At 71.1% G+C, this 113,472-nt stretch carries 104 protein-coding genes and 6 pseudogenes (2 of these 110 running past the window's edge); 56 read left to right on the forward strand and 54 right to left on the reverse strand.

The window, feature by feature from the left end; translation table 11 throughout:
* The 4 genes in view from JOF36_RS12640 to JOF36_RS12655 are tightly spaced (each overlapping or abutting the next) and all read right to left on the reverse strand, a layout consistent with a single transcriptional unit that may run on beyond the window.
* Positions 1-307, reverse strand: the 5' portion of a protein-coding gene (locus JOF36_RS12640; RefSeq protein WP_210026953.1) for an alkaline phosphatase family protein. 1,040 nt of this gene lie to the left of the window's left edge; only the first 307 of its 1,347 coding nucleotides appear in the window; its start codon is at positions 305-307; its stop codon lies beyond the left edge, outside the window.
* Entirely contained in the window at positions 304-858 is a 555-nt protein-coding gene (locus tag JOF36_RS12645) for an adenylyltransferase/cytidyltransferase family protein (protein WP_210026954.1), read from the reverse strand. The genes JOF36_RS12640 and JOF36_RS12645 overlap by 4 nt, the downstream gene beginning before the upstream one ends.
* Positions 855-1,946 (reverse strand): selenide, water dikinase SelD, encoded by a 1,092-nt coding sequence (gene selD, locus JOF36_RS12650; protein ID WP_210026955.1) that lies wholly within the window; start codon positions 1,944-1,946, stop codon positions 855-857. Before selD ends, JOF36_RS12645 begins: the two co-directional genes overlap by 4 nt.
* Positions 1,946-3,187 (reverse strand): acyl-CoA dehydrogenase family protein, encoded by a 1,242-nt coding sequence (locus JOF36_RS12655; RefSeq protein ID WP_307862346.1) that lies wholly within the window; start codon positions 3,185-3,187, stop codon positions 1,946-1,948. The genes selD and JOF36_RS12655 overlap by 1 nt, the downstream gene beginning before the upstream one ends.
* A 92-nt stretch (positions 3,188-3,279) precedes the next feature.
* Between JOF36_RS12655 and JOF36_RS12660 the strand changes: the two genes are divergently transcribed.
* Positions 3,280-3,891, forward strand: a complete 612-nt coding sequence (locus JOF36_RS12660; protein WP_210026958.1) for a TetR/AcrR family transcriptional regulator — start codon at positions 3,280-3,282, stop codon at positions 3,889-3,891.
* A 638-nt stretch (positions 3,892-4,529) separates the two neighbouring features.
* On the opposite strand, the gene JOF36_RS12665 is transcribed toward JOF36_RS12660, so the two are convergent.
* Positions 4,530-4,721, reverse strand: a complete 192-nt coding sequence (locus tag JOF36_RS12665; RefSeq protein WP_210026960.1) for a helix-turn-helix domain-containing protein — start codon at positions 4,719-4,721, stop codon at positions 4,530-4,532.
* 96 nt (positions 4,722-4,817) lie between these two features.
* Positions 4,818-5,456: pseudogene (locus JOF36_RS12670) on the reverse strand (L-arabinose isomerase family protein); the annotation flags it as partial.
* Between the two features lie 146 nt (positions 5,457-5,602).
* Here JOF36_RS12670 and JOF36_RS12675 point away from each other — a divergent pair.
* Complete coding sequence (locus tag JOF36_RS12675; protein ID WP_245350808.1) at positions 5,603-7,336, forward strand: IS1634 family transposase; 1,734 nt, start codon at positions 5,603-5,605, stop codon at positions 7,334-7,336.
* 521 nt (positions 7,337-7,857) lie between these two features.
* Here the strand turns inward: JOF36_RS12675 and JOF36_RS41370 are convergent.
* Both JOF36_RS41370 and JOF36_RS41600 read right to left on the reverse strand, forming a co-directional pair.
* Positions 7,858-8,905 (reverse strand): annotated as a pseudogene (locus JOF36_RS41370) (IS3 family transposase).
* 71 nt (positions 8,906-8,976) lie between these two features.
* Entirely contained in the window at positions 8,977-9,381 is a 405-nt protein-coding gene (locus JOF36_RS41600; protein ID WP_210026963.1) for a hypothetical protein, read from the reverse strand.
* 83 nt (positions 9,382-9,464) lie between these two features.
* On the opposite strand from JOF36_RS41600, the pseudogene JOF36_RS38885 reads away from it, so the two are divergent.
* Positions 9,465-9,746 (forward strand): annotated as a pseudogene (locus JOF36_RS38885) (IS701 family transposase); the annotation flags it as partial.
* A 172-nt stretch (positions 9,747-9,918) separates the two neighbouring features.
* On the opposite strand, the gene JOF36_RS12690 reads toward JOF36_RS38885, so the two are convergent.
* The gene (locus tag JOF36_RS12690; protein ID WP_210026964.1) at positions 9,919-10,770 is read right to left on the reverse strand and encodes a transposase; all 852 of its coding nucleotides are present in this window, start codon (positions 10,768-10,770) and stop codon (positions 9,919-9,921) included.
* A gap of 417 nt (positions 10,771-11,187) precedes the next feature.
* Here JOF36_RS12690 and JOF36_RS12695 point away from each other — a divergent pair, with 417 nt between their 5' ends.
* Complete coding sequence (locus JOF36_RS12695) at positions 11,188-11,727, forward strand: hypothetical protein (RefSeq protein WP_210026965.1); 540 nt, start codon at positions 11,188-11,190, stop codon at positions 11,725-11,727.
* Between the two features lie 74 nt (positions 11,728-11,801).
* Positions 11,802-12,080, forward strand: coding sequence for a hypothetical protein (locus tag JOF36_RS12700; protein ID WP_210026966.1), 279 nt, complete (start codon positions 11,802-11,804; stop codon positions 12,078-12,080).
* 780 nt (positions 12,081-12,860) lie between these two features.
* Here the strand turns inward: JOF36_RS12700 and JOF36_RS12705 are convergent.
* Together JOF36_RS12705 and JOF36_RS40070 are read right to left on the reverse strand one after the other, a co-directional pair.
* A complete protein-coding gene (locus JOF36_RS12705) occupies positions 12,861-13,799 on the reverse strand; it encodes an NADP-dependent oxidoreductase (protein ID WP_210035487.1) in 939 nt (312 codons plus the stop codon).
* A 161-nt stretch (positions 13,800-13,960) separates the two neighbouring features.
* Positions 13,961-14,083 carry a VOC family protein gene (locus JOF36_RS40070; protein ID WP_281071314.1) on the reverse strand — a complete coding sequence of 41 codons (123 nt, stop codon included), beginning with the start codon at positions 14,081-14,083 and terminating at the stop codon, positions 13,961-13,963.
* 100 nt (positions 14,084-14,183) lie between these two features.
* On the opposite strand from JOF36_RS40070, the gene istA reads away from it, so the two are divergent.
* Both istA and istB read left to right on the forward strand, forming a co-directional pair.
* Positions 14,184-15,455, forward strand: a complete 1,272-nt coding sequence (gene istA / locus JOF36_RS12710; protein ID WP_210026967.1) for an IS21 family transposase — start codon at positions 14,184-14,186, stop codon at positions 15,453-15,455.
* Positions 15,456-16,292 (forward strand): IS21-like element helper ATPase IstB, encoded by an 837-nt coding sequence (istB, locus tag JOF36_RS12715; RefSeq protein ID WP_245350810.1) that lies wholly within the window; start codon positions 15,456-15,458, stop codon positions 16,290-16,292.
* A gap of 21 nt (positions 16,293-16,313) precedes the next feature.
* On the opposite strand, the gene JOF36_RS41375 is transcribed toward istB, so the two are convergent.
* A complete protein-coding gene (locus tag JOF36_RS41375) occupies positions 16,314-16,643 on the reverse strand; it encodes a VOC family protein (RefSeq protein ID WP_210026968.1) in 330 nt (109 codons plus the stop codon).
* Positions 16,644-16,862: 219 nt separating this feature from the next.
* On the reverse strand, positions 16,863-17,756 hold the full coding sequence (locus JOF36_RS12725; RefSeq protein WP_245350811.1) for a sulfurtransferase: 894 nt from the start codon (positions 17,754-17,756) through the stop codon (positions 16,863-16,865).
* Between the two features lie 170 nt (positions 17,757-17,926).
* On the opposite strand from JOF36_RS12725, the gene JOF36_RS12730 reads away from it, so the two are divergent.
* The 10 genes from JOF36_RS12730 to JOF36_RS12775 all read left to right on the forward strand — a co-directional run bounded on the left by JOF36_RS12730 (position 17,927) and on the right by JOF36_RS12775 (position 27,457).
* Positions 17,927-19,363 carry an ABC transporter substrate-binding protein gene (locus JOF36_RS12730; protein WP_210026969.1) on the forward strand — a complete coding sequence of 479 codons (1,437 nt, stop codon included), beginning with the start codon at positions 17,927-17,929 and terminating at the stop codon, positions 19,361-19,363.
* Between the two features lie 176 nt (positions 19,364-19,539).
* Positions 19,540-19,887 (forward strand): ArsR/SmtB family transcription factor, encoded by a 348-nt coding sequence (locus tag JOF36_RS12735; RefSeq protein WP_210026970.1) that lies wholly within the window; start codon positions 19,540-19,542, stop codon positions 19,885-19,887.
* Positions 19,888-20,277: 390 nt separating this feature from the next.
* Positions 20,278-20,469: an Asp-tRNA(Asn)/Glu-tRNA(Gln) amidotransferase subunit GatC gene (locus JOF36_RS12740; protein ID WP_210026971.1), complete on the forward strand. Its 192-nt coding sequence runs from the start codon at positions 20,278-20,280 to the stop codon at positions 20,467-20,469.
* Positions 20,470-20,472: 3 nt separating this feature from the next.
* A complete protein-coding gene (locus JOF36_RS12745) occupies positions 20,473-21,864 on the forward strand; it encodes an amidase (RefSeq protein WP_210026972.1) in 1,392 nt (463 codons plus the stop codon).
* A 112-nt stretch (positions 21,865-21,976) separates the two neighbouring features.
* Entirely contained in the window at positions 21,977-22,657 is a 681-nt protein-coding gene (gene nthB, locus JOF36_RS12750; RefSeq protein WP_210026973.1) for a nitrile hydratase subunit beta, read from the forward strand.
* A gap of 54 nt (positions 22,658-22,711) precedes the next feature.
* Positions 22,712-23,329, forward strand: coding sequence for a nitrile hydratase subunit alpha (gene nthA / locus JOF36_RS12755; protein ID WP_210026974.1), 618 nt, complete (start codon positions 22,712-22,714; stop codon positions 23,327-23,329).
* Between the two features lie 2 nt (positions 23,330-23,331).
* The gene (locus JOF36_RS12760; RefSeq protein ID WP_210026975.1) at positions 23,332-23,760 is read left to right on the forward strand and encodes a nitrile hydratase accessory protein; all 429 of its coding nucleotides are present in this window, start codon (positions 23,332-23,334) and stop codon (positions 23,758-23,760) included.
* On the forward strand, positions 23,757-23,978 hold the full coding sequence (locus JOF36_RS12765) for a hypothetical protein (RefSeq protein ID WP_210026976.1): 222 nt from the start codon (positions 23,757-23,759) through the stop codon (positions 23,976-23,978). Before JOF36_RS12760 ends, JOF36_RS12765 begins: the two co-directional genes overlap by 4 nt.
* Positions 23,978-25,393 carry an amidase gene (locus tag JOF36_RS12770; protein ID WP_210026977.1) on the forward strand — a complete coding sequence of 472 codons (1,416 nt, stop codon included), beginning with the start codon at positions 23,978-23,980 and terminating at the stop codon, positions 25,391-25,393. Before JOF36_RS12765 ends, JOF36_RS12770 begins: the two co-directional genes overlap by 1 nt.
* Before the next feature lie 330 nt (positions 25,394-25,723).
* Positions 25,724-27,457 (forward strand): IS1634 family transposase, encoded by a 1,734-nt coding sequence (locus JOF36_RS12775; protein ID WP_245350808.1) that lies wholly within the window; start codon positions 25,724-25,726, stop codon positions 27,455-27,457.
* A 149-nt stretch (positions 27,458-27,606) separates the two neighbouring features.
* On the opposite strand, the gene JOF36_RS12780 is transcribed toward JOF36_RS12775, so the two are convergent.
* Positions 27,607-28,476 (reverse strand): LLM class flavin-dependent oxidoreductase, encoded by an 870-nt coding sequence (locus tag JOF36_RS12780; protein WP_210026978.1) that lies wholly within the window; start codon positions 28,474-28,476, stop codon positions 27,607-27,609.
* 92 nt (positions 28,477-28,568) lie between these two features.
* A pseudogene (locus JOF36_RS12785) lies at positions 28,569-28,718 on the reverse strand (aldo/keto reductase); the annotation flags it as partial.
* Between the two features lie 142 nt (positions 28,719-28,860).
* Between JOF36_RS12785 and JOF36_RS12790 the strand changes: the two are divergent.
* Positions 28,861-29,463, forward strand: coding sequence for a TetR/AcrR family transcriptional regulator (locus JOF36_RS12790; protein WP_210026979.1), 603 nt, complete (start codon positions 28,861-28,863; stop codon positions 29,461-29,463).
* A 547-nt stretch (positions 29,464-30,010) separates the two neighbouring features.
* Here the strand turns inward: JOF36_RS12790 and JOF36_RS12795 are convergent.
* Complete coding sequence (locus tag JOF36_RS12795) at positions 30,011-30,310, reverse strand: hypothetical protein (RefSeq protein WP_210026981.1); 300 nt, start codon at positions 30,308-30,310, stop codon at positions 30,011-30,013.
* A gap of 81 nt (positions 30,311-30,391) precedes the next feature.
* Here JOF36_RS12795 and JOF36_RS12800 point away from each other — a divergent pair, with 81 nt between their 5' ends.
* Entirely contained in the window at positions 30,392-31,009 is a 618-nt protein-coding gene (locus JOF36_RS12800; protein ID WP_210026982.1) for an MmpS family transport accessory protein, read from the forward strand.
* Positions 31,010-31,271: 262 nt separating this feature from the next.
* Positions 31,272-31,883: a hypothetical protein gene (locus JOF36_RS12805; RefSeq protein WP_210026983.1), complete on the forward strand. Its 612-nt coding sequence runs from the start codon at positions 31,272-31,274 to the stop codon at positions 31,881-31,883.
* 872 nt (positions 31,884-32,755) lie between these two features.
* On the opposite strand, the gene JOF36_RS12810 is transcribed toward JOF36_RS12805, so the two are convergent.
* Entirely contained in the window at positions 32,756-33,715 is a 960-nt protein-coding gene (locus JOF36_RS12810) for an AraC-like ligand-binding domain-containing protein (protein ID WP_210026984.1), read from the reverse strand.
* A gap of 180 nt (positions 33,716-33,895) precedes the next feature.
* Here JOF36_RS12810 and JOF36_RS12815 point away from each other — a divergent pair, with 180 nt between their 5' ends.
* From JOF36_RS12815 to JOF36_RS12830, 4 genes are all read left to right on the forward strand, one after another.
* The gene (locus JOF36_RS12815) at positions 33,896-34,849 is read left to right on the forward strand and encodes a VOC family protein (RefSeq protein WP_210026985.1); all 954 of its coding nucleotides are present in this window, start codon (positions 33,896-33,898) and stop codon (positions 34,847-34,849) included.
* Between the two features lie 30 nt (positions 34,850-34,879).
* Positions 34,880-36,061: an acyl-CoA dehydrogenase family protein gene (locus tag JOF36_RS12820; protein ID WP_210026986.1), complete on the forward strand. Its 1,182-nt coding sequence runs from the start codon at positions 34,880-34,882 to the stop codon at positions 36,059-36,061.
* Positions 36,061-36,672, forward strand: a complete 612-nt coding sequence (locus JOF36_RS12825) for an alpha/beta hydrolase (protein WP_210035503.1) — start codon at positions 36,061-36,063, stop codon at positions 36,670-36,672. Before JOF36_RS12820 ends, JOF36_RS12825 begins: the two co-directional genes overlap by 1 nt.
* A 223-nt stretch (positions 36,673-36,895) precedes the next feature.
* On the forward strand, positions 36,896-37,606 hold the full coding sequence (locus tag JOF36_RS12830; protein ID WP_307862347.1) for a polyamine aminopropyltransferase: 711 nt from the start codon (positions 36,896-36,898) through the stop codon (positions 37,604-37,606).
* A 47-nt stretch (positions 37,607-37,653) separates the two neighbouring features.
* Here JOF36_RS12830 and JOF36_RS12835 read toward each other — a convergent pair whose 3' ends face one another.
* The 3 genes from JOF36_RS12835 to JOF36_RS12845 form a co-directional block, all read right to left on the reverse strand.
* Complete coding sequence (locus tag JOF36_RS12835; protein WP_210026987.1) at positions 37,654-38,430, reverse strand: SDR family NAD(P)-dependent oxidoreductase; 777 nt, start codon at positions 38,428-38,430, stop codon at positions 37,654-37,656.
* On the reverse strand, positions 38,427-39,947 hold the full coding sequence (locus JOF36_RS12840) for a flavin-containing monooxygenase (RefSeq protein WP_210026989.1): 1,521 nt from the start codon (positions 39,945-39,947) through the stop codon (positions 38,427-38,429). The genes JOF36_RS12835 and JOF36_RS12840 overlap by 4 nt, the downstream gene beginning before the upstream one ends.
* Positions 39,948-40,019: 72 nt before the next feature.
* Positions 40,020-41,081: a phosphotransferase family protein gene (locus tag JOF36_RS12845; RefSeq protein WP_210026990.1), complete on the reverse strand. Its 1,062-nt coding sequence runs from the start codon at positions 41,079-41,081 to the stop codon at positions 40,020-40,022.
* 103 nt (positions 41,082-41,184) lie between these two features.
* On the opposite strand from JOF36_RS12845, the gene JOF36_RS12850 reads away from it, so the two are divergent.
* The 7 genes and pseudogenes from JOF36_RS12850 to abc-f all read left to right on the forward strand — a co-directional run bounded on the left by JOF36_RS12850 (position 41,185) and on the right by abc-f (position 47,914).
* A complete protein-coding gene (locus tag JOF36_RS12850) occupies positions 41,185-42,309 on the forward strand; it encodes a phosphotransferase family protein (RefSeq protein WP_210026991.1) in 1,125 nt (374 codons plus the stop codon).
* Positions 42,310-42,313: 4 nt separating this feature from the next.
* Positions 42,314-43,261, forward strand: coding sequence for a PDR/VanB family oxidoreductase (locus JOF36_RS12855; protein ID WP_210026992.1), 948 nt, complete (start codon positions 42,314-42,316; stop codon positions 43,259-43,261).
* Between the two features lie 46 nt (positions 43,262-43,307).
* Positions 43,308-44,735: an NAD(P)/FAD-dependent oxidoreductase gene (locus JOF36_RS12860; RefSeq protein ID WP_210026993.1), complete on the forward strand. Its 1,428-nt coding sequence runs from the start codon at positions 43,308-43,310 to the stop codon at positions 44,733-44,735.
* 4 nt (positions 44,736-44,739) lie between these two features.
* Positions 44,740-45,411 (forward strand): TetR/AcrR family transcriptional regulator, encoded by a 672-nt coding sequence (locus tag JOF36_RS12865; RefSeq protein WP_210026994.1) that lies wholly within the window; start codon positions 44,740-44,742, stop codon positions 45,409-45,411.
* 103 nt (positions 45,412-45,514) lie between these two features.
* Positions 45,515-45,692 (forward strand): annotated as a pseudogene (locus JOF36_RS38890) (short-chain dehydrogenase); the annotation flags it as partial.
* 15 nt (positions 45,693-45,707) lie between these two features.
* Positions 45,708-46,172 (forward strand): SDR family NAD(P)-dependent oxidoreductase, encoded by a 465-nt coding sequence (locus JOF36_RS38895; RefSeq protein WP_307862348.1) that lies wholly within the window; start codon positions 45,708-45,710, stop codon positions 46,170-46,172.
* Between the two features lie 54 nt (positions 46,173-46,226).
* A pseudogene (abc-f, locus tag JOF36_RS12875) lies at positions 46,227-47,914 on the forward strand (ribosomal protection-like ABC-F family protein).
* On the opposite strand, the gene JOF36_RS12880 reads toward abc-f, so the two are convergent.
* Complete coding sequence (locus JOF36_RS12880; RefSeq protein WP_210026995.1) at positions 47,884-49,164, reverse strand: HNH endonuclease signature motif containing protein; 1,281 nt, start codon at positions 49,162-49,164, stop codon at positions 47,884-47,886. The pseudogene abc-f and the gene JOF36_RS12880 overlap by 31 nt on opposite strands.
* Before the next feature lie 659 nt (positions 49,165-49,823).
* Between JOF36_RS12880 and JOF36_RS12885 the strand changes: the two genes are divergently transcribed.
* The gene (locus JOF36_RS12885; protein WP_210026996.1) at positions 49,824-50,633 is read left to right on the forward strand and encodes a CPBP family intramembrane glutamic endopeptidase; all 810 of its coding nucleotides are present in this window, start codon (positions 49,824-49,826) and stop codon (positions 50,631-50,633) included.
* Positions 50,634-50,637: 4 nt separating this feature from the next.
* Complete coding sequence (locus tag JOF36_RS12890) at positions 50,638-51,639, forward strand: YdcF family protein (protein WP_210026998.1); 1,002 nt, start codon at positions 50,638-50,640, stop codon at positions 51,637-51,639.
* Between the two features lie 45 nt (positions 51,640-51,684).
* Here the strand turns inward: JOF36_RS12890 and JOF36_RS12895 are convergent, their stop codons facing one another.
* The 3 genes from JOF36_RS12895 to JOF36_RS12905 all read right to left on the reverse strand — a co-directional run bounded on the left by JOF36_RS12895 (position 51,685) and on the right by JOF36_RS12905 (position 54,403).
* Entirely contained in the window at positions 51,685-52,659 is a 975-nt protein-coding gene (locus JOF36_RS12895) for an LLM class flavin-dependent oxidoreductase (protein ID WP_210027000.1), read from the reverse strand.
* A gap of 113 nt (positions 52,660-52,772) precedes the next feature.
* On the reverse strand, positions 52,773-53,717 hold the full coding sequence (locus JOF36_RS12900; protein WP_210027001.1) for a PDR/VanB family oxidoreductase: 945 nt from the start codon (positions 53,715-53,717) through the stop codon (positions 52,773-52,775).
* Positions 53,714-54,403 (reverse strand): hypothetical protein, encoded by a 690-nt coding sequence (locus JOF36_RS12905; protein WP_210027002.1) that lies wholly within the window; start codon positions 54,401-54,403, stop codon positions 53,714-53,716. Before JOF36_RS12905 ends, JOF36_RS12900 begins: the two co-directional genes overlap by 4 nt.
* A 223-nt stretch (positions 54,404-54,626) precedes the next feature.
* On the opposite strand from JOF36_RS12905, the gene JOF36_RS12910 reads away from it, so the two are divergent.
* From JOF36_RS12910 to JOF36_RS12950, 9 genes are all read left to right on the forward strand, one after another.
* Positions 54,627-55,355 carry a GntR family transcriptional regulator gene (locus tag JOF36_RS12910; protein ID WP_210027003.1) on the forward strand — a complete coding sequence of 243 codons (729 nt, stop codon included), beginning with the start codon at positions 54,627-54,629 and terminating at the stop codon, positions 55,353-55,355.
* 23 nt (positions 55,356-55,378) lie between these two features.
* Entirely contained in the window at positions 55,379-56,329 is a 951-nt protein-coding gene (locus tag JOF36_RS12915) for a LysR family transcriptional regulator (protein ID WP_210027004.1), read from the forward strand.
* Between the two features lie 344 nt (positions 56,330-56,673).
* Positions 56,674-58,074: an MFS transporter gene (locus JOF36_RS12920; RefSeq protein WP_307862349.1), complete on the forward strand. Its 1,401-nt coding sequence runs from the start codon at positions 56,674-56,676 to the stop codon at positions 58,072-58,074.
* A gap of 62 nt (positions 58,075-58,136) precedes the next feature.
* Positions 58,137-59,414 carry a flavin-containing monooxygenase gene (locus JOF36_RS12925; protein WP_210027005.1) on the forward strand — a complete coding sequence of 426 codons (1,278 nt, stop codon included), beginning with the start codon at positions 58,137-58,139 and terminating at the stop codon, positions 59,412-59,414.
* Positions 59,414-59,836 carry a RidA family protein gene (locus tag JOF36_RS12930; protein ID WP_210027006.1) on the forward strand — a complete coding sequence of 141 codons (423 nt, stop codon included), beginning with the start codon at positions 59,414-59,416 and terminating at the stop codon, positions 59,834-59,836. The genes JOF36_RS12925 and JOF36_RS12930 overlap by 1 nt, the downstream gene beginning before the upstream one ends.
* Complete coding sequence (locus JOF36_RS12935; RefSeq protein ID WP_210027007.1) at positions 59,833-60,498, forward strand: DUF1028 domain-containing protein; 666 nt, start codon at positions 59,833-59,835, stop codon at positions 60,496-60,498. The genes JOF36_RS12930 and JOF36_RS12935 overlap by 4 nt, the downstream gene beginning before the upstream one ends.
* Positions 60,495-61,634, forward strand: a complete 1,140-nt coding sequence (locus JOF36_RS12940) for a M20 family metallopeptidase (protein ID WP_210027009.1) — start codon at positions 60,495-60,497, stop codon at positions 61,632-61,634. Before JOF36_RS12935 ends, JOF36_RS12940 begins: the two co-directional genes overlap by 4 nt.
* Before the next feature lie 168 nt (positions 61,635-61,802).
* Complete coding sequence (locus JOF36_RS12945) at positions 61,803-62,264, forward strand: CBS domain-containing protein (protein WP_210027011.1); 462 nt, start codon at positions 61,803-61,805, stop codon at positions 62,262-62,264.
* Between the two features lie 31 nt (positions 62,265-62,295).
* Entirely contained in the window at positions 62,296-63,582 is a 1,287-nt protein-coding gene (locus tag JOF36_RS12950) for an ArsB/NhaD family transporter (protein ID WP_210027012.1), read from the forward strand.
* A 10-nt stretch (positions 63,583-63,592) separates the two neighbouring features.
* Here JOF36_RS12950 and JOF36_RS12955 read toward each other — a convergent pair whose 3' ends face one another.
* From JOF36_RS12955 to JOF36_RS12985, 7 genes are all read right to left on the reverse strand, one after another.
* Positions 63,593-64,231, reverse strand: coding sequence for a hypothetical protein (locus JOF36_RS12955; protein ID WP_210027013.1), 639 nt, complete (start codon positions 64,229-64,231; stop codon positions 63,593-63,595).
* Positions 64,228-64,890, reverse strand: coding sequence for a hypothetical protein (locus JOF36_RS12960; RefSeq protein ID WP_210027014.1), 663 nt, complete (start codon positions 64,888-64,890; stop codon positions 64,228-64,230). The genes JOF36_RS12955 and JOF36_RS12960 overlap by 4 nt, the downstream gene beginning before the upstream one ends.
* The gene (locus JOF36_RS12965; RefSeq protein ID WP_210027015.1) at positions 64,887-65,651 is read right to left on the reverse strand and encodes an ABC transporter ATP-binding protein; all 765 of its coding nucleotides are present in this window, start codon (positions 65,649-65,651) and stop codon (positions 64,887-64,889) included. Before JOF36_RS12965 ends, JOF36_RS12960 begins: the two co-directional genes overlap by 4 nt.
* Entirely contained in the window at positions 65,644-66,726 is a 1,083-nt protein-coding gene (locus JOF36_RS12970) for a FecCD family ABC transporter permease (protein WP_210027016.1), read from the reverse strand. The genes JOF36_RS12965 and JOF36_RS12970 overlap by 8 nt, the downstream gene beginning before the upstream one ends.
* Positions 66,710-67,876 (reverse strand): ABC transporter substrate-binding protein, encoded by a 1,167-nt coding sequence (locus JOF36_RS12975; protein WP_210027017.1) that lies wholly within the window; start codon positions 67,874-67,876, stop codon positions 66,710-66,712. Before JOF36_RS12975 ends, JOF36_RS12970 begins: the two co-directional genes overlap by 17 nt.
* A 155-nt stretch (positions 67,877-68,031) precedes the next feature.
* Positions 68,032-68,715 (reverse strand): TetR/AcrR family transcriptional regulator, encoded by a 684-nt coding sequence (locus JOF36_RS12980; protein ID WP_307862350.1) that lies wholly within the window; start codon positions 68,713-68,715, stop codon positions 68,032-68,034.
* Complete coding sequence (locus JOF36_RS12985; protein ID WP_210027018.1) at positions 68,712-70,451, reverse strand: class I adenylate-forming enzyme family protein; 1,740 nt, start codon at positions 70,449-70,451, stop codon at positions 68,712-68,714. The genes JOF36_RS12980 and JOF36_RS12985 overlap by 4 nt, the downstream gene beginning before the upstream one ends.
* 178 nt (positions 70,452-70,629) lie before the next feature.
* Between JOF36_RS12985 and JOF36_RS12990 the strand changes: the two genes are divergently transcribed.
* On the forward strand, positions 70,630-71,934 hold the full coding sequence (locus JOF36_RS12990; protein ID WP_210027020.1) for an MFS transporter: 1,305 nt from the start codon (positions 70,630-70,632) through the stop codon (positions 71,932-71,934).
* A gap of 111 nt (positions 71,935-72,045) precedes the next feature.
* Here JOF36_RS12990 and JOF36_RS40075 read toward each other — a convergent pair whose 3' ends face one another.
* Genes JOF36_RS40075 through JOF36_RS13000 form a run of 3 tightly spaced genes read right to left on the reverse strand, consistent with a single transcriptional unit; the run spans position 72,046 to position 73,462 of the window.
* The gene (locus JOF36_RS40075; RefSeq protein ID WP_307862351.1) at positions 72,046-72,417 is read right to left on the reverse strand and encodes a response regulator transcription factor; all 372 of its coding nucleotides are present in this window, start codon (positions 72,415-72,417) and stop codon (positions 72,046-72,048) included.
* On the reverse strand, positions 72,414-72,767 hold the full coding sequence (locus JOF36_RS38910) for a response regulator transcription factor (RefSeq protein ID WP_245350813.1): 354 nt from the start codon (positions 72,765-72,767) through the stop codon (positions 72,414-72,416). Before JOF36_RS38910 ends, JOF36_RS40075 begins: the two co-directional genes overlap by 4 nt.
* Positions 72,768-72,823: 56 nt before the next feature.
* Positions 72,824-73,462: a TetR/AcrR family transcriptional regulator gene (locus tag JOF36_RS13000; RefSeq protein ID WP_210027023.1), complete on the reverse strand. Its 639-nt coding sequence runs from the start codon at positions 73,460-73,462 to the stop codon at positions 72,824-72,826.
* A gap of 130 nt (positions 73,463-73,592) precedes the next feature.
* On the opposite strand from JOF36_RS13000, the gene JOF36_RS13005 reads away from it, so the two are divergent.
* Together JOF36_RS13005 and JOF36_RS13010 are read left to right on the forward strand one after the other, a co-directional pair.
* Positions 73,593-74,792 carry a serine hydrolase domain-containing protein gene (locus tag JOF36_RS13005; RefSeq protein WP_210027025.1) on the forward strand — a complete coding sequence of 400 codons (1,200 nt, stop codon included), beginning with the start codon at positions 73,593-73,595 and terminating at the stop codon, positions 74,790-74,792.
* A gap of 54 nt (positions 74,793-74,846) precedes the next feature.
* Positions 74,847-76,013: an LLM class flavin-dependent oxidoreductase gene (locus tag JOF36_RS13010; RefSeq protein ID WP_210027027.1), complete on the forward strand. Its 1,167-nt coding sequence runs from the start codon at positions 74,847-74,849 to the stop codon at positions 76,011-76,013.
* Positions 76,014-76,061: 48 nt separating this feature from the next.
* On the opposite strand, the gene JOF36_RS13015 is transcribed toward JOF36_RS13010, so the two are convergent.
* From JOF36_RS13015 to JOF36_RS13055, 9 genes are all read right to left on the reverse strand, one after another.
* A complete protein-coding gene (locus JOF36_RS13015) occupies positions 76,062-76,958 on the reverse strand; it encodes an enoyl-CoA hydratase (protein ID WP_210027028.1) in 897 nt (298 codons plus the stop codon).
* On the reverse strand, positions 76,955-77,716 hold the full coding sequence (locus JOF36_RS13020; protein ID WP_210027029.1) for an SDR family NAD(P)-dependent oxidoreductase: 762 nt from the start codon (positions 77,714-77,716) through the stop codon (positions 76,955-76,957). Before JOF36_RS13020 ends, JOF36_RS13015 begins: the two co-directional genes overlap by 4 nt.
* Positions 77,713-79,284, reverse strand: a complete 1,572-nt coding sequence (locus JOF36_RS13025) for a class I adenylate-forming enzyme family protein (protein ID WP_210027030.1) — start codon at positions 79,282-79,284, stop codon at positions 77,713-77,715. Before JOF36_RS13025 ends, JOF36_RS13020 begins: the two co-directional genes overlap by 4 nt.
* A gap of 10 nt (positions 79,285-79,294) precedes the next feature.
* Entirely contained in the window at positions 79,295-80,203 is a 909-nt protein-coding gene (locus JOF36_RS13030) for an SMP-30/gluconolactonase/LRE family protein (RefSeq protein ID WP_210027031.1), read from the reverse strand.
* Positions 80,204-80,259: 56 nt separating this feature from the next.
* Positions 80,260-81,423: an acyl-CoA dehydrogenase family protein gene (locus tag JOF36_RS13035; RefSeq protein ID WP_210027032.1), complete on the reverse strand. Its 1,164-nt coding sequence runs from the start codon at positions 81,421-81,423 to the stop codon at positions 80,260-80,262.
* 67 nt (positions 81,424-81,490) lie between these two features.
* Complete coding sequence (locus tag JOF36_RS13040) at positions 81,491-82,150, reverse strand: TetR/AcrR family transcriptional regulator (RefSeq protein ID WP_210027033.1); 660 nt, start codon at positions 82,148-82,150, stop codon at positions 81,491-81,493.
* Between the two features lie 69 nt (positions 82,151-82,219).
* Positions 82,220-83,119, reverse strand: a complete 900-nt coding sequence (locus JOF36_RS13045; protein WP_210027034.1) for an NADP-dependent oxidoreductase — start codon at positions 83,117-83,119, stop codon at positions 82,220-82,222.
* 264 nt (positions 83,120-83,383) lie between these two features.
* A complete protein-coding gene (locus JOF36_RS13050) occupies positions 83,384-84,532 on the reverse strand; it encodes a thermonuclease family protein (RefSeq protein WP_210027035.1) in 1,149 nt (382 codons plus the stop codon).
* Between the two features lie 142 nt (positions 84,533-84,674).
* Positions 84,675-85,904: a cytochrome P450 family protein gene (locus JOF36_RS13055; RefSeq protein WP_210027036.1), complete on the reverse strand. Its 1,230-nt coding sequence runs from the start codon at positions 85,902-85,904 to the stop codon at positions 84,675-84,677.
* Positions 85,905-86,185: 281 nt separating this feature from the next.
* Between JOF36_RS13055 and JOF36_RS13060 the strand changes: the two genes are divergently transcribed.
* Positions 86,186-87,670, forward strand: coding sequence for a glycosyltransferase family 39 protein (locus JOF36_RS13060; RefSeq protein ID WP_307862352.1), 1,485 nt, complete (start codon positions 86,186-86,188; stop codon positions 87,668-87,670).
* Between the two features lie 12 nt (positions 87,671-87,682).
* Here JOF36_RS13060 and JOF36_RS13065 read toward each other — a convergent pair whose 3' ends face one another.
* Entirely contained in the window at positions 87,683-88,423 is a 741-nt protein-coding gene (locus JOF36_RS13065; RefSeq protein WP_210027038.1) for a helix-turn-helix domain-containing protein, read from the reverse strand.
* A 177-nt stretch (positions 88,424-88,600) separates the two neighbouring features.
* Between JOF36_RS13065 and JOF36_RS13070 the strand changes: the two genes are divergently transcribed.
* The gene (locus JOF36_RS13070) at positions 88,601-90,469 is read left to right on the forward strand and encodes a S9 family peptidase (RefSeq protein WP_210027039.1); all 1,869 of its coding nucleotides are present in this window, start codon (positions 88,601-88,603) and stop codon (positions 90,467-90,469) included.
* 61 nt (positions 90,470-90,530) lie between these two features.
* Positions 90,531-91,535, forward strand: a complete 1,005-nt coding sequence (locus tag JOF36_RS13075; RefSeq protein ID WP_307862353.1) for an NADPH:quinone reductase — start codon at positions 90,531-90,533, stop codon at positions 91,533-91,535.
* 17 nt (positions 91,536-91,552) lie between these two features.
* On the opposite strand, the gene JOF36_RS13080 is transcribed toward JOF36_RS13075, so the two are convergent.
* Complete coding sequence (locus tag JOF36_RS13080; protein ID WP_210027040.1) at positions 91,553-92,662, reverse strand: tellurite resistance/C4-dicarboxylate transporter family protein; 1,110 nt, start codon at positions 92,660-92,662, stop codon at positions 91,553-91,555.
* Positions 92,663-92,819: 157 nt separating this feature from the next.
* On the opposite strand from JOF36_RS13080, the gene JOF36_RS13085 reads away from it, so the two are divergent.
* Positions 92,820-94,238 carry an MFS transporter gene (locus JOF36_RS13085; protein ID WP_210027041.1) on the forward strand — a complete coding sequence of 473 codons (1,419 nt, stop codon included), beginning with the start codon at positions 92,820-92,822 and terminating at the stop codon, positions 94,236-94,238.
* Between the two features lie 64 nt (positions 94,239-94,302).
* Complete coding sequence (locus tag JOF36_RS13090) at positions 94,303-94,941, forward strand: HD domain-containing protein (protein ID WP_210027042.1); 639 nt, start codon at positions 94,303-94,305, stop codon at positions 94,939-94,941.
* 13 nt (positions 94,942-94,954) lie between these two features.
* Here JOF36_RS13090 and JOF36_RS13095 read toward each other — a convergent pair whose 3' ends face one another.
* Genes JOF36_RS13095 through JOF36_RS13115 form a run of 5 tightly spaced genes read right to left on the reverse strand, consistent with a single transcriptional unit; the run spans position 94,955 to position 102,173 of the window.
* The gene (locus JOF36_RS13095) at positions 94,955-96,211 is read right to left on the reverse strand and encodes an NAD(P)/FAD-dependent oxidoreductase (protein ID WP_210027043.1); all 1,257 of its coding nucleotides are present in this window, start codon (positions 96,209-96,211) and stop codon (positions 94,955-94,957) included.
* Positions 96,208-97,596, reverse strand: coding sequence for an NAD(P)/FAD-dependent oxidoreductase (locus JOF36_RS13100; protein WP_210027044.1), 1,389 nt, complete (start codon positions 97,594-97,596; stop codon positions 96,208-96,210). The genes JOF36_RS13095 and JOF36_RS13100 overlap by 4 nt, the downstream gene beginning before the upstream one ends.
* On the reverse strand, positions 97,593-99,110 hold the full coding sequence (locus JOF36_RS13105) for a M81 family metallopeptidase (protein WP_210027045.1): 1,518 nt from the start codon (positions 99,108-99,110) through the stop codon (positions 97,593-97,595). The genes JOF36_RS13100 and JOF36_RS13105 overlap by 4 nt, the downstream gene beginning before the upstream one ends.
* A gap of 36 nt (positions 99,111-99,146) precedes the next feature.
* A complete protein-coding gene (locus JOF36_RS13110; RefSeq protein WP_210027046.1) occupies positions 99,147-100,643 on the reverse strand; it encodes a xylulokinase in 1,497 nt (498 codons plus the stop codon).
* A 30-nt stretch (positions 100,644-100,673) separates the two neighbouring features.
* Positions 100,674-102,173 carry a sodium:solute symporter family protein gene (locus JOF36_RS13115; RefSeq protein WP_210027047.1) on the reverse strand — a complete coding sequence of 500 codons (1,500 nt, stop codon included), beginning with the start codon at positions 102,171-102,173 and terminating at the stop codon, positions 100,674-100,676.
* A gap of 221 nt (positions 102,174-102,394) precedes the next feature.
* On the opposite strand from JOF36_RS13115, the gene JOF36_RS13120 reads away from it, so the two are divergent.
* A complete protein-coding gene (locus tag JOF36_RS13120) occupies positions 102,395-103,174 on the forward strand; it encodes a DeoR/GlpR family DNA-binding transcription regulator (RefSeq protein WP_210027048.1) in 780 nt (259 codons plus the stop codon).
* A gap of 73 nt (positions 103,175-103,247) precedes the next feature.
* Here the strand turns inward: JOF36_RS13120 and JOF36_RS13125 are convergent, their stop codons facing one another.
* Positions 103,248-103,448 carry a cold-shock protein gene (locus JOF36_RS13125; protein WP_210027049.1) on the reverse strand — a complete coding sequence of 67 codons (201 nt, stop codon included), beginning with the start codon at positions 103,446-103,448 and terminating at the stop codon, positions 103,248-103,250.
* A gap of 361 nt (positions 103,449-103,809) precedes the next feature.
* Here JOF36_RS13125 and JOF36_RS13130 point away from each other — a divergent pair, with 361 nt between their 5' ends.
* From JOF36_RS13130 to JOF36_RS13140, 3 genes are read left to right on the forward strand one after another with little or no spacing between them, the layout of a single operon-like run.
* Positions 103,810-104,805: a tripartite tricarboxylate transporter substrate binding protein gene (locus JOF36_RS13130; protein ID WP_210027050.1), complete on the forward strand. Its 996-nt coding sequence runs from the start codon at positions 103,810-103,812 to the stop codon at positions 104,803-104,805.
* Complete coding sequence (locus JOF36_RS40085; RefSeq protein ID WP_210027051.1) at positions 104,798-105,295, forward strand: tripartite tricarboxylate transporter TctB family protein; 498 nt, start codon at positions 104,798-104,800, stop codon at positions 105,293-105,295. Before JOF36_RS13130 ends, JOF36_RS40085 begins: the two co-directional genes overlap by 8 nt.
* A 13-nt stretch (positions 105,296-105,308) precedes the next feature.
* On the forward strand, positions 105,309-106,832 hold the full coding sequence (locus tag JOF36_RS13140) for a tripartite tricarboxylate transporter permease (protein WP_245350815.1): 1,524 nt from the start codon (positions 105,309-105,311) through the stop codon (positions 106,830-106,832).
* 14 nt (positions 106,833-106,846) lie between these two features.
* Here JOF36_RS13140 and JOF36_RS13145 read toward each other — a convergent pair whose 3' ends face one another.
* From JOF36_RS13145 to JOF36_RS13155, 3 genes are all read right to left on the reverse strand, one after another.
* Positions 106,847-108,256 (reverse strand): amidase, encoded by a 1,410-nt coding sequence (locus JOF36_RS13145; RefSeq protein ID WP_210027052.1) that lies wholly within the window; start codon positions 108,254-108,256, stop codon positions 106,847-106,849.
* Complete coding sequence (locus tag JOF36_RS13150; RefSeq protein ID WP_210027053.1) at positions 108,253-109,794, reverse strand: hypothetical protein; 1,542 nt, start codon at positions 109,792-109,794, stop codon at positions 108,253-108,255. The genes JOF36_RS13145 and JOF36_RS13150 overlap by 4 nt, the downstream gene beginning before the upstream one ends.
* A gap of 143 nt (positions 109,795-109,937) precedes the next feature.
* Complete coding sequence (locus JOF36_RS13155; RefSeq protein WP_210027054.1) at positions 109,938-111,692, reverse strand: helix-turn-helix domain-containing protein; 1,755 nt, start codon at positions 111,690-111,692, stop codon at positions 109,938-109,940.
* Positions 111,693-111,803: 111 nt separating this feature from the next.
* On the opposite strand from JOF36_RS13155, the gene JOF36_RS13160 reads away from it, so the two are divergent.
* Positions 111,804-113,231, forward strand: a complete 1,428-nt coding sequence (locus JOF36_RS13160; protein WP_307862354.1) for an aldehyde dehydrogenase family protein — start codon at positions 111,804-111,806, stop codon at positions 113,229-113,231.
* A 49-nt stretch (positions 113,232-113,280) separates the two neighbouring features.
* On the forward strand, positions 113,281-113,472 hold the beginning of the coding sequence (locus tag JOF36_RS13165; protein ID WP_210027055.1) for a GlcG/HbpS family heme-binding protein. 261 nt of this gene lie beyond the right edge of the window; the window shows 192 of its 453 coding nt (coding positions 1-192); its start codon is at positions 113,281-113,283; its stop codon lies off the right edge, out of view.

The raw sequence follows: 113,472 nt of genomic DNA on the forward strand, positions 1-113,472 counted from the left end.
CGTCGAGGCCGCCGCCGAGGGCTTCGAGGACGGCGCGGCCGGGGAAGGGCACCTCGGCGTAGCCGAACATGGCCCAGTGGGCGAGTTCGGAGGCAGGAGCCCGCCCCCATCCGAACGGGAGGTGCCAGCCGCTCGCGCCGCGACGGGCCAGGGCGTCGAGGTGAGGGGTGTGGGCGGCTTCGGCCGGTGTGCGGCCGTCGAGCTGGGGAATCGGCCGGTCGCCCAGGCCGTCGAGGACGACCAGCACGATCGGTAGCCGGTCGTCGTCGAGTCGGGGTTGGGTCTCGCCGTAGCCCGCAGGCTTCATATCGCCTCCTCGGTCTCGGTCTGGTCCCGGCCGGCGAGGAGTTCTGCAAGCACCGGGACGACGGCGCGCGGAACCAGGTCTGCCCATACCGACTGGTCGGCGTCGAGGCGCGCGCGGATATCGGAGGCCGACAGCCGGGTGGCCGGGTCGCCGTCGAGCACCGTCACCTCGTATCCGGCGTCGGAGAGCCGGCTCGCCTTCTCCCGTTCCCAGGCGCTGTAAGCGCGCACGAGCTGTCGTGCACGGCCAGGGACGTACTCGTACCAGGTCTCGGGTCGGGTCAGGTCGAAGGGCACGATCGAGGCGTGGCGGGACAGGCCTCGTTCCTGCAGCGCGGCCTGCAGCAGACGCAGACGCTCGAAGTAGGTGAACGGGTTGGCCTCGGCGAGGTGGCGGTGCGCGGAGGTCGCCTCCTCGTGCCGGGCTCTGGTGTCGGGGTTGGTGACCGCGACGATGAGGTGCTCGGCCTCGCGCAAGGCGAGTTCGAACAGTTCCAGGTGCTGTCCGTGCACGGGCTGGAAGCGGCCGGTCACGCACGCCAGACGTCTCACTCGTGCCTCCTCCCGATCGGGCCCGGCGCGGCAGTAACACGCCCGGGGGCGCCCTCGACCAGCTCGCCCACCACCGTCGCCGCGGTGTCGCCGCCACGGTGCAGCGTCGCCAGCAGCTCGCCCACCCTGGCCGGCGGGGCGGCGAGCAGCAGCCCACCGGAGGTCTGTGCGTCGGCGAGCAGCAGCTGGCAGATCGAGTCCGCCTCGCCCGGCACGAACCAGCCCGCGTCGAGGGCACCCTGCAGGGTTCGTCGGCTGCCGTCCGGTGCGCATCCGTTCGCGACGAGCCGGGCGACACCGGGTAACAACGGCACCTCGCCCGGCCAGATCCTGGCCTCGAGGCGGCCGGCCGATGTCATCTCGTGCAGGTGCCCGATCAGGCCGTACCCGGTGATGTCGGTGCCCCCGGCCAATCCGCAGGCCACGGCGGCGCGCGAGGCGGCGGCGTTGAGTCGGGTCATCGACTCGACTGCGCCCACCACCTCGGTGTCGGCGGCGCGTCCCAGCTTGACGGCGGTGCCGATGACGCCGACGCCGAGGGGCTTGGTCAGCACCAGTCGGTCACCCGGGTGTCCGCCGCCCTTGTGCAGGATGGCGTCGTGGGCGGCCTCGCCGATGACGGCGAGTCCGTACTTCGGGGCGGGGTCGACGATGCTGTGACCGCCCGCGAGCAGCGCGCCCGCGTCGGCGACCGCTTCTGCGCCGCCACGGAGGACCTCGGCGACCAGCTCGGGGTCGAGGTCCAACGGCCAGCCGAGCAGGTTCAGCGCCAGCAGCGGGCGCCCACCCATCGCGTAGACGTCGGACAGGGCGTTGGTCGCCGCGATCCGTCCCCACTGGTACGGGTCGTCCACGACCGGGGTCAGGAAGTCGCAGGTCACCACCAGCGACCGGCCGTGCCACCCGGGCAGGTCGAAGACCGCGGCGTCGTCGGCGGGGTCGAGACCGACCCGTAGGCGAGCGTCGGTCCCGCCGGTCGCAGCGCCGGTACGCAGCGAGCCCAGTACGTCGTCGAGCAGTTGCTGGGGCAGCTTGCACGCGCAGCCACCACCCGGCGAGAACTGCGTGAGCGGAACTGACACGGCCATCACGCCGCCTTGGTCTTGAGCAGACCGCGGGCGATGGCGTTGCGCTGGATCTCCGAGGTGCCGGCCGGGATCCGCAGGTTGCGCGCCACCCGGAACAGCTTCTCCTCGGGCGAGTCCTGGACGAGCCCCACCGCGCCACGGACCTGGATGGCGTTGTCGGCGACCCGGAAGAACGCCTCGTCGTTGATGACCTTGACCAGGCTGATCAGCCGGGGAGCCCCGGGGTGCAGCGGCATTCCGTACGGGTCGAGGTCGTCGAGCTGGGCCTGGGCGACCAGCGAGGTCGAGCGGGCCTGATAGATGTCGGCGTCGATGTCGGCGAGCATGTGCTGCACGGCCTGCTGGGCGGCGATCGGCTTCCCGCCGACCTCGCGTTGCTGGGCGTAGTCGACGGCACGCTGAAGCAGCCACGCGCCCCAGCCGGCGCACATCCCACCGCGACAGAGCCGACGCCAGTTGATCCACGACATCGCCAGGCCGAAGCCGTCGCCGATCTCGCCGACGACGTTCTCGGCCGGCACCCGCACATCACGGAACTCCAGTGTGCCGGTCAGTCCGTCGGCCATCGTGGTCGGCAGATCGGCCCCGCGACTCACCCCGGGCGCGTTGGCGTCGATCAGGAACATCGACAACGACCGGGTGCCGGCGCCCGGGTCGGTGACCGCCACGACCTGCAAGACGTCGGCGAAGTGCGAGTTGGTGATCCAGCCCTTCGACCCGTTGATGATCCAGTCGGCGCCGTCGCGGCTCGCGCGGGTGGCCATCCGCAGCACGTCCGAGCCGGCGCCGAGCTCGGTGTTGCAGAACGCCGCAGTGATCTCCCCGGTCATCAGCGGCGCCAGGTACTGCTCGCGCATCGCCGGAGAGCAGTGCTCGATCGCGGGGTTCGGCCCCTCGGTCCAGGCCAGTGCCGCAAGACCCAGTCCCAGGCCGGAGTGGCGGTAGACGAACTCCTCGACGTGGTGCATCTCGACCCGGCTGAACCCGCCGCCCCCGGCCGCGGTGCCGGAGTGCGGGGCGTAGAGCCCCAGGGCGCCCGAGCGCCGCTGGACCTCGCGGCGCGCCTCCCACACCGCCGGATGCATGCGGCGGTGATCATCGAACTTCGGGCCGCTCGCGGTGCCGGCGCCCTGCCGGGCCAGCTCCTTCTCCAGCTCGGCGACGTCGGTATCGAGGAACGTGCGGAAGCGCTCGGTGTAGGCGATGACCCGCTCGCCCGGAGCGATGTCTGCGACGGCCACAGTGACCCACCCCCGGTGGTTGAACATTGTTCGTTTGGATGAACGTTGTGCGGACTGTAGCGTCGCGGCCATCTACAGGAAAGGCGGAACGGATGCCGGAGGGCGCACGCGCAGCACGCGCCGATGCTGTGGCCGAGGCCAAGCGGGCACTGATCCTTGAGGCCGCGCTACGTGTGTTCGCCCGTGATGGGCTGCGCGACGCGAGCATCCGGGCGATCGCCAAGGAGGCCGGATACGCCACCGGGGCGATCTACGGCTACTTCCCGAGCAAGGAACACCTCTACGCCGCAGCTCTGCACGAGTCCCTGCAACGGTTGCGGGCCGAGACCGAGACCGCAGCGGCCGGCATCGACGGGGCGGCTCAGCGCTACGTCGCCGCCGGCTTGGCGTTCTTCGACTTCTACGACGCCAACCCTCGTGATCTCGACATGGGATTCTACCTGTTCGCTGGGGGAATGGCCCCCCGAGGACTGGGCGACGAGGAGGTCGACCATGAGCTCAACGCCGCCTTGTTGGCCACGCTGGAGCCGGTCCGCGGTGCTGCCGAAGAGCTCGTCGGCGCCGAGGAGGCGAATCGGCTCACCGCAGAGGCGTTCGCCCACGCCTCTGGCCTTCTCCTGCTGCGGCACACACACCGGCTGAACCTCTTCGGTCTCGAAGCACGGCAACTGATGGAACGCTTCCTCACCGGGCAGATCACCTGACCGGACTGCTACACGGCCACGGAATCCCGGTACGGCCCTCGGCCGCGGGCTCCGGCACGACGGCCCGCAGGGAACGGACACCGGAGGTCAGCGGTGCCCGACCGCTGCAAGGCCGGTCAGGTGTAGGTGTGGAACCTCCGACCCTCCTTCATGCCCAGCAGGAGCCTGACCCGCTTACTCGGACACCCGTTCTGTGCGATCATCGCCCGAGAAGGGAGTTCCTCAGAAAGCCTGCACCTCGCCCTCCGGAGTTCCGCCGCCGCGCAGTCGGCTCGCCCGTACCGTGAGCAGCCGGTCGCCCAGATCGCGACGGATCCGGGGATCGGCGAGTCGTGCCTGCGACGCTGATCCTGGAGCGGCCTCGGCGTACTTCGCGCGGGAGAACGTCCGCCCACAATGCTCGTCCCGCTGGTCGGTGAACCGGCCGCTGACGGCTTCGCCGTCGCGGTGACCTGCAGGATTCCGGGTGTGTCCCGTTCCGGGTTCTACGACAGTCCAGGAGTCCTGTCGGTGGGGTCGTAGGCCGAACGCCCGCCAGCTCCTCGACCCGCTGGTCCGGGACATGCCCAGCTCGGCGGCCGTCGACCGGGTCGACCAGCGCGTGGCGTCTTTCGGTGTGGTCTCCAGCGTTCGGGTGATCACCGCCTCGACCTGCCCATCGGCGACGGTCCGCGGGCGGCCGGGCGTGGCTCGTCGAGCAGGCCTTCCAGGTCCTGGTCGAGGAACCGGGCCCGCCACCGGCGCGCGGTCGCGACCTGGATGTCGAGCTTGCGAGCCACTGCGCTGTTGCCGTGCCGGTCGGCGGCGGCCGGCACGATCCTCGATCGCACGGCCGACGTGTTGGCCGAGGTGGCCCGTTTCGATCACGCGGTCAGCCGGGTGCGCTGCTCATCGGTCAGAGCCACTGCGCCCGCAGCCGGTGATGCTCACAACGCCCCGGCCAGCCGGTGGTAGGCCTGGTTCCAGCGCAGCTCGCGCCTGAACCGGCGCGGCGTCGTGCCCTCGTCGATCACCAGTAGCTCGGTGCGCGCGAGCTCGGCCAGGTCGGCGACCTCCTCGGTGCTCAGGGCCGTGGACAGCACGGTGTGGTGCGGAGCGCCGGCCATGATCCACGCTTCGGAGGAGGTAAGGAGGTCGGGGCAGGGCTCCCACAGGGCGCGGGCGACGGGCAGGTTCGGCAGTGGTTCGTCGGCCTCGACGACGTCGATCTCGTTGAGCACCAGCCGGAAGCGGTCGCCCATGTCCGACATCCCGACGACGATGCCGGGGCCGGGAGCGGCGTCGAACACCATGCGGACGGGGTCCTCCCGGCCGCCGATGCCGAGCGGGTGGATCTCGATCCTCGGGGTTCCGGCAGCGATCGACGGACAGATCTCCAGCATGTGCGCACCCAGTACGCGGGGGGTGCCGGGGCCGAGGTGGTAGGTGTAGTCGTCCATGAACGAGGTGCCGCCGGACAGGCCCTGCGACGCCACCTTGAGCGTGCGCAGCAGCATGGCCGTCTTCCAATCGCCCTCGCCCGCGAAGCCGTAACCGTCGGCCATCAGCCGCTGCACCTGCGTTCCGCAGCTGATGGTGGATCCTGGGACACGTCTGGGCGGTGTGGGCAGGTCAGCGGCCCGCGCCTAGTGTTCGACCGCGTGAACGCCTAGTACACGAATCGTCCCGTGTAGGTTGATTGACGTGGCTGGATGTCGATAGGCTCTGGGACATGTTCTTGCGGGAGGTGAAGCGGCAGAACCGCAACGGGACCCGGGTGTCCTACCTGCAACTGGTCCACAACGACTGGGACCCCGCCGCCCGCGCCGCTCGCACCAAGATCCTCTACAGCTTCGGGCGGACCGATCAGGTCGACACCGCGGCGATCGAGCGGCTGATCGTGTCGCTGTCACGGCTGCTCGACCCGGCAGCGGCGCTCAAGGCCACCGCCGGTTCGGATCTGAGCTTGCTCGGCTCGCGCCCGCTGGGCGGCACGGATGTCCTCGACGGGCTGTGGCGCCGGCTGGGCATCGACACGGTGCTCAACAGGTTGCTGGCCAAGCGGCGGGGCAGCGCGCCGTTCGAGCGGGTGCTGTTCGGGCTGGTCGCCAATCGGGCCCTGGCGCCGTCGTCGAAGCTGGCCGCCGCGGACTGGATCTCGAACGATGTGCACATCGACGGCCTGCCCGAGACCTCCGACGATGTCTGCTACCGGGCGATGGACTGGCTCCACGACGTGCGCGAACACCTGGAGCGCGAGGTGTTTGCCCAGGTCGCGAACCTGCTCAACCTCGAGGTCGACCTGCTGTTCTTCGATACCACCTCCACCTACTTCGAGCTGGAGGATCCCGACACACCGGTGGACCGCGACGAACACGGGCAGGTCGTGGCCGGCCGGGACGGCAAGGACGGTCAGGACGGTCAGGACGGCACCGACGACGAGCAGAGCGCGGCCGGGTTCCGGACTTACGGCAAGTCGAAGGACTCCCGCGACGACCTGCCCCAGATCGTGATCGGGATGGCGGTGACCCGCGAGGGGATCCCGGTGCGGGTGTGGTGCTGGCCGGGCAACACCGCCGACTCGAAACTGATCCGCCAGGTCCGCGACGACATGCGGGACTGGACCCTGTCCAAGATCGTGTGGGTCGCCGACCGCGGCTTCTCCTCACAAGCCAACCGCCGCTACCTACGTCGCGGCGAGCACACCTACATCATCGGCGAGAAGCTCCGCTCGGACAGCCCGGAGATCAAGACCGCCCTGTCGCGGCAGGGCCGCTACACCACCATCGGCGAGAACATGCGGGTCAAGGAGGTGAAGGTCTCCGACAGCGAGCGGTTCGTGATCTGCCACAACCCCGAGGCCGCCGAGCGCGACGCCCACATCCGCGATCAGCTCGTCGCCCAACTCGACGAGCTCATCGCCGGATCCGACAAGCTCCCGACGATGAAACGCGGCGAGCTGCGCGGGAAGATCTCGACCAAGCCCGGCCTGAACCGCTACCTGCGCCTCACCCCCGGCGGGCTGCTGCGCATCGACAAGGCGAAGATCAAGACCGAGGCCAACCTGGACGGCAAGTACCTGCTGCGCTGCTCGGACCCACACCTGAGCGCCACCGACATCGCGCTGGGCTACAAGCAACTCCTCGAAGTCGAACGCGGCTGGCGTGACATGAAACAGATCCTCGACCTGCGCCCGGTCTATCACCGCCTCGAAGAACGCATCCGCGCCCACGTCATGCTCTGCTGGCTCGCGCTACTGCTCATCCGCATCGCCGAGACCACCACCGGCCAGACCTGGCACCACATCCGCCGCGACCTCGACCGACTCCACGCCGTCACCTTCACCGGCCCCACCGGGACATTCCGCCAGCGCACCGACCCCACCAAGCCCCAGACCGACCTCTACGCCCGACTCGACCTCTCCCTCCCCAAGAAGATCATCGAGATCACCCCCGCAGGTCGCTGACCAGGCACAACGCCGCCGCCTAGTAACACACGCGCTGCGCGTCCTCGCTCTCATTTCCGCAGGTCAAGACCGCAATCCGCGTACTAGACGCTCACCTCGGCTGCGGAACGCAGGCTGCACGGCCAGACCGGGGAGCTGGTGCAGCGCCCTGCGCGACCCCTTACCCGCAGCTTCCTGACCACCGCCCCGCACGGGCCGACCGGAGACCACAGTGGAAGAGTCGGACGGACCGGCGGCTCAACCACGCCCTACCCTCGCCCCTCGCCCAGCACGATCGACTATCGCCCATCAGACCTGGAGACGGTGGATCCAGGCTCAGCGCAGCGACACGACCGCCGCCGCCGGGCCGGTTACACCCTCGGCTGCACTCCATTTCCGGAAGGGCCGAGATACCGGGCAGATCCGGTCGGGCCTGCCGGTGGCCGACGCGGACGCCGAGGCGATCCTACGCAATCTCGACTATTCGGAGGATGAGGTGGCACGATACCTGTCAAGATCGTTTGGGCAAGTTCTTCGCTGGATTAGTTGGTCGGGCCGGGCGTCGCCTCCTTCTCGGTGGGTGGGTTGATCCAGACCGTGCCGGGCAGCTTCGGGGGCTGCGGGGTGCCGTGGACGAACCGCTCCGGGTGCGCGGCGTGGGCGTCGGCGAGGACCGTGCCGCGGTGGCGGCGGATCTGCGGCGCGGTTCCGAAGTGGACCGATGCCGGGGTGTGCAGCCCGACGCCGGAGTGGCGATGATCATGGTTGTACCAGGTGAAGAACTCGCCGCAGAATTCGCGCGCGTGCTCGATCGAGTCGAACCGCTCGGGGAAGGCCGGCCGGTACTTCAGCGTCTTGAACTGGGACTCGCTGTAGGGGTTGTCGTTGGAGGTCTTCGGCCGCGAGTGCGACCGGCTGACCTGCAGGTCCGACAGCAGTTCGGCGACGCTCTTGCTCTTCATCGGGCCGCCGCGATCGGCGTGCACGGTCAACGTGTCCGGGTCGATGTCGTGGTTACCGATCGTGGCGTCCAAGAACCGGTGCGCCAGGTCGGCGTCCTCGGTGGCCGCGACCATCCAACCGGGGGTGTAGCGGCTGTAGATGTCGATGAGCACGTACAGGCAGAACCAGACACCCCGGGCCGGACCAGCCAGTTTCGTGATGTCCCACGTCCAGACCCGGTTCGGGCCGGTGGCCACGAGCTCGGGTTTCACCCGGGGCGGGTGGGTGGCCTGGCGGCGACGCTCGCGGACCTCGCCGTGCTCACGAAGGATGCGATACATCGTCGAGATCGAGCAGTAGTACTCGCCGTCGTCGAGCAGCTTCGCATACACCGTGGCCGGCGCCTCGTCGACGTAGGCCTCGCTGTTGAGCAGCTCGCGCACCCGTACTCGTTCCTCCGGCGAGAGCGCCCGCGGCTGAATCCGCTCGCGGTGCGGCTTGGGCGCCGGCCGCGGCGGGGCCGGCCGGGCTGATCCGGTGCTGGTGGTAGTAGCTCGACCGCGGCACCCCCGTCGCCCGGCAGGCCCCCGCGCGCCCGATCAGCTCGCTCAGCTGCTCACACGCCGCCCGCTGCGCCCGGGCGAACACGTGCACACCGGCGTCTTCGCCCGTGGCACCGGGCTCGGTGTCGGTCGAGGGCTCAGCGTCGGGAAGGGTGGTCACCGCGGCTCGCCGCCGTCCCGCTCGGGGCTGCTGGTGGCGAGCTGATCCAGCAGCGCGGAGAGCTTTCCCTGCACCTCGATCACCGACCGAGCCGTGGCTAGGTCCGTCTCGAGCTTGTCCTTCTCAGCCCGCAGCCGCGCGAGCTCCCGATCGCGCGGGTCGGCCTTCGGCCGCCCGACCGGACGCTGCAACGCCTCCGCCGCGCCCGTGTCACGCTGCTTGCGCCACACCGAGATCAACTGGGTGTACAGACCCTCCCGGCGCAGCAGAGCACCCTTGCCCTCCTTGTCGAGCTGCTCGTACTCGGCCAAGACCCGCTGCTTGTACGCCGCGCTATAGCGCTGCGGCGGCCGGTACGCCCGCACCTCCGGGTCCGGCTCTCCCTCAGGTCGTTCAGTCACGAGGGACACGATCTCCTTCACACGCCCTCAAACCAACAGTTTCGAGTAGATCATCTGCCCATGATCAGCTTGACAGAGAGGGACTCGCCCGGCGGAGCCTGACCGACCCCACCGACATCGCCTACTACCTGTGCTCGGCACCGGCCCGGACCCCACTGCGCGAGCTGGCGCGTATCGCCGGGACCCGGTGGGCGATCGAGGAAACCTTCCAGACCGCCAAAGGCGAGGTCGGCCTGGATCACTACCAGGTCCGCCGCTACGACGGCTGGTACCGCCACATCACCCTGGCCATGCTCGCCCACGCCTTCCTCACCGTCACCCGCGCCGCCGCCCAAAAAAACGATCACGACCGGCCGCAGAGCTGATACCACTCACCCTGCCCGAGATCCGCCGCCTACTCGCCGGGCTGATCTGGACCCCCACACCCTGCTTGACCCGTGTCCTGAGCTGGTCACGATGGCGACGACGCCATCAAGCCCGAGCACGACGCTGCCACTACAACGCCCGCTCCCAAGCGCCATAACTGTGACTGTAGTACTAGGCGGTGGCGACCGCACGGGGTGTAGCGGCGGGTGTCGGTCGTGGTGGTGTGGGCCAAGCCCACCGCGTATCGGGCTGGGCCAGGGCGAAGTTTGGGCCGTGTCGCGGCGGGCGCCCGGTCACCCGGACCGGGCGCAGTGTGCGCGGCCCGCGCAGGACTCGATCGGAGCGGATCCGGCCCAGTAGCTCGACCGGTAGATCGGCGAGCACGTGAGCGAGGCGGGTGATGTCGTAGCCGGCGTCGGTGACGATCAGGATCGGGAGGTCCCCGGGCTGCCACTGCCCGGCGGTGGTGAGGCGTTCGACGAGTGCGCGTAGCTGGGCGGCAGTGGCCGCGGTGGCGTCGTCGTCGGGCCCGAGCCGGACCACGTCCAACAGCGCTGTCCAGGAGCTGCGGCCCGGTTCGAGGGCGGCGGCGAACGAGTACGGCCAGCCCGGGATCATCTGGGCGTTGCCCTTCCCGCGGCCGTAGACGTGACAGAACAGCCGATCAGCGCTGGTCGGGGCGTCGGAACGCAGCCACGGTGACACATCCACGGCCAGCACGAGCCGCCCGTCGGCGGCTCGGGGCAGCGGGAGCGCGGTCAGTGCCCGGCGCAGCCGCGCCGGTTCGAGTGCGCCGCAGGCCAGTGCGTCATACATCGCGCCGTGTCCCCGCCGGTGCTCGGCGACCAGGGTCAGCTCGACCAGTGAGTGGACCGGGCCGTCGGCGCACAGCACGGCGTCGGTGAGCTCGAACAGTGCATCCGCCCGCACCGTGCACGCTCGGTAGAGCTCCCACCGGAGCCGGCCGAGTTCACCGTGGCCGAGCCGGGTGTCACCCGCGCCGGTGTCGGGCCGATCGGTCACACTGTTCACCGCGGCCATCGCTTTCGTCTTCGAGCTCTGTGGAAGGAACCCGAGGATCAAGCGGTGGCCGCACCCATGTCCGGTCGACACGCCGTACGACCTGCATCAACTCGACGACAGCAGTATGCCGAGGTTAAAGAGCAAGCTGAGGTGTCGAGGTCGCTCAAGGCCGCTCGGGCCAAGAATCGGGTTGGAACGCCTGAGGCGTGGCCTGGCGGCCCGGTGGCGTAGCACGGCCACACTCGCCGTCCAGGGCGCTCCGCTGGCGCTACGCGTCGCTGCGCGACCGGCCTGCGGCCGGCCCTGGACGGCGAGCCTCGGTGGCCGTGCTGGGTCGCCTTGCGGCGGCGGGGTACAGCGCCCCGCCACCCCAAGGGGGGCCCGGGCCGTCAGGCCCGCTTCGATCGGGAGGCCAGCATGAACGCCAGCGAGCACACCACCAGCACGGCCGCTGCTGCGACCACGAGCCAGGACGGGACCGGAGACGGTCCGGGAGCGTTCGCGCAGGTTGCGGGCTTCTCGGTACGGGTGGCGGGCCGGGTGGCGACGCGGGTGGATCTGCAGTTCGCCGGGACCGAGCAGCGTCAGCTCGGGTTGTCGCTGGGCACGGTGCTGTTCTATCTGCGGAGCCACTACACCGCCGAGATGGTCGCCCGCGGCTGGGCCGCAGCGACCCCACTGGCCGCGTCGCTGCCGGGGGTGTTGGTGGGCCGCCGCGCCGGAGTGCTGACGACGGGCCCGTGGACGGTGGCGGCGATGGTGCAACTCGGAGGTGCCCCGCGGGTGACGGGTGGGTTGGTCGAGGCGCGGGCAGGATCAGAGGTGCCGCGGGTGCTGCGGCTCCGCGTCGGGCCGGTCGCGTTCGACCTGTGTGATGCCGCCTCCTTCACCGCCACGCTCGCCGGGTGGCGGCAGGCCGCGAACCTGCTCGCGACCGACGGCTCGGACCTCGACTGAGGGCGCCCGGCCCTGTGGATGAGTGGGGTCCGGCCGCTGGCGCGGCCGGGCCCTGCTGGGTCATGGTGGCCGGTATGGGAATGGTGGGGTGGCGGGTCGGGGTGCTGCGGCCTGACGCGGAGAACGTCGACTGGACCGGCCGCGGAGTCGCGCCTAGTTGGTCGGTCGCACGAAGGGGCGCGCTGGACGAGTTGCATCTGCTGATCGCGGGGGAGGGGCAGCGTCTGGAGTTCCGGGTCGAGGTCGACGGGCTTCCGGCGGTCGTGTTCCCGGCCTTGCGCGACGATGGCAGTGTGGACCTGTCCGGGCTCGACGATGTCGTCCCGGTCGAGCGGTACGAGTCCCTGCAGTAGTCGATAGACAGATGCGCCAGCCTCGGCGGTGCCGGTGATCATGCGTGCTCAAGGCCGCATGACCGAGCCCAGAGATCGACGCCGCTGGCGACTCCTCGATACGATGACGCTCCGTCACGGCGACGGGGCGACGGCCGTAGCTGACGAACGAGATGGCGCGGCCGTGGAGTCATTCGTGGTGCGAACTGGCGGTGAACCAAGTGACAAGAGGCGGGTATGTCAGCCAGCGGCAGAACCAGAGTCGCAGGTGGAGGCGTCGTGCGGTGTCGCCCACGCGCTTTACACCCGAGCGGTCGCAGGTTCGAACCCTGCCGCGCCCACCAGTCTGACCAGCATTGATCGTGATCGTATGATCGTTTGCGGTCGTGCATGACACGAGTTGTGACGCGGGCCCGTCGTATCCCCGCGTCATGACACGGGTGAAGGCCGTCCGCCGGAGGTAGCACGGCGCGATCGACGAGCTACCCAGCGAGGGCGCTGCGCGTCCGCGTGTACGGCAGTCAGGAGGAGCCCGGGCCGCGTCAGGAAGCCCGCGCAGACACGCCCACCCGGCTCCCGCAACCGACACGCCGCGGCCGGCTACGACGGCGGCAAGGCCGTCAACGCGAGCGCAACCATCACCGCACGGCGACAACGCACAGGTTGAAGATCAAACTTTACTGGTGGTCGTCCGGCGTGGCGCTCCTGGTAGACGGGGCAGGTCGCCATGAGGCTGCGCAGCCGAGGACCGGCGCGGTCTGGGGCGCCCGGCCCACCCGAGCCTGGCTCACCAGGAGCGCACTAGGAGACGGTCAGGACGAGTTTGCCGACGGTGCGGCCCTTCTCTCCGTATCGGTGCGCGTCCGCCGCGTCCTTGAGCGGGAACGTGCGATCGACATGTACGCGCAAGGATCCGGCCTCCACGAGCTCGACCAGGGAACGCAGTCCCACCGGATCCGGCTCGACGAGCATCCACGTGACCTGCACGCCGTCGCGTCGGGGGAGCAGCGTCGAGTCGAAGCCGGGCGGCGGGATGACGGACACGAGCATGCCGCCCGGCCGCAGGCACGCGAGGGAGCGTTCACGGGTGTCCCCGCCGAGGGTGTCCAGGACGACATCGATGTTGGTCACGAGCTCGTCGATCGGCCCTGCGGTGTAGTCCACGGGTTCGTCGACCCCGAGTTCGCGCAGGTAGTCGTGCTTGCCCGCGCTCGCGGTTCCGACCACGACGGCGCCGTGTGCCTTGGCGATCTGGACGGCGAGGTGCCCGACGCCACCGACCGCGGCGTGCACGAGGACGCGCTGGCCGGGCCGCACCTGCGCGGTGTCGACGAGCGCCTGCCATGCGGTGAGGCCCGAGAGGGGCAGCGCGGCGGCATGGAGGAGGTCCATTCCCTGCGGAACGCGGACGAGGTGTCGTGCCGGAGCTGTGAGGTACTCGGCGTAGGCGCCGGCCGGATGCGGGAAACGCGGGAGCCCGAAGACCTGGTCGCCGGGTGAGTGCACCGTGACTCCTGGACCCGTTGCCTCGACCGTGCCGGCGACGTCGAAGCCGACGGTGAAGGGCGGCTTCTCGTCACCGTAGAAGTAGCCTCGGGTCCGGGTCTTCCAGTCGGTGGGATTGACCCCCGCGGCGTGGACCCGGACGAGCACCTCCGCCGGCCCGGGCTCGGGTACCTGCTGTTCGACGAGCCGGAGCACCTCGGGGCCTCCGCGCTCGTCCTGGCTGATGGCCTTCATGGTCGCGCTCATGCGTCCTCGATTCTACGGAGACTCGGCTCCCGGTTGTCATTCTGCTGGGGGCCGGAGCTTCCGGCGTGCTGTTCTGTCGGGCGCTCCGCGGTCTTGAACGGTCGCGTGGGCTATCGGCCGGTGGGCGCGGGCAGGATCGTCGTCGCCCTTCAGCCCGGCCAGGCGAACAGCTCGAGCGCGATATTGTCCGGGTCTCGAAACGACAGCGCCGAGCCCTCTGGTGCATCGACGATCCCTCCATGCGTGATCCCGAGCTCTTCCAATCGCTCCATCCACCGCACGAGCTCGTTTCGGTCCGCGCATGTCGACGACGCGCTGAGACTGACCCTCTAGCGACGGGTTGGGACTGACCCCTCCATCGAGGCTGGAGGGGTGATCACGTTGGAAGAGTGGGCTGAGGTCCGTCGTCTGCACCGCGCCGAGGGCGTGCCGATCAAGGAGATCGTCCGCCGGCTGGGACTGGCGCGAAATACGGTGCGGGCGGCGTTGCGGGCCGACGCGCCGCCCTCGCGGGAGCGTGGACCGCGCGGGTCGTTGGTGGACAAGGTGGAGCCGCAGGTCCGGGCCCTGCTGGCCGAGTATCCGAGGATGCCGGCGACGGTGATCGCCGAGCGGATCGGCTGGACACACTCGTTGACCATCCTCAAGGACCGGGTGCGTGAGCTGCGGCCGTTGTTCGCCCCTCCCGACCCGGCGGACCGGATCGAGTACGCCCCCGGTGAGCTCGCGCAGTGCGACCTGTGGTTCCCGCCGGTCCCGATCCCGGTCGGTGCCAGCGGGGCGCGGGTCCTGCCGGTGTTGGCGATGACCTGCGGCTTCTCCCGGGTGACGGACGCTGTGATGATCCCGTCCCGCAAGGCCGGCGACATCCTGGCCGGGATGTGGGAGATCATCGCAGGGTGGGGCCGCTGTCCCCGCACGCTGGTCTGGGACCGCGAGGCCGCGATCGGCGGCACCGGGCGACCCGGCGTCGAGGCAGCTGCGTTCGCCGGGACGCTCGGGGTGCGGATCAAGCTCACCCCGGCACGGGACCCGGAGTCGAAGGGACTGGTGGAGCGGCGCAACGGCTACTTCGAGACCTCCTTTCTGCCCGGACGCAGCTTCGTCTCGCCGTTCGACTTCAACGCCCAGATCGAGACTTGGTTGACCGAGGTGGCGGGCGCCCGGCACCTGCGCTCGATTGGGACCACCCCCGCCACGCGGTGGCCGATCGACCGGGCCGCGATGGTCGCCCTGCCGCCGGTGGCGCCGCAGGTCGGGCTGACCGGGCGGGTTCGGCTGGCGCGTGACTACTACGTGCGCGTCGACGGCAACGACTACTCGGTCAACCCGGCCGCGATCGGCCGGTTCGTCGACTGGATCGCCACTCCCGCCCTGGTCGCGGTCACCTGCGCCGGGCAGATCGCGGCCACCCACGAGCGGGTCTGGGCCAGCGGCGCCACGGTGACCGATCCCGAGCACCGGGCCACCGCCCGCGCCCTGCGCACTGCGTTCACCGCCGCCCGTGACCGCGCCCGCCATGACACGCGCTCCCACACCGATGGGCACGTCGTGGCCCTGCGCGCGCTGCCGGATTACGACGCGCTCTACGGCGTGAACTTCGACCCCGCACCCGACCCGACCGCCACCGCTGAAGGGCAGTAGATGACCACCCCGAAGACGACCGCGACGACCAGCACGACAGCAGCCACGGAAGCCACGAAGACCGGTGGCGTGAGCACCGAGCTCGGCTCGAAGCTGGCCTACCTGACTCGCGTGTTGAAGACGCCCACGATCGCCCGCGTCTGGGACGACCTCGCCGCCCAGGCCCGCGACCTGAACTGGTCGCACGAGGAGTACCTGACCGCGGTCCTGGAGCGCCAGGTCGCCGACCGTGAGTCCGCCGGCACCACCATGCGCATCCGCACCGCCCACTTCCCGGCCGTGAAAACGCTGGAGGAGTTCAACCTCGACCATCTGCCCTCTCTGCGCCGAGACCTGCTCGCCCATCTGGCGACCGGCACGTTCGTGGCCAAGGCCGAGAACGTGATCCTGCTCGGACCGCCCGGGATCGGGAAGACCCACCTCGCGATCGGGATCGGGGTCAAAGCCACCCAGTCCGGGCACTCGGTGCTCTTCAACACCGCCGGCAACTGGATCACCCGCCTCGCTGCCGCGCACCAGGCCGGGCAGCTGGAGGCCGAGCTACGCAAGATCCGCCGCTACAAGCTGATCATCATCGACGAGGTCGGCTACATCCCCTTCGACCACGACGCGGCGAACCTGTTCTTCCAGCTCATCGCCTCTCGCTACGAACAGGGCTCGGTCATGGTCACCAGCAACCTGCCCTTCGGACGCTGGGGCGAGGTCTTCGGCGACGAGATCGTCGCCGCCGCGATGATCGACCGCCTCGTCCACCACGCCGAGGTCCTCACCCTCTCCGGCGACTCCTACCGCACACGCGCCCGCCGCGAACTCCTCGCCAAAGACCGCGACAACTAGCACGAACCGGGCACACAGGGGTCAATCCCAAACCGTCGCCAGGGGGTCACTTCTAACCCGCCGTTGACACGCGCATCCGAATCCGATGTGATCCAGCCCCGGACGTAGCTCGTCGAACGGTTCCTCGGAGTGCAGCGCGGCAAACCCGTGGAGACTGAGGAGCGTGGCACCGAGCTGGTAGACGACGTGCTGGAATCGGCCGGTGTCTTCATCCATGAGGGGATCGCGCCCGAGGAGCTCGGTGTACCAGGCTCTACTCGCGTCAATGTCCGTCACCGTTATCGCGACGTGCGAGATGTCACCGATCTGACTGGGAGTCATTAACCTCTCCGATGTGGCAAGTAGGGACATTTTGGCGTCGGTCCGAAAGTGGGTGGCCTGGACCGATTTCTCCGCGGTTCAGACTCCATCGTCCAGGCTCCCGGTCTCCACGACGCGTGTACCGCGCAATCCGGTTACCAGGTTCTCGACGTTGTGATGGATGCCTGACTCGGCGGTCGCCACGGTCAGTGGCAACCTGTGCCGTTCCCCAGCGCCCCAAGGGTGTGGAGTGCATATCCGACCAGCAGGTCAGCCCACCTCGAGCGGCATCTCGGGGTCAGCGGTCCACTCGGAGAGGGAACCGTCATAGACGGCGACCTCGGCCCCCGTCAGGAGGTATGCGGCGAAGGCGGGCAGGGTCGCCGCGATCCCGCCACCGCAATACGTGACGGCCCGATCGGCGTCCAGTAGCCCGGAACCTTGAAGCTTCTCCGCGAGTCTGTCGCGATCCAGCAGCTTTCCGCTCGCCCGGTCGATCAGCCGGAAATGGGGCACATTCGAGCTGCCGGGGATGCGGCCGCGCCGCGAGTAGGGCGTGACCTCGGATTCGCCACGGAAGGTCGCGGCGTCGAGCGCGCAGACCAGCGTCCCGGCTGAGGAGGACAGCGCAGCTACGTCGATCTTGTCCGCGACCAGCTCGCGACGGAACCGGGCGGTGAAGGTGGTCGCGGGCGGGGCTGCGGCTTCGTCGGTCTCGATGGGATGACCGGCCTCGCGCCAGGCCCGCAGACCGCCGTCGAGCACAGACACCCGGTCGTGGCCGAAGACGCGCAAGAGCCACCAGACCCGAGTCGCCCAGACCATTCCGGCGTTGTCGTAGACGACCACATGCGTGCCGTCGCCGATCCCGAGTGCCCCTGCGGCCGCCGCGAAGGCTTCCGAGGACGGCAGGGTGAATGCAAAGCGGCCCGCTGGGTCCGACAGGTCGGAGGCGAGGTCGGCGAACCGGGCCCCGGGGACATGTCCGGCGAGGAACCCCTCATGGTCGGGGTGGACCGTGTACGGCATGCCATCGGCCGGAGTGGCCAGATGGGTCGTCGCATCGAGGATCACGACGTCGCCCGAGAGGGCAGCCACGGTGTCGGGGTCGAGCAGAGGTGTCACAGGCGTCACAACAGCTGACGCTAACATGTGGATATACATCGACTCAATGCTGCTGCTGGGTCCGCCGTGCTCGCGAGCAGCGGCGCAGACCGACGGTGAAGACGGGCGGCGTCGCTGGACACAGCTGCCGGGCAGCCCGCAGACTGCGGCACTTGCTTCGTCACGACCTCGGCAGTTGGCGAGACGCGTTCTGGATGGTAGGTGCCCGGGTGAGTTCCGTTTCGCTGACCGCAGAGTCGGTCATTGAACTTGCACCGCACGAGGCCTTCGCGCTCTTCGGTCGAGCGGAGGCTGGTACCTGGCTCTTCGACGCTCGGTGCGACTCGGTCGCCGTAGGCGCCCCCATCCGGATGGTCCTCCCGATCGCCGATGCTTCGGACCGGCATCGTGTGGAGCTGCTCGGCAGGGTGTCCGAGGTCCGTCCGGGCCGTCTCATCGTCGTGGAGCACGTGCAGCCATGGCAGGGAAAGATTCGCCTGAGTTTCCAGCCGCACGGGGTTGCCCGGACGCGCGTCCGGGTCCGCGCTGACGTATCCGAGTCGGCGGTCGAGTGGCTCGTCCGGCACCACGGCATCCTGCTGCCTCATTCCGAGGGTGACGCCGATACTCTGCGTATCGGCCTGGTGACCAGCAAATCCGGTCCGCTCGCGGTCTGCATGATCGCCTCCGAGTATCTGGCCCAGCTAGCCGTCGACGACATCAACGACGGCGGCGGCGTACGCGAACGCCAGGTCGAACTCATGGTGGCCGACGATGAATCGATTCCCTCGATCGCGGCGACCGAGGCGCGGCGGCTCCAGCGTGCCGGCTGCCACGCAATCTTCGCGTGCGGGACGAGCGCGAGCTTCGCCGCGATCGACCAGGCCGTCAGTCGGGACGTCCTGGCTGTCCACGCCTCCATGAACGAGCGAGGCAACCACGGTCGGGGCGCGGCCGTCCAGGTGGGTGAGCGTCCCGAGGTGCAGATCGCGGTGATGGCGGACCGGATCAGGAGGACGGCGGGTGCACACGGTTGGTTTCTGGTTGGTGAGCAGTACAGCTGGTCCTACGGCGCGCACCGGGCGGCGCGGCAGCTTCTGCCGAGGTCGAATGGCCGCATCCTGGGGGAGTCGTTCACCCCGCTGGGCACGACGGACTTCTCTCCGATCATTGACGTGATCGAGCGCTCCGGAGCCGACGTCGTGATGTCCTCGCTGGTCGGCGCCGACGAAGTCGAGTTCGAGCGACAGTGTGCTGCGGCCGGGCTCCGGAGCAGGACATGCACGCTCTCGCTGACGATGGAGGAGACTACTCTCGACTACATCGGTCCGGAGTCCGCAGAAGGGATCTGGACCGCGTTGGGCTACCACGAGGCCGCACCGACCGACGGCAACGAGCGTCTCGTGTCGCGCTACCGGCAGCGCTTTGGCCCCTGGGCGCCGCCTGTCTCGACGCTGTCGGAAACCGTCTACGAAGCGATCGTCCAGTACGCAGACGCAGTGCGACGCCGCGGCGAGGCCGGAGAGCCGTTGCCGGTACGGGATTTCATCGCCCACCTGGAAGACGCCGCCGGCGACGGGATCGGCACCCGGAACCTCCTGCGGCCGAGTCTTCAGCTCGCTCGGGTCGAGGCCGGCGCGCGAGTCGTCTTCGACGAGGTCGGCTAGCCGGTCCAGCGTCGACGGCGAGGTCCGGGTGACCCCTGCAGGGGTCCGACCGGTGATCGCGGCGGCATTCGGGGTTGACGGGCCAGGTCGGCCGGAACCGGCGGTGCCGGTAGCCGACCGGAGCGTGTGTTGCAGACATTATGTCGACATCTATCGACGAGTGGTAGGTTGTGTCTGTGAGCGTGAACGAGAATCTCGCCTTCGATGCTCTGTCCGACAGGGTGCGGCGGCAGATCTTGTCCATCCTCGGAGAGGGTGGTGAACTCACCGTCACCGAGATCGCCGAAAGCGTCGACATGGTCGGGCGCAGTACCGTGTCGAGTCACCTGCGCATTCTCCGCACGTCGGGCGTGGTCAACGAGCGCCGTGACGGACGCCGACGCTACTACTCGCTCGACACCGAGGGGTCGGTGCGCGATGCCTTCCTCTTCCTGCAAACGATCCTTCGCGGCGGGGTCCATTTCGACGTTGAAGCAACGAAATCGGCGGATGTAGCGGGCGAGATCCAGCAAGACGTGAGTTGACCTCGATCGGACCCGGGGGAGATGCCGCCGCCGCATTGCGGCGAGGTGTAGCACCGAGCGCGGCATGCGTTTGACAGCGTCCACGATGGAGGCTCGGTAGCCGGGGCGATCGCCGGCCGGTTCTCTCGAATGGCGACGTGCGTCCAATCCGCCCGCAACCTGTGCTGCCTTCGATCTGAGAGGCCCAGGACGACGGCACGTACGGGACGCACATCAACGTCCGTCGATACATGTCCACCTGTTGACGAACAGTGCTACTGTGCGCCCAGTCACTCTGTCTGCCGCCGGTCATGCCGGTCGACGGACGGCTGTGGTGGTTCCGCGCGTCCCGGTCGGGTTCCTCGACCACGTGGTGTCTCGATGGTGAGACGCAGCTTCGAAAGGACACAGATGCAGCGCGCACACATCGATGAGGCAGGACTGGACCACGGGTTGTCCTTCGCCCGTCTGGAGCTCACACCGGAGCGGAAGGCTGCAATGCGCCCGGCGCTCGATCTCCTCGTGGGGTTGATGGACAGCCTGGACACCGTCGACGTCGGCGAGATCCCGCCTGCCGCTGCCTTCGACCCCCGCTGGATGTGAGTGATGAAGCCGTACCAGCTAAGCATCACCGAAGCCGCGCGACACATCGCCTCGCGGGAGCTTTCCCCCGTCGAGCTCACGCGCTCGGTACTCGACCGTATCGAACAGGTTGAGGACCGGGTCAAGGCTTTCGTCGTCGTCACCGCGGAGCAGGCTCTCGAGGCTGCCGCCATCGCCGAGAAGGAGATTGCCGACGGCGGCTACCGCGGGCCCCTGCACGGCATCCCGGTCGGTATCAAGGACCTCTTCGATGTGGCCGGGTTGCCGACGACCGCGAGCTCGCAAGTACGTGCGGACCATAGGGCTACCGATGACTCGGCGTGTGTTCAGCGACTGCGGGACGCGGGTTCGATCCTGGTCGGCAAGACCCACACCCATGAGTTCGCCTACGGCATCATCACGCCCACGACCCGCAATCCGTGGAACGTCGAGCACATCCCGGGTGGCTCGAGTGGAGGCTCGGGTGCGGCCGTCGCCGCCGGTGAGTGCCTCATGGGCATGGGGACCGACACGGGTGGGTCCATCCGCATCCCGGCCGCGCTCTGCGGCACGGTGGGGCTCAAGCCGACCTATGGCCGTGTCTCCCGGCACGGAGTGACGTCACTGTGCTGGTCGCTGGATCACGCGGGCCCGCTGACGCGCACGGTGCGTGACGCAGCGTTGGTGCTGGGTGTCCTCGCCGGCTCCGACCCTCGGGACCCGGCCACCGCCGACGTGGCGGTCCCGGACTACACCGAGGGCATCGATGCCGGAGTCTCCGGTCTCACGGTCGGGGTGCCGAGCAACTACTTCTTCGATGACATCGACCCGCAGGTGGAGGCGCGTGTGCGTGAGGCCGTCTCTGTGCTGGAGGGGAACGGTGCCACCGTGCGTTCGGTCGAGATCCCCTACTCCCAGCAGCTCATGGCAGTCGAGTTCGGGCTGATCATGCCGGAAGCCTCCGCCTACCACCAGGAGATGCTGCGCAGCCGAGGCGACGCCTACCAGGACGACGTCCGTGTCCTGCTGGAGGCCGGCGAACTGATGCTGGCCAGCCAGTACCTCAAGGTGCTGCGGGTCCGTGCCCTTATCAAAGACGGCTTCCGGCGGGCCTTCGAGGGGCTCGATGCCATTGTCTGCCCGACGCTTCCCGCGACCGCGGCCCGTGTCGATCAGCAGGAGTTCGAGTTCCCGCACGGAGTGCGGAAGTCCGTCATGGATGCCTACGTCGGGCACTCCGCTCCGGGCAACATCACCGGATTGCCAGCTCTTTCGGTGCCCTGCGGCTTCGACTCGAACGGTCTACCGGTCGGGCTACAGATCATCGGGCGTCCGTACGAGGAGCAGACGATCCTGCGTCTCGGCCAGGCCTACGAGACCGCAACCGACTGGGTGAGTCAGACTCCCGACCTCTGATCCCGAGCGCAGTCCCGTGCCCGTCCGGCGACCTGATGCGACTCGGGCGAATCGGGTGCTGCTTCAGACAGGTATCCGGCGACCACAGTGAACGAGGGAAGGTGCTTGTGACATGGATGGTGTGCACGATCTGGGTGGTCGGCAGGGCTTCGGCCCGATCAACCCGGAGCAGAACGAACCAGTCTTCCACGCGGACTGGGAACGCAGCGTCCTCACCATGTTCCCCGCGCTGGCAGCTGCGGGTGTCATCAACATCGACAAGTTCCGCTTCGGCATGGAGCAGATTCCACCGGCGGACTATCTGACCACGACCTACTACGAGCACTGGATGCACTCGGCCATTCGATGGGGGACCGAAGCCGGGATTTTCGACCCGGAGGATCTCGAGCGGCGCACCCAGCACTACTACGAGCACCCGAACGAGGCCGTGCCGCAGGCCACGAAGGCCGACCTCACCGAGCTGCTCAAGCAGCTCATCCCGAACGGGATGGACTGCCGCCGTGACATCGACGAGGCGCCCAGGTTCGCCGTCGGCGACCAGGTGCGTGTCCTGGCGCACGCCTCGACCACCCACACACGCCGAGCCGGTTATGTACGTGGCCGAGTCGGCGAAATAGTCGCGACCCACGGTGCCTACGTCTACCCGGACAGCAATGCGCTCGAACTGGGAGAAGATCCCCACCACCTCTACACGGTGCGCTTTACCGCTCGGGAGCTGTGGGGCGACGAGCCCGGCGCGAGGAACACCGTGAACAACATCGACCTGTGGGAGCCCTACCTCGAAGCGGCCTGACTGCGGCCGTTCACGACGTCGTCGCCCGACACACCCGATTCCGAGAAGGAAGACATGTCTACGCACCACGACCACTCGACCATCACTGCCGATGACCGGACTGCAGCCCGTGTGAAAGCCATGGAGGCCATCCTCGTCGAGAAGGGCATCATCGGAACGGACGCGATCGACTACATGTCGTCGGTCTATGAGCACCAGGTCGGCCCACAGCTCGGAGCGAAGATCGTTGCTAGGGCGTGGGTAGACCAGGAGTTCAAGCAGCGGCTGCTGGCAGACGCGACCGAGGCCTGCAAGGAGATGGGTGTCTCCGGCATGCAGGGCGAGGAGATGATCGTTCACGAGAACACCGACAGCGTGCACAACATGGTCGTCTGCACGCTGTGCTCGTGCTACCCGTGGCCCGTGCTCGGCCTACCGCCGAACTGGTACAAGTATCCGGCCTACCGCGCTCGGGCTGCTCGGGACCCGCGCGGTGTGATGGCGGAGTTCGGTCTCGAGCTCGCCGACGACGTCGAGATCCGGATCTGGGACTCCAGCGCCGAGCTGCGGTACTGGATCCTGCCGCAGCGTCCCGCTGGTACCGACGGCTGGTCCGAGGAGCAGCTGGCCGAGTTGGTCACTCGCGACTCGCTGATCGGCGTCGCCGATGTCGCGACCCCGCAGGCGTCCTGATCATGGAGCGCCTCAACGAGCAGCCCAGTGATGACACCAAGCCGCACGTCGACTCGTTGGTCGACGCGTTGCCGTTCAACGAGAAGATCCCGCGCCGATCCGGCGACGTTGCGTTCGATCATGCCTGGGAGATCCGCGCCTTCAGCATGACCGTCGCCCTGCACGAGAAGCTGGGTTTTCCGTGGGCGGAGTTCCAGCAACGGCTCATCGCGGCGATCCGTCAGTTCGAAGCCGAGCACACCGACCTCGAGCACTGGAGCTACTACGAGCGTTGGATGGCCGCGCTCGAGGTGCTCGCCCGTGAGAAGGGCTGGGTGTCGAAGTCCGAACTGGAGAGCAAGACCGAGGAGATCCTCGCCCTGCCCGCCAACTACATGCACCAGCACGCCGTACGGGAACCGGTCGCCGTCGTGGCAGGGGCGTCGGGATGACGCACGACCCGGTGACGCCACGCGACGTCGCTGCGGCCGCGCGACTGGCCGACCTGACCCTGCCCGACGAGCGGGTGGCCGCGGTGGCGGATCTCCTCTCGTCCTGGGTTCCGGCCGCCAACGCGCTGAGCAGGCGGATGCAGGCCGGCGACCTCGACGGTCTCGTGCCATCGGTGGTGTTCCTCCAGACCGGCATCGACAGCAAGGAGAACACGTAGTGAGCAGTGATGTGCTGGAGGCCGGCCTGACCGAGACGGCTGACCGCGTTGCTGCGGGCGAGGTGTCCCCGGTGGAGCTGGTCGAGGCATCACTGCGGTGCATCGAGCAGCTCTCCGACACGCGTGCGTTCATCTCGGTCGATGCGGAGGACGCGCTCGCGGTCGCCCGAGCGAGCGAGGCGATGATTTCCGCCGGGCACCGCATCGGCCCCCTGCACGGGGTGCCGGTGGCGTTGAAGGACAACATCGGTGTCCGCGGCAAGCCCACGACGGCCGGTAGCGCGATCCTGGCCGCTCACCGCCCAGCCGAGGATGCGACGGTGACGCGTCGCCTGCGGTCGGCGGGCGCGATCATCGTCGGGAAGACGAACATGCACGAGTTCGCCTGGGGCGGCACGTCTGCCAACCCGCACTACGGGTTCGTCACCAACCCATGGGATCCCTCACGCATGCCCGGCGGCTCCAGCGGCGGATCCGGTGTGGCCGTGGCGGCTCGGGCGTGCTTCGGTGCGCTGGGCACCGACACCGGTGGATCGATCCGGCTGCCGTCGGCGCTCAACGGCATCACCGGCTTGCGGCCGACGATCGGACGGGTCAGCAACGCCGGCGTCATCCCATTGGCGTGGAGCATGGACACGGTCGGCCCGATGGCGCGCACCGCCGCGGACTGCGCCACCATGCTGACCGCGCTCGCCGGGTACGACCCGGCCGACCCCGGTTCGGTGGACCGGGCCGGTGAGGACTTCGGCCGGGACCTCGATCTCGGTGCGGACGGGCTGCGGATAGGTCTCATCCAGGGTTACTCGTTGCACCACGTGCAGCCTGCGGTGGACAAGGCACTCCGAACTGCACTGGCGACACTCGAGGGCGCCGGAGCGCAGACCACTGAGGTCTCGATCGCCGACATAGACGGCAACATCTCCGCTCAACTCACGGTGGAAGCCGCCGAGCCGAGTACCTACCATCAGCGCTGGCTCCGTGAGCGTCCGCAGGACTACGGCGACGATGTGCGCCTCCTGCTCGAGGCAGGGGAGATGCTGCTGGCGACCCAGTATCTGCAGGCCCAGCGGTATCGGGCACTGCTGCGCCACCAGACCCTCGCGGCGTTGGCGCGGGTAGACGTCCTCGTATGTCCGACCCTCCCTTTTACCGCGACGCCGCTGGGTGAGGTCACCGTAGAGATCGATGAGGGTGTGCCGGAGGACATGCTCTCGGTGATCATGCAGTTCACCGGGCTGCCCTCGTTGACCGGTCTGCCGGCGATCAGCGTCCCGTGTGGCTTCGACGATGCCGGCTTGCCAATAGGCATGCAGATCATCGGTAAGCCGTTCGCTGAGGCGACCCTGCTCCGCGCCGCGGCCGGGTTCCAAGCGAGCACCTTGTTCCACACGATGGCCCCGCCGACCCACCGGTAGAGGACAGTGGGTCCTTGATCGCGAGAGTCGAGCAGGACGCTGTTGCCCGCGGCCTCGCGTCAGTGACGGCCATCGACCAGCGGGCTGATGCGCACCGCCACGGGTCCGTGTCGCGGCTGTTGCGCCGACCGAAGTGGTAGTGGCGTCACACTGGTCTCCGGGCGCGGCCTTCGGCCTGCGTTCCGCAGCTGATGGTGGATCCTGGGACACGTCTGGGCGGTGTGGGCAGGTCAGCGGCCCGCGCCTAGTGTTCGACCGCGTGAACGCCTAGTACACGAATCGTCCCGTGTAGGTTGATTGACGTGGCTGGATGTCGATAGGCTCTGGGACATGTTCTTGCGGGAGGTGAAGCGGCAGAACCGCAACGGGACCCGGGTGTCCTACCTGCAACTGGTCCACAACGACTGGGACCCCGCCGCCCGCGCCGCTCGCACCAAGATCCTCTACAGCTTCGGGCGGACCGATCAGGTCGACACCGCGGCGATCGAGCGGCTGATCGTGTCGCTGTCACGGCTGCTCGACCCGGCAGCGGCGCTCAAGGCCACCGCCGGTTCGGATCTGAGCTTGCTCGGCTCGCGCCCGCTGGGCGGCACGGATGTCCTCGACGGGCTGTGGCGCCGGCTGGGCATCGACACGGTGCTCAACAGGTTGCTGGCCAAGCGGCGGGGCAGCGCGCCGTTCGAGCGGGTGCTGTTCGGGCTGGTCGCCAATCGGGCCCTGGCGCCGTCGTCGAAGCTGGCCGCCGCGGACTGGATCTCGAACGATGTGCACATCGACGGCCTGCCCGAGACCTCCGACGATGTCTGCTACCGGGCGATGGACTGGCTCCACGACGTGCGCGAACACCTGGAGCGCGAGGTGTTTGCCCAGGTCGCGAACCTGCTCAACCTCGAGGTCGACCTGCTGTTCTTCGATACCACCTCCACCTACTTCGAGCTGGAGGATCCCGACACACCGGTGGACCGCGACGAACACGGGCAGGTCGTGGCCGGCCGGGACGGCAAGGACGGTCAGGACGGTCAGGACGGCACCGACGACGAGCAGAGCGCGGCCGGGTTCCGGACTTACGGCAAGTCGAAGGACTCCCGCGACGACCTGCCCCAGATCGTGATCGGGATGGCGGTGACCCGCGAGGGGATCCCGGTGCGGGTGTGGTGCTGGCCGGGCAACACCGCCGACTCGAAACTGATCCGCCAGGTCCGCGACGACATGCGGGACTGGACCCTGTCCAAGATCGTGTGGGTCGCCGACCGCGGCTTCTCCTCACAAGCCAACCGCCGCTACCTACGTCGCGGCGAGCACACCTACATCATCGGCGAGAAGCTCCGCTCGGACAGCCCGGAGATCAAGACCGCCCTGTCGCGGCAGGGCCGCTACACCACCATCGGCGAGAACATGCGGGTCAAGGAGGTGAAGGTCTCCGACAGCGAGCGGTTCGTGATCTGCCACAACCCCGAGGCCGCCGAGCGCGACGCCCACATCCGCGATCAGCTCGTCGCCCAACTCGACGAGCTCATCGCCGGATCCGACAAGCTCCCGACGATGAAACGCGGCGAGCTGCGCGGGAAGATCTCGACCAAGCCCGGCCTGAACCGCTACCTGCGCCTCACCCCCGGCGGGCTGCTGCGCATCGACAAGGCGAAGATCAAGACCGAGGCCAACCTGGACGGCAAGTACCTGCTGCGCTGCTCGGACCCACACCTGAGCGCCACCGACATCGCGCTGGGCTACAAGCAACTCCTCGAAGTCGAACGCGGCTGGCGCGACATGAAACAGATCCTCGACCTGCGCCCGGTCTATCACCGCCTCGAAGAACGCATCCGCGCCCACGTCATGCTCTGCTGGCTCGCGCTACTGCTCATCCGCATCGCCGAGACCACCACCGGCCAGACCTGGCACCACATCCGCCGCGACCTCGACCGACTCCACGCCGTCACCTTCACCGGCCCCACCGGGACATTCCGCCAGCGCACCGACCCCACCAAGCCCCAGACCGACCTCTACGCCCGACTCGACCTCTCCCTCCCCAAGAAGATCATCGAGATCACCCCCGCAGGTCGCTGACCAGGCACAACGCCGCCGCCTAGTAACACACGCGCTGCGCGTCCTCGCTCTCATTTCCGCAGGTCAAGACCGCAATCCGCGTACTAGACGCTCACCTCGGCTGCGGAACGCAGGTTCGGTGCCTGAGGTCGGCTGTTCGCCCCGGCCGGTCAGTGCGCGGTGGCGGTGATGAGCTCGTCCGCGACCCAACGGGCGACACCCTGGGGCCATGGCGCCGGCAGACCGAGGACGACGTGGGTGAAGCCGGCGTCGAGCGCCTGGCCGATCGCGTGCCGCGTCGCGCCCGGCTCGTCGTAGGAGACCGGGAGATGCACCGAGCGCGTGATGGACGCCGGGTCGCGACCGATCTCGGCGCAGTACCGGTCCAGCAACGCACTGCGGGCCCGCACGTCGTCGATGTCGCCGCCGGGGATGTTCCACACGTCTGCGTGCTCGGCGACCACGCGCAGTGTCGCGGCTGCGCGCCCGCCGATCACGACAGGCGGGTGGGGGCGCTGAACCGGCTTGGGGTTGCCGAATGCTCCGGTGAGCCGAACATGGGCGCCGTCGACGTCGAACGGTTCGGTCTCGGTCCACAGGCGACGGATGACGGTGCACGCCTCGGCGAGGCTTGCCACGGCGTCGGCGGTGTCGATGAAGGGCAGGCCGTGCGCGGCGTACTCGCGCCGGGCCATCGGGTGGTTGGGCCGGGAGCCCACGCCGATACCGAAGTCGAGCCGGCCGTCGGAGACGACATCGACGGTCGTGGCGATCTTGGCCAGCAGCGGGGGTGGCCGGAAGCGATTGCTGGTCACGAGTAGACCGAGGCGTATCCGCCGGGTCTGGGCCGCGAGGGCGGCGAGCAGGGTCCAGCCCTCGAAGATCGGTCCGTCCGGCTCGCCGCCGATGGGCATGAGGTGGTCGAAGAGCCACGCGTGCTCGATCTCCGGGATCTGGTCGGCCTCGCGCCAGACTCGCAAAACATCGTCGTAGCCGACCTGCATCGGTGCGGTCGCGATGCCGAAGCTGGTGGGTCTCATCGTCAACGCCTCCGCAGCGATGCGTCGAGCAGGGAGGGTGGGGTGTCGTTCTTCTCGTCGGGGGCCAGGTCCAGTCCTGGGGTGACGACGGCGTCGATCGTGTTGATGCCTGCCTCGAGGGCGGCGTCGACGAGAGCTGTCGCCTCCGCCTGGGTGGTGCGCCCGAGCGCACCGAAGTTCATCGTGCCGAGCGCGAGCGTGCTGACCTGCACGCCGGTGCGGCCCAAGGTGCGGTACTGCATGCGTTCATCCCTCTCCACGGCCGCCGAGGCGGCATCTTCTGGTGGGTGTCGTCGCCTCGTCCGTCATGCCATGATGACTAAACGGAACACTGCTCCGGCAACGATACGGAACGTTGTTCCGGTTCACAAGGAGGGCGATCGCATGACGGACACGAAACGGCAGTCGCCCCGACGACGCGCGGACGCCCGCCGCAACGAGCGGGCCCTGCTCGACGCGGCCGCGGCAGTGTTCGTCAGGTCGGGAGTCGAGGCGCCGGTCCGCGACGTCGCGGCGGAGGCCGGCGTGGGAGTCGGGACGGTCTATCGCCACTTCCCGACGCGGGCCGACCTGGTCGTCGCCGTCTACCGGCATCAGGTCGAGGCCTGCGCGGACGCCGGCGCGACATGTCTCGCCGACGCGCCCACGCCGTACGACGCCCTGGCCCGCTGGATCGACCACTTCGTGGACCTGCTTGTGACCAAGCACGGGCTGGCCGCGGCGCTGCATTCGGACAGCGCCTCCTTCGATGCGCTGCACGCGTACTTTCTCGACCGGCTCGTGCCGGTGGCGACCGAGCTGCTCGAGGCTGCCGCCGCGTCCGGCGCGATCCGATCCGATATGGAGGCCTACCAGGTCATGCGCGGCGTCGGGAACCTGTGCATCGGCGCCGACAACGACCCCCGCTACGACGCCCGCCGGCTGGCCCAGGTTCTGATCGCGGGACTCCGCCGACCGGGCTCGGAGGACACCGAGCCGGCACCGTGAGGGCGAACCGATCGGCGACGTCGGGCGCGGTGCGTAGTCCGCCGAGCAGCCCTGCGCCGCTGGGCGGGGGCGGCTCCACCCGACGCGTTCCGTAACCGGCAGGCCGCCGAATCGTTGAATCGGCACGGCAACCGAGGAGGGCGTCGTGCCAGGACCGAGATGGGATCCGGACGAGGGACGCTGGGTGCTCGGTGACGAACCGTCTCCGGCGCCGCGACGCGGTCGGCGCCGGACCGCCGAGGTCATCGACCGGACAGACGGCGACACCGGGTCGCCGGCCCGGCATCTCTCGCCCGAGGACCTCGTCGCCGGCATCCTCTTCCCGCCGGACCGGGAGCACGCGGCCCGACCGGTCGTAGCCCGTGACCGTCGACCGGATCCTGCGGACGACGCGCTGTCGCCGTCCGGCCCGGTCACCGACCGTCACGGTGCCGACCCGTCGGGAGCGGGCCGGACCGACCGCGGGCAACGGCGCGGGCACCGCCGCGCGCCGGAGACGTCCGAACCGGACGTGCCCCCGCCCGACCTGAACCCAGGGGGCCGGCGCTCAGCCGACACCGCCCCGCCCGGCCACGATCGCACTGGCCGTGCCCGCCACGGCGGGCGCCGTCGTGCCGGCGATGGCGACGAACTCGCTCGGCTCACCTCTGACGGCCACGCCCGCGGGCGGCACGGCGTCGACGACCGGTATCCGCTCGACGGCGGCGACCGCCCGGCCACCCGGCGTGGCAGGGCCGTCGGGCTTGAGCTCGACCGCCGCGATGCCCTGGTCCGGCCGGACGGTCGGCCCCGCCCGGACGCCCCGTGGCGCGACCGCGGGTATCCCGACCACGAGTGGTCCGGACACCCGTCTACCGGATCCGGGCCGGACGACCTCGGGTACGTCAGCGGCGACTCCGGGTACGGCCCGGACGACGAGACGACCCAGGTGATCGTGCACGGCAGTGGGCCGGTGCACGACCGGGCGCCGGGACCCGGCCTTCCCGACGACCCCGCCGGGGGTCGACCGGCCCGTGAACTCGGACGCCGGCGCGGCCGGACCGGGCGGGACGACGTCCGTCCGGCCCGCCGGCGGCGATGGCCGTGGGTGCTCGGCGCCGCCGCGGCCATCGCCGTCGCCGTACCGATCGGACTCGTCGTCCTCGACGGCTCGGACGACGATTCCGAGGCCTCGCGGACCGAAGCCACGGTCGCATTCGGGACGCCGACCGGCAGCAGCGAACCAGGCACCGCCCCGGCCGTCGAGGGCCCGACCGTCGACGCCGCTGCGCCGCCCGCGGCGGCACAGGTCACCTACGAGGTGACCGGGTCCGGGTCGGCGGGCACGATCACCGTCGGCCGGGGGACGTCGGTTTCCCAGGTCTCCGGCGCGGAGCTGCCCTGGCAGCAGACCTCACCGGCGGCCGTCGAGCCCACCGAGTACTCGGTCAGCGCCGCCGGTGGGTCCGGCGAGATCTCCTGCCGGATCGTCGTCGACGGTGCCGTCCTGTCGGAGCAGTCGGCGGAAGGCGACTACTCCGCGGTCTCCTGCAGCGGTCGCCGCTGACAATGGCTAGGAACTACCCCGGGACGAGTGAGAAAGTCCGGCTCGGAGCAGCTCAGAGATCGAGCACGAGGACCCGTGCGATTACACCCGAGCGGTCGTAGGTTCCAAACTGGCCGCGCCCACCACCGACCAGCCGACCCGGGTGCAAGGCAGCGAACTGGCTCCGTCGCGCCCGCTGCCGGGTCCGTAAGCTCGTGGCGCGGACCGGAGAGGAGTGATGGGCGTGGTTGCGTCGGCATTGGTTGTGAGCTCGGTGCCTGCCATGTCACCGGGGCAGGTCGACCTGCTCGTGTCGCTCCTGACGGACCCGCTGTTCCTCGCGGTCGCGGGCGGGCTGTTGCTCGTGCTGGCGATAGTCGTCGCGTTCACGGTCCGTCGGCTGTGGCGCGGTCTGCGACGGGTCGCCGGGAACAACCAGCATCTGATCAACCGCGCCCGTAGCGAGCTGCAGACCCGGACCCTGCCCGAGGGGCCCGCGCGCCGTGCCGCCGAGCTACGCCGCAGTCTCTCCGACGCCGTCGCCGAGACGGACCGGGTGGTCGCTGCCACGGATCACGGCCTCGTGTCGGCCACGCTTGCTGAGCAGCACCACGAGCTCGGCAGGCTCGCCACATCGCTCGACGGTCACCTGCTCGCCCTGCAGCGTGAGCCCGACACCGCTCGCGTGACGGCGGCGCTGCCCGAGGCCGAGCGGTGGACGGACCAGCTCTGCGAGGTCGCGGCGGAGATCAGGGAGCATGTGCGCGCGAGCATGACAGCGGTCACCGGCCAGGACGTCCAGGCGCTCGGCGAGTCCACCTCGGACGGTGCCGCGGCCCTCCGCGCGGGCATCGAGTTCCTGCAGACTCAGGTGCGCAGCCGACCTGACCGGTGAGCTGGCGCCCCGTCACTGCCGCGACAGCGGTGACGGGAAGCGTGGTGCCATGCGGAGCTCGCCGAGTTGGGTCGATGAGCCGGCGCGATCCAGGCAGGCAGAGCCGCTGCGGTGGTGCTGCCGATGACCGGAGCAGTTCAGGTGGGACCGGGCCGGGGAATCGTTCTAGCGCCCTCGAGAATGGGCCAGTCGTGGAACCCGGCATAGCCGAGGCTGCCGTACTCCGGATCAAGGAGGTAGAGCATCCACAGTCCGCGCTCCGACCGGGGCGACGGTGGGGTGCAGGCCGGCGCGACGCATCGCGGCGAACAGCCCGTCCACATCGATCCACCCGTCGCGGGGGCACAGGGTCGAGTGCGGCGGCGACGGTCTGGCGCCGTGGTCCGGCCGCGCCCAATGCTGCGGCGCTGCGCTGGCCCTTGATCTGCTCCACACGGCTGAGCTCGTTGAGCGGGGCGTGTCGCGGCCATCGCTGCCAGACCTCCCGGACCACGTCGTGCCGGGGTCGGTCGAGTGCCTTGCGGCCCTTGGGGGTCAGCGTGAGCCGAGGCCCTTCCAGCCGTGGGAGCTCGCCGGCCTGGACCAGCAGGGGCCAGGCGAAGGCGGTGATCACCTCGTCGGGATAGAAGTCGGAGCCGACGAGCGACTCGGTGACCGCCCGGACGGTCGCGGCCGAGGGACGTCGCGTCGTCTCGCTGCACCGAAACGTGCCGGCCGCACACAGCTGCAGGACGGCGGTCAGATCGTGCAGCGCGTCGCATTCAGTGTGGCGGACGGTGTGCGTATCAGCCTCGGAACCCACCGCGGCACGGTAGTGGGACCGGCTGACCCACGACGCGACGGCAATGGTGATCGGCACGTGCACGGAGGCGTTACGGCGTCGCCTCCCGGCGGAACCCGGCCGGGGTCAGGCCCGTCTCCACCTTGAAGACGTGCCCGAAGTGGGCGGGGCTCGCGAACCCCCAGCGGGCGCCGATCCGGGAGGCCGGGACGTCCGCCAGCGCCGGATCGGCCAGGTCGCGGCGGCACTGTTCGACCCGCCGCGTCCGGATCCAGCGGGCCACCGTGGTGCCGGTCCGGTCGAACAGCCCGTAGAGGTGGCGCTGGGAGATGTGGTGGGCCGCGGCGATCCGGGCCGGCGACAGGTCGTGGTCACCGAGGTGGCGGTCGATGAATTCCTGGATCTGTTCCAGCGGATCGGCTGGGGTGAAGGCGACCGCACCGCTCGCGGACCGCAGCAGTAGCCCGACCAGGTCCATCGCGCACCGGACCGCGGACGGGCCCTGCGCACCGAGCCCATCGAGGTTGCGGTTCACGCTGAGCAGCGTGTCCCATGCGGTCGCGGAGAGCCCGGGTGCGTAGTCGAACGCGGTGGCCGTGATCTCGCCGATCCGTTCCCGCACGGACGGGCCCAGCCGGGCCTTCGCGAATCGCACGCAGGTGGACCGGTAGTCGTCACCGGCGACGAGGACCGCGGGGCGCGACGAGTCGTACACCGCGAACGTGCCGGGGGACAGGACCGCGGTGCGATCGTCCTGGGTGATCCGGATGCTGCCGGAGAGCTGCAGGGTCATCAGCAGGTAGCCGGTGTCGGCGTCGGACATCACGCCGCGGTCGCGGTAGGCGGCGTGGCGCTCACTGGCCATGTCGATGAAGTCGACGCCGGCCAGCGAGCGCTGGCGGATCGCGCCGGTGAACGCCCCGGGGCGGTCGCAGTCGAACTCGAAGCGCATCACGTCACGCGCCACGGCACTGCGCCAGGAACCGAACGAGATCCGCGGCCCGGCAGTGGTGAGCGCCGGATCGCTGAGGTGCCGGGGCACTGACGTCATCGTCGTCTCCCTGGTTCGTCGTCTCCCTGGTACCTCCGCCGAACCCACCGGCGACGATACCCGCGCCTGCGTCGGATGCCGATGCAGCGCGACGACAGCACCGGGCATTCTCGCGATACCGCTGCCCGTGTTCGGTTCCTACTCTCGGCACCGTCGGATCACTCAATGGGGAGGGCTGGCATGGCCTACATCAAGGGCTCGCACCACGTGACACTGTCGGTCGGGAACGCGCAGGACGACGTCGACTTCCACGTCAAGGTGCTCGGGATGCGGTTCATCAAGCGCACCGTCCTGTTCGACGGCTCGCTGCCGATCTACCACCTCTACTACTCCAATGCGCACGGTGACCCGTCCGCGGTGGTGACCACGTTCCCGTGGGCCCAGGCCGGCATGGTCGGAACGCCGGGGACCAACCAGTCGCGCGAAGTGCTGCTGTCGATCCCGCACGAGTCGATGAACTACTGGCACGACCGGCTCACCCGGCACGACGTCGAGGCCACCGACGTCGAACGGTTCGGGCAGCGGCGGCTGGCGTTCCGGCACCCCTCGGGCATCGAGTACATGTTCGTCGGCGGGAACGGCGACGAGCGGGTCGGACACACCGGTTACGACGTGCCCCAGGAGCACGCCATCCACGGGCTGCACGGGGTCGGCGTGCACGCGCACACGCCGGACCGGATGGTCGAGTTCGCCGACCGCTCGTTCTTCGGCCAGGGCGATCCCGTCGAGGACGGTGACGTCGTGGCGCTGCAGGTGGGCGAGGCGAAGGTCGGCAACCACGTGGAGATCACCGTCAACCGACGCGACGACCAGGGCACCTGGCACTACGGCGCCGGGACCCACCACCACTTCGCCTGGAACCTCGAGACGCTGGAGAACCAGGACGCGGCCAAGTTCGGCATCGAGGGCGCCGGCTACACCGACATCTCCGAGCTGAAGGACCGCAAGTACTTCAAGAGCGTCTACGTGCGGACGCCGGGCGGTGCGCTGTTCGAGCTGGCGGTCACCCACGCCGAGGGCGGGTGGGACTGCGACGAGTCGCCCCAGGAGCTGGGCACCCGGTTCCAGCTGCCGGAGCAGTTCGAGCACCGGCGCGAGGAGATCTTCTCCCGGCTCGAGCCGATCGACATCTGACGTCGGCACCACCACCGAAGGAGGATCGTCATGGGACGGCTCCACGTCAGCGACGAGTTCGACGCGCTGGCCGAGCGCATCGACGGGATCTCGGCGACGCTGCAGGACAACGCCGAGAAGGGCGAGGAACTCGGCAGGCTCACCGACGAGTCGGCGGATGCCCTGACCGGCACCGGCGCCTTCCGGATTGGGATCCCGCGCGAGCTCGGCGGCTACGAGTTCTCACCCAGGCAGGTCATCGACACCATCGCGCGGATCACCTACGCCGACGCCTCGGCCGGGTGGACGTTCATGGCCGTACAGATGATCACCGGGACGACCGCCGCCTACCTCGGCGAGGCGGCCGCCCGGGACCTGTTCCCGGACGTGGCGAACGGACGCCACGCCCTGATCGCCGGCCAGGGAACCAAGCTGGGCGACGCCGTGCGGGTCGACGGCGGCTACCGGATCAGCGGTCACTGGCACTTCGCCTCCGGGAGCGCGATGGCCAGCCACATCCACACCGCGGCGCTGTGCGCCGACACCGGCGAGGCGCTGGTGCTGACCCTGCCCGCGGAGTCGACGACCCCGGTCGACAACTGGGACGTGATGGGTCTGCGCGCCACGTCCAGCCACGACTACCTGTGCGACGACGTCTTCGTCCCGGACAGCCACGCGTACCCGATCGCCACCACCGACGTCCGCCACGGCGGGGCGATCTACCGGATCGGCCTGGCGAACATGGCCGGCATCTGCCACACGGGCTGGGCACTCGGGGTCGGCCGGCGGATGCTCGACGAGCTGCGAGAGCTGGCGGTGCGCAAGTCCGGCACACCGGGCGCGACGGTCGACACCCAGCAGTTCCACGCCGAGTACGCCCGCGCCGAGGCCGAGCTGCGCTCCGCACGCGCGTGGGTGTCGGACGTGTGGGCCGACAACGAGGCGACTCTGGACGCCGGCGAGATGCTGAGCACCGAGCAGGAGACGCTGACCCGGCTGATGCTGAACAACACCACCTGGTCGGTGCACGCCGTGGGACAGTCGGTCTACAGGTGGGCCGGCACGGCGGCGCTGCGGCGCGGCACGTTGCAGCGGTTCTTCCGGGACCTGCACGCCGGGACCCAGCACGTCACGTCCGGCCCGGTCGTCCTGCAGAACTGCGGGCGGTGGCTGTCCGGGCTGGCGCCGGACGCACACTGGGCCTTCCTCGACCTGCAGGACGCGCCCGCGTGATGCACGAGTGGGGTGCCACCGCAGGGACGGCGAGCCTGGCCGTCCTCGCTGTGCACGGTCGCGGCCAGACCCCGCAGTTCATGCAGGAGACGGCCGGCCGGTTCGCCGCTGCGCAAGTGCGCTTCCACGCCCCGCATGCGAGCGGGGACAGCTGGTACCCGGAGCCGTTCCTGGCGCCGCTGGAGCGCAACCGGCCGGCGCTCGACCGGTCCCTGGAGGTCGTGACCGGGTGTCTCGACGAGCTGGCCGGGCGCGGGTTCCCGCGGGACCGTGTTGTGCTGTGGGGGTTCTCCCAGGGTGCGTGCCTGCTGGCCCACCATGTCCTGACTGTCGCCCCGCAGCGCTACGGGGGCCTGATCCTGTTCACCGGTGGCTGCATCGGTCCGAAACCGGTCACCGCTCCGCCCGCGGGGGCCCTGGACGGGCTCGACACGGTGGTGCGCAGCATCGACCGCGATCCGTGGGTGCCGCGGTACCGGGTGGAGCAGACCGCGGAGCTGCTCGAGCGGGCCGGCGCCTCGGTCGATCTCCGGATCGACCCGGGCAACGAGCACGTGATCACCGACGAGGCGTGCGGGGCGGCGGGGGCACTGCTGGCAGCGGCCGGCTGAGCCGGACCTGGCGGCGGCGGTGCCCTACCTGCGGTTCACCGTGACCACGGCGGCCGCCGGCCCGCTGTGGAGCGGCCTCTGGTTGCGCGGCGGCGCCGCCCTCGGACACACGCTGATCGCCGCGGGGACGTGACGGGCGCCGTCGTCCGCAGGAGGCTGACACAGACCGATCCGGCCGGGGGCCTACATTCATGCGCAGTTCGTCGACGGAGGTATCGGTTCTGTGAGTGCACGGTTCGAGGAGCTCGACTGGAGCGACACCCCGATGGGGGAGATCAGCCTGCGCCGGCGCCGGGAGCCGACGGCCGGGGTCGACGTGTTCGAGGTGAAGCTCGGCGACGAGTTCCTGATGTCGAGCCTGTTCACCGTGGCCGAGAGAGAGCTGGCGCATCTGGGTCTGGCCGAGCTCTCCAAAGAGGAGGCCGACGTCCTGGTGGGCGGCCTGGGGCTGGGGTACACCGCACAGGCGGTGCTGGCCGATCCGGCGGTGCGTTCGCTGGTGGTCGTCGAGGCGCTGGACGCGGTCATCGACTGGCATCAGCGCGATCTGTTCCCGGACACCGTCGGTCTGGCGTCGGACCCGCGGACGAGTCTGCAGCGGGGCGACTTCTTCGCGATGTGCGACTCGGAGGACGGCTTCGTCCCGAGCGCACCCGGCCGGCATTTCGACGCCGTCCTGCTGGATGTCGATCACACGCCCCGGCACGTCCTGCATCCGAGCCACGCGCGGTTCTACACCCCGGACGGGCTGCGCGGGCTCGTTCGGCACCTGCGCCCGGGCGGGGTCTTCGGACTGTGGTCCGACGGTCCACCCGATGCCGGGTTCAGCGAGGTGCTGGCGGCCGTCTTCGCCCGGTCGACGGCGCACACGGTGTCGTTCCCGAACCCGCTCACCGGAGGCACGTCGGCCAGCACGGTGTACATCGCGTCCTGAACGCCCGGCCGGTGCCCGAGATCGCCCCGGACACCGGCCGCGCGGGATCAGCCCGGCATGAACCGCCCGCCGTCGACGAGCAGGACCTGGCCGGAGATGAACTTCGCGTCGTCACTGGCGAGGAACGCCGCCGCCCCGGCGATGTCCGAGGCCTGGATCTTGCCCTTGATCGGCTGCGAGGCGACGAGCTGGTTCGCCCGCTCCTCGTCGACCGCGTTGAGCAGCGCCTCGGTGAAGATGACGCCCGGGGCGATCGCGTTGACCGTGACGCCCCAGTTCCCGAGCTGCGCCGCCGTGTACTTGGTCAATCCGTTCGTGCCGTACTTGGTCCAGGCGTAGCTGTAGGACCGCAAGCCCGGGAACTCGTCCGTCGGGCCGGAGTAGTTGTAGCTGTAGGCGTTCGTCGAGGACTGGTTGATCACCCGCCCGTGCGGGCTCTTCACCAGGTGCGGCGCCGCCGCCCGGGTGACCAGCCAGGCCCCCAGCAGGTTCACGTCGGTGATCTTCTTCAGGTACTCGAACGTGTCGTCGCGCGGTTTCCAGTCCCCGAAGATCGCGGCGTTGTTCACCACGATGTCGAGTCCGCCGAACCGCTCGGCCACGGCGGCCACGCCGGCGTCCACCGACTCCTCGTCACCGATGTCGGTCTGCAGCGCGAAGACGGTCCCACGGTCCGCCAGCTCGGCCGCGGTCTTCTCGGCCCGCTCGATGTCCAGGTCGAGGATCGCGACCTGGGCCCCCTCGTCGAGGAAGCGTTCCACGTAGGCCCGGCCGATGCCGCGCCCCCCGCCGGTGACGATGGCGCGCCGGTCCTGCAGCTTCATGAGATCTCCTGTGCCGGAGTGGGGAGGGCCGAGACGCCTCTGCGGGCCGCCTCGGTCTCGGGGGTCGACGGCCGGTGCAGCGACACGAAGGGCCTCATCAACCGGGCCCAGAGGTAGTACCGGCGGTGCGTCCACGGCCACTGGACCACGTTGCGACCGCTGGCGGAGAGGTAGAAGTTGTTGCAACCGGACTTCCAGCTCTGGACCTTCTCGATCGCCTCCTGCAGCACCCGCTGGAACCAGACGTCCACCTCCGGGCGGACCTCGAGCGACCCGCCGCCGGCCCGGCGCAGCCTGCGCACGTCGCGCGCCATGTACTCGGCCTGACGTTCCAGCACGAACGACACCACGGTGCCGTGCGTGTTCGGCCCGTAGAGCAGGTAGAGGTTGGGGAAGTTCGGCACGGTCATGCCCAGGAACGCCTGCGGGTCGTCGCCCCACTGCGTGTGCAGGTCCCGACCGCGGCGGCCGGTGACCTTGAGGGTGGAGAGGAACTCCGCGGCCCGGAACCCGGTGGTGAGCACCACCGCGTCCACCTCGTGCTCCTCGCCGGTCGCGTCGATTACGCCCTTGGGCGTGACCCGCTCGACCGAGCGGGTGATCAGCCGGACGTTGTCCTGTTTGAGGGCCGGATAGAAGATGTCGGAGAAGAGGTTGCGCTTGCACCGCGGCTGGAACGTCGGGGTGAGCGCCTCGCGCAGGTCCGGGCGGTCGTCGAACGCCGTCGCGATGATCTTCTCGAGTCGCTCCCGCTGTGCGGCGACGGCATCAGCGGCGCCGCGGCCGTTGCCCTTGTCCATGGTCTTCAGCAGGTTGCGGCGGAAGCGACGGGCCCAGCCCCGTTTGCGGCGCTCGGCGCGCTCGGCCTCGGTGAGGTCCCGGTCGCCCTTCGGCATGACCCAGCTGGGCTCTCGCTGGAAGGACAGCAGCTCGGCCACCCGCGGCTGGAGACCGGGCACGACCTGCGCCGACGACGCGCCGGCGCCCACGACCGCGACCCGCTTGCCGTCCAGCTCCGCCGCGGGATCCCAGCGGGCGGAGTGGAACAGCGGCCCCTCGAAGGAGTCGATGCCGGGCCAGTCCGGGATCTTCGGGACGTTGAGCATGCCGACCGCGCTGACCACCACGTCGAACCAGCGCTGCTCGCCGTCCTCCAGGGTGACGAGGTACTGGCCGCGGTCGTCCGACCACTCGGCGGACTTCACCCCGACCCCGAGCCGGATGTTGTCCCGGATCCGGTACTCGTCGATCGTCTCCTCGATGTACGCCTGGATCTCGGCCTGACTGGCGTGCGTGCGCGTCCAGTCGTGCGGCTTGAACGAGTAGGAGTACAGCGCCGAGGGGATGTCGCACTCCGCGCCGGGGTAGCGGTTGTCCCACCACGTCCCGCCGGGGCCCTCGGACTTCTCGAAGACGGTGAAGCTGCGGGTGCCGCGGCGGACCAGGTGCACCGCGGCGCCGATCCCGCCGATCCCGCCGCCGATGATCGCGACCTCGATCGCGCGTTCTCGTGGCATCTGGCCTTCCCCATCCCTCGTCGCACAGGTGTCGAACGGAATGTAGCTGATACTGACGCCAGTGTCACCAGATCAGATGTCCAGGAGGGCGAAGCTCTCCAGGTCGTCGACGGCGGTGCCCAGGCGCAGGCAGAACTCATGGGTGATCGGGGGCGCGACCTGGCGGGTGGAGGACCACAGGTAGTACCCGTAGGCCACGCCCGCGCGGTAGTCCGTCCAGGCCTCTTCCTCGTCCGGCGCATCCACCCCGAGCGCCGACAGCCGGTCGAGGTAGTGGCCCAGCAGCTCTCGCTCGGCCGCGCGCCGCTGGTCCACCGACAGCGCCGCACTGACGTGGTAGGCCACGTCGATGCTCCAGTGCGAGCGCTGCAGCATCTGCCAGTCGATCAGCGCGGTCTCGCCGTCCTGCACGTAGATGTTGCCCGCGTGCGCGTCCCCGTGGACCAGCGACTCGGCCCGGCCCCCGGTACGCAGAGCGAGCGCGCGCAGCGCCGCGGTGATGCGCTCCGCGTCCCGCAGCTCGCCGGGCAGCGGCTCGCCGCGCGGGTCGTCCACCAGCGACTGCAGCTCCTCGAGCGTGCGCAGTGGGGTCTCGGCGAGGTCGTCGAGACGGTTGCGCAACCAGGGCAGATCGTCGAAACCGGCCCTGCCCCAGTGCGCCGCGTGCAGCTTCGCGAGCTGCGCGACGCTGTCGCGTGCCTCGGCCACGCTGTACGGCTCCAGGGCGGTGAGGAAGCGGCCGCCGGCGGCCACCACGTCCTCCATCACGATCAGACCGTTGCCCACCTCGGGGTCGATGCCGCTGTAGCGGCACACCGGCACGGCGACCCCCACCGTGGGGGCGAGGTCGCGGTAGAAGCTCGCCTCGGTGTGGGTGATCCGGACGTGCCCCGGGGCCGGCGGTGCGTCCCCGACCAGGCCCTTGAGGCAGTAGTCCCGGTGGACGCCGGGCTCGGAGTCGATCCGGAACCGGACCTTGGTGGCCACCCCGCCGATGACGTCCCCGGGGTGCACGCCGTGCACCGGGACGCCGAGCGCCGCGGAGAGGAACGCGGGGGAGAGTGCCTCGTCGAGGGATCGGGGCGCCGGTCTCGCCGGCGCGGAGGGGGCGGGGGACGTGCTGGACAGGCTCATGGCACCGGACCTCGAGACGTGGCGACGTTGACGAATCACGTCGATGACTGACGCTGACGTTACTGTTAAGCTAGCAGTCGTCATGGAGCGCGAGGAGGCGCAGATGAGTGGAAGGTCGGACTCACCGGGCCTGGCCGAGGTCATGAGCGCCGGGATGAAGTCGGATGCCGGGGGCACGATCGTCGCGCCCGGGGTCCGCGACCTCGAGGACCTCGCACAGGTGCTGACCGGCTGGGTGGCGCAGCGGCTCCTGCAGGCCACCGACGTGCGGTTGTCGGATCTGGCCTACCCGCGGGGATCGGGGCAGTCGGCCGAGACGATCCTGTTCGACGCGCACTGGCGCGAGGGCGGGTCGGAGCGCACGCGGGGCCTGGTCGTCCGGATCAAGCCGTCGGACTTCAGGCTGTTCCGGGACGACGTGTTCGTCGAGGAGTTCGCCCTGATGCGCGCACTCGGCGAGCACGGCGCGGTGCCGGTCGCGCCGGTCCGCTGGCTGGAGGAGAGCCCCGCGGTCCTGGGGTCGCCGTTCTTCGTGATGGAGAAGCTGCGGGGCCGGGTCGCCGTGAGCATGCCGTCCTACCTCGAGCAGGGCTGGGTCGCCGAGGCGAGCGCGGCCCAGCGGGCCGTGCTGTGGGAGAACTGCGTGCGCGCACTGGCCACGCTGCCGTCCGTACCGCTGTCCGCGGTGCCCTTCCTCGTTCCCGCGGACGGGGACGGGTTCGGCGGCGAGTGGACGCGGTGGGCGGGCTTCCTGGACGAGCTGGAGCGTCCGGACCGGCCGCTGGGCCGGCACCGGGAGGTGCTGGACGCGCTCGCCGCGTCGGTTCCCGCGCACCGTCCCGAGGGGATCGTCTGGGGGGACGCGCGGATCGGCAACATGCTGGTGGACGACGGGTTCGGCGTCGTCGCCCTGATGGACTGGGAGCAGCCCTCGGCGGGCGGCGCGCTGCACGACCTCGGCTGGTGGCTGATCAACCAGCGGGGGAAGAGCATTCCGCTGGGTGGGCGGCTGCTGCCCGGGATGCTGGACCGGGCGGACACCATCGCCCTGTGGGAGCAGGTCACCGGGATCCGGGCCGAGGCGATCGACTGGTACGAGGCGTTCGCCGCCTACAAGATGGCCTGCCTCATGGTCAACATGTATGACCTGCGCGGCCAGCGCCCGCCGAACGGCGACTACGCGGCCCTGCACCACCTCGACTCCGCCCGCGAGCTCCTCGGAGGCTAGAGCGATGTCCCGCAATCCCGTGAAGCTCCGGGTCCGAGCGGTCGAGCGGGTCGCGGACCAGGTCGTCGCCGTCACCTTCGAGTCGATGGCCGGGCTGGAGCTGGCTCCCTGGGAGCCCGGCGCCCACATCGAGCTCGTGCTGCCCTCCGGGTTGGTCCGGCACTACTCGCTCTGCGGCGACCCGGCCGAGCGTGAGACCTACCGGATCGCGGTCCTGCTCGAGGAGGCAGGGCGCGGCGGCTCCCGCGAGCTGCACGAGATGGCGGAGCCGGGGGCGGTGCTGGAGGTCCGGCCGCCGCGCAACGCCTTCGCACTCGAACCCGCCGGTGGGTACCTGTTCCTGGCCGGCGGCATCGGCATCACGCCGCTGCTGCCGATGCTCGGCCACGCCACCCGTGCCGGTCTGCCCTGGCGGCTGGTCTACGGCGGGCGCACCCGCTCGCACATGGCGTTCGTGGACGAGCTGGTCCGGATCGGCGGGGACCGGGTGCACGTCGCCGCGGACGACGCCGCGGGCAGGCCGGACCTCGTCGCCGAGATCGGTGAGCTGCCCGCGGACCACGTGGTCTACGCGTGCGGCCCGGCGCCGATGCTGGACCGGGTCACCGCGGTGGCGGCCGAGGCCGGCGCCGCGGACCGGCTGCGGCTGGAGCGGTTCACGGTCGCCGCGGCGGACACGGCGGGCGAACCCTTCGAGGTCGAGCTCTCCCGCTCCGGGCGCACCCTGCCCGTCGGGCCCGCCACGACCATCCTCGGTGTGCTGCGCGCGAACGGCATCACCGCCCCGTTCTCCTGCGAGAACGGCTACTGCGGGACCTGCGAGGCCGTCGTCCTGGACGGCGAGCCGGACCACCGCGACACCTATCTCACCGACGACGAGAAGGCCGAGGGGTTCACCACCATGGTCTGCGTGAGCCGTTGCCACGGTCCGCGCCTCGTGCTGGACCTCTGATCTCCCTGCTCGCCCGTACCACCCACGAAGGGAACACGGCACGCTCATGACGACCATCGGCCATGCCATCGTCCTCGGCGGCAGCATCGCGGGACTCCTCTCCGCGGCGGCGCTCGCCCGCAGCGCGGAGCGGGTCACGGTGGTGGACCGCGACGTCCTGCCGGTCGACGGCCCGGAGGCGATGACGTCCCGGCGCGGCGTGCCCCACGGCGACCAGGTGCACCACCTGCTCAGCCTCGGCCACCGGCGGATCGAGGAACTGCTGCCCGGGATCAGCGAGGAGCTGCTCGAACTGGGCTGCGAGCGCTACGACGACGTCGCGGACTTCTCCCAGTTCGTCGGCGGCGCCTGGCGGATGCGGGTGCGCAGCGACCTCATCGTCACCATGTTCCGCAGGCCGGTGTTCGAGTGGGCGATCCGCCGCCGGGTGCTCGCCCTGCCGAACGTCGAGGTCGTCAAGGGCATGGCGGTCGGGCTGATCGGCTCCGATGACCGTTCCCGGGTGATCGGGGCGAAGGTCCGCGGCGGGCCCGGCGGTGAGCTGCTCGGTGAGCTGGTGGTGGACGCCACCGGACGCGGATCGCGGTCCCCGCACTGGCTGGAGGACCTCGGCTACGACAAGCCGCAGGAGCGGCACGTCCGCATCTACATGGGCTACTCCACCTACACCGTCCGGCTGCCGGAGGGCGCCCTGCCCGAGGGGCTCGCCGGGATCGCGGTCTCGGCCACCCCGGCCGACCCGTTCGGCGTCGCCATCCGGCCCTGCGGCAACGGTCTGCACGACGTGGCCGCCTACGGCATGGCCGGCAACTACCCGCCCGACGACCTGGACTCGCTGGAGGGATTCTTCGAGGGGCTGAGCAGCCCACTGATCGCCCAGGTGATGAAGAAGGCCACCGTGACCAGCGAGATCGTCCCCTACCGGATGCCGGGCAACCAGCGCCGGATGTGGGAGGACCTCGACCGGCGGCCCGAGGGCTTCGTCGTGCTCGGGGACGCGGTGACCTCGTTCAACCCGATCTACGGCCAGGGGATGACGATGGCCGCGCTCGGCGCGACCCTGCTGGGGGGCGCCGTGGAGAAGGCCGGGTCCGTCACCGGCGTGGCGGACGCGGTGCAGGCGGAGCTGGGTGTGCTCGCCCAGGTGGCGTGGGACCTCGCGGTCGGCTCGGACTCGGTGTACCCGCAGGCCGAGTACGAGAACACCGAGCCGCCGTCCGCGCGGGACAAGGCCTGGGGCCGTGCGCAGAGCGCCGCGCAGAGCGCCGAGGGCACGGTCCGGGTCGCCATGCGCGCCACGGCGCTGTACATGGACCCGTCGTATCTGGAGGCCCCGGCCGTGCGTGACGTCGTCGCCCGCTGGCTCGATTCCGGCCGGACGCCGGACGAGTCGGTGCGCGACCCGCTCCATCCGCCGGCCGTCACCGAGGGGTACGTGGACTCCGCGGACCTGCTGCTCGGCCGGGTAGTGTGACCGGATGACCGCCCGCGGCCAGGCTTCCTCCTCCGCGCTGCCCACGGTCGCCACGCGCCCCGGGCGGCGGGCTCCGGCCCGCCGCCGCGGAGATGCCGCGGCCACCCGGTCGAACCTGTTGGAGTCGGCGCGCGTGCTGGCGGACTCCCGCAGCCTGCCGGAGTTCACGGTGGACGACATCGCCACCGGTGCCGGGGTGTCGCGCGCGGCCTTCTACATGCACTTCGAGAACAAGCAGGCGATCTGCCAGGAGGTGGCCCGCACCTCGCAGACGGCCTTCGTGCAGGCCGTGCAGTCCTTCGAGCGCGGGCCCGATCTCCGGTCGACCATCCTGGCCGGGATCCAGGCCTACATCGACGGCTTCCGCACCGACCGGCCAGGCATGCGAATGACCTTCGAGCTGGCCTACGCCGAGCCCGTGGTGCGCGAGCTGGTGCACTCCACCCGCACCGCGGTCTACGGCCTGTGGGAGGTCGAGTTCACCCGCGCCGTCGCGTCCGGGGAGTGCGCCTCGTTCGACATCCCGCTGGTCACCCGCCTGCTGGTGGGGATGCTGGAGACCTTCTGCGTGCGTACCACCCGCACCGCCGAGTACAGCGGCACCAGCGCGGCGGACGGGGACGGCGCCACCGTGATCAGCGAGCTCTGGTTCCGGGCGCTGCTGCTCGAGCAGTAAGCACCAAACGAGACGGTCCGTCTTGACTTCGAGGCGGCGCTCCTCCATGCTCTTCTTCATGCGAGACGGACCGTCTCGGTTCGAGTAAAATGGAGGAGCGTGCATGACGACTGCCCGCGTATGGTTCATCACCGGCGCATCGAGGGGCCTGGGCAGGGCATTCGTCGAGGCGGCGCTCGCCGGCGGCGACCGTGTCGTGGCAGCCGCGCGCGACCTCGCCCCGCTCGACGATCTGGTCGCCGCCCACCCGGACCGCCTCCTGCGGCTGACGCTGGACGTCTCCGACCGAGCCGGCCGTGGTGCCGCACCTGCGTGCGCAGGGATCCGGCCACATCCTGCAGGTCACGTCGATGGGGGCCGGCGGCGGCGTCGCGTCCGCAGGGTTCTACGCGGCGAGCAAGAGCGCACTCGACTCGCTGAGCCAGGCGCTGGCGATGGAGGTGGCGCCGTTCGGGATCACGGTGACGATCGTGCAGCCCGGCGGGTACGGCACGGACCTGTTCACCCGGGGCACCACGGCGACCCGGCCCCGCCCGGAGTACGAGGCACTGCGTGAGCAGCTGGCCGAGATGTGGGGCGACGACGCCGGCCCCGACCCGAGCACCGCGGCCCCGGTGGTCACGGAGCTGGCCGGGCTGGCCGAGCCGCCGCTGCGGCTGATCGTCGGCGCCGCCTCCTACGACATGGTCCAGCAGATGGACCAGGCCCGCACCGAGGAGTACCGGGCCTGGGAGCACCTCAGCCGCAAAGCCCCGGGCTGACCCGGGCTTCGCAGTCCAGTTCTGTCCACCCCGACACGAGGAGGTGGGGGCGCTCTGCGTACCCCTGCGCAACTGACACTCGACCAGGTCACCCAGCGCTACGGCACCCGCGTGGTGCTGGACCGGGTGTCGCTCACCGTGCACCCCGGCGAGCGGATCGGGGTGATCGGCGACAACGGCTCGGGCAAGTCCACGCTGTTGAAGCTCATGGCGGGCGTCGAGCATCCGGACAACGGCGAGCTCGTGGTCGTCGCGCCCGGCGGTGTCGGATACCTGCCGCAGTCGCTCGCGCTGCCGTCGCACGCCACGGTCGCCGACGCCGTCGACCTGGCGCTGGCCGACCTGCGCGAGCTCGAGGACCGGATGCGGGTGGCCGAACGTGCGCTCGGCGCGGCGGGCGTCCCGGAACGCGTGGACCTGGACGCGTACGCGGCGCTGGTCGCGGAGTTCGAGGCGCGGGGCGTTACGAGGCCGACGTCCGGGTGGACGTCGCGCTGCACGGGCTCGGCCTGCCCCGGCTCGACCGGAGCCGCCCGCTGGGCACGCTCTCCGGAGGTGAACGCTCCCGGCTCGCCCTGGCCGCCGTGCTGGCGTCGGATCCCGAGCTGCTGCTGCTCGACGAACCGACCAACGACCTGGACGACCAGGCGACGGCCTGGCTCGAGCAGCGCCTGCGCGCCCACCGGGGCACGGTCGTGACGATCACGCACGACCGGGTGTTCCTGGAGCGGGTGACCACCGCCGTCCTCGAGGTCGCCGGCGGGCAGGTGCGTCGCTACGGCGACGGGTACGCCGGGTACCTCACCGCCAAGGCCGCCGAACGCGCGGCACAGGCCCGGGCGCACGCGGAGTGGACGGCGGAGCGGGACCGGCATGCCGCGTTGGTGACGACCAACGCGGGCCGGCTGGCCGTGATCCCGCGCAAGACGGCCAAGGCGGGTATGGGCACCGGGGCCTGGCGGGCGCGCTCGCGCACCCTTGGGGCGGCCGGCCGGATCCGGCAGTCCCGGCAGCGGCTGCGGTGGCTCACCGATCACCCGGCGGAGCCGCCGCCCGAGCCGCTGCGCTTCACGGGAGTTCCGGCCACCGCAGATGCCGCCGCTGGGGACGAGGTCGCCGCGCTCGACGGTGTGGTCGTGCCCGGCCGCCTCCGGCTGGAGTCGCTGACCGTCCGCGCCGGAGAGCGGCTGCTCGTCACCGGGCCGAACGGAGCGGGGAAGACCACCCTGATGCGGCTGCTCGCCGGGGAGCTGCGACCGGAGGTGGGCGCGGTGCGACGGGCCGGCCGGGTCGGGTTCTTCCGGCAGGACGGCCCGGCCGGTGCGACGGGCCGGACAGTGCTGCAGGCCTACGCGCACGGGCGCCCGGGCAGCGTGGACGAGCACATGGATGCGCTGCTGGCGCTGGGCCTGTTCCGGTCGTCCGAGCTGGGGCTGCGGCTGGGGGAGCTGTCCTACGGGCAGCGGCGACGGATCGAGCTGGCCCGGCTGGTGAGCGAGCCCGTAGACCTGCTGCTGCTCGACGAACCGACGAACCACCTGTCCCCGATGCTCGTCGAGCAGCTGGAGGAGGCTCTGGCCTCCTACGAGGGCGCGCTCGTCGTGGTCACGCACGACCGGCGCCTGCGGGCCACGTTCACCGGCACCCGCCTCGAACTGGCCGGGGGTGCGCGGGCCGACCGCGAGATCGAGAGCACGGAACGGAGCCGGCACTACGCCGAACCGTCCTCGGGTGCGAGATAGGTATGACCGGTGGGTGTGGTGGTGCGTACCCCTTCGGTCGTGCGCTTGACCGACCATCCGGGTTGCTCGCGGACGTGGTTGTGGAACTCGCAGGTGGCGCGGCCGTTGTCGAGTTCGGTGGGTCCGTGGTCGATTGCGCGGTCGATGTGGTCGAGGTGTCGGGCGGGTGCGTCGCAGTAGGGTTCGGTGCATCGATGTCGGGCTCGGGCCTTGAGGAGTTCGGCCAGGAGTCCGGTGAAGAATCGTTGCCGGGATTCGCCGCCGATCACGATGCCGTTCCGGGTGAACAACCGCCGTAAGGCTTTCTGGCCGGTGGTGGTGGCCAGGAGGTCGACCGGGACGGGGCCGTGGCCGGGGATCTCGGCGGGTAGTGGGCTGTCCGGGTCGATGAGGGCCTCGACCGGCACCATGACCTGGACTTCGAGGTCGATGTCGGTCGCGGTGGCCTTGCCCGTGACCCGCTCGACCAATGTGTCGGCCATGACCTGCCCGCGGCTGCGGGTCAGCGGCGCCGGATCCACCGAGACGTCGACGAACGCCTTGCGCAGCGCGGCCAGACACGCGACGCCCTGCTCGACCGGCAGGTACGCGGTCAGGTAGGTCATCGCGTCCGGCGCGGGGCGCAGGGTGACCCGCCGCTGCGCACGGGCAGTGTCGACCCGTGCCGTGAACTTGTCCGGGGCGATCTCGGCGACCAGCCTGCGGGTCAGGTCGCGGAGTCGCCCGGTCCCGAGTCGGGGCAGGTCGTGGTCGGCGAGCCGGGCGTCGACGGTGGCCCGTTCGCCACGGTCGAGGTCCGTGGTCGCGGTGACGATCGCGGAGACCTTGTCCCGGCTCAGCTCGCCGGCGACGAACAGGCTCCGGACGTGGTCGAGCCCTTCGCGCAGGTCACGCGCGGTCCGCAGCCGGGAACGGCCCTCCGTCGGCGACACCCGGCAGGCGAGCGCGATCTGGGCGACTGCTGCCCGTTCGAGTTTCTCGGGTTCGACGACACCGGCGGATATCCGTGCGCTCACGTGGGCGCGGGCGAATGCGCGGATGCGGTTCGCCTGTAATGCGGCGAGGGAGTTCTGCAGGGATTCGATCTGCTGGATCTGGTCGATCAGTTCGGCTTCGGTGCACGTTTCCGTGTCGGCGGTGGCGGCCTGTTCGATGACCAGCTGCATCAGGGTGAGGTCGACCTGCGGGAACCCGGGCTCTCCGGCACCTGGGAAGGTGTCGGGGAGCGGGGGTTCGTGGACTGCGGTCACGTATCTCATTCTAGCCGAACAGGTGTTCGATGTCATCTATTCTCGAATGTTTGCAATTGCAAATCGGCGATGTGCATCGGACCCGTTGTGCCGGTGCGGGTCCGGTGAACCAGCCCGGGTCCGGACCGTTGATCCGGCTCGTCAATTGGTGCGAGTAGCTCACGAGAGGGGTTTCGCGGCGAGATCGGCGATGCTCGTCCTCGCAGGCTGCGAACGGCACCGGGCTATCAGCGTCACGTCACCAGCAGGGAGGGCGTCTCCGTCGCGCGTTGCTCACGACCTGCTCGTCCCCGTTGTTCGGACCACCGACGTCCGGCGTGCTGAAGCTGGTCCGCCGGTCGGCTGGGGGCACCGTTGCTCTCTCGCTGCGGCCGACGACCGGAACGCAGTATCAGCTCGCGCGCCCGCGGTGCGTCACCGACCGCCGCGATCGGCGCCGCGACCCGGTAGCGGGAGCGCAGGGCGCCTTGTCTCCCGGCCGGGCGTGATCCACCCGAACGCGGACGTGGTCCCTCGTCCAGGTGTCGTCGGGGTCGGGATCGGGCCGGGCGTGGTTTCGTGGGTGCCGACCAGGCGACCGGCCACTGTCCGGATCGGACGGTGCGCGCAGGAGGCGTTCAGGGGGCGGGATGTCGGAGTCCGGGTCGCGGAATCACCCCGTGCGCGGATGGCTGCGGGTGCTCGGGGCGATCGTGGTCGTCGTCGTTCTCCTCGGCGCCGGCCAGTTCCTCTGGATCGGTGTGAACGCCGTCCTCGGCCTGCCGGAATCAGGCTGGCAAGCACTTGCCTTGTCGAACATCGTGGCCTTCGCGCCCCCGGCGCTCGCCCTGGCGGTGTGGCTGTGGCTACGCGAGGGACGCAGCGTCGCCGACCTCGGGTTCCGGGTCCGGCGGCCGGCACTCGCCGTGCTGGCCGGCGCGGGGACGGCGGTCGTGCTCTTCGTCGTCTCCCAGCTCGTCGTGGTGCTGTCCGACCCTGTGGACCCGGGGACGGGCGACGCGGCGGGGCCGATCTCGCCCGGCGTCACCGTCGCACTGGTGCTGCTGGTGACGATCGCCGTCCAGGCCTCCACCGAGGAACTGTTCCTGCGCGGCTATCTCCTGGGAACCGCACGTCGGCACGTGGGCACGGCTGCGGCGGTCCTGCTCAGCTCCGTCGTCTTCGGTCTGCTCCACTCGCTCAACCCGAACGCCTCCGTCGCCTACGTGGCCGCCACGGGTGCGCTCGGGCTGCTGCTGGCGTTCATCGCGCTGTCCGGTGGTGGGCTGTGGGCCTCGTGCGCCTTCCACGCGATCTGGAACGCGATCCCGTCCGTCGCCTCCGCCGGGGAGACACCGGACGGGCCGCTGGACACCGGCGGTTCGGTCGCGAATCTCGCCTACGTCGCCGTCTACCTCGTCTTCGCCGCGCTCGCCGGATGGTCCTACCGTCGCCGGACGCGGCGCGACGGCGCTGTCCGGGCCGGGTGAGCGCATGCAGGTCTTCTACGCCCTGTCCGGCGTCTTCGTTCTGGCGTTCGTGGTCGGCGTCGTCCGCGAGCGCCGGCGCTTCCGCAATGCGGTGTTCCTCGGGCTGTCGCTCGTCTGCCTGGGTCTCGGACTGCTCGGCGAGGTGGACCGGTTCGAGGTCGGCGTGATCGATGTCGTCCTGTTCGCGTGCTTCGCCGGGACGTTCCTCGCGGTGCTCGTGCTGACCGGCTTCCTGCTGGCCAACGGCCTGACGATGGTCCGGCGGGAGGGGCGGCGGCCCGCCCACCTGCTGTCCCTGCTCGCCGGCCTCGCCTGCCTGGGCCTCATGAGCCTCACGGTGTTCGTCGTCCAGACCGACGATCACATCGCCGGGCCGATCACGATCGCGCTCCTGCTCGTCGCGGTCTACCTGGCGTTCCTGTTCTGCAGCTTCCTGCTCTACGCGCTCCTCTACGCGCGGATCGGTCCCCGGCCCGGCATCGACTTCGTCGTCGTGCTCGGGTCCGGCCTGATCGCTGGACGGGTGCCTCCGTTGCTCGCCGGGCGCCTCGACCGGGCGATCGCGCTGCGCGATGCCGAGATCCGCGACGGGGGTGCTCCCACCGTCATCACCTCCGGCGGTCAGGGAGCCGACGAGCCGGTCGCCGAGGCCGAGGCCATGGCGGACTACCTGGTCGAACACGGCGTACCGCAGAGCGTGCTCGTACGGGAGGACCGCTCCACGACGACACTCGAGAACCTCACGTACAGCAGGGCGATCATGGAGCGGACGCCCGGTTACCGCTGCGCGGTGGTCACCAACGACTTCCACGCCTTCCGGGCCGCCCTCATGGCGCGTCGAGCGGGGGTGAACGGTCATGTGGTCGGAGCACGGACCGCCCGGTACTACTGGCCCAGCGCCACCATCCGTGAGTTCGTGGCGATCCTCGCCGAGCACCGCGTCGTCCATCTCGTCCTGTGCACGGGACTCCTCATACTCGGGATCATGCTCGGCGCCGGACGGTGAGGCGCCGATCCGCCCTCCCTCGACGCCGAAGTCGACCGGCCGGAGTCAGCTCAGCCGCGGCAGCACCTTCTCCTCCAGCAGCCGCAGGCTCGCCCAGCCGAGCTCGGGCGGGGTCCCGCCGCACAGCGGGTGCATGGCGACCGGCACCTGCGGGGCGGCCTCGATCTCGGCGACCAGCTGATCGGGTGTCAGGATCCGGTACCGGCCCTGCGCGCGGAGGGCGGCGACGTCGTCGACCAGGGTGTACGGCGAGGTCACCCCGGCGGCCTGGGTCATCCACTCGCCGTAGGAGTTCATCTCGTGGAGCAGGTAGGGCGCATGCTCCGGCCATGCCTGCTCCGGGTCATCCGCGAGGATGACGAGTCCGCGCGAGGGCGTCGGCAGCGCTCCGGGATCGGTGCGGCCGAGCCGCAGGACCTCCGCCCGGTAGTCCTCCCACACCCCCGGGGAGGTGGGCGAGAAGCCGTCGGCGATGCGCGCTGCCCGGCGGGCCGCCCCGGGACTGCTGCCGCCGAGCAGGACCGGTGGCCCGCCCGGCAGGCAGGGCGCCGGGGTGACCCGCACCCGGCGGCCGCGGTACTCGAACTCCTCGCCGGTGAACGCCGCCTTGAGCGTGGTGACCGCCTCGGTCACCCGCGCCACCCGCTCGCCCATGGGAACGCCGAACATCGCGAACTCCGCGGGCACGTAGCCCGCCGCCAGGACCAGCTCGACCCGGCCGCGGCTGATGTTGTCGAGCACCACGACGTCCTCGGCGAGCCGCAGCGGATCGTGGAACGGGGCGATCAGCGCTGTGACGGACAACCGGATCCGCTCGGTGCGGGCGGCCATCGCGCCGAGCAGCGTGAGCGGGCTGGGCAGGTAGCCGTCCGCGGCGCCGTGGTGCTCGGAGAGGATGATCCGTTCGACACCGACCCGGTCCGCCCACTCGGCCATCTCGAGGGCTGCGGCGTACCGGTCGACGGCCGGTCGGCCTGCGAATCCGGGATTGCGCATGTCGAAGCGCACGGTGAACGTCACGGAGCCCCCTTGAGCCACACTGTCGCGAGGGGACGCTGCCACCTCGCGTGCGGGCCCGGCCCGGCCGCGTTCCGCTGGGTGGGAGAGCGGCTCCGCGCAGATCAGAGGCGAGATCAGAGATCGAGCACGAGGAGACCGTCGCGCGCCCGGGACACGCACGGCAGCATGACCTCGCCGCGCTCGCGCTCGTCGTCGGAGAGGACGTCGTCCTGGTGGTCCGGCTCGCCGGATGACACCGTGACCAGGCAGGTCCCGCAGATACCGGCCCGGCAGGAGTTCTCCACGTCGACGCCTGCGCTCTCGATGACGTCGAGCAGCGACTCGTACTCGGGCACCGTCAGGCGCATCCCGCTGCGGTGCAGGACCACGTCGAACGCACCACCCTCGGCGACGACGGGTGCTGCGGTGAAGCGTTCGCGGTGCAGCGTGCCCGGTGGCCAGTGCGCGCACTCCCGTTCGACGGCCGTGAGCAGCGGCTCGGGGCCGCAGCAGTAGATCGCGGTGCGCTCGGTCGGCGTCCCGAGGGCTGCCCGGAGATCGAGCAGTCCGAGCTCGTCCTGGGGGACCACGCCGAGGTCGCCACCGGGCACGGCGCGGAGCTCGTCGACGAAGGCCATCGAGCCTTGTGACCGGCCGCCGTACAACGCCGTCCAGGGCCGGCCCTGCGCCGCGGCCCGGCGGACCATCGGCAGGATCGGCGTGATCCCGATCCCGCCCGCGACGAACACGTAGCGATCGGCGTCGACGAGCGGGAAGTGGTTGCGCGGGCCGCGTACCGGCAGTTTCTCCCCGGCCCGGACGAGGTCGTGCACCCGTTGCGAGCCACCGCGGCCCGCCGTCTCGCGCAGGACCGCGATCCGCCAGCGCCGCAGGTCGTCCGGGTCCCCGCAGAGGGAGTACTGCCGGACGAACCCGGCTCCGAGGTCGACGTCGATGTGCGCTCCGGGGGTCCACTCCGGCAGCGCATCCCCGGCGGGATCGACGAGCGTGATCGCCACGACGTCCGCGGCGCGGTGTTCCGTCGACTCGACCTCGAGAGTGGTCCAGTCCCCGATCATGCGCTCGCGGCGCTGACGGACTCGGGGGTGAACGTCTTCCAGGCGATGTCACGCATGCCCCGCATCGCACGCAGGATCTCGTCGCGGTCGTCGTCGTCCTTCACGTAGGTCGACATCATCTGCAGGCCCAGCCCGACGTGGAACTTCTCGTCGGTCTCGATCCGCTTGTAGATCCGCGTGACCTCGTCGAGGCCGTGCCGCTCCGCACCGCGGAAGGTCGGCTCGAAGCTGCCGGACGCCGAGGTCTCGGACAGGTTCCACGCGGCGACCGCGGCGAGGGGATGGCGGTCCAGGCACTCCCAGAGGAACGTGCTCCACGGCTCGGCCTCGGCCGGGACGGACGTGGGCACGGTGCCGCCGAGGGACTCGATGGCCTTGCCGACCATGTCGTAGTGCTCGGCCTCCTGGAAGGACTGCTTGGCCAGCAGCGTGACGTGCTTTCGCTCGAACTGCATGCCGTACCGGGCGATCTCCTCGTTCAGCAGGTAGACGTAGTCGATCTCCCGCCAGCACCGGGGGGCGAGCCACGCGGCGAGCCGCGCGGGGTCCGGGTCCTCGTCGTAGGAGGCGAAGAAGGCCTCCGTCGCCGTCGTGGTCGACTCGACGACCGAGTCCAGCAGCTCGTCGATCTCGGCCCGGATCGGCTCCAGGCCGCCGCCGCCCCGCACGTTCCGCACATCGACCATGTTGTCCTCCATCAGCTCGTCACCGGATCCGTGTATCCATGGATACAATCCACTGCCGAAGTCGCTGTCAAGACCCGGCTGATACGAAGGAGCGGGACGCGGGGCGGCGGCGCGACCGGTGACGGGCGCGGCGGATCGCCCGTCGCCGAGCGCCGCCCGCCCGCCTGACCAGGAGTTTCTCGTTCTGTGCGGGCTGCCTAGGATGACGAGATGTGAGGGTCGGATGAGCGATGGCGTGATGTACCCGGGAGCCGGACTGCAGTCCCCGAGCAGCTACGCGGACCAGATCGCCCGGATCCTCGAGGGCGAGATCCTGGGCGGCCGGTACGCGCGCGGGGAGCATCTGCAGCAGGACGAGGTCTGCCGCCGGTTCGGCGTCAGCCGCACTCCGGCCCGCGAAGCGCTGCGCAAGCTGCAGGCGCTCAACCTGGTCGAGCTCATCCCGAACCGCGGAGCCCGGGTGCGCGTGCCGACCCTGCGTGAGCTCGAGGAGGTCTACCGGGTCCGTGCCGAGCTCGAGGGGTTCGCCGCGGAGCTCGCGGCGGAGACCGACGACCCGGCGATCGCCCGGCGGCTGGGGGAGGCGCAGCAGGCGCTGGCCGATCTGCTGCCGGCGGCCGTGGCATCACTGGACGGTGCGGACGAGGACGCCGCCGAGCGGCTGCGTCACTTCAACGACACGTTCCACGGCGTCGTCCACGACGCGGGCGGGAACCGGCGGCTCGGACAGATGATCCAGGAGCTGCACCGCTACTTCCCGAAGGACACCGTGCGGCTGGCGATCCGGACCCCGGACGCGCTGCAGGTCCTCTACCTCGACGACCACGACGTCATCCTGGACCGGATCGCGAGCGGCCACGGTGCGCAGGCCCGGGCGGCGATGCGCGACCACATCCTGCGGTCCCAGTCGATGCTGATCGACTACCTGCGCGATCGCGGGCTGGGGGCCTGACGTCCGTGAGCAGGCAGCCGGACGTGACCCTCACGCAGATGCGGTACTTCGTCGAAGCGGCGTCGCTGCTGAGCATGACCAAGGCGGCCGAGGAGCTGCGGGTGGCCCAGTCGGCGGTGTCCGCCGCGGTGGCCCAGCTGGAGCGTCAGGTGGGGACGCCGCTGTTCATCCGGCAGCACGCCCGCGGGCTCGTGCTGACAGCGGCGGGGGAGGAGCTGCTACGCGACGGGCGTGGACTGCTCGCGCACGTCGGCGAGGTGCTGGACGCGGCGCGCGGCCGCGGGGACGACGTCCGCGGCCGGATCAAGCTCGCCTGCATGGTCACCCTCGTCCCGTTCGTGCTGCCCGATCTGCTCGCCGAGCTGAGCGCCGGCTGCCCCGGGCTCGAGGTCGAGGTGCTCGAGCTGGAGGCGGCCGCGGTCAGCGCCGCGCTGCGCAGCGGCGCGGTCGAGCTCGCGGTGACCTACGATCTCGGCCTCGGGCCCGGGGTGGCGCGAGAGGTCATCGCCGAGGCTCCGCCGTACGTGGTCCTGCCGCCCGGGCACCGGCTCACGAAGCGTCCGCAGGTGCGGTTGAGCGACCTCGCCGGCGAGCCGATGGTGCTCCTGGACCTCCCGCACAGCCGTGAGTACTTCAGCGAGCTGCTGGCGAAGGCCGGCGCCCCGCCGCGGATCGCCTACCGGTCGGCCAGCGTCGAGGCGGTGCGCGGGATGGTCGCCCGCGGGCTCGGGTTCTCCCTGCTCAACCAGCAACCGGTGCTGGACGGGACCTACAGCGGCGGACGCGTCGCAGCGCGTCCGATCGCCGACGCCGACGCACCCGCGCTCTCGGTCGTGGTGGCCTGGATGGAGTCGGTCCGGCCCACCGCGCGCGCCCGGGCCGTCACCGACACCGCGCGGGAGGTCATCCGGCGGCTCCGCTCGGCAGCCGGTGAGCCGGCGCCGGACGACGGTGGGAACTCGTTGCGGGCCTGATTCTCGGAATCCGCATCAGTGCATCTGATCAACAGTTGTTAACTCGTGGTTGCATCAGTTGTGCAGCAGGCATCCGATTCGCAGACTTGCGGAGCGGGTCGACGACGGAGCGGCGCCGCGCAGTCCACACCACCGACCACGGCGCCCGAACCCTCGCCGGCGAGCACGTCAGCCCGTCCTGCATCGATGAATCCGATGCAACGGACCCATTATCTCTGTTTGATCGATAGCGGCAGGCTTGCCTAGCGTCGCCCCCGAACAGCCACCGACGTCCGGAACGCTGTTCACGGCAGGGGCGCCGGGCGCGACCTGTCGTCTTCTCATGACGACCCGCTGGAGGTCCCGTGTCCGACCCCACCGCACGTCCCGATCCGGACGCCGTGCTCGACGCGGCCGTCCAGGCCGACCCCGCCTCGCTGCGCCGGAGCGTGGCCGCCGGCGCGATCGGCGTCTTCGTCCACTGGTTCGACTGGGCCGTCTACGCCTACCTCGCCACCACGATCGCGACGGTGTTCTTCCCGTCCGAGAACGAGGTCGCCGGCGTGCTGTCGGTGTTCGCCGTCTTCGCGGTCTCGTTCGGCATCCGCCCGCTCGGCGCGCTGGTGCTCGGCCCGCTCGGCGACCGCATCGGCCGGCAACGCACGCTGTCGATCGTCATCATCGTGATGTCGGTCGCGACACTCGCGATCGGACTGTTGCCCGGCTACGCGACGATCGGGGTCGCCGCGCCGATCCTGCTGGTCGTGTTCCGGCTGGTGCAGGGCTTCGCTGCCGGCGGGGAGTTCGGCAGCGCCGCCAGCTTCCTGGCCGAGTACTCGCCGCGCGCCCGGCGCGGGTTCGGCGTGAGCTGGCTCGAGGTCGGGTCACTGGCCGGCTTCCTCGCCGGCTCGTTCGCCTTCTACCTGCTCTCGGTCTCGCTGACGGCCGAGCAGATCACCGCGTGGGGCTGGCGGATCCCGTTCCTGGTCGCGGCACCGATGGGCGTGATCGGCTACATCATCCGTACGAAGATCGAGGACACGCCGGAGTACCGGGCGCTGGCGGCGACCGGCTCGGTGTCGCGCAGCCCCGTCACCGACCTCTTCCGCACCAACAAGCGGCAGATGCTGCAGGCCGCCGGTCTGATGACGATGATGCACGTGCTCTTCTACTCGGTGCTCACCTACATGGTGAACTACCAGACCGACCATCTGCTGCACTCCGCCGAGAGCGCCGCGCTGCTCTCGACGTTCGCCTCGTTGCTCGGCCTGCTCCTGGTGCCCGCGTTCGGCCGGCTGTCCGACCGCATCGGCCGCAAGCCGGTCATGGTGGGTGCCGCCATCGCGCTGCTGGTCGTGGCGACTCCGGCCTACCTGCTGATGCAGACGGGGATGATCGGCACGGTCGTCGCGGTGCTCGTGCTGGCGGTGATCCTCTCGGCGATCCTCGGCACCCACGCCGTGTGGTCCGCCGAGATCTTCCCGACCCGGACGCGTCAGGGCGGGCTGTCGATCGCCTACAACGTCTCCGCCGCGCTGTTCGCCGGCACGGTGCCCTTCTTCATGACGCTGCTCATCTCCGGCACCGGCAGCCTCATCGTCCCCGGTCCGTACCTGATGGTCGCCGCGGTGATCGGGCTGGTGGCCGCCCTGAGCATGCGTGAGACGGCCGGGAGCGGCCTGCTCCAGGCCCAGGACCTCGGTACGGACCCGGCGGCGCCGTCCGCACGACCCGTTCCGTCCTCGAGCGACGGAGTCCGCTCCTGATCCGGCCGCCGAGCCACCCGGCTCGAGCCGAGAACGTTGTGACCACCCGGAACGGAGTTGACATGTCGCACCACGAGACCGAGGTTCTCGTCGTCGGCGCAGGGCAGGCCGGTGTGGCCATGAGCGAACACCTGGGTGCACGCGGGATCGCGCACCTGGTGCTGGAGCGCGACCGGATCGCCGAGCGCTGGCGCACCGGGCGCTGGGACTCGCTCGTGGCGAACGGGCCCGCGTGGCACGACCGCTTCCCGGGACTCGAGTTCACCGACGTCGATTCCGACGGTTTCGCGTCGAAGGACCAGGTTGCGGACTACTTCGCCGCCTACGCGGAGAAGATCGACGCTCCGATCCGTACCGGCGTGGACGTTCTGAGTGTGCAGAAGGACGCCGGACGCCCCGGCTTCCGGGTGGAGACCTCCGACGGCACCGTCGAGGCGCGTCACGTCGTGGCAGCGACCGGGCCCTTCCAGCGGCCGGTCGTCCCGCCGGTCGTGCCCGCGGACACCGACGTCGTCCAGCTCCACTCCAGCGCCTACCGCAACCCGGCGCAGCTGCCCGCCGGCGCCGTTCTGGTGGTGGGGGCGGGGTCGTCGGGTGTCCAGATCGCGGACGAGCTGCGGCGCTCCGGCCGCACGGTCTACCTCTCGGTCGGCCCGCACGACCGGCCCCCGCGCCAGTACCGCGGGCGCGACTTCTGCTGGTGGCTCGGCGTGCTCAACAAGTGGGAGGCGGCGGCCCCGCCCCGGGGTGCCGAGCACGTCACGATCGCGGTCAGCGGGGCCCACGGCGGCCGGACCGTCGACTTCCGGGCCCTCGCGGCCGAGGGCATCACCCTGGTCGGCATGACCCGGGAGTTCGCCGACGGGCGGATGAGGTTCGCACCGGACCTGCGCGACAACATCGCCGGTGGCGATGCCAACTACCTCTCGATGCTCGACGAGGCCGACGCGTACGTCGCGCGCAACGGGCTCGACCTGCCCGAGGAGCCGGCGGCCCGCACGTTCGGCGCGGACCCGGAGTGCGTGACCGCCCCGCTGTCCGAACTCGACCTGGCCGGCGCCGGCGTCACCTCGATCGTCTGGGCGACGGGGTTCGCCTCCGACTACGGCTGGTTGCCGGGCGACGCCGTCGACGACGACGGCAGGCCGCGGCACGCGCGCGGGGTGTCCACCGAGCCCGGGATCTACTTCCTCGGACTGCCCTGGCAGTCGCGCCGCGGGTCGAGCTTCATCTGGGGGGTCTGGCACGACGCCGCGTACGTGGCCGACCACATCGCCATCCAGCGCAGCTACCTCGCCCACCACGACGAGCGCACCATCACCACCACCGGAGCAGCCTGATGCCGACCCACACCCGCATCCGCCCGTTCAACACCCGCGACACCTATCCCGAGCAGAACCTCGACAACGATCTGTGCCAGGCCGTCGTCGCCGGCGACACGGTCTACGTCCGGGGCCAGATCGGGCAGGACCTCGACACCAGCGAGTCGGTCGGGATCGGCGACGTCGAAGCCCAGGCCGAGCAGGCGATGGCGAACATCGACATGCTGCTCCGCGAGGCGGGCAGCCGGATGGAACACCTGGTCAAGCTGACCATCTACCTGGTCGATCCGCGCTACCGCGAGACCGTCTACCGCAGCGTCGGGCGCTGGACCAAGGGTGTGCACCCGATCTCCACCGGGGTCGTGGTCTCCGCGCTGGCGCGCCCGGAGTGGCTGTGCGAGATCGACGCCATCGCCGTCATCCCGGAGGGTGAGCGATGACCTTCTCCATCGCGGCCCGGCACGACGGACGGTTCGGGATGGCCGTCAGCTCCTCCAGCCCGGCGGTGGCCGCACGCTGCCTGCATCTGCAGCCCGGTGTCGGCGCCGCCGGATCGCAGAACGTGACCGACCCCCGTCTCGGCGGGCGCATCCTGGACCGGCTGGCCGTCCACGGCGACTCCGGACGGGCGCTGAAGGAGGTGGGGGAGGGGGCCACCGATCTGGACTACCGGCAGCTGACGGCGATCGGGCCGGCGGGCCCGGCCGCCTGGTTCAGCGGGGAGCAGACGCTCGGTACCCACGCCGGCGCCGTCGGCCCGCACGCGGTGGCCGCCGGCAACATGCTCGTCAGTACCGACCTGCCGACGATCATGATCGATGCCTTCGAGTCCGCGACGGGAGAGCTCGAGGAGCGGTTGCTCGCCGCGCTGCGGGCCGGGCTCGACGCGGGCGGCGAGGAGGGGCCGGTGCACTCGGCCGGGCTGGCCGTCGTCGCCGACGTCGAGTGGCGGGTGACCGACCTGCGGGTCGACTGGGCGGACGACCCGATCGACCGCCTGGCCGAGGCCGTGGAGATCTGGCTGCCGCAGCGCGACGACTACGTCCGGCGCGGGCTGAACCCGGCGACCGCGCCGTCGTACGGCGTCCCGGGCGACCGGTGATCCGCGAGAAGGTTGCAGTCCGGTCCGCTGTGGACCGGGCGGCCGGCGAGCTGGTCGGGCTGTCGACGGAGCTGCACACCCGGCCGGAGACGGCCTGGGAGGAACACCACGCCGCCGCGACGGTCCCGGACCTGCTCGACCGTCGCGGGTTCACCGTGACCCCGGCCTACCTGGGGCTGGAGACCGCGTTCCTCGCCCGGTACGGCTCGGGGCCGCTGCGGATCGCGCTGTGCGCCGAGTACGACGCGCTGCCGGGGCTCGGGCACGCCTGCGGGCACAACCTGATCGCCGCGTCGTCGGTCGGTGCCGCGCTCGGCCTGGCCGAGGTCGCCGACGATCTCGGCCTGACCGTCGAGGTGTACGGCACCCCGGCCGAGGAGGGCGGCGGCGGCAAGATCGAGATGCTGGACCGTGGTGCGTTCCGCGACGTCGATCTCGCGATGATGGTCCATCCGGCGCCGGTCGACGTCGCCGAGGCCCGGCCGTTCGCGGTCAGCCACTCCCGGATCTCGTATCGGGGCCGGTCCGCGCACGCGGCGGCGTATCCCGAGGACGGGGTGAACGCGGCGGACGCCTTCACCGTCGCCCAGGTCGCGATCGGCCTGCTGCGCCAGCAACTCCCGTCGAGCTCGCGGGTGCACGGGATCGTCACCTCCGCGGGGTCGGCTCCCAACGCGATCCCCGAGGACGCGTCGGGACGGTGGTACGTGCGTGCGGAGAGCCTGGCCGAGCTCGCCGAGATCGAGCCGAAGGTGCTGCGGTGCTTCGAGGCCGGTGCGCTGGCCACCGGCGCCACTCTGGAGATCGAGGCGGAGAGCAAGCCCTACGCCGAGTTCCGCACCGACACCCGCACGCTGGAGTCCTACCGGGCCAACGCCCTGGAACTCGGGCGCGAGTTCGCCCCGGGCGGACTCGCGAGCCGGATGAACCGGGCGTCCACCGACATGGGCAACGTGTCGCAGGTCCTCCCGGCCATCCACCCCTACATCGGGATCGGGTCGCTTCCGGCCACCAACCACCAGCGCGAGTTCGCCGCGCACTGCGTCGGTGCGGAGGCGGAACGGGCCCTGCTCGACGGCGCGGTCGCGCTGGCATGGACGGGGGTCGACCGGGCACGGGAGGGAGACAGGTCGTGAGCGCCGCAGGCTAGACGGGCGTGCGGGCCACCCGGGTCCGTGACACGCTGCGCCCCTCGGGGGTGACCGTGGGGACCCAGGGGTGGAAGCTTGCGACGGCGACGGGCACGCCGCCGTCCGGTCGTGTCCGGAGTGCGAAGGGCGAGGCATGCGCGAGGGAGTGCGGTCATGAGAGCCCACGACATCGTCGACGACGTACCCACGGTCACCGCCGACGACCCGGTCGCCGCAGCCGTTCGGCTGATGGCCCGCTCCCGGCTGCCGGGCCTGATCGTCGTCGATGCGCGGTCGGTGCCGATACGGGTGCTACCGGGCACCCAGGTCCTGCGGATGACGGTGCCCCGCAGCCACCAGGAGCACCCGTCGCTCGCGCGCACGATCGACGAGCCCCACGCGGACCTGTTCTGGCAGGAGCTCGGCGACCGCACGGTCGGGGAGTGCCTGCCGGAGCGGCCGGACCGGATGGCCGTCGTCACCCCGGACGCGACCCTGCTGGAGGCGGCGGCACTGATGGGGCGGGTGCGCAGCCCGCTGCTCGCGGTGGTCGACGGGGACGACGGGCGGCTCGTCGGCGGCGTCGTGCTGGAGCGGTTGCTCGCCGCGCTCGACCGGGCAGCGCCGCAGGGCTGACCCGCACCGGGCGAGGGTCGGGACACCGGTCATGAGCGCGCTGCTCGCGCTGGCCATCTTCGCGGTCGCGTTCTTCTTCATCGCCACCGAGAAGGCCGACAAGGTCCGGATCGTGCTGATCGCGGCCGGGGTGATGACGGCACTCGGGCTGGCCCCGGGCGCGGCCGTGTTCTTCTCCGAACAGAACGGCGTCGACTGGAACGTCATCTTCCTGCTGTTCGGGATGATGGTCATCGTCGGCGTGATCAAGCAGACCGGGCTGTTCGATTTCCTGGCCATCTGGGCCGCGAAGCGGTCCCGGGGGCGGCCCTACCGGCTCATGGTCATGCTGATGATCATCACTGCCGTCGCCTCGCCGTTCCTGGACAACGTCACGATCATCATGCTGATCGTCCCGGTCACCGTCGTGGTGTGCGACCGGCTGCGTGTCCGGGCCCAGCCCTACATCATCGCCGAGGTCCTCGCCTCGAACATCGGCGGTGCGGCGACCCTGATCGGCGACCCGCCGAACATCATCATCGCCAGTCGCGCAGGGCTGTCGTTCAACGACTTCCTCGTGCACATGGCGCCGATCGTGGTGGTGGTCTTCGTGGTGTTCGTGGTTCTGACCCGCGTGCTGTTCCGCAAGGACTTCGAGTACCACCCGAACCGGGTGGCCGAGGTGATGACGCTCAACGAGCGCCGGGCGATCACCGACCCGCGTCTGCTGGTGCGCTCCCTGTGCGTGCTGACCCTGGTCGTGGCCGGGTTCGCACTGCACACCGTGCTGCACCTGGAACCCTCGATCGTCGCCCTGCTCGGGGCCGGGCTGATGTTGCTGGTCACCCGCACCGACGTGCACGAGGTCCTGGCCGAGGTCGAGTGGCCGACCCTGGTGTTCTTCATCGGCCTGTTCGTGATGGTCGCCGGGCTGGGGCACACCGGGGTCATCGAGGCGATCGGCACCTGGTCGGTGGAGGTCGTCGGCGACGACTACTTCGCCGCGGCCACCGCGCTGATCTTCGGTTCGGCTGTGCTGGGCGCGTTCTTCGACAACATCCCCTACACCGCCACGATGGCCCCGATCGTCGAGGAGTTGGTGGCCGGTGTCCCGGACCCGGAGACCGGTCAGGCCCTCTGGTGGGCGTTCGCGCTGGGCGCCGACTTCGGCGGGAACGGCACCGCGGTGGCCGCCAGCGCGAACGTGGTGGCGATCGGCATGGCGGCGCGCACCGGGCACCGGATCTCGTTCTGGCAGTTCACCAAGTACGGCATCGTCGTCACGCTGTTCAGCACCGTGATGGCCTGGATCTACGTGGCACTGCGCTACTTCGTGTGACGGGGCGGTCTCAGGTCCGACCGGCCCGCCGCGCCCGGTGCTCCACCCAGCGCACCGTCGAGTAGAGCAGCTGGGTGGCGCCCGGCATGAAGGCGGCGCCGTGATGGAAGCACGGGTCCATCGTGGTCACGAACAGCTCACCGGCGGTCGAGACGGTGTCGTGGTAGGTCGTCGCGCCGGCCGTGGCACCGTCCTCCTCGACGGTCACCAGCGGCACCGCCCCCTCCGGCGGTGTGAAGATCCCGTGGTGGTGCCAGATCATCGCCTTCTCGGAGAAGAAGTCCCAGATCGGCTCGTCGGTCCGCTGTAGCCGCATCCCGTGGTCCTCGCCGGTGCGCCACCACCAGAAATTCGTCGGCCGCGGCTCCCACGACACCCCGGGCAGCCACTCGTGCGCGGCGTTCTCCCCGAAGACGACGAGCACGCCGCCGCGCTCGGCGACCTCGTAGAGCGATGACCCGTGCTTGCCCAGCAGCGCGGGGTGCTCGCGGTCGGCGACGATCACCGCGTCGGCGCCGGCGATGTCGTCGGGGGTGAAGTCGTAGAGGTGGACCGGGCGGAGCCGGTAGGGCGCGAGCGCCGGGTCCTGCAGGGTCGTCAGGTGCGACGACGAGCCGCCGTGCACGAACGCGATCTCCGGTGCGCTCATCGGTCACTCCTGAGCCAGGCGATGACGGTGGTGGCGAACCGTGCGGTGCTGCGGGTCGGGTCCGCGAAGGTGAGCAGATCGAGCCCACCGTGGACGACGACCTCGCCCGCACCGAGCGCGAACGTGTAGTCGATCGGCGCCTGCAGCGGACCGATGCCGTTGAGGACACGGGCGCCCTCGGGGAGATCGAGGTGGTAGCCGCGGCCGTAGAAGCCGGCGACGCCGATGGCCCGCAGCTCCTCGAAGGTGTGTGCGCCGGGCACCCCGGTGCGGAACAGCACGTCGTCGAGGTCGACACCGTCCCAGATCGGGTGCGGGGACAGCCGGCTGATCACCAGGTCGCGCGGTCCCTCGTAGACGAGCCGCCGCCAGCGGGCGAGCCCGGGCAGGAACGGCTCGACGACGTGGCCGTTGACGAGCAGCCGTCCGCCGGAACGGACGAACTCCTCCAGCAGCGCGCGGTGCCTGCCGAGGAACAGCTGGTCGCAGGTCGCGGAGAGCGAGATGCCCCCGACCGTGCCGAGGTCGAGCTCCGGCAGGTCGTAGCAGTCGTACAGCTCCAGGTCGTCCACGGCGACCTGCACGCCCATCCCGCCGGCCACGGTCGGGGCGAGCGCGAGTCCGACGGCACGGGTGCGGGTGGGAGCGGCCGCGGTCATCGGACACCCACCGCGGCGCCGACGCCGAAGTCGGGGACGACGACGCGTTCGTCGCGGCCGCCGATCGTCACGTCGAGCGTGCTGATCGGGAGCCCGTACAGCTCGCTCAGCGTCTCGCCGGTGAGCAGGTCGGTGGTGTCGCCGAGGCGGACGTCGTCGGGATCGACGATGAGCATCGTCGATCCGGCGACCCGCAGGGCGTGGTCGGGGTGGTGGGTGGTCATGACGATGGCCATTCCTTCGCGGGCGAGTGAGTCGAGTACGGCGAGCACCCGTCCCTGGTTGCGCAGGTCCAGCGCGGACGCGGGCTCGTCGAGGACGAGCGTCTGGCAGCCGGAGACGAGCGCCCGGGCGATGAGGACCATCTGCCGTTCGCCGCCGGAGAGCTGGGTGAAGGGTCGCTGCGCCAGGTGGTCGAGGCCGACCCGGGCGAGCGCGTCGGCGGCGAGATCGCGGTCGGTGCGGGACGGGGTCGAGAACACGCCGACGTGCCGGGCCCGGCCCATGAGCACCATCTCCAGCACCGGGTAGCCGACCGCGGCGGCGTGGCTCTGCGGGACGTAGCCGACGGTGCCGGTGTGCCGCACCTCGCCGCCGGTCGGGGCCAGCAACCCGGCCAGGCACTTGATCATGGTGGTCTTCCCGCGGGCGTTCGGCCCGAGGACGGCGAGCACCTGGCCCGGCTGCAGGTCCACCGAGACCTCCCGGAAGATCCACCGGTCGGCGCGGTAGCGGTGCGAGATCGCGGTTGCGCTAATCACCGAGCCACACCTGCTTCCGGAACCGGGTGAGCAGCACGATGAAGAACGGCGCTCCGATGATCGCCGTGAGGATGCCCAGCGGCAGTTCGCTCGAGGTGAGCGAGCGGGACAACGTGTCGATGAGCAGCAGGTATCCCGCGCCGACGAGCAGCGAGGCAGGCAGCAGGACCCGGTGGTCGCTGCCCACGATCAGCCGGCAGATGTGCGGCACGACCAGGCCGACCCACCCGACGACGCCGGACACGGCGACCGCACCGGCGGTGATCAGCGCGATCGCGACCATGAGGACGTTGCGGGTCAGCCGGGGCGGGACGCCGAGCGCGGCGGCGTCCTCCTCGCCGAGGGAGAGGATGTTGAGCCGCCACCGCAGGGCCAGCGCGACCGCGACGCCGGCCAGGATCGGCACCGTGGCGACGAGCACCTTGCCGTAGGAGGCCGTCGCGAGTGACCCGAGCAGCCAGAACGTCACGGCGGGCAGCGTCGAGTACGGGTCGGCGACGAACGAGAGCAGCGAGACCAGCGCGCTGAAGAACGCGCTCACCACGACTCCGCCGAGTACCACCATGAGCAGCGGCGCCGCCGCGGAGAGGCGCGCGATCGCCAGGACCATCACGAGGGCGAGCAGACCGGCCAGGAACGCGCCGCCGACCAGCGCCACGCTCCCGAGGCCCAGCACCAGTGCGAGCACGCCGCCGAACGACGCACCGGCCGAGACACCGATCACCTGCGGGCTCACCAGCGGGTTGCGGAACACACCCTGCAGCACCGCACCACCGAGTGCGAGGCCACCGCCGACCAGCAGCGCGAGCAGGACGCGCGGCATCCGCACGTCGAGCACGGTCGCCGCCTCCTGTGGGTACCAGGTCTGCTCGATCGGGAACACCTGGCCGATCAGCATCCGCGCGACCTCGACCGGCGGGACGGCGTAGCGGCCGGTGGCCAGTGCGAACACCGCGATCAGAAGAACGACGAGTGCGAGCGCGGGGATCGTGAGCCAGCCGGGGAGGCGCCGCCGGGTGCCGTCGGCGGCCGGGTCGGGGCGCTCGACGGCGGCGGTCTCAGCGGGCGAGGACATCGTAGCCGGCCGAGTCGGCGTTGGCGTCGAAGCGCAGCAGCTCGTCGATCTGCTCGTCGGTGACGGTGGTGCCGTAGAGGAACTCGTAGTGCTGCGCGATCTCCGTGCGCAGATCGGCCGAGAACGTCTCCGGGTGGAGCATCGTCGCGGCCCACTTCATCATCAGGTGCGACTCGGCGCTCGGCGGGTCCCACCAGAAGCCGCCGGACGGCACGGCGTAGACGCGCTTGTTCTTGACGGCGTCCAGCCCGGCCAGCGCCGGGTCGGCGTAGACGTCGGCCGGGGTCAGCGCCGTCATGGACGAGGTGAAGATGACCTCGGGGTTCCACCCGATGAGCTGCTCGACGTTCAGGGCGCTCTGCGTGGAGTACTCGACGTCGGCCGCGACGTTCGTGGCGCCCGGCAGCGTCATCCAGCTGTGCATGTAGGCGTCGCGCGAGCTCATGCCCGCGTTGTAGCCGCCGTCGCCCGCGGTGCGCAGGAAGATCGTCCGCGGCGACGTGGTCTGCTCGGCGGCGAAGCCCTTCAGCTCGGCGATCGTCTCGTGCATCCGGCCGAGGAGCTGCTCACCGCGCTCGGGCTTGCCCAGGAGCGTCGAGAACATCGTCACCCAGGTCTCCAGGTCCTCCTGGGTGCCGTACTGCAATCCGATCACGGGGTAGCCGGCGGCCTCGATCGGGCCGATGAACGTCTCGTGGTCGCCCTGGTCGGCCCACTGGATGACGACGTCGGGATCGAGCTCGATGATCGTCTCGACGTTCGGGACGAAGTCCGGTCCGGAGACGACGGTGTTCTCCAGCGCCTGCGGGAACATGTCGGCGAAGGTGCTGCCCTCATCGCGCGCGACGGTGGACCGGTTGACGCCCTTCACGCGGTCGTAGCCCTGGTCCAGCGCGGTGATCATGGACGGTGCGGGGATCACCGTCGTGACGATGGAGTCGATCGGCTCGGTGAACGTGTGGGTCACGCCGCGCTGGTCGGTGATGACGATCGGCTCGTCCAGTGTTCCGGTCGCGGCCTGGTCCTCGACCGGGGCGCGGCTGGAGCACGCACCGAGGACGAGCGACGTGACGAGCCCGGCGGCCGCGACGCGGAGGATCCGGCGTCTGCGTCGTCCGGGACCGGCGTTGACGGCGTGAGCGGGGAGCATGTGCCGACCCGTTCCCTTCTGCGGTGAGGTCCTCGTGGCCGCATCGGGGCGCGGCACGGCGTCCACACTCGATCGTGTGGACTTTGGGTAGCCTAAACACAGTTAAGGGTGTGATGGGTGTCGGGATCGTCACGTTCGTCCGCCTAGGGCGTTTGTTACGGCTCGCGCTCCAGGAGGACTCGCCTGGTCTGCTCGGAGACCGGCGCATCCAGGACGGCGGTGAGCAGGTCGACCAGGTAGTGGGTGAACAGGGTGTGGTCGGTGCGCGGGTCACGGGCCCGCCGGCTCAGTTCCAGGTGGGCGAAGCGGATCGCGGCCATCCGCCGGTGCAGCGGGGGACCGACCGCCTCCGGCGGGAGCAGTGGGACGACCAGATCGGCCCAGCGGAGCAGGCTGCGACCGGGGTCGCGCAGCACCAGGGTCGAGGGGGAGTCGTCGGTGAGCGCCCGGGTGGGCCGTCCCAGCAGTTCGGCGGCGATCTGCAGGTAGGCGCGGCCGCCGTCCGGGTCGGACAGCTTCGCGACCAACGGCAGGACCAGGGCGGCGGCCAGCTCCCGCAGGTCCGGCCGGCCGGCGAGCTCGTACTGGTCGAGCAGCGCGTGCCGGCGCTGCCCGATCTCGCGCAGGTGCGGGGTGAGGACCTCGCGCAGCAGGCCGTCCCGGTCGGTGAAGTGGTACTGCAGCGCGGTGGTGTTGCGCTGGCCGGCAGCGCGGGTGATCTCCCGCAGGGACACGACCTCGACCCCGCGCTCGGCGAACAGCCGGCCGGCGGCACCGATCAGGGCGGCCCGGGCGTCGGTGCGGGGCCCGGCGTCGCCCCGTACCCGGCCGGAGGTCACGGCGGTGGTCCGTCCGGGGTGCCGGCCTGCACGTACTCCGCCCGCAGCCGGGGTTTGAGGACCTTTCCGGCGGCGTTGCGCGGGAGCTCCTCCTCCCGTGCCCAGAGCCGGACCGGGATCTTGAACCGGGCGATCCGCCCGGTCAGGAACTCGCGCAGCCCGGCCTCGTCCAGCGACCCGCCCGGCGTCAGCTGGACCACGACCCCGACCTGCTCGCCGAGCATCTCGTCCGGGATCCCGAGCACGGCGCAGTCGGCGACCTCCGGATGCTCGTGCACCGCGGCCTCCACCTCGGAGCAGTAGACGTTCTCGCCGCCCCGGATCAGCATGTCCTTCGCCCGGTCGACGACGTAGACGAAGCCGTCGGCGTCGATCCGGGCCAGGTCACCGCTGTGCAGCCAGCCGTCGGTGATGGCCTCGGCGGTCGCGTCCGGGCGGTTCCAGTAGCCGGTGACGACGTTCGCCCCGCGGATCCACAGCTCACCGACCTGCCCGACCGGCAGGTCCTCGCCGGTGTAGGGGTCGACCACCCGCAGGTCGCAGATCGCCACCGCCTGCCCCACGCTGTCCGGCCGTTCCAGGTAGTCGACCCCGCGGTTGGCCGTGGTCATCGAGGAGGTCTCGGTGAGCCCGTAGCCGTTGGCCGGTGCCGCGCCGGGCAGTCGGCGCGACACGCTCGACACCAGCGCGGGCGGGGCGGGCGCGCCGCCGCTGCCGACCGAGGTCAGGCTCGAGGTGTCGCGGCGGTCGAAGTCCGGGTGCGCGAGGAGCTGCTGCAGCATCGCCGGAACGCCGGTCATGGTGGTGACCCGCTCGCGCTCGATCAGCTCGAGGGCGGCACCGGGGTCCCACCTGTGCATCAGCACCAGGGTCGCCCCGGTGTGCAGGGCCCCGAGCAGCACCGAGTGGCAGCCCGTCCCGTGGAACAGCGGGACGGTCACCAGGGCGACCCCCGGCGGTGCCGGCGCGGCCAGGTCGGCGAGCGACCCCCCGCCGCGCAGGTGTGCCCGGGCGGCCGAGTAGGTGAGGCTGGTGACGTTGCCGCAGATGTTGCGGTGGGTGCCGAACGCGCCCTTCGGGGTGCCGGTCGTGCCGGAGGTGTAGAAGATCGTCGCGGGATCGTCGGGGTCCGGTGAGGCCTCCGGCAGTGCGTCGGCCGGCGCGATCTCGTCGAGGTCGCGCACTCCCGCGGGCAGCGGACCGTCCGGCCGCGCCACCAGCGTGGCGACGGTGAGCCCGGGCAGCACGTCGTGCAGCCGGTCCAGCCGCTCCCGGTCGACGATCAGCACGCGGGCGCCCGAGTCGCGTAGCCCGAACTCCAGCTCGGGTGCCTCCCACCACGCGTTCAGCGGGACGACGACGGCGCCGACCGAGGCGGCGGCGAAGAACGCGACCGGCCACTCCGGCAGGTTGCGCATCGCGATCGCGACCCGGTCGCCCTTCCGGACCCCGTAGGTGCCGGCCAGTTCCCGGGCCAGGCCGGCGACCCGCCGGTACACCTCCCGGTAGGACAGGCGCTCCGCGACCCCGGTGAGCTCCGGATCGTGGACGAGGAAGTCCCGGTCCGCGAACAGGCTGGCGTTCTCGATCATCGCCCGGAGCGTGGGCGGGGCGTTGCGCCAGGCCCGCACCCCGGTGGCCGTGAGGTCGATCGTCTCGAAGGGAGCACCGGGCGCGGTCAACTCGGCCCGCACCTCGTCGTGTCCGCGCACCGGCAGTGCACTGGACTGCTGCACTCCTGACACCTCCGTCGGCGATCGGGATCGCGATGATCGTGCGTCACCCGGAGCACGTGCTGCAAGAGTCGATTCGAATGCTTGCCTGAATAATGCGAGCGAATTACGGTGCATTCCGGGTCACCATCGACATGATCACGTATCCCGCACTGCCGACGACGCCGGTTCAGGAGCACCCGTGACGCTGTCCCATTCCGCCAGAACCCGCTGGGTGATCGCCCTACTGATGCTGTTCACCGCGATCAATTTCGCGGACAAGTCGATCATCGGACTGGTCGCCGCGCCGATGATGGCGGACCTCGGCCTCACGGTCACCGAGTACGGCGCGATCTCGAGCGCCTTCTACCTGCTGTTCAGCATCTCCGCGGTGGTCTTCGGATTCCTCGGCAACCGGGTGCCGGGGCGGTGGCTGCTGGTCGGCCTTGCCGTCGTCTGGTCGGTGGCGCAGCTTCCGGTGGCGATCCCGGCGGCCGGTTTCGGCGTGCTGCTGGCGACCCGGATCCTGCTCGGCGCCGGCGAGGGGCCCGGTGTCCCGCTGGGGATGCACGTGGCCTTCACCTGGGTCGCGGAACACAAACGGGCGTTCACCGCGGCCCTGCTGACCGTCGGTTCCGGGCTCGGCGTGATCGTCGGAGCGCCGTTGCTGAATGCGCTGATCGAGGTCGCGGGATGGCGTTCTCCGTTCCTCGTCCTGGGGGTCACCGGACTGATCTGGGTGGTCGCCTGGCTGCTCATCGGTGGCGACGGGCCGTACTCGGTCGCCTCGCCGGCAGCGGACGCCGCGGTCGCCGCCGAACCGCGCATCCCGTACCGCAGGCTGCTCACGACGGGCACCTGGCTGGGCACCCTGTTCTCCGGCTTCGCGGTCTACTGGGGACTGGTGCTCGGCATCTCCTACCTGCCGCTCTACCTCACCGAGGTCGCCGGCTACAGCCGCAGCAGCATCGGTTTCCTGGCCAGCCTGCCCGCCTACGTCAGCATCGTGTTCATGCTGGGCGGCGGCGCGCTGGCCGGGCGCCTGCTGCGACGGGGGACGTCCCGCCGGCTGGCGCAGGGCGTACTCGGCGGCGTGTTCGCGCTGGTCTCCGGCCTCAGCATGATCCTGCTGACCCGGGTCGACGGCGGCGCCACGATGCTGATCCTGCCGTTGATCGCGCTGGGATTCGGGATCGGGAACGCCCAGACCCCGCTGTCCCAGGCGGCCGTCGCGGACACCGTGCCGGCCCGCCAGCGCGGCGCGGCACTCGGCGTCTGGTACGCCGTGGTGTCGATCGCCAGCATCATCGCCCCGGTGCTGAGCGGGGCGATCGTGGACGCCGCCGGGGACCGGGCGACCGGGTTCGGCATCGTCTTCGATCTGGCCGGGGTGCTCGCGGTGCTGGGTGGGCTGGTCGCGATGGTGACGGTCCGGCCGGACCGGGACGCCGCCCGGCTGGGTCTGGGCGGGGCCGAGACGAGCCGGGCGGCCGCCGGCCGCGCCTGACCGCCGTGGCTGCTGACCCTCGCAGCCGGCTTCATACCCGTTCGCCCTGCCGCACACCCGCTGCAACAGGTGTGTGGGGCCGCGAAGGGGTGTGAAGCCCTGGTGACCTCGTCACGGGATCACGTTGCGCTCCCGGGCCACCTGCACTGCGGCATGCCGGGTGTGGGCGTCGAGCTTCGCCATGGCAGAACGCAGGTAGCTCTTGACGGTCTCGGGTGAGATCCCGAGGTGGTCGGCGGTGTCACGGTTGCGGCCGCCGATCGCCGTCAACGCGAGGACATCCACTTCACGGGCCGTGAGGACCTCTGTTCCCGCCTCGGGAGTACGGGCACAGGCCAGGGCCAGGACGCTCGAGACGAGCGGACCGAGCCGTTCGGGCCTGCTCGTCGCGTGCCGGGCGCCGGCCCTCCGGAGCAGGGCGAACAGCCGGCGCAGTTCCTCGTGCCGGGCACTCGTGAGCTCGGCGCCGTCGGAGTTCGTCACTGCAGCAACCCGCGGGACCGGGCGATGCTCACCGCGGCGTGCCGGCTCCGGGCGCCGAGTCGTTGCATCGCCTTCCGCAGATGTGCCTTCACCGCGTCGGGCGTCGTGTCGAGCAGGCTCGCGACGACCTCGTTGGTGCATCCGCCGGCGACCAGCGCGAGCACGTCGAGCTCGCGCGGGGTCAGCGTGCTCGAACCGGGACCCGGTACCGCCGCGGCGAGCCGGTCACAGCACGCCAGGAGCTCCGCGCGCAGGCACGGATCCTGCACGGTCGTCGCGAACACGCGAACGTCCGACAGCAGGGTGGCGAGTCGACCGTCGAGGAGCGGACCGAGCGTCGAAGATGTCATCGCAACCCCCACCCCACCGTGGTCGCGATCACAGTACGAATCTCGCTAGGCAGGTGTCAATCGAACGGTGCGGAGCCCCCTGCGCCCGCGCGCAGCGCACCGCTCCACAGGTCCAGCAGGACGTCGAGTGCCAGTTCCCGCTTCACGTGCCAGTGCCCGTCGACCCACAGCAGTGCGAAGTGACTGAGCTGGAGGATGAGCAGCTCCAGGCGCAGGCGCGCGAGCTCACGCTCGGTGCCGGACCAGCGCCCCAGGTAGGTCGGCATGCATGCGGCGCAGCGGTCGAGCACCTGCGCCGTCTGCAGCTCGGCGTGGTCGGAGTCCGCCGCAGCGGCCTCGTCGGCGAACTTGAGCAGGTCGCGGTGGCGTTCGAAGAACCCCAACGCATCGTCGAGCCAGGCGCGGAGATCACCGTTCGCCTGCGCCAACAGCGCGTCGAGACGCCGGTAGTACTCGAAGGTCTCGGTCAGCACGACGTCCTCGTAGACCTCGGCGACGATCCGGGCCTTCCCGTCGTAGTGCAGGTAGAAGGTGGCCCGGCTCGCGCCGACCGCCGTGGTGATGTCGTCGACCGTCGTGGGGCCGTACCCCTTGACGGCGAACAGATCCAGCGCCGCGGCACGGAGGTTCCGCCGGGTCCGTTCCTTCTGCTCGACCCGTTTGGACGGCTTCCGTGAGCCGGTCTCCTGGTCCACGCGGCGAGTGTAGGGGCCGAATGGGGTAAGCAGCGCCGACGACGGCGTGGTCGCTCACTTTCGGGGGTGCCTCGCCCGACCGCCCGCTGCTTAACGTTCATCGTCCCCGGTCCGTGCGCGAAGGAGCGACATGACGGAAGCACTACGGCTCGACGGCACGGTGGCCTCCGGCTTCGAGGAACTACGGGACGAGTTCGAACGGAACTTCACCGAGCGCGGTGACGTTGGTGCGGCGCTGGCGGTCTACGTCGACGGAGTTCCGGTCGTCGACCTGTGGGGCGGCGTCGCCGATCCGGTGACGGGACGGCCGTGGCAGCCCGACACCCCGGGGCTGGTCTACTCGGTGACCAAGGGTGCCACCGCGGTCCTGGTCAACCGCCTCGCCGAGCGTGGCCTGCTCGACCTCGACGGTCCCGTCGCCGCGTACTGGCCAGAGTTCGGTGCCGCCGGAAAGGACCGGATCACGGTCGCGCAGCTGCTGAGCCACCAGGCGGGCCTCCCGGTGCCGGCCGTCCCGCTGAGCCGGGCCGAGCTGATCGCCGGCGAGCCCGTGGTCGCGGCACTGGCGGCGCAGGAGCCGCTGTGGGAGCCGGGGACGCGTCACGGGTACCACGCGCTGACCTTCGGCTGGTTGACCGGAGAGCTGGTACGCCGCGTCACCGGACGTTCGCTGGGCTCGCTGTTCGCCGAGGACATCGCGCGGCCACTCGGACTCGACTTCCACATCGGACTCCCGCGCGACCGGGCGTCCGAGGTGGCGCCGTTGATCGACGGAGTGCCCGATCCGGCTGCTCTGGACGCGATCGACGACCCGGCGGCCAGGGAACTCGTGCTGCGGATCGTCGCCGCGATGTCGGACCCGACGTCGTTGTTCGCCAGGACGCTGTCGACCAACGGCGTGCTCCCGACTCCGCATGCCGCGACCTGGAACGACCCCGACATCTACGCGATGGAGCAGCCCGCGGCCAACGGCATCACCGACGCCCGTTCGCTCGCACGGCTGTACGCGGCCTGCGTGAGCGAGGTGGACGGCACCCGGATCCTCTCGGAGCAGGCGGTACAGCGTGCCCGCACGGAGCAGGTGCGCGGGCCGGACGACGTGCTCATCGGCGAGAGCCGGTTCGGGATCGGCTTCCAGCTCTCCACGCCCGGTGCTCCGCTGCTGGGCGAGGGCTCCTTCGGGCACGCCGGTGCCGGCGGCGCGCTGGGGTTCGGCGACGTCACCTCGCGGGTCGGGTTCGGCTACGTCCAGAACCAGCTCGGGGCCTCGCTCGTCGGTGAACCCCGTACGGCGGCCCTGATCGCGGCGCTCGGCCGGGCGCTGGCCTGATCCGCCGCCCGGACGACGTGGTCCGGGCAACAACCCCTACAGGGAGGCACGACCGTGCGAGTGGGAATGACGATGTTCTTCCAGAACTACGCGGACTGGGACCGTTACGAGGCGAGGGAACGCGGCCAGACCGACGAGATGCTCGACCCCCGGTCGGACAGCACCCGGTACGAGGAGGAGCTCGAGGTCGCCCTGGCCGCCGAGGACCAGGGCTGGGACTCGCTGTGGACCGTCGAGCACCACGTCAGCCCGTACACGATGATCCCCAACCCCGTGCAGCTGTTGTCGTTCGTCGCCGGAGCCACCTCGCGGATCGACGTCGGGACGATGGTCGTCGTCCTGCCGTGGCACCACCCGCTGCGGGTGGCCGAGGACATCACATCCCTGCAGTACCACCTGCGCGGCCGGACGCCGTACATCGGCTTCGGTCGCGGCGCCGCCCGGCGGGAGTTCCGCCAGCTCGGGCTGGAGATGGGGGAGTCGCGCGCCCGGTTCGACGAGGCGATCCAGGTCATCAAGCTCGCGCTGACCCAGGAGTCGTTCAGCTTCCACGGTGAGCACTACCGGTTCGACGACGTCACCATGCGACCGCGTCCGCGCGACCCCCAGGCGTTGATCGACAACTTCCACTTCTCCTGGGGCAGCCCGTCGTCGGCCCCGATCGGAGCCAAGTTCGGCCTCAAGCCGCTGATCATCCCGCAGCGCCCCTGGGACGACTACCACGCCGAGCTCGAGGAGTTCGGCAGGGCGCGTGCGGCGGCCGGGTTCGCCCCCGCGCGTCCGCGGATCCACATGAACGTGTTCTGCGGCGAGACGGAGCAGGAGGCCGAGGAGGGGGCGCGCCGGTACATTCCCCAGTACGCCGACAGCGCGCGGCGTAACTACGAGCTCGACGGCGACCACTTCGCCCAGGTCAAGGGCTACGAGCACTACGCCGAGACCAAGGCGGCGATGGACGCGGCTGGCGGAGCGGCGAAGGCCATGGGCGACGCCTATCTCGCCAACCACGTCTGGGGCACCCCGGAGCAGTGCGTGCAGAAGATGACCCGGATCGCCGAGGCCTTCCGCGCCGAGGAGTTCATGCTCGTCATGCGTTACGGCGACATGCCCCGGGACGTCGCGGCCAGGAGTACCGACCTCTTCGCTCGTGAGGTCATGCCGGTGATCCAGGCGCTGCCGGTGCAGGAGCCCCTCACCTACGGGGCGGCTGTCGGGGTCTGACGGTGCCGGGTCCACCGGTGGCGGTCGTTCACCGGTGGACCCCACGCGTCAGCGGGGTACCTCTGAGGATCTCAGGGCAGGGCGGTCCGAAGGCGGCGGGTCGCTCTTCGCCGGGCCTCGCGCCTCCTGCCGGATGACGTTGCGGCCCCGGGGGTCGACCATGCCGCCGTGCAGCAGCCGGTTGTGGTTGTGCGCCAGCTGATGGAGCCCGAAGGCCGCCTCGACCGCCGCGCGCTGGCCCTGCAGGTCGAGGCCGTGGTTGACCGCACGCTTGGCCAGCCGGACCCCGAACGGCGGGCGGGCGGCGATGCGGCGGGCGATGCGCAGGGTGGTGGCTTCGAGCTGGTCGTCGGGTACGACCTGGTTGACCATCCCGATGTCCCTCGCCTCGTGCGCGGTGATGGGCTCGCCGGTGAACAGCATCTCCTTGGCGCGGCGCGCACCCAGCTCCCAGAGGTGGGTGAAGTACTCCGCGCCGTTCATATCGAACGCGACGACGGGATCGACGAAGCTGGCGTTCTCGGCGGCCACGATGAGGTCGCACGGCCAGACCAGCATCAACCCGCCACCGATCACCCGGCCGCGGACCTCGGCGATTGTCGGGCGGGGCATGTCCCGCCAGCGCAGGCACAGCCCGGTGAACAGCTCCTCCTCGGTGGCGAACCAGCCCTCCGCGCCGGGGGCGTCGAACCCGCCGGTGAGGGTCCGCGGCCGGGCGTCGTCCATCGTCCAGTCGGTGTCGAGGTCGTGACCGGCGGAGAAGTCCGGCCCGTCCGCCGCCAGAATGATCACGCGGACGTCCTCGTCGCGCACCGCCCGCTGGTAGGCGTCGTCGAGGGCGAGCAGGAGGTCGCGGTCCTGGGCGTTGCGCTTCTCCGGGCGGGCCAGGACCACCCGGGCGATCGCGGGCTCCGGTTGTTCGTAACGAACGGTCTCGGTCGTCATGCGCGCAGCGTCGCTCCGTTGTCGAGTACGTAGGTCTGCCCGGTGGTCAGCGACGCCTCGTCGCTGACCAGGTGGGCGGCCACGGCCGCGATCTCGTCGGGCTCGCCCCACCGCCCCTGCCGGGCGGTCACGTAGCCGTCCGGGTCGGTGCCGAGCGCGTCGACCAGGAACGGGGCACTCGCCTCGGCGGCCCGGGTCCGGACGAGCCCCGGGACGATGGCGTTGACCCGGATCCCGTCCTCCCGCAGCTCCAATGCCGCGGACCGGGTCAGGGACTCCACCGCGGCCTTCGACGCCGAGTACGCGGAGATCCCCGGCGAGGCGCAGCGGCCGGCGACCGACGAGGTGTTGAGGATCGCGCCGCCGCCCCGTTCGCGCAGGGCGGGCACGGCGGCCCGAATGCCGTTGAGCACGCCCCCCACGTTGACGGCGAACACCCGGTCCCAGTCGGCCCGGTCCATCTCGAGGATCCGGCCGCCGGCACCGGCCGCGGCATTGTTGAAGATGATGTCCAGCCCACCGAAGGCGGCGACCGCGCGGTCCACCGCCGCGGCGACATCGTCCTCGGCGGCGACGTCGCAGCGGACGGCGACGGCGGCCGGGCCGAGTTCACCGGCCAGCGTGGTCAGCCCGCGTTCGGAGACGTCGGCCAGCACCACCCGGGCGCCCTCGGCGAGGAACCGGCGGGCGGCCGCCGCGCCGATGCCGTGCGCGGCGCCTGTCACGATCGCGACCTTGCCCTGTAGTCGCAGGCTCATCCGGCCTCCACCTGTTCCGGCCGCTCCGTCGCCGCGGCAAGGCGGCTGCGCACCTCGCGCCGCAGCACCTTGCCGATCGGCGAGCGCGGCAGCTCCGCCACGAAGTGCACGGCGGTCAGCTTCCGGACCGGCCCGACCTTCTCCCGGCTCCAGGCGACGAGCTCGGCCTCGCTCACCTGCTCGCCCTTCTGCAGCACGACCGCGGCCTGCGGGGTCTCGCCCCACTTCGGGTCCGCGACGCCGACCACGGCGACCTCGAAGACGGCCGGGTGCGCGGCGAGCACGTCCTCCAGCTCGGTCGGCCAGATGTTGTAGCCACCGGAGATGATCATGTCCTCCTTGCGGTCGCTGAGATAGAGGAAGCCGTCTTCGGACAGCCGGCCCATGTCCCGGGTGCGCAGCCAGCCGTCCGGCGTGATCCGCTCGGCGGTGGCCTCCGGGGCGCCCCACAGCTCGCGCATCATCCCCGGGGTACGGCCGGCGATCTCGCCGATCTCACCGGTGGGCAGCCGGTTGCCGTCGTCGTCGAGGATCGCGACGTCGGCATTGGGGCTCGGGCGGCCGGCCGAACGCAGCCACCGCCGCTGTTCCTCGGTGCCGTCGACGACGTGGTGCTCGGGGGTCAGGACGCTCAACGGGAGCCCCTCGCTCTGCCCGTAGATCTGGTACATGATGTTGCCCCACACCTCGATCACCGCGGCGAGCGTGGCCGCCGGCGCGGGCGCGGTCCCGTAGATCACCGCCCGCAGGCTGCTCAGGTCACGGGTCCGGGAGTCCGGGTGCTGCGTGACCAGCTGCATGATTGTCGGCACCGTCATCGCGACGGTGATCCGCTCGGTCTCCATCAGCTCCAGGTACCGCGCCGTGTCGAAGGGCGGCATGACCACCGACGCCGCGCCCGCCGCGACCAGCGGCCAGATGAACATCCCGGCGGCGTGGCTGAGCGGCGCGGGAGCGAGGTAGCGGTCGCGCTCGGTGAACCGCGGGACGATGAGCGCGATCTCGTTGCCCATGTCCGTCCAGCCCCGGACGGTGTGCAGGATGCCCTTGGGCCGGCCGGTGGTGCCCGCGGAGAAGCGGATGATGTGCGGGTCGTCCTCCGCGACGGGCAGCTGCGGGTCCTCGGCCGCCGCGGCGGCGAGGGCGGCCTCGTAGCCGGTGGCGCCCGTGACGGGAGCGTCCCCGGTGACGAGGACCGTGGTCAACCCGGGCAGGGCGGCGAGCATCTCCCGCACGGCCGGGTAGTGCTCCTGCTGCACGATCAACGCTCGCGCGCCGACCAGGTCGAGCAGGTAGCGGTGGCGGTCGGGGGTGTCGTGCCCGTAGAGCGCGCACCGCACGTACCCGCCGACGGCGAGCCCGGCGATCTGCTCCAGGCTCTCGAACGCGTTGTCGCCCAGCATCGCCACCCGGTCGCCGGGCCGCACGCCTGCGGCGCGCAACGCGTTCGCCAGCCGGATCGCCCGGTCCAGCAGCTCGGAGTAGGTCTGCCGCCTGCCCTCGCAGACGTAGGCGGTGTTGCGCCCGTACAGCCGGGCGCTCTTGCGCAGCAGGTTCGCCGGGTCCATGACCGCTCCGCTACGGCAGGCCCGCGCCGTGCGGCACGTCCACGCGGGTGGTCTTCAGAGTGGCCTTGTCGGTGTCGATGCCCTGCGCCGCGGCGAAGAAGTCCGACACCGCGCACAGCAGCAGGGTGCGTCCGTCGTCCCCGCCGAGGGCGCAGGCGTACACCCCGTTGCCGTCGGGATCGGCGATCTCCTCGGTGACGGCGCCGGTCCGGTCGATCCGCACCACCCGTTGGTGACCCGCGTCGGCGACCCACAGGGCGTCCTCGGCGTCGATCGCGCACCCGTCCGGGATCAGCGCGAGCGCGGCCATGACCTCGGGCAACGGACCCAGCTCCGGCGGCTCCCCGAGCTGGGCGAACAGCCGTCGGTCGCTCAACCCGCCGTCGTCGCCGATGGTGAACGCGGTCAGCCGGCCGGCGAACGACTCCGCGACGATCAGGGTCCGGCCGTCGCCGGTGATGACCATCCCGTTGGGACACACCACGTCCTCGGCCGCCACGTGCACCGAGCCGTCCGGGTCGACGCGGTAGACCGCACCGGGCCGCGGGGGGTCACCCGCGGCGACCGCGAAGCCGATCGTGCCGGTGTAGGCCTGCCCGGCGGCGTTCACCACCAGGTCGTTGATCTCGTGCTCGCATACCCCAGACAGGTCGGCGTGCACCGTCACCTGCCCGTCGGGGGAGCGGCGCAGCAGCGTGCGGTCGTGCATCGAGACGACCAGCAGCGAGCCGTCGGGCAGCCACGCGAGCCCGGACGGGTTGCCCTCGACGTGCATGACCTCGGTCCGCACACCGGCACCGTCGTAGCTGCAGACCTTCCCGGCGTAGATGTCGGAGACCCACCACCGGCCGTCGTGCCAGCGCGGGGCCTCGAAATAGTGTCCGCCGGATGCCAGCAGGGTGACCGACCTCGTCGTCATGACACGCCTTCCTGTTCTCGTCGAATGATGTGACTGCCGGCAGCGGTACGGCGGCGTCAGAGCCCGTAGGAGCTGCCGATGATTTCTCGCTGGATCTCGCTCGTTCCCGCGAACACGGTGGCGACGACGTTCTGGCGCAGGTGACGCTCCATGTCGTACGCCAGGGTGTATCCCGCGGCGCCCATCATCTGCATTCCTTCCAGGGCCGCCTGTTTCGCGATCTCGGTGGCTTTCAGCTTGGTCATGGACGCAGCCCGGGGGAGCTGCCGGTCCGGGTCCTCGTCGACCCGCCGGGCTACGTCGTGGACCAGCAGCGACGTGCACTCCAGCTCGGTGGCGAGATCCGCGAGCCGGTGCTTGAGCGCCTGGAACGAGCCGACCGGGCGACCGAACTGCTCCCGGTGACGCACGTAGTCGAGGGTGTCGTCGAATGCCCGGCGGGCATTACCCAGAAATGTCGCCGCACACACCAGGCGTTCGAAGTTCAGACCGGCCGTCAACTGCTGCCAGCCCTGGTTCTCGACGCCGACGACGGAATCGTGCGGCAGCCGGACATCGGTGAGGAAGACGTCGTTGACCTCGCGTCCGCCGAGGGTGTCGATCGGGCGAATGTCGATTCCCGGGGTGTCGCGCGGAACCTCGAACATGGTGATCCCGGCGTGCTTGCGGGCAGTGGGATCGGTGCGGCAGACGAGCAGGATCCGCTCGGCGTACGGCGCGCAGGAGATCCATGTCTTCTGCCCGTTGACGACGAAACCGTCCGGGGTCCGCTGGGCCGCGCACCGCAGCGAGCCGACGTCGGACCCGGCCTCCGGCTCGCTCATGGCGACCGCGGAGACCTCCCCGCGGCTCACGCTGCCGACGATCTCGCGGCGCTGCCGCTCGGTGCCGAAGCGCAGGGCGGTCCGGCCGACGATCATCGAGATGCCCAGCCCGAAGACCGGGACCTGCCCGTAGGCCAGCTCCTCGAGCAGGACGCAGGCGTCGGCGACCCCGCCGCCGCCACCGCCGTACTCCTCCGGGAAGGCGACCCCGCACCATCCCGCGGCGCCGAGCTTGCGGCTGATCTCGAGGTTGTGCGCTGTGCGGCCCCCGTCGGTCAGTGCGTCGCGCTGCTCCCGGGTGCCGCACTCGCGCGCGACGAAGTCGCGGACCGCCCGGGTGAACGCCTGCCTGCCCGACTCGTCGATGAAGCTCGACACCCGCTCACCCCTCTCCATCCGGCCTGCTCCGGCCGAGAGAAGTAAAAAACATCCCAGAATGGATGTCAATGGAGAGATGTGGTGGTCACCCGCCGGTTCGTCCGATGGCGTCCCCGGTGTCCCGGAGCATGGTGAGCGCCGCCTGCTCGAGGACCCGCAGCTGGCGGCGCTCCCGCTCGGGGCTGGAGCTCAGCGAGGCCTGGAACGCCATACCGCGCATGACGTTGATGACGTGATCACCGACCTCGTTCAGCCGCTCGGCGGAGCGCGTGCCGTCGTCGAACGCCGTGGTGGTGATGCTGCGGATCCGGCGCCCGATCTCCCGCTCGGTCTCGATGAGCAGGTCCCGGAGCTCCTCGTCGATGCGGGCGGCGAGGTGGAGCTCGGTCGCCGCTGTGAACAGGTCCGACTGGAACGAGCGCCACAACGCCTCGAGCGTCGCCCGGATGCCGTTGTCGGACGCCTGCTCCAGCTCGGCCACCGTGATCGCCATCAGCTTGTCGTGCAGGTGCAGCAGGGCTTCGGCCATCATCTCGGCCTTGTTCGTCCAGTGGTGCTTCTGGGCGCCGCGGGTCAGGCCCGACAGCTCGGCGATCCGCTCCGAGGTCGCGCCCCGGTATCCGTGGCGGACGATGGCGGCGATCGTCGCGTCGAGTACGGCCGAGCGGGTTGTCGCGCGACGCTCGGCATTCGAGCGACGTGGCCGGCCGCGTGCGGCGGTCGTCGCTCGCCCATCCTCGTTCATGGAACGAGCCTAGGCAGACGGTGGCGACCCGACTCCGTCGGCGGGTCGTGTCCGCTCCCCGTGACCTCGTTACGGAACGAGCACGATCTTCCCGGTGGCGTGCCCGCCCTCGACCAGGGCCAGCGCCGCCCCGGCCTGTTCGAGCGGACGCACCTCGCTCACCATCGGGTCGAGGCCGCCGTCGGCGATCGACCGGGCGAGCTCGGCCAGCACCGCCGTGCTCCGGTCGCGGGTGACCTCGTTCCCGCCGAGTTCCTTGACCAAGGTCTTGTCGGCGACCGAGTACAGCGCCCCGGCCGGTACGAGGCCGGCGACGGCCCGGAGCGCCTCCCCGCCGACGAGATCGAGTGCGCCGTCGATCCCGCCGGGTGCGGCGGCCCGGATCCGGTCGAGCACGCCGTCGCCGTACGCGACCGGGGTCGCGCCGAGCCTGCCGAGGAGTTCGTGCTTGGCGGGACTCGCGGTACCGACGACGTGGAGACCGCGCAGCCGGGCGAGCTGCACCAGCGGCAGACCGACTCCGCCCCCGGCGCCGTTCACCAGCAGCGTGCTGCCGCGCTCGAGCTGCAGGTTCTCCAGCGTGTCGTAGGCGGTGCCGGCGGCGACCGGCAGCACCGCGGCTTGTTCCGGGCCGACCCCGTCCGGCCGGTGCGCCGCGAACGACGCCGTGATGAGTGCCCTCGGCGCCCAGCCGCCGAGCATGCCGGGGCAGCCGCCGAACACCTCGTCGCCGGGAGCGAATCCGGTGACACCGTCGCTGACCGCGAGGACGGTGCCTGCCACCTCTCGGCCGAGAACGGCGGGGCCGTCGACGCCGTAGGAGCCGTTGCGCACTCTCCAGTCGCCCGGGTTGACCCCGGCGGCGCGCACCCGCACCAGGAGCTCACCCGGTCCGGGCTCCGGCTCGGGGACGTCGACGAAGGCCTCCTGCTCCGGGCCGCCCGCCCGGAGGAACCCGTAACCGCGCATGCCCCGTCCTCGATCGTCCGCAGTCTCCGCCGCCACGCTACGCCCGCCGGTCGCCCAGGTCGCCGCGGCGCTCGATGAGCTCGCCCTGGCCCACCGGAGCACCGATGACCTGCGGTGATCGTCCGATCAGTGCCGATCGGTGCCATCCGTGGCACCGATCGGCATCGATCTGATGATCTCTCTCTGGTGGCCCCGTCGCCCCGGTCGCCCCCGTCGCCGCGGTCTGCCGGTCGAGATGGTGGCTTCAGCGCGCGGGCCGTGTCGTCAGTTGGCCTCGCAGCCGAGGTTGTCGGGGTCGTCGTTGTCCAGCCGGTGCGGATCGGACCCGATCACGGTGTAGGGCCCGCCGGACAGGTCGCCGCAGTCGAGGTCCGTCGCCGAGATCGGCACGCACGGCGAGTAGTTGGCGTCGCATCCGCTCCCCGCGCTGCTCGCAGCCGGCGAGGAGGCCGCCGCGGCGGGCGCGGTCACCGCGGGCGGCGCCGCCGCGAGCCTGCGCTGCTCCTCCTCACGGGCCGCCTGCTCGTCAGCGGCCTGCTGCTCGGCTGCGGCCTGTTGCGCGGCCCGGTCCGCCTCCTGCTGGGCGATCCGATCCCGTTCGGCCTGCTCCGCGGCCAGGCGGATGCGCTCCCGCGCCCCGTCGGCCAGCTCCGTCCAGCGGGTGTGCAGTGCGTCCGCATCGGTCTGCGCGGTGACGACGGCGTCGGTGAGCCGGCGGTCGTCGGCGGGGGACAGCGCCGCCCACACCGCGCCGTGGCGGGGGCCGGTGAACGCCGACCGCAGCGCACCGATCTCGTCGATCAGTGCCCGGGCCCGCTGTGCGGCGCGGTCGAGGCCGGCCGGGTCGGACGGCGGGGACTGCACCTCGCGCTGCATGTCCGCGACCGCCGAGGTCGCCTCATCGACTCGTGCCGGGAGCGTGCAGGCGACCGTGCCGGCGTAGAGCCCACGCGCGCCGGTCCGCGCCTCCTCCTGCGCGTCGAGGACGTCGTCGTAGAACCGGTCGTTGGGTTCGAACAGCACCGCGGTGCCCAGCCCTTCCCGGGCCAGCTCCGCGTTGACCAGCGTTCCTGCACCGTCGTACACCCCGGCGAGGGTGCGGCCGTGGGGGTCGATCCGCTCCTCGTCGTAGCTGAGCGAGACCGTGCTGCCGACCGGGATCAGCTGGGCGAGCCGGGCCGCGGCCTCCGGGCCGAGACACTCGACGTCGGCGTTCGGGTCCTTCGTCTCCGGGGTGTCGATGTTGAGCAGCCGGATCCGCGTGGAGCGGCCGTCGACGGTCGCGTCGAACGTGTCACCGTCGACGATGTGGGTGACGACGGCGCCGTCGGTCGAGGCCGCTGTCGCGACGACCCCGGCGCCGACGGCCACACTCGTGACCGCGACGACACCGACGATGAGCTTTCCGATCACGAGAACGGTCCCCCGTAGGCCACGGGCCTACCGATGGCCCACTACTGCCTGCATCGGGTGCCCGGCAGACCCCGTTAGCGACCGGGTGACCGCACCGCCGGGAGATCATCATTTCTGCTGACGACGGTGTGCACCGCCGGCGTCACGAGACCCGGACCGGCAGCTCGGCCAGCCGGTAGAACCCGAGCTGTGACGGCTCCGCGGCCTCCTCGGCGAGACGCAGGTCGCCGAACCTCTCGACCAGTGCCCGCAGCGCGACCTCGGTCTCCTGCCGGGCGAGTGCCGCTCCCAGACAGTAGTGCGCGCCCTGCCCGAACCCGACGTGCCCGTCCCCGCGACCACCGTCCCGGCGGACGTCGAGCTCGTCGGGTCCGTCATAGACCCGCGGGTCGAAGTTCGCGGGCAGGAGACCGGCCAGCACCGTGGAACCCTCCGGGATCGTGGCGCCCCCGATCTCCACGTCCGCTGCGGCGTAGCGGGGTATGCCCGTCGGCACCGGGCCGCAGGTGCGCACCAGCTCGTGCACCGCCCGCGGCCACAGCCCCGGGTCCGCCCGCAGCGCCGCGAGCTGGTCCGGCCGGGTCAGCAGCGCGAGCGTCGCCTTGGAGAGCAGGTGCGCGGTTGTCTCGAAACCGGCGATGACCAGGTCGAACACCATCGTGACCAGCTCGCGCTCGGTCAGCCGGTCGCCGTCGTCCTCGTGCACGCCGACCAGCGCCGTGAGGAGGTCGTCGGCCGGTTCGGCGCGGCGTGCCTCGACCAGCTCCGCGACCTGGGCGACCACCTCGCGCGCGACCTCGGGCATCCGCTCCGGATCATGCGCCATGAAGAGCCGGCCGAGCTCCTGCCACGGGGCCCGCCGACCCTCGGGCACCCCTACCAGCTCACAGATCACGGCGATCGGCAGCGGGTAGGCGAACACGCTCACCAGGTCGACGGTGCGGCCGCCGGCCCCGGCCGCGGCGACGTCGTCGAGCAGCCGGTCGGTGAGCGCCTCCACGCGGGGCCGCAGCGCGCTCACCCGCCGCACGGTGAAGGCACGCGACACGAGCGTGCGCAGTCTGCTGTGGTCGGCGCCGTCGCGGGTGAGCAGGCCGCGACCGAGGTAGGCGAGGTCCTCGGGCATCCCGACCAGCTCGAACACGGCCGGCAGGCTGTTCACCGCGGACGGGACCGTTGCGGGGTCGCACCGGAACCGCGGGTCGGTCAGCATCGTGCGGACGTCCTCCTGCCGCGTGACCATGAGCGAGGATCCCGAGCCGAGCCCGGGGACGTCCACCACGGCAGCGTGCTCCCGGAGCTGGCCGAACTCGGTGACCGGGCAGCCGGGGGCTTCCGGCTCCGTCGTGTCCGCCGCGGCCTCTGCGTCCATTGTGTGTCCTCTCAGCTCGTCCGATGTGCTGCGACCGACCGGCGCCGGGCCCTGCTCGCGCATTCATGACACCCACCAGTCCAGACCGTGCCGTCGCGGCACGGTCAAGGGCCGTTCGAGTGGTGCGGGTCATGGCCGTGGGCTCTTGAGTGTGCCGCGACGGCACAGCTTCTCCTGGAGCCGGCAGCCCCGAGCACGAGAGGACCGGCATGGCACCCACACCCGGAACCCGGCCCCGGGGTTCGTCGCGGAGGTGGTCGCCGTGGCGGCCGGCGAGGTCGGTGGCCGATCCGGGGGAGCGCGACCCGGAACCCGTGGCCCGGTTCGCCGCGGTCCCGGTCGGGGTCGTCGCCGGGGCCGTCGCCGTCGCCCACCTGGTCCTCGCCGCCGTACCCCGCCGCTGGTTCGACGAGGACCTGATGCTGGCCATCGGCCGGCACCACCTGGATTGGGGCTCGGTCGACCAGCCACCGCTGACGCCGTTGCTGGCCCGCCTTGCCGATACGGTCGCACCCGGATCGCAGTTCGTGCTCGCGGTGCCCGCAGTGGTCGCGACCGCCGCCGCGGTGCTGCTGGTCGCGCTCATGGCCCGGGAGCTCGGTGGGGACGCCCGGGCCCAGACGCTGGCCGCACTCGGGCAGGGGACCTGCGTCGCCGCCGCGCAGTTCGGGCACTGGCTGACCCCGTACAGCCTCGAACCCGCGTTGTGGGCGGTGATCTTCTGGCTGCTGCTGCGCTGGATCCGGGTCCGTGACGACCGGCTGCTGCTCGTGCTCGGGGTGGTCGTCGGTGTCACCGCGCAGACGAGGTTCGCGGTACTGGCGCTGGCGGTCGTCGTGGTCGGCGCGGTCGCGTGGGCGGGCCCGCGTGAGCTGCTCCGCAGACCCGCGTTCTGGGCGGGAGCGCTCATCGCGCTGCTGATCACCGCCCCGACGCTCCTGTGGCAGGCCGGCCACGGCTGGCCGCAGCTCGCGATGGCGGGGGTGGTGTCGGCCGAGAACACGGCGATCTACGGCAGCCCCCTGGTCGTCGTGCTGCACGGGCTGGCGGTGACCGGCCCGCTGACGCTCGGGCTGGCCGTCTGCGGGCTGGTCGCGATGGCGCGCGAGCCGCGGTGGCGCGACCACCGCTTCCTCGCGGCGGTGTACGTGGTCATGTTCGTGGTGGTCGCGTTCAGCGCGGGCCGCCACTACTACCTGACACCGCTCTACGGCGTCCTCGTCGCGGTCGGGGCCGTGGCGATGCAGCACCGCCGGGAGGCGGGACGGACGCGGGACGCGTGGCCGGTCGTCACGCTCGGCGCGGCACTGGCGGTGGTCGGTCTCGCGTCGTCGGTCGTGCTGGCCTCGACGGCCTTCGCCGAACCGATGGTGGCCGCGACCGCCCGCGCCTACCGGGCCCTGCCGCCCGAGCAGCAGGACCGGACCGCGCTCGGGGCCACCCCGTACGTCTACGCGGCCTACCTCGACGCCGCCGACCCGCAGTCGGAGCTGCCGCCGGTGACCGGTACGAACCGCGCCTACGGCTGGTTCGCGCCACCCCCGGAGCACCAGGACCGGATGCTGTTCGTCGGTGATCCCGAGCGGCTGCGACCGTGGTTCACCGACGTCCGTCCGATCACGACGGTCGAGGCGAAGACTCCACTGGGGACCTACGGGGGACTGGTGCCCGAGACGACCACGGTCTGGATGCTCGACGGGCGCACCGCGCCGTGGACGGTGATCCGGCCGGCGTTGCGCGACCTCACCTTGCCGCCGGTCCGGTGACCCGCGGTTCGCTCAGGCCGGATCGGCGTCCGACTCCCGGGCCAGCAGCTCGTGGGCCCGCCGCATGGTGTCGAGCTGGGCCGGGTTGTAGAGCTCCTTCATCGCCGCGCTGACCGTCTGCGTGGCGAACCGCTCGCCGCGCGGGGCGTCGGTGTCCGGTGCGACCAGCCCCGGGTGCGTCTCGAGCAGCGTGCGGATGTGCGGCGCCATGCGCTCGGCGAGGGCCTGACGGGTGGCCTCGTCGGCGTCGGCGGGCAGCGTGTCGAGTTCGCGGTCCGTCGGGTCGGTCGGGAAGTCCTGCAGCATGTCCGCGTACGCCTGCATGCGCTCCGGTCCGATCACCCGGCTCATCACGACGACGAGCGAACGGTCGGCGTCGGACATCTCGGCGTCCGCGGCGGGGGCCAGCTCCGCGGGCAGGTCGGTCGGGGCCGACCGCTGCAGGATCAGGCCCAGTTCGACCCGTGCCCGCTGGAGCCGTTCGATGGTGGCGGCGAGCTCGGCGTCGAGGGTGCGCAGGGCCGCCTCGGGGTGGTCGTCCTCCTTGCCCATGGCGGCGATCTGGGACAGCGAGAACCCGAGGTCGACCAGGCGTTTGATGCGCAGCAGCCGGACGAGATGGGCGACGCCGTACTGCTTGTAGCCGTTGGCCCGCCGCTCGGGTTCGGGCAGGAGCCCGACCTCGTGGTAGTGCCGCACCGCCCGCAGGCTGGTGCCGGCCAGCTCGGCGATCTCCCGCGTGCTCCAGGCCACGCCCGTCCCCTCTCGTCGATTGTCACCGGTGGAAACCTGCCGCCAGTGGAAACCGTGCCGTAGCGGCATGGTCAAGCGCAGGTCATTCGCGTGACACAGATCACTCTCTGGTGCGCTTGAGTGTGCCGCCACGGCACGGCGTCTCGTCGAGTGCAGACACCGACGAGAGGACATCACATGATCACCATCGAGGACCTCTTCGGACCGCCGACCCGCACCGGCGCCTCGATCTCACCGGACGGCACCCGGATCGCCTTCCTCGCACCCTGGCGCAACCGGCTCAACGTCTGGGTGGAGGATCTCGAACCCGGGTCCGAGCCGCGCCGCGTGACCGCCGACGCGACCCGCAGTGTCCAGAACTGGTTCTGGGCCGACGACCCGCGCTGGCTCCTCTACGAGCAGGACACCGGCGGCGACGAGAACTGGCACCTGTTCCGCGTCGACCTCGACGACCCGGACACCCCGGCCGTCGACCTCACACCCTTTCCCGGGACCCGGGTCATGGGCGTCGAACCGGCGCCCGGCCGGCCCGGGAAGCTGACCGTGCTGCACAACGCCCGCACGCCCGCCGAGATCGACCTGTACGAGCTCGACATCGCGACCGGGGAGTCCACACTGCTGGCGCAGAGCTCCGGGCCGGGGCGGACCTGGATCGCCGGCCACGACGGCGCCCTGTTCGCCCATGGGACGAACGACCGCGGTGACATCGAGATCTCCCGCCGGGACCCGGAGACGGGCGAGCTGCGGCCGGTGCTGGTGCTCGACGGCGCCGACCATCCGATGGGCACCTCACCGATGCAGCTCACCCCGGACGGCACCGGCATGTGGCTGGGGTCCAACCGGGGCCGGGACCTGACCCGCCTCGTCCGGGTCGACCTGGCCACCGGCGAGGAGACCGAGGTCGACGCCCACCCGACGCTCGAGCTCGACGCGGCCCGTCGCGTCGTCGCCCAGACCGCGTCGCCACTCCTCCGCGACCGGGCGACCGGGGAGCTGCTCGGCGCCCGCTATCTCGGCGAACGCCAGGTCGTCCACGCGCTCGACCCGGCCTTCGCCGACGTGCTGGCGAACCTGGAGAAGCTGTCCGACGGCGACCTCGCCACGGTCTCCTCCGACCTGGGCGGGCAGCGCTGGGTCGTGAGCTTCACCCACGACCGTGATCCCGGTGCCACCTGGTTCTACGACCACTCGACCGGCGACGCCCGGCTGCTGTTCCGGCCGTACCCGCACCTCGACCCGGCCGCGACGGCCCCGATGACGCCGGTGACGATCCCGGCCCGGGACGGGCTCGCGCTGCCCGCGTACCTGACGCTGCCGGTCGGGGTGGAGCCCGCCGGGCTGCCGATGGTGCTCCTGGTCCACGGTGGACCGTGGTACCGGGACGCCTGGGGGTTCCAGCCGACCGTGCAGCTGCTGGCGGCCCGTGGCTACGCCGTGCTGCAGGTCAACTTCCGCGGCTCGGTCGGCTACGGCAAGGCCCACATGCAGGCCGCGGTCGGCGAGTTCGCCGGCGCGATGCACGACGACCTGATCGACGCCGTCGACTGGGCCGTCGCCCGCGGCTACGCCGACCCGGACCGGGTCGCGATCATGGGCGGTTCCTACGGCGGCTACGCCGCACTCGTCGGTGCCACCTTCACCCCGGACCGGTTCGCCGCGGCGGTCGACCTCGTCGGCGTCTCCGACCTGGCGAACTTCATGCGGACCCTGCCGCCGTTCGCCCGCCCGGCCATGGCGAGTAACTGGTACGCCTACGTCGGCGACCCCGACGACCCGGACCAGGCAGCCGACATGCTGGCCCGCTCGCCGATCAGCCGGCTCGACGACGTCCGCGCCCCGCTGATGATCGCCCAGGGCGCCAACGACGTCCGTGTCGTGCGGGCCGAGTCCGACAACGTCGTCGAGTACCTGCGCGAGCGCGGTGTCGACGTCGAGTACCTGGTCTTCGACGACGAGGGGCACGGCTTCGTCAACCCGGAGAACCAGATCGCCTTCCACCACGCGGTCGAGCAGTTCCTCGCCCGGCACCTCGGCGCCCGGACCTGACCCGCCGCTGCCGGGATCCGCTGCGTGGTCGTGTGCCGGATCGCGTGGCAGGGTGCCGGTCGTGGCGTGCGAACGGGCCCTGCCCGAGACGATGCGGGCGGCCTGGATCGACGCCGTCGGCCCGGCCGGGAACATCCGCGTCGGCGAGCTGCCCGTCCCGGCGCCCGGCCCCACCGACGTGCTGGTGCGGGTGGCGGCGGTCGCGGTCGACCCGGTCGACACGTTCGTCCGGTCGGGCGCCTACCCGACTCCGACGCCGTTCCCGTTCGTCATCGGCCGCGACCTCGTCGGCACGGTCGCCGCGGCCGGCGCCGGAGCATCCGGGTTCACGCCGGGCGAGCCGGTGTGGTGCAACAGCCTCGGCCACGACGGGCGGCAGGGCGCCGCCGCGGGCTACGCCGTCGTCCCCGCCGACCGGCTCTACCGGCTCCCCGAGGGCGTCGACCCGGTCACCGCCGTCGCCGTCGTCCATCCCGCCGCCACCGCCCACCTCGCCCTGAGCACACACGCCGGACTGTGCGCCGGGGAGACCGTCTACATCGGAGGCGGCGGCGGGCACGTCGGTGGCGCCGCGATCGTGCTCGCCGGTCACACCGGTGCCCGGATCGTCACCGTCGCCGGCGCGGACGATCTCGAGCACTGCCGCGCGCTCGGCGCCGACGTCGCGCTCGACTACCGCGACCCGGACCTCGCACGAACGCTGCGCCGGGCCGCGCCGGACGGGATCGACGTGCACCTCGACACGTCCGGCCACCACGACCTCGACACCGCACTCGGCAGCATCGCCGAGCGGGGCCGCATCGTGGTGATGGCCGGGATCACCGCGCGACCGGAGCTGCCCGCCGGAGCGCTCTACACCCGCGGGGCACGCCTGATCGGGTTCGCCATCAGCACCGCGACCGTCACCGAGCTCGCCGGCGCCGCCGCCCGGATCAACCAGCTCCTCGGCCGCGGAACGCTGCGGCCGCGCGCCGTCGAGCAGCTACCGCTCCGGGCGGCCGCCGACGCGCACCGGCGGCTGGAGACCGGCCGCGCCCGCGGCGTACGCCTCGTCCTGCGCCCGTAGCCCGGCGCACCGCCGGCTCACGCTCGGGGCACGTCCGGCTCGCCGGTCCCGGGGGCGTCGTCATCCACGGGACTCCGGGCCCGCAGCAGGGCCCGCACGAGACAGACCAGCATGGCGACGAACGTGATCGCCCACGCGAGGAGCGCGACCCAGGCCTCGGCGGCGCCGATCGCGGTGACGATCGGCAGGTGCGCCGCCTCGCCGAGGGAGTGGCTGGCCACGCCGTACATACCGAGCGGAAAGATCACGACCCACACGGTCGCGTCATAGCGCAGCGGAACCCGGTGCCGCACGTGCCGCCACCAGCCGGCCGCGACGAGCACCGGGATCAGCCAGCTGCCGAACGCCCAGAACGCCAGCGCGGTGCCGGCGACGAGCCCGCGTGCCGCGGTGGCGCTCGGGGCGTCCGCCATCGTCATGATCTCGGCGGCGGCCATCGTGCTGATCGCGGTCGCGCCCATCGCGACCCAGTACGACGGCGTCAGCTCCGCCGGCGACACCCGGTAGATCAGCAGCCGGGCCGCCACCAGGATCCCGGCGGCGGCGTAGAGGAACGCGCCGAGCGCCCACGAGAACACCGCCAGCAACGCGAAGGCGTTCCGCCAGGCGGTCGTCGTCGACTCCAGCGTCGCGGCGAGGACGGCGACCGACTGGGTCGCGACCACCCAGACGAACCAGCTCCCGTCCGCCTGGCTGACCACCGAGCGTTCGGTGCGCCGGAGCAGCGCGCCGGCCGGGACCAGGTAGCCCAGCACCAGCCAGCTCACCCAGCCGGTGAGCAGCAGGCCGAGGGCGATCCGGTGCCGTCCGTCCAGCGCGAGCCGGGTGCCGAGCACGTTCGTGGCGGCGACGAAGGTGAAGAAGCCGAAGGCCCGGCCCGGGTGGGTGAGGTCGGCGCCCAGCGCCCGGGGGTGGGCCAGGGCGCGGTGGAGCGTGGCCACGACGAGCACGACGTACCCGGTGATCGCCAGCACCAGCAGCACCGACGACAGGACGTCGAGGTGCTTGTGCGCCATGGCCACCGAGACGATGCCGGTGGCCATCACGAACGCGAACGCTCCCGGGTTGAGCGTGGCCACCGCGTCCCCCACCAGCGTGCGCCGCGCACGCGCCGGATCCCGTCCCACCTGCCGTACGGTACGAGCCCGCGGTGCGCACGAGTGGGGGAGACCCGCGCTGCGACGACCGCGTGTGCTCCACACCACAGTTCTGCGCACTTGAGTGTGCCGCAACGGCACGGCCTTTCCTGGAATCCGTTCACCGTACGCCGACGGACGGATGCTCATGATCGACCAGGACCGTGCCGGCGCCGGGGTGCGTCGCAGCGCCTCGGTCTACTTCGCCTCGTACGGTCTGTCGTTGCTGGGCAAGGGCATCGCGAGCGTCGTGCTGCCGCTGCTGGTGCTCGACCGCACCGGTGACGTGCTCGCCGCCGGGCTGCTCGCGACGGCGACGACGGCGGCCTCGGCCGTGACCGGGCTGGTATCCGGGCTGCTGGTCGACCGGATCGACCGGCGGACGGTGTCGGTCGTCTCCGACCTGCTCGCCGTGGTGTCGGTGACCGCGCTGCCGGTCGTGGACGCGGTGTGGGGCCTGGACATGGCCTGGTTCCTCGCGCTGGGGGTGATCGGTGCGGTGATCCGGGTGCCGGGGATGACCGCGCACGAGACGCTGCTGCCCGTGCTCGCCCGGCTCGGCGGTACCGGCCCGGGGCGCCTCGACCGGCTGATCGCGACCCGCGAGACCGTCGGCAACGTCCTGCTGCTCGCCGGACCCGGCCTGGGCGGGCTGCTCGTCGGGCTGCTCGGGTTGTCCCCGGCGCTGCTGCTGGCGACGGCCGCGACCAGCCTGCTCGCCGCCGCCGCGACCCTCGTGCTCGACCCGCGGGCCGGTGCGATCCCACCGGCCGTGCCCGATCCGGCGCCGGTCGGCGGAGCGGTACACCGGGCGGTCGCGGACCTGTGGGCCGGGTGGCGGTTCCTCGGCCGCAACCGGATCGTCCTCGGTTCCACGCTGGTCTCGGCGGTGCTGGTGGCCGTGCTGAGCTCGCTGCAGACCACCCTGATGCCCGCCTACTTCACCGCCGAGGACCTGCCCGGGCTCACCGGGCTGACTCTGAGCGCGATCGCCGCCGGCAGCATCGCCGGGTCCGCGCTCTACGTCGCCACCGCCGGACGGGTGCGCCGCCGGACCTGGTTCGTCGTCGGGATGATCGGGAGCCTCGCCGGGTTCGCGGCGGTCGGCAGCCTGGCCTCGCCGTGGCTGGTGCTCGGCGGCGCGGCACTGGTCGGCCTGACCAACGCGCCCGCCTCGGCGGTGCTCGGGGTGCTGACCGTCGAGGCCACCCCGGACGGGATGCGCGGGCGGGTGCTGGGCGCGCAGAATACCGTCATGCTGGCGGCACCCGCGCTGACCAGCGCACCGCTCGCGGCCGTCGCCGCCACCGCGGGGCTGCCCGCTGCCGGGATCGTGCTGGCCGCGCTCGCCGGCGTCACGGCGCTCGCCGCACTCGTCGCACCGGCGTTCCGCTCGCTCGACGACCCGGATGCCGGGCGGGCCGCGCCGCGAACCCACCTGACGGTCGAGCCGGAGGGTCCCGTGCCCCCGCTCTCCGACGTCGCCCCTGCCGGCCTCCCGCCGCGACTCCGGCGGCACGGGGTACCGGCGGCCGGCCGCCTCGGCGGCCAGGGGCCGACGATCTGACCAGGTCGGCTGCTCCGCCGTATCCCGGACTGCGGCCGGTCCACGAGTGGGCCACCATCCGGGCATGACCGAGCAGATCGCGGGAGTCGACATCCCGGACAGCGCCCTGGCCCGTGAGGCGACCGAGCTGGTCCGCGAGGCGGCCACCCCGGTGGTGTTCCACCACTCCCGGCGGGTGTACGTGTTCGGGACGCTGTACGGGCGCGAGCAGGGGCTCACCGCGGATCCGGAGCTGCTCTACGTCGGGGCGATGTTCCACGACCTGGGACTCACCGAGCGCTACCGGCGCACCGACCAGCGCTTCGAGATCGACGGTGCGGACGAGGCCCGCCGGTTCCTGGTCTCGCACGGTGTCGCCGACGAGTCCGCCGCGCTGGCCTGGACGGGGATCGCGCTGCACACCACACCGGAGATCCCGCTGCACATGGCACCCGAGATCGCGCTGGTGACCCGCGGTGTGGAGCACGATGTGCTGGGTCTGGGCTTCGACGTGATCACCGACGAACAGCGGGCCGCGGTGACCGCCGAGCACCCCCGCCCGGACTTCAAGCGGGAGATCCTGGCGGCCTTCACCCACGGCATCAAGGATCGCCCGGACACGACGTTCGGCAACGTCAAGGCCGACGTGCTGGCGCACTTCGTGCCCGGGTTCGTGCGCGGCGACTTCGTCGAGGTCATCCGCAACTCGCCCTGGCCCGAGTGAGCACCGCGGCCGGTCACAGGCTCAGGTGCACCGGCCCGGCCGCCGGGTCGACCCCGTCCAGCACGTCCCACGGGATGCGGAAGACGCGTCCCGGTGCGGCCGGCCACGGCAGCCGGCGCCGGGTGAGGACGCGCCCGTCCTGCGTCACCGTGATCCGCGGAACACGGACGAGCTCGTGCACCCACGCCTCGATGCGTGCCCGAGCCGGTGCGGGTAGCCCCGGCCGGTGGAGACCGGGGGAGACCCATCGGATCGGCTCGTCGGCGACCAGGGGCACCGTCGGTCCCTCCGGCCCGAGCGACCCGGCGAGGTGCCGTGCCACGCTGCCGGCGACGTGCACGCCCGCGAGTGCGGCGACGTCGGCGGTGTCCACCGGGTGGACGAGGTTGCCCGCGGCGAAGATGCCGGGCCGGTCGGTGCGCCCGGCCGCGTCGACGAGCGGGCCGCGCGTGCCCCGGTCCAGCGTGATGCCCGCGGACCGCGCCAGCTCGTGATCGGGAACCCAGTCGCCGGTGAACACAACCGTGTCGCAGGCGACGACCCGGCGACGGCCCGTGCCGAGGTCCTCGATCTCCACGCCCGACACGCGCCCGCGCCCCAGGACCCGGGTGACCCGGCTCCCGACGGCCACCCGCGTGCGGAACGCGACCCGGCCGACGACGTTGACGATCCCGTACGACTCCGGGCGCGGATGGTGGGTCACCAGCGCCTCGGTCCGGCAGCCCGCCTCCCGCAGGGTCATCACCGCCGACCAGGACACGAGTTCCGCGCCGACCACGACGGCGCGGGTACCGATCTCCTGATGGTGCAGATGGACCTTGTTCTGCAGCTCGCCGGTCGTGAGCACGCCCGCCGGCCGGTCCCCGGGGATCATCCGGGCCGGCCTCGGCCGCTCCCGCGCACCCGTGGCCAGGATGACAGCGCGTGCCCGCACGCGACGACGGCCCGCGGGACCGGTGACGTTCATGCCGATGCCGTCGGCACCGTCGTCGTCCCAGTCCGTGACCATCGTCCGGGTCAGGACCTCCGCCCCCGCGGCCACGGCGTCGTTGACGAGACGTCGCGCGTAGCGGGGCCCGCTGGTGAACGTCCGCCGGTCGCGCAATCCGTAGCCGAGGTGGTCGGAGTGGCGCGGGATCCCACCGGCGTCCGGTTCCCGCTCGAGGACGGCCACCCGGGCGGACGTCCGCGATGCCAGCTCTTTGGCCGCGGCCAGACCGGCCGGGCCTGCCCCGATGACGGCGACGTCGACGTCGGTCCCGGCGCTCACGATGCCGCCCCGGTGTTCTGCGTGAGGCGGGCGTCGACCTCTGCTCCACAGTAGAAGCCCTGGCATCGCCCGTTCGTCGCGCGGGTCCTCCTCGCCAGGCCCGCCCGGTCGGTGGCCGGGACCGGGGTGTGCAGGGCGTCCCGGATCTCCCCGGCCGTGACGCGCTCGCAGAAGCAGACGATCTCGCCGTAGGCGGGGTCCGCGGAGATCAGGTCGCCCCGCCGGTACGGGCGGGGTTGTGCCTCACCGATCATCGGCATCCGGGGCGGTGCGGCGACGTCGGCCTTCTTGTCCAGGGTGATGCCCGACGACTCGTGCAGCATGTCCTCGATCCACTCGGCGATGCCCATCGATGCGGTCAACCCGGTCGACCGGATGCCGCCCACCAGCAGGTAGCGCCGGTCCGGGTCCAGGGTGATCAGGTAGTCGCCGTGGTCGATGGAGGCACGCAGACCGGCGTAGGCCGTGGTGACCTCCTCCTCGAACAACGCGGGCACCAGCCGTTCTCCCTTGGTGCGGAGGAACTCGAAACCGTCGCCGGTGGTGCCGGTGGCCCGCTTGTCGTCGAGGTCCTCGGCGGTCGGTCCGAGCATGACGTTGCCGTAGACCGTCGGGCTCACGAGCACGCCCTTGCCGAGCTTGCTCGGGACCGGGAGGACGATCGTGTCGACCAGCCCGCGCGCGAGCTTGTCGAACACGAGCAGCTGCCCCCTGCGGGGCGTGACGGTGAAGCGGTCGTGCCCCAGAGCGCGATCGAGCACGTCCGCACCGAGACCGGCCGCGTTGACCAGCCAGCGGGTGGTGATCTCGCCGCGGCCGGTGTGCAGCCGGGTCGTGCCGTCGTCCCCGGTGCCGACGCCGGTCACCTCGTGCCCGAGCAGCAGCGTCACCCCGTTGGCGACCGCTTCGGTCGCGAAGGCCACCGACGGCGTCCACGGGCAGATGATCGACTCGTCGGGCACCGACAGGCCACCGAGCGCACCCGGGCCCAGCGACGGAACCATCTCGTACACCTGCGCGGCGGTGAGCAGCTCGCACCGGTCGTAGCCGTTGTCGACGGCCTTGCTCCGCAGTCCGGGCAGGTCGGCGAGCTCCTGCTCGGTCCAGGCGACGAGCACCGCACCGGTCCGCTCGACCGGAATGCCTGTTCGGTCGGCGTAGTCGCCGAGCAGCTCGTAGCCGCGGCGGACGAGCTGCGACTCCAGGGTGCCGGGTTTCGCGTCGAACCCGGTGTGCAGGATCGCGGTGTTGGCCTTGCTGGTGCCCTCGCCGACGTCGCGGGCGCCGTCCACGAGCGCGACGGACAGGTCGTAGCGGCTCAGCGCTCGGGCGATCGCGGTACCGACCACGCCGGCGCCGACGATCGTGATGTCGTACACGGTCACCGGTTCGCCACCGAGGGACCGAACGTCACGGGGAAGTCGATGTCGTCGGCGTCGGTCCAGGGGAAGAGGCTCGTCGGGAGCCGCCGGAACGGGAGCCGTTCGATCGCCGGGGCAGCCGTGCCAGGAGTGTCGGTCTCGCAGATCTCACCGGCGAACGCCGTGTACCCGGCCCGGAACGACGTGTTCGCCTTGACCCCGACGAGATCGAAGAGCGTCGGCTCGATGCCGAAGGCGCGGAAGAGCTGCGGGTCGCCGTTGCCGGTCATCCACTCGCACACGAGGATCTCGAGGCCGCCGACCGACAGCACCGCGGTCCGGCCGATGCGGTTCACGAGCCCGCGCCCGGCCGGTCCTTCCTGGGTGAACACGCCGTCGTGCAAGGACTTGACGTACGCGTCGACCTCGACGGCCACGGCCTGCGGGTCGCGGGTGCCGCCGATCCGGAACCGGGCGGTGCTGCCCACGCCGAGCTCGTGGGCGCGCCGGGCCGCCGGGGCGTCGTTCACGACGACGGCGGCGCGGATGGTGCTGCCGCGCTCGAGGATCCGGGCCGCGACGGCCATGCTGTCGCCCGGGGCGCCCGCGTTGCACGAGTCCGCGGAGTCGACCAGGATCACCGGGCGCGCGGTGCCCGGTGCCTCGGCCTTGTCGATCACCTCGTCGATCGGGTGCAGATCCGTCGCGAACTCGTGGCGCGCGGCGTAGAGCCGGGTGGCGAGGTCCTTCGCGTGCGCCTGTGCGACCTCGGGGTCGGTCGCGATGGCGACCGCGGCGGAGTTGCCGGACGGGACGTCGAGCCAGGGCTGCATCTGGTAGATCGAGAAGTCGAGCAGCGTCCCGTTCCCGACCAGGCCCTCGCCGTGTTCCATGAGCTCCCGGAAGGCGCCCTCGTTGCTGTTGTACGCCGACGCGGAGACGACCATCGGCACCGGCGTCCAGGCCATGACCGGTTTGACGTCGTCGGTCACCGCCGCGAGGCCGAGGGTCGTCGCGCGGTGGCCGGTCTCGTAGAAGTCCAGGTGCGGGTAGGTCCAGTAGCCACAGAGGATGTTGATGGTCTCGATCAGGTCCCGGGTGATCCAGCCGTGGAGGTCGGTCGCGGAGGCGATCACGCACCCGTCACCGACGAGGTCCCGCACGCGCCGGGCGATGTGGCCCTCGGCGTCGTCGACCTCGGTGGTCTGCAGAGCGCCGTGCAGGGAGAGCAGGACGAGATCGACCGGCGGATTCGCCCGGATCTCCTTCTCCAGGTCGTCCAGATAGGAGTCGAGCACCTCCTGCTCGGCCGGCCCACCGCTCCCACACCACATCACGGGGCCGTAGACGATCTCCGGCCGCAGCGGCGACCCCTCCAGCGCGTCGATCATTCCGGCGACGGCGCACGGCTTGCCGCGCAGCGCTGCGGGGACGGCATCCCCCTGCAGCACGCCGTTCTGCATCCAGAACTCCATCGTGGACGTCACGGGGGTGAAGGAGTTGCTCTCCTGGCGGAACTCGGTGACGAGGGCGCGCATCAGTTCTTCCTCTGTGGATCCTGGTCCGGGTGCTGGTCAGTACTCGCCGTTGAGTTCGGCGAACAGGTCGCCGAGAGCGGGGTGGAGCTTGGTGTAGACGGAGTAGAGGCGGTCGTAGACGGCTGCGTACTCCGGGCGGGGCTCGAACAGCCGGTCGACCGGCACGACCCGGCCGATGGCCGCGTAGTCGTCGATCTCGCCGAGCCCGACCACGGCGCTGTAGGCGGCCCCCATCGCGCCGGCGAGGGTCGGGGCGGGCGGGACCTCGATCGGGACCTGCAGGACGTCGGCGAAGATCTGCATCCACACGTCGCTGGTCGCGCCGCCGCCGACGAGCCGGATCCGGGCGAGGTCTCCCACCCCGTCGGCCCGGTGACGTTCCAGGCCCAGGCGGTGCGAGAAGGCGATGCTCTCCATCACGGCCCGGACCATGTGCCTGCGGTCGTGCAGCGGCGTCAGGTTGAAGAAGAGCCCCTTGGCGTTCTTCGTGGCCAGCGGGGGGATCTCACCGGTGAGCCAGTGCGTGGCGAGCAGCCCGTCCGCTCCCGGCGCGGTCTGTGCCACCTCGTCGTTCACCAGGGTGTTGACGCCGCTCCCGAACTCGCGCTTCTCCGCGGAGTAGAGCTGGGTGACCGCCCAGTCGTAGGCGATGCAGGCCGACTGCAGCCCGTAGGCGTCACCCCGCCGGTCCGCGTCGATGGCGAAGCTCGCCGACGCGTCGGTGGGGTCGTCCGAACGCGAGACGCGGGCGAACCACGACGAGCTGCCGAGGTAGATGTGGACGTCGCCGACCGCGCCGCTGCCCGAGCCGACGGTGACCGCGGGAAGATCGCTGAAGCCGTTGAACACCCGGGTGCGCACCGTGAGTCCCAGCTGCTCGGCGGCCTCGGGGGTCAGGGGCCCGACCGGAGCCGTCGACGGCTCGCTCGGTGCGAACTTGGCCATGTCCCCGGTCAGGCCGGCCGCGTCGAGGATGCGTGCGTAGTGCGCGTCGGTCGCCGGGACCGGTGACCGGACGAAGTCGTCCGACGGGTCGGTGACCAGGTGACCGGTGGCGCGCCACTTGAACCAGGTGTTCAGCCCCACGACGTGCTTGGCGCGCGCCCAGACGTCCGGGCGCTCCTCCTTCAACCACAGAAGTCGTGGCCAGTACTCCTGGCCCGTCCCGATGAACATCCCGGTGGCCTCGTTGAGCCGGGCAGCCTGCTCGGTCGCCCGTGAGTCCATCCAGATCATCGCGTCGGTGAGGGGCCGGCCGGTCTCGTCGAGCGGGATGACGCCCTTCCACGTGGCGGCGAAGACAAGTGCTGTGACGCTCGACGGATCCGCCCGGCCCGTGGCGAGAACGGCCCGCGCCCCGTGCCGGATGGCCTGCCACATGGCTTCGGGTGACTGCTCGGCCCGGCCGTTGTCCGCATGCGACAACCCGTATCCCGCACCCGCCTCGGCGAGGACGGTGCCCCGGACGTCCGCGAGCACCACCTTCAACGAGGTCGTACCGCAGTCGAACGCCATGATCAGTTGCTCGTCCATCGATGCCTCCGCTCGTCGTCGCCGGGCGTGTCAGCGACTGCCGGCGGGCAGCTCGTCCGCGTCGTCCGGCCCGGGGACCCGTGCGTGCTTCTTCCCGTGCGCCTGGGTGTAGAACGCGTCGACAGCATCCTGGTCGTCGTGCCCGGGCTTCGCGTAGGTCGTCACCACACCGACGACGACGCTGATGGCGACACCCACCGGGCTGATGAGGTGGTACGGGAAGTCCATGATCAGTGCGATCGTGACGTAGAGGACGCCGCACACGATGCTGAGCAGCGCTGCGAGGGTGGTGAACCGGCGCCAGAACAGGCCCGCCAGGATCGGGAAGGCGAGCAGCGCGGTGAAGACCGAGACGTAGGTGAGCACCAGCAGGATGTTCCCCACGATCGTCAGCGCCAGGGCCAGCGTGGAGATGCCCAGCACGACGAAGACGCCGCGGCTCAGCCACACGTAGAAGCCGCCGTCCCGGTCCTTGAACGCGTACCGGCGGAGCAGGTCGTTGACCACGACCGAGACGGCCGAGTTCCAGACCGCGACGAGCGTGCTCACGCCGACCAGGAGCAGCGTGACGAGCATCAGGCCCTGCATCAGCGGCGGCGCGTAGTCGAGGATGAGGCGCGGCAGGGCCTCCTCGGGCGAGGCGAGATCGGGCATCAGGACGCGGCTGAACATCGTGGCCAGTGCGGCGAGCCCGTACAGGATGGTGATCATGACGGCGGTGATGAGCATCCCGGTCTTCGCGACCGACTCGTTGCGGGCGGAGAACACGCGCTGGCCCCAGGACGGCATCGCCATGAACAGCAGGACGTTCTGGAAGCACCAGGTCAGGATCGCGGCGAAGCCGTAGTCCTCGATATCCCAGATCGGCTCGAAGGAGAGGTAGCGCGGATCGAAGACGGTGCTCAGCGACTCGAAGCCGCCGGCGTTGACGTATCCGAGCACGAAGATCGCCGGGATGAAGATCACGATCATGGTGAAGGCGACGACGTCGAAGGCCAGCGCCGTCACGAACCCCGCGACCAGGGCGAGGATCAGGCAGAAGATGGTGATCCCGATGACCGTGGGCAACGGATCGATCCCGAGCAGGACCGAGACGACGACGGACAGCCCGGCGAGGTAGGTCGGCGGCGCGATCCAGGCGAAGGTCAGCGTCACCACGCTCGCGACGGCCCGGAGCGGCTCGCGGAGCCGGCCGGTGAAACGCCGCTCGAAGAACTCGGCGACCGTGGTGAGCTCGAGGCGACGGAACGGCTTCGCGACCGTGAGGGCGTAGATGCCGAACACGATGACGAAGATGAACGACGTGTAGTAGAGCCCGACCGTCCCGTAGAGGTACGCGACGGACGCTCCACCGATCAGCGTCGCGGTGTTGAACTCCGCCGCCCCGAGCGTGGCCACCAGGGTCGGCAGCCCGGTTCGCCGGCCGTTGAGATTGAAGTCGTCGTACCCCTTCAACCGTTTGGCCGACCGGACGGCAACCACGGCGAGGATCACCGCGAACGCGACGAGTATCGAGATCTTCTCCGCCATGTGTGCCTCTCGAGTAGTAGTCGTCACCGATGACGATGCACTCCGCGGGAACATCGTCGACGACGCCTGGTTGGATGCCCGATGATGCCCGTATTCGCCCGATAGTGGCAGAGTATGCCCGATTTTAGCAAGCTGCTGCCCGATCTTGGCGTGTAGAGTGCGCACCCGGCAGGTACATCAGGCAAAAACGGGCAGGCAGGGGTGAGGCGAGAGTGCTACCGGTGGCGCGACGTGCCCGGATCCTGGAGCTGCTGCGTCAGGAGCGCACGGTGCGCAGCGAGGATGCGGCGCAGGCGCTGGGAGTCTCCGTCGAGACGATCCGCCGGGATCTGGAGCAGCTGGACCATGCCGGTGAGCTGGTCCGGGTCTACGGCGGCGCGATCCCGGTCGACGCGGCCCCCGCGGCCGAGCCGCCGTTCGAGGCCCGGAGCGTGCTGGCCGCCGACTCGAAGCAGGCCATCGGCCGCGCGGCCGCGGAGCTCGCCGAGCAGGTCCGCACGCTGTTCGTGGACATCGGCACCACGGCCATGCAGGTCGCCGCGGCGCTGTCGGCGTCCGCGCCGATCACGGTGGTGACGCCGTCGATGCGGGTGGCCGAGATCCTGACCGCCCGGTCGATGATCACGGCGGTGGTCCCGGGTGGCGTCGTGCGCGGTGGGGACCTGGCGATCTCGGGGAGTCACGCCGTCGAGTTCATGCGGGACGTCTCGCCGGATCTGGCGCTGCTCGGATCCGGCGGGGTCTCCGTCGAGCGCGGCCTGACCGACTTCGAGATGGACGAGGTCCCGCTGAAGCGGGTGGCGTTGCGGAACAGTTCCCGTTCATACGTGCTCGCCGACTCCAGCAAGATCGAGAGTGTGGCGCCCTACCGGGTCTGTGGCCTCGACGCGCTGACCGGCGTCATCACCGACGACGGCATCTCGGCCGCACATCGTGAGGCACTCGAGGCCGCCGGGATCGACGTGATCGTGGCGGACGGCGCCCGGCGTCCGGGGGCGTGAGCACCCGACCGGCAGATGCACAAACGGCTCCCCGGCCGGAGCCGGGGAGCCGTCGTGGATCAGTTGCGTGTGGTCAGACCCGCACGCTCGAGGCCTGCAGGCCCTTGGGGCCCTGCGTGACCTCGTAGCTGACGGCCTGGTTCTCGGTCAGCTCGCGGAAGCCGCTCGACTCGATCGCCGAGTAGTGGACGAACACGTCGGGGCCACCCTCGTCGGGGGCGATGAAGCCGAAGCCCTTTTCGGCGTTGAACCACTTCACGGTGCCACTGGTCATGTGCTGTCTCCTCTGCTGGAGCGGTGGTACGGGACGAACCACGGCGTGTGGCGGCCCGGGTCACGGTGGAGAACCCAGACGGCAGCCAGCTCCGGCTGAACCAAAGGAAGCGAATCCGCCCGCATCATCATCCTGCAGGCGTGTGTCACACACGAGACTCAGAACTACGGTGACCGCCTTCGACAGTACACGACGTCCGGCGCACGGCGAGGGGTACCGCCCACGTGGGACCGAGATCACCGGTGCGCCGGCGCGGATGTCGACCATCGAAGTTCTATCGAACGACCGGTTGACCGATCGTCGGTGTGCGTGCTTACGCTGAGTCACGCGTGCAACGGTGCACGGTGAAACGGGGGTATGGATGCCCGCGCGGACGAACCGGCGGCGAGGTCGCCGGGACACGGCGTCGGCCGTCGCGGCTGTGCTGGCCGTGGTCCTCATCGGCGGATGTGCCGCCGCCCCGACGTCCGGGGCCGAGAACTTCCCGCAGCGCGAGATCCGGTTCGTGCTGCCCTACTCGGCAGGCGGTCCGTCCGATCTGGGCGCACGGGCGCTGATGGAGTGCTTCGAGCAGCGGTTCGGCGAGTCCTGGGTGGTCGAGAACCAGGCAGGTGGTGCCGGTGCCCCGGCCATGGTGGACGTCGCCACCGCCGGCCCGAACGGCTACCTGCTCGGCCTCGGCACCCAGTCCACACTGGTCACGACGCCCACGCTGGAGGAGTCGGTCGGCTACACCCACGAGGATTTCACCTACCTCGGCCAGCCGATGGCGATCCCGAGCCTGATCTTGGTCCGCGCGGACTCGCCGTTCCGGACCGTCGACGATCTCCTCGCGGCGGCCCGGGCGGCACCGGAGACGGTCAGTGTCGGCACCAGCGGAGCGCAGACGTCGTTCTCCATGGCGGTGCGGGAACTGGCCGCTCGCGGGACGGTGTTCAACGCCGTCCCGTTCGAAGGTACGTCCGAGGCCAACGCGGCACTGCTGGGAGGGACCCTCGACGCCCGGTGGGACGCCGCGGGCCGCGACACCCTCGCGCTGCTGGAGTCCGGCCGGATGCGGCCGCTGGCCACCGGGTCCGAGCAGCGGCTCGCCTACCTGCCGGAGGTGCCGACGCTCGCCGAGCACGGGGTCACCGACCTCATCGACACCACCACCTTCTACGCGATGATCGGGCCGCGCGATCTCGACCCGCGGATCGCCGATCGGCTCCGTGCCGAGCTGCCCGGCTGCGTCGCGGATCCGAGGTACCGCGATGCCGTCGGCGCACCGTACGCGGTGCACGCGGCCCCGGACGCCCTGGCCGACCGGCTGGACGCGTTCGGGCGGCGCCTGCGGGAGGTGGTCGCCGGTGGCTGAGCCGACGGCCGTCCCGGAAGCGTCCGGCGATGCTCGACCGGCCGCGCGGACGTCCGGACCCGGGCGTTACCTCACCTCGGCGGTCGCGACCGTCGTCGGCGTGGCGGCGGTCGTGCACGCGCTGCGGATGGGCGTCGGGTCGGCGGCCGAGCCCGGGCCCGGCCTGTGGCCGCTCGTCGCGGGACTCCTGCTGGCCGGCTCGGGTGCGGTGAGCACGCTGACCGACGCCCGATCCGCGGACGGTCCCGTCGTCGGGATGAGCCTGCGGGTACTGCTCGGCATCGCCGCGCTCGCCGTCTACATCCTCGCGTTCCGGTCCTACGGCCTGCTCCTGCCGACACCGCTGTTCCTGCTGCTCTGGGTCCGGGTGGTCGCCGGCGACGGGTGGCGACCCGCGATCGCGACCGCGGTGCTCGGCACGGCGGGGTTCTGGCTGGTGTTCGCGGTGCTGCTGCAGGTGCCGCTGCCGATCGGGCCGTTCGGGCTGTGAGCAGGGGGAACTGATGGGCGTGCTCGAGTCGATCGTCTTCGGCTTCTCGGTGGCCGTGACCCCGGCCAACCTGCTCTACGTGTTCGCCGGCGTGCTGCTGGGCACCGTCGTCGGGGTGCTGCCCGGCCTCGGCCCGACGGCGGCGATCGCGCTACTGCTGCCGCTGACGTACACCGTCGAGCCGACCTCGGCGATCATCCTGCTCGCCGGGATCTACTACGGGTCGATGTACGGCGGCACGATCACCTCGGTGCTGCTGCGCCTGCCCGGTGAGGCCGCGTCGGTGGTCACGACGTTCGACGGCTACGAGATGGCCCGCCAGGGCCGGGCCGGTCCGGCACTCAGCATCGCCGCGATCGGGTCGTTCGTGGGCGCGAGCGTCTCCCTCGTCGGGCTCACGCTGCTCGCCCGGCCGCTCGCCGAGTTCGCCGTCGGCTTCGGCCCGGCCGAGTACACCGCGCTCGCCGTGCTCGGCATCCTGCTGGTCGCCTACCTCGGGACCGGCACGTTCACCCGGGCGCTGGTGATGGCGGCCGCCGGGCTGCTGCTCGCGACCGTCGGTCAGGACCCGATCACCGGGGCGGCCCGTTTCAGCTTCGGCAGCCTCGATCTGCTCGGTGGCCTCGACCTGGTGTCGGTCGCGATGGGCCTGTTCGGCGTCGGCGAGCTCCTGCACAACGTGGCGAACCGGCACGGCGCCGCACCCCTGGCCCGGGTCGGGCGGCTGCTCCCGGATCGGGGCGACGCGGCCCGCTCGGTCGCCCCGATCGCTCGCGGATCCGTGCTCGGCTTCTTCGTCGGGGCGCTGCCCGGCGGCGGCGGGCTGATGGGCTCGCTGGCCTCCTACGCGGTGGAGAAGAAGGTCGCCCGCGAGCCCGACCGGTTCGGCCGGGGCGCGATCGAGGGCGTCGCGGGACCGGAGACCGCCAACAACGCCTCGTCGACCTCGGCCTTCATTCCGCTGCTCACCCTCGGGCTGCCCTCGAACTCGGTGCTGGCGCTGCTGTTCGGGGCGCTGCTCCTGCAGGGCGTGACGCCGGGGCCGCTGCTCGCCACCGAGAACCCGGAGATCTTCTGGGGCGTCATCGCGTCGATGTACATCGGCAACGTGATGCTGCTGGCGCTGAACCTGCCTCTGGTCGGGGTGTTCATCCGCTTGCTGCGGGTCCGGATCGGGGTGTTGTCCTCGGTCGCGGTGCTGCTGACCCTGATCGGGGTCTACAGCATCGGCAACAGCACCTTCGACATGTGGGCGGTCCTGGCCTTCGGGGTGCTGGGCTTCCTGCTCAAGCAGGCCGGGTTCGAGCCCGGCCCGCTGGTGCTGGCCTTCGTGCTGGGCTCGCTGCTGGAGAGCTCGTTCCGGCAGGCACTGCTGCTGTCCAACGGCAGCTTCGGCATCTTCGTCACCCGGCCGGTCTCCGCGGTGCTGCTGGGCGTGACGGTGCTGCTGCTCGCCGTCGCCGCGACCCGTGCGGTGCGGGCCCGGGCGGCACGGTCCCGGACCCCCGCCGCCACCGCGGGGGACCAGGGGCGCTGAGCCGACCAGGCGGGTCACCCGGAGGTCGAGCTCATCGCTTCCACCGCCGCCGCCGCCAGAACCAGCAGGTCCTCGTGCCGCCGGCCGACGATCTGCAGCCCGACCGGCGCGCCCCCGGCGGTCCCGGCCGGTACGGACACCGCCGGATGTCCCGACAGGTTGAAGGGGAACGTGACGGCCAGAGCGCCCCAGTGGTCGACCCGTTGTCCTGCGATCTCGGTCGGCATCGGGCCTTCGGCGGGGAAGGCGGGCACCTGTGTGGCCGGTGTCAGCAACAGGTCGAACCGTTCGAATGCCCGCGCCAGCTCCGCGACGAGCCGTGCTCGGGCCCGGTGCCCGTCCACGAGTGCGCCCGCGCCGAGTGCCTTCGCGGCCTCCCCGTACCGGCGAACGGTCGGGTGCACGTCGTCGAGTCGTTCTGAGGAAACACCGCGCAGCTCGGCGTGCACGTCCGGCACCGACAGGGTCCGGAACGCGACGCCGGCTGCATCCTCGATGTTCAGCGCCGGTTCCACCCTCCTGGCGCCGACGGCCGCGACGAACCGCGTCGCCACCGCGCCGACGACCCCTGCGACCTCCGGGTCGCAGGGGGCGTTTCCGAGATCGGGGGTCCACGCCACCCGCAGGCCCCGCAGCCCGACCGAGGCCAGCCTCGTCTCGAACGGCTCGCCCGGGGCTGGTAGCGAGGAACGGTCGTATTCGTCGGCACCGCACACACAGTCGAGAAAGCGTGCCGTGTCCCGGACGGTTCGGGTGAGCACCCCGTAGTGGTCGTTCTCCGCCGTCCCCCAGTGGCGCGGGCCGCGTGGCACCCGCCCGTAGGTCCCCTTGAAGCCGACCAGCCCGCAGTACGAGGCGGGGATGCGCAGCGAGCCCGCGCCGTCGGTGCCGGTCGCCATGGGCACCATCCCCGCGGCTACTGCCGCCGCCGACCCACCGCTCGACCCGCCGGGCGTCAGCGCGGGATTCCACGGGTTGCGGGTCACACCGTGCAGCGCCGAGGCGGTGAACGACGCCCGTCCGAACTCCGGGGAGGCCGTCGAGCCGACCGGTACCCCGCCCGCTGCGACGGCCCGTTCCACCAGCGTGGAGGTGTGGTCCGCGGTCCGACCGGAGTGCAGAACGCTGCCCATGGCGAACGGCCACCCCTCGACGGCGTGCAGCTCCTTCACCCCGAGCGGCACACCTGCGAGGGGGCCCGGGTCACCCCCGTTCGCGACGAGCTCGTCGATCTCGTGCGCCCGGGCCAGCGCGCCGTCGGGGTCGACGTGGACGAACGCGCCGAGCTCCGGGTCCAGTCGTCCTATCCGGTCGAGTGCCTCGGCGACGGCCTCCCGGGCAGCCAGCTCCCCGCGCCGGACCAGGTCGGCCGTCTCCACGACGGTCCGCGTCTCCTCGACGTACGAGTGCCGCACGGTCGTCACAGGAAGACCGCCATGACTCCGGTGGCCACGATCAAACCGGTCACGACGGGGACGAACAGCCGACGGGCCAGATCGATGACCGAGACACCGGTGATACCGGCGACGACGATCAACGACGACCAGATGACCAGCGTCCCGCCGCCGGTCCAGGTGGCGCCGTTCTGTGCGATCGCGGCCAGGGTCGCCACGTCGGCACCGGAGGACTGACCGAGCATGTCGGCCAGGGATCCGGTGAACGGCAGGCCGGGCCAGCCGTTCCCGTCGAGACCGATGACCATGCCGATGAGCAACATCGCGAAGGCGACGGCCACGGGCGAGTGCGGGATGTACGGCTGGACGTGACCGATCGCGTCGAGCAGGAAACCGGGCCCGGTGGCGTCCTCGGGGAGGCCGAGGATCTCCCCGGAGTAGTCGGACAGACCGACGTAGACGAAGCCGGCGACCGGGATGACCATCGCCATCGTGCGGAACGCGAACCCGATGCCCTCGGAGAAGTGGGTACCGATGTCGTCCAGCCAGCCGCCGCGATTCGCCACCAGGGCGATCACCACGAGTGCGAGCGCAGCCGTGCCGCCGACGAGCGGGGCGCCTGCTCCGTCGTCGATGTTCGGGATGAGCGAAGTGAACCGGCCCAGCAGCATCACGGCCAGCAGCACCACGAACAGGGCGGGGACCGCGATCGCGATGATGCGGGTCCGCCGTCGTGCACCGGTGTCGGGCGGGCCGACGCCGGCGTCGCCACCCTCGGTGAGGGTGGCGGTGCCGCCACCACCGCCCGCGGTCGCGTCCGCAGGTGCACCGTCCGACGCACCTCCGTCCCCGGACTGCACCGGACGGCCGGTGTCGGTCCCGGCCGCGGTTCCCGTCCCGGTCACCGGAAGGCGTACGGCAGCAGCGGCTTCGGGGTCGAGCATCGTCGTACGGACGTCACGCAGATAGACGATCGCGAGCGCGACCACGCCCACGATCAGCGAGATGACCAGCGCCCGGTCGGCGATGAGGCCGGCCGGGACGTTCGCGCCCTCGGCGGACAACCCCGGCGCCACCCCCATGATGTAGTCCGCGCTCAGCGCCATGCCCTGCCCCGTGATGGCGATGGCGAGTGCGGCGCCGAACGGTGCCAGGCCGGCGTGTACGGCGGCAGGCAGCAGGATCGCGGCGATCAGCGGAAGCACCGGTGTGGGCCAGAACGACATCGACAACAGGTAGGTCACGACGGCCAGCACCATGTAGGCGAGATGACCGTTCCGAAACAGATGACGCAGCGGCCGGATCATCATGGCGTCCGCACCGACGCTGCGCATGGCGCCGAGCATCGCGGTGACGAGCCCGATGATGATGAAGATCGGCAGCAGCTCGCGGGTGGCGACGATCGCACCGTGGAAGACGGCTCCCAGCCCGGTGACCAGGCTGCCGCCGTAGGCGGTCCCGGTGACGAATGTGGCGACGACAGCGAGCGCGATGACATTCTTCCGGGCGACGACGGTCGCGATGAGTGCGGCGAGACCGAGCAGGTAAGTCCAGTGTGCTACTGACAAGGCGGCACCATCCGTGGTGGGAATCAGCGACGTGGATCACGGCAGCGTCCGCCACTCTCGCCGAGTCCCCCGCAGTCGCCAAGCAGCAGGATGCACACCGAACCAGCGGCGATTTTGTGCGGCATGTCGTTCGACGCCCGGTGTCAGGGAGGTGGCGCCAGTTCGGCGTCCAGGTTGTCGTTCACCTTCGCCAGGGTGTCGACGTGGTGGGCCAGCCACACCATGAACTGGGTGTCCGACGACCGGATGTCCATGCCGATCGCCCGCGAGATCCGGTCCAGCTTGTACAGCGTCGTGTTCCGGTGCAGGCCCAGTCGCCGTGCTGCGGCGTTGAGGTTGCCCGATTCGCCGATGTAGGCGAGCACGACGCCCTCCAGGCTGCGGTTGTGCCCGTCGGCCCGGCGCAGTGGTGCGAGTACCTCCTCGGCGAACCTGCGGCCGTTCTCGGAGTCGGCGACCTCGCGTAGCGCTACGAAGATCCGGAGGTCCTCGTAGCCGACGACCGGAGCCGCGTCCACCCGGCGCGCCAGAGACAGGGCTGTACGCGCCTCCCGGTAGCCGATCGCGGCGCCACCCGCGCCGGTCCGAGCGCCGCCGAACGCGACCTGGACCGTGCCGGCGAGCCTCTCCTGCACCGCCCGGTAGACGGCGCCGGCCAACGAGCGGATCTCCTCGGTGCCGTGCTGGTCGGCGACCGGCGCGACCACGACGAGGTTCCCGCCCACCTGCGTGGCGAGGACGGGCTCGGGAACCTCGTGGTCGATCCGCTCCACCGCCCGGGCGGCGGCCTGGAAGCGGCGGACCGTGCGGGCGTCGTCGGAGACCGGCGGGTCGGGCTCGGCGACCAGCACCACGTACCGGCCGTCGGGCTGGAAACCGTGGTGGCGAGCGCGCGCCACGAGCTGCTGGCCGTCGGCGAACCGGCCGTGGACCAGGTCGACGACGAAATCGCCGCGCGTGCGTTCCTCGGCCTCGGTCATCGAACGCATTCGGAGCATCTCCGCCCCGATCAGCACGGCGCCCTCCTGCACCACGATCCGGCGCTGGGCGCGATCGTGCGGGTCCCCGTCCACCGGTTCCAGCACCGCGGCCACCCCGCAGGGCTCGCCGCCGATCGTGACCGGTGCGGCCAGCGGAACCACCGCGTCCGAGCCGTCCCCGACGACGTCGAGGGTGACCGCGTCGTGGGAGGGGATCCTGCCGCCGAGGGTGTTCGCGTAGCGGCCGATGAGGCCGGCGACGTGGTCCGGCAACGACTTCGCGCGTCCGGTCCCCGACTCGTGCGCGAGCACCGCGCCGTCCAGGTCGAGGACCGTCACCGGGGCCCCGGCCATCCGGGACATGCCGTGGGCGAGCGCGGGAATCCCGGTGCCCCGGGCCAGGATCTCGCCGAGCGAGCGGTGCACGCGGTCGCTGTACTGCAGCACGTGTGTGGACTGGGCCAGCACCTTCGTGGCCACCAGCTGGCTCACCGCCCGGAAACCCGCCGTCGCCGGCAGCAGCGCTAGGGGTAGCCCGACCTCGTCGGCGGCGGCGCGGGCCTCGGGCAGGTAGCGCCGAAGCTCGGCGGGCGGCGCCGCGTCGGACGGATCGAGCCGGACCAGCAGTGCGACCGCCCCGGCCTCGGCGACGCTGCGTACCACCGCGGCGCCGCCGGGTCCGCGGAACCGGGCGACGGGAGCGTGCACGACGAGGTCGCCATCGGGTTCGGCACCCTCGTCGAGCTCGGACAACGGGATGCACCAGCGCGCGGTGCGCGAGGTCCCGTCCCGGCCGGCGACGAGCGTGTTGCGCAGGAGAGGCTCGGTCAGGAGGTCGGCGACGGAGACGGTGTCGGACGGGTCGACCCGTGCGGTGGGCGCACGTCGGTCGGCATCGGGTCGAGCGCTCTGTGCCATCTGCCTATATCCGATCCGTGGGCGGCTGCACTTCGTCCAGTGCCGGTCATGCTGGCCCCGCTCCACAATCGCCGGTAGCCGTCACATTCCACAATCCGCCGGAGGTTCTTCGTGCATCCAGCACCGACTCGCCCGGTCGCGGACATCCCGGACACCGAGTCGTGGACGACCGATCCGGCCCGCCCCGGTCACTCGGTCAGCCGGTTCCGCCCCGCCACCGCCGACGACGTCCACGACGCGATCGGACGGGCCGCCGCGTCCGGATGGCCGGGCACCACCCCGGCCCACCGGGCTGCCGTGCTCGGCGGGGTCGCCGACCGTTTGGAGGCGGACCGCGACGACTTGGCCGCGCTGATCACCCGGGAGGAGGGCAAGCCGCTCGGTGCCGCTCGCGGCGAGGTCGGCAAGGCCGCCGAGCAGTTCCGGCTCGCCGCCCAGCTGGCGTTCCTGGTCGAGGGGACGACCTACCCGCCAGAGACGCCCGGCACGTTCGCCTACACGCTGCGCGGTCCGCTCGGTGTGGTCGCGGCCGTGACCCCGTGGAATTTCCCGCTGTCGCTGGCCGCGCGCAAGATCGCGCCGGCGCTGGCGGCGGGGAACACGGTGGTGTTCAAGCCCTCGCCGGTGACCGCGGGCGTCGGCGACCGGCTCGCTTCCGCGGCCACGGCAGCCGGGCTTCCCGCGGACGCCCTGCCCGTGGTCCACGGCCACGACCCCGACGCGATGACAGCTCTGCTCGCCGACCGGCGGGTCCGCGGAGTCAGCTTCACCGGCTCGGACGAGATCGGTGCGCTGATCCGGGCACAGACGCACGGCCAGGCCCGGTTGCAGCTGGAGCTCGGCGGCCGCAACTGCGCCGTGGTCTGCGCCGACGCCGACCTGGAGCGGGCCGCCGCCGACATCGCGACCGGCGCGTTCGGGCTGACCGGGCAGGCCTGCACCTCGACCGACCGCGTCCTGGTGGCGGAGCCCGTCGCCGCCGAGCTGACGGCGCTGCTCGCAGAGCGGGTGCGCGCTCTCGTGGTCGGCCCCGGTGGCGACCGGACGACGACCGCGGGCCCGGTCGCCACCGTGGGCCAGTTCCGGCGGCTGAGCGAGCTACGCGAGAGTGCCGTCGCCGCCGGTGCCCGGGTCGTCGCGTCCGCCGAGGTCGTGCCCGGCTGCGACCCGGACGGCTACTGGGTTCCCCCGACGTTGTTCGCCGACGTCCCTGCCGACCACGAGCTGGTCACCGGCGAGGTGTTCGGTCCGTTCTGCACGGTCCTGCCGGTCGCCGATCTCGAGGAGGCGCTCTCCGTCCTCGACAGCTCCACGCACGGCCTCGCAGCAGCCGTACACACCACTGATCTCGCCACCGCATACCGGTTCGCGGCCGCTGCGCCGTGCGGAGTCGTGAAAGTCAACGCCCCCACCACCGGCAACGGGGTCGCCCCGCCGTTCGGGGGACTGCGTGCGTCGTCCGGCGGCGCCTTCCCGGAGGGCGGGCGTCAGGCGCTCGAGTTCGTCACCGACACCAGGACCGTGTACCTCACCCCCTGACCCGGGAACGGCGTCCGTTCCCACCGACCACCCACTCCGGAGGAGACCCGTGCAGACCATCCACCGACTCACCCTCGACGACGCCCTCGTCGTCCTGCGAGCGGCCGAGGCCGAGGCCGAGCGGATCGGCGTCCGCCAGACCATCTGCGTCGCCGACGACGGTGCCCACCCGATCGCGCTGCACCGCATGACCGGTGCCCGCCTCACCGGGGTCGAGATCGCCATCGCGAAGGCCTTCACC

The organism is Pseudonocardia parietis (genome assembly GCF_017876315.1).
Lineage (GTDB): Bacteria > Actinomycetota > Actinomycetes > Mycobacteriales > Pseudonocardiaceae > Pseudonocardia > Pseudonocardia parietis.

Excerpts from the sequence above, each read along its gene's own strand:
- JOF36_RS13005 (WP_210027025.1), top strand. The coding sequence starts at position 73,593 with ATGACGGAAGCACTACGGCTCGACGGCACGGTGGCCTCCGGCTTCGAG.
- nthA (WP_210026974.1), top strand. The coding sequence starts at position 22,712 with ATGTCTACGCACCACGACCACTCGACCATCACTGCCGATGACCGGACT.
- JOF36_RS12930 (WP_210027006.1), top strand. The coding sequence starts at position 59,414 with ATGCCGACCCACACCCGCATCCGCCCGTTCAACACCCGCGACACCTAT.
- JOF36_RS13015 (WP_210027028.1), bottom strand. The coding sequence starts at position 76,958 with ATGACGACCGAGACCGTTCGTTACGAACAACCGGAGCCCGCGATCGCC.
- JOF36_RS12820 (WP_210026986.1), top strand. The coding sequence starts at position 34,880 with ATGGGACGGCTCCACGTCAGCGACGAGTTCGACGCGCTGGCCGAGCGC.
- JOF36_RS12790 (WP_210026979.1), top strand. The coding sequence starts at position 28,861 with ATGACGGACACGAAACGGCAGTCGCCCCGACGACGCGCGGACGCCCGC.
- JOF36_RS12860 (WP_210026993.1), top strand. The coding sequence starts at position 43,308 with ATGACGACCATCGGCCATGCCATCGTCCTCGGCGGCAGCATCGCGGGA.
- JOF36_RS12890 (WP_210026998.1), top strand. The coding sequence starts at position 50,638 with ATGCAGGTCTTCTACGCCCTGTCCGGCGTCTTCGTTCTGGCGTTCGTG.
- JOF36_RS12675 (WP_245350808.1), top strand. The coding sequence starts at position 5,603 with ATGTTCTTGCGGGAGGTGAAGCGGCAGAACCGCAACGGGACCCGGGTG.
- JOF36_RS12810 (WP_210026984.1), bottom strand. The coding sequence starts at position 33,715 with ATGACGTCAGTGCCCCGGCACCTCAGCGATCCGGCGCTCACCACTGCC.
- JOF36_RS13105 (WP_210027045.1), bottom strand. The coding sequence starts at position 99,110 with ATGCGCGCCCTCGTCACCGAGTTCCGCCAGGAGAGCAACTCCTTCACC.
- JOF36_RS13055 (WP_210027036.1), bottom strand. The coding sequence starts at position 85,904 with ATGGACGCAGAGGCCGCGGCGGACACGACGGAGCCGGAAGCCCCCGGC.
- JOF36_RS12910 (WP_210027003.1), top strand. The coding sequence starts at position 54,627 with ATGAGCGATGGCGTGATGTACCCGGGAGCCGGACTGCAGTCCCCGAGC.
- selD (WP_210026955.1), bottom strand. The coding sequence starts at position 1,946 with ATGGCCGTGTCAGTTCCGCTCACGCAGTTCTCGCCGGGTGGTGGCTGC.
- JOF36_RS12760 (WP_210026975.1), top strand. The coding sequence starts at position 23,332 with ATGGAGCGCCTCAACGAGCAGCCCAGTGATGACACCAAGCCGCACGTC.
- JOF36_RS12745 (WP_210026972.1), top strand. The coding sequence starts at position 20,473 with ATGAAGCCGTACCAGCTAAGCATCACCGAAGCCGCGCGACACATCGCC.
- JOF36_RS12935 (WP_210027007.1), top strand. The coding sequence starts at position 59,833 with ATGACCTTCTCCATCGCGGCCCGGCACGACGGACGGTTCGGGATGGCC.
- JOF36_RS12960 (WP_210027014.1), bottom strand. The coding sequence starts at position 64,890 with ATGACCGCGGCCGCTCCCACCCGCACCCGTGCCGTCGGACTCGCGCTC.
- JOF36_RS40070 (WP_281071314.1), bottom strand. The coding sequence starts at position 14,083 with ATGGAGCGATTGGAAGAGCTCGGGATCACGCATGGAGGGATCGTCGAT.
- JOF36_RS13140 (WP_245350815.1), top strand. The coding sequence starts at position 105,309 with ATGGGCGTGCTCGAGTCGATCGTCTTCGGCTTCTCGGTGGCCGTGACC.
- JOF36_RS12925 (WP_210027005.1), top strand. The coding sequence starts at position 58,137 with ATGTCGCACCACGAGACCGAGGTTCTCGTCGTCGGCGCAGGGCAGGCC.
- JOF36_RS12695 (WP_210026965.1), top strand. The coding sequence starts at position 11,188 with ATGAACGCCAGCGAGCACACCACCAGCACGGCCGCTGCTGCGACCACG.
- JOF36_RS12840 (WP_210026989.1), bottom strand. The coding sequence starts at position 39,947 with ATGCCACGAGAACGCGCGATCGAGGTCGCGATCATCGGCGGCGGGATC.
- JOF36_RS12775 (WP_245350808.1), top strand. The coding sequence starts at position 25,724 with ATGTTCTTGCGGGAGGTGAAGCGGCAGAACCGCAACGGGACCCGGGTG.
- JOF36_RS13085 (WP_210027041.1), top strand. The coding sequence starts at position 92,820 with ATGATCGACCAGGACCGTGCCGGCGCCGGGGTGCGTCGCAGCGCCTCG.
- JOF36_RS13030 (WP_210027031.1), bottom strand. The coding sequence starts at position 80,203 with ATGACGACGAGGTCGGTCACCCTGCTGGCATCCGGCGGACACTATTTC.
- JOF36_RS13035 (WP_210027032.1), bottom strand. The coding sequence starts at position 81,423 with ATGGAGAGGGGTGAGCGGGTGTCGAGCTTCATCGACGAGTCGGGCAGG.
- JOF36_RS12705 (WP_210035487.1), bottom strand. The coding sequence starts at position 13,799 with ATGAAGGCCATCAGCCAGGACGAGCGCGGAGGCCCCGAGGTGCTCCGG.
- JOF36_RS12700 (WP_210026966.1), top strand. The coding sequence starts at position 11,802 with ATGGGAATGGTGGGGTGGCGGGTCGGGGTGCTGCGGCCTGACGCGGAG.
- JOF36_RS12850 (WP_210026991.1), top strand. The coding sequence starts at position 41,185 with ATGAGTGGAAGGTCGGACTCACCGGGCCTGGCCGAGGTCATGAGCGCC.
- JOF36_RS12855 (WP_210026992.1), top strand. The coding sequence starts at position 42,314 with ATGTCCCGCAATCCCGTGAAGCTCCGGGTCCGAGCGGTCGAGCGGGTC.
- JOF36_RS12845 (WP_210026990.1), bottom strand. The coding sequence starts at position 41,081 with ATGAGCCTGTCCAGCACGTCCCCCGCCCCCTCCGCGCCGGCGAGACCG.
- JOF36_RS12945 (WP_210027011.1), top strand. The coding sequence starts at position 61,803 with ATGAGAGCCCACGACATCGTCGACGACGTACCCACGGTCACCGCCGAC.
- JOF36_RS12765 (WP_210026976.1), top strand. The coding sequence starts at position 23,757 with ATGACGCACGACCCGGTGACGCCACGCGACGTCGCTGCGGCCGCGCGA.
- JOF36_RS12660 (WP_210026958.1), top strand. The coding sequence starts at position 3,280 with ATGCCGGAGGGCGCACGCGCAGCACGCGCCGATGCTGTGGCCGAGGCC.
- JOF36_RS13045 (WP_210027034.1), bottom strand. The coding sequence starts at position 83,119 with ATGCGCGGTTACGGGTTCCTCCGGGCGGGCGGCCCGGAGCAGGAGGCC.
- JOF36_RS12950 (WP_210027012.1), top strand. The coding sequence starts at position 62,296 with ATGAGCGCGCTGCTCGCGCTGGCCATCTTCGCGGTCGCGTTCTTCTTC.
- nthB (WP_210026973.1), top strand. The coding sequence starts at position 21,977 with ATGGATGGTGTGCACGATCTGGGTGGTCGGCAGGGCTTCGGCCCGATC.
- JOF36_RS12955 (WP_210027013.1), bottom strand. The coding sequence starts at position 64,231 with ATGAGCGCACCGGAGATCGCGTTCGTGCACGGCGGCTCGTCGTCGCAC.
- JOF36_RS13020 (WP_210027029.1), bottom strand. The coding sequence starts at position 77,716 with ATGAGCCTGCGACTACAGGGCAAGGTCGCGATCGTGACAGGCGCCGCG.
- JOF36_RS12805 (WP_210026983.1), top strand. The coding sequence starts at position 31,272 with ATGTCACCGGGGCAGGTCGACCTGCTCGTGTCGCTCCTGACGGACCCG.
- JOF36_RS12825 (WP_210035503.1), top strand. The coding sequence starts at position 36,061 with ATGCACGAGTGGGGTGCCACCGCAGGGACGGCGAGCCTGGCCGTCCTC.
- JOF36_RS13025 (WP_210027030.1), bottom strand. The coding sequence starts at position 79,284 with ATGGACCCGGCGAACCTGCTGCGCAAGAGCGCCCGGCTGTACGGGCGC.
- JOF36_RS12740 (WP_210026971.1), top strand. The coding sequence starts at position 20,278 with ATGCAGCGCGCACACATCGATGAGGCAGGACTGGACCACGGGTTGTCC.
- JOF36_RS13070 (WP_210027039.1), top strand. The coding sequence starts at position 88,601 with ATGATCACCATCGAGGACCTCTTCGGACCGCCGACCCGCACCGGCGCC.
- JOF36_RS12975 (WP_210027017.1), bottom strand. The coding sequence starts at position 67,876 with ATGCTCCCCGCTCACGCCGTCAACGCCGGTCCCGGACGACGCAGACGC.
- JOF36_RS13130 (WP_210027050.1), top strand. The coding sequence starts at position 103,810 with ATGCCCGCGCGGACGAACCGGCGGCGAGGTCGCCGGGACACGGCGTCG.
- JOF36_RS12905 (WP_210027002.1), bottom strand. The coding sequence starts at position 54,403 with ATGGTCGATGTGCGGAACGTGCGGGGCGGCGGCGGCCTGGAGCCGATC.
- JOF36_RS13090 (WP_210027042.1), top strand. The coding sequence starts at position 94,303 with ATGACCGAGCAGATCGCGGGAGTCGACATCCCGGACAGCGCCCTGGCC.
- istB (WP_245350810.1), top strand. The coding sequence starts at position 15,456 with ATGACCACCCCGAAGACGACCGCGACGACCAGCACGACAGCAGCCACG.
- JOF36_RS12970 (WP_210027016.1), bottom strand. The coding sequence starts at position 66,726 with ATGTCCTCGCCCGCTGAGACCGCCGCCGTCGAGCGCCCCGACCCGGCC.
- JOF36_RS12725 (WP_245350811.1), bottom strand. The coding sequence starts at position 17,756 with ATGTATATCCACATGTTAGCGTCAGCTGTTGTGACGCCTGTGACACCT.
- JOF36_RS13110 (WP_210027046.1), bottom strand. The coding sequence starts at position 100,643 with ATGGACGAGCAACTGATCATGGCGTTCGACTGCGGTACGACCTCGTTG.
- JOF36_RS12865 (WP_210026994.1), top strand. The coding sequence starts at position 44,740 with ATGACCGCCCGCGGCCAGGCTTCCTCCTCCGCGCTGCCCACGGTCGCC.
- JOF36_RS13040 (WP_210027033.1), bottom strand. The coding sequence starts at position 82,150 with ATGAACGAGGATGGGCGAGCGACGACCGCCGCACGCGGCCGGCCACGT.
- JOF36_RS12900 (WP_210027001.1), bottom strand. The coding sequence starts at position 53,717 with ATGATCGGGGACTGGACCACTCTCGAGGTCGAGTCGACGGAACACCGC.
- JOF36_RS13115 (WP_210027047.1), bottom strand. The coding sequence starts at position 102,173 with ATGGCGGAGAAGATCTCGATACTCGTCGCGTTCGCGGTGATCCTCGCC.
- JOF36_RS13155 (WP_210027054.1), bottom strand. The coding sequence starts at position 111,692 with ATGGCACAGAGCGCTCGACCCGATGCCGACCGACGTGCGCCCACCGCA.
- JOF36_RS12815 (WP_210026985.1), top strand. The coding sequence starts at position 33,896 with ATGGCCTACATCAAGGGCTCGCACCACGTGACACTGTCGGTCGGGAAC.
- JOF36_RS13125 (WP_210027049.1), bottom strand. The coding sequence starts at position 103,448 with ATGACCAGTGGCACCGTGAAGTGGTTCAACGCCGAAAAGGGCTTCGGC.
- JOF36_RS41375 (WP_210026968.1), bottom strand. The coding sequence starts at position 16,643 with ATGTCCCTACTTGCCACATCGGAGAGGTTAATGACTCCCAGTCAGATC.
- JOF36_RS12835 (WP_210026987.1), bottom strand. The coding sequence starts at position 38,430 with ATGAAGCTGCAGGACCGGCGCGCCATCGTCACCGGCGGGGGGCGCGGC.
- JOF36_RS12780 (WP_210026978.1), bottom strand. The coding sequence starts at position 28,476 with ATGAGACCCACCAGCTTCGGCATCGCGACCGCACCGATGCAGGTCGGC.
- JOF36_RS38910 (WP_245350813.1), bottom strand. The coding sequence starts at position 72,767 with ATGACATCTTCGACGCTCGGTCCGCTCCTCGACGGTCGACTCGCCACC.